Source organism: Vibrio sp. CAU 1672, from assembly GCF_029223195.1.
In the GTDB taxonomy this organism is placed as follows: Bacteria; Pseudomonadota; Gammaproteobacteria; order Enterobacterales; family Vibrionaceae; genus Vibrio.
In genome coordinates this window covers 1-115,343 of sequence record NZ_JARHUF010000002.1, presented here as the reverse complement: position 1 = coordinate 115,343, position 115,343 = coordinate 1, and the positions used below count along the sequence as shown (strand labels likewise).

Genomic DNA, 115,343 nt, shown 5'->3' with positions numbered 1-115,343 from the left:
CCAACCAGCGTACCCCTTCGGAACAAGGTGGTGTGGTTAATGAGCCATTAAAACGATAGTAACCCCGTTCACTTGGGATCAACGCGCTGGTTTTGAACGGTTGCGCCAGAGTCACCTGCTCGCCTTCGGCCGGAATTTCAGCCAGCATATCAGCCAATGCCGGGTTGCTCTTCCCGCTTTCAAAGAACACCGCTACCACGGCTAAATTACCTTGCGCATCAGCGTGAACATAATGCATCTCCAGCGGATAGGGCTTGCCATCAATCCGGTTTTCAGACGGGGTATGGAAATGAAATTGCCTGAGCGCAAAAGTATGCCCGTCAAGCGTAAGTATGTTGTCTCCGGTTAACCCGGTCTGCAGGGTATGGCCATTGTTGGTTAGCGAAACCACATCGCCCTGATAATGCATTGCCAGATCCGGCAGTTCCGCAGACACGGACGCACGAACGTCCACCGGGCTCTGATTTTTCCCTTTCGCACACTCCGGTGCAAACTCGCCCCAATGCTGCGGGCCATGAGCCCCTTCATAGCCCCAGTTTGCCGCCTGCAACCCGCCTGAAAACAGTACCGACAAGCCGAGTGCTATCCATGTTTTGTTCATCATTTTCCCTTTTCTGGTTATATTGTGAAAGCGCACACATAATAAACCCCGCTTAGATAGCAGAAACAATATGAAATCTTTGATTACCGGACATAATTGGAAGTAAGTCCCCACTCACTGCATATGGATTTTCGCTTGGCACGTACCGGTACAAATCCGGATAAACGCTGATGTTGTTCAGCATAAGAACGATGACAAGTCGCTCCGATAAAAATCAGAATTTGTTCAGGACAGTTAGCTTGTAAAGGCCGGTTTTTAATACCATGAAGTTGCCCGTTACACTACTGGTGTCAAACTTACCTTAATAAGCATAGAAGTGCCTTTTCATCTCGATACACCCGCGATTTCTCATTGGCTTGATGAAAGCCACATAAGCGAAAGTAGTTACTCACTACAGTTCGTCCCAGTATGGCGGCTGACCATAATAACTACCGAGAAAGTCTAAAAATACACGAAGCTTAGGTGCTAACAACTTTCTGTGTGGATACACTGCAAATAAGCCGAGAGGATTAGGTTCGAACTCATTCAGTAATGTTACAAGTTTTCCCTGCCTTAATGCCTCTCCCACGATAAAAGTAGGCTGGAGAATATAGCCTTCGCCGGCAATGGCGGCTTCCATAAGCACTTCTCCGTTGTTTGCCGCATATTTGGATTGTTTTTTTTGTTCAATAACTCGTAGTGCCTGAAACAATGGATGATTTGACTGACCGTACTCCATGTAGGTGTAGCGTAGAAAATCCCCGGGATTAAGCTCGTTAGGATGTGTCGGCAGCCCGACTTTCTTTACATACTCTGGCGATGCACAGAGAACCAGCCGTACAGGCGCAATTTTCTTGGCAATGAATGACGAATCTTTGAGGTTTCCAATCCGCAGTGCAACATCAAAGCCTTCTTCAACTACTTCCACCTTGCGATCACTGAGCTCTAGGTTAATCGAAACGTCAGGGTACTGTTTCTTAAAATCTCTGATTAATGGCGCTAAGTGAAGCGTCGAAAATGATACCGGCGAACTAATGTGCAGAACACCTTGCACCGAGTTTTGCATCTCGCCGAAATACCCTTCCATGTTACTAACACTCTCAAGAATGAGTTTTGTTTGCTGGTAACACTGTTCTCCGGCTTCAGTAAGATGCACTCTGCGGGTTGTTCTATTGAACAGCCTGGTACTCAAATGTTCCTCCAAGTTAGATACATACTTACTCACCAATTGATTAGATGTGCCCAGTTTGTCCCCAGCCTTAGTGAAGCTCCCCTCTTCTGCAACCGTAACAAATGCTTTCATTGTATCGATGCGATCCATATTTCCTTCACCTTTTACAAATAAATCGTTGGCAATCAAACAATATTATAACCATTTATCAATAAAAGTATTGCTATTAGTATTTTTATTAGTTCGACAGAAGTGATTTTCACGGTCAGTTTTAATTAACAAGTTTGAGGAAACAAATAATGAACAAACAACTTATTAAAAAAGTACTTAACTCTGAAGCGGGTTTTTCGGCACTGGTACTGCGTGTTCCAATCGGAATAATCTTAGCTGCTCATGGTGCACAAAAACTGTTTGGTTGGTTTGGTGGATATGGGCTTGAGGGAACAGGGCAATGGATGGCCAGTATTGGCCTGGAGCCCGGCTACTTAATGGCGCTGTTGGCTGGCAGTGTCGAGTTTTTTGGTGGCATGGCATTAATAGCCGGACTGTTAACACGACCAACTGCGGCAATAAGTGCAATAACAATGTTAGTGGCAATAATCAGCGCGCATGTGGGCAATGGTTTGTTTTTATCCAACAATGGTTACGAGTTTGCACTGGCACTATTCGCTGCAACGCTTGCTCTGGCATTCCAGGGGGCTGGCCGCTTATCGGCAGACAGCTTGCTAGCTCAATCCATCGTAAAGAATGGTTCACACGACTAAGTGTTTCATATGGCCAGGATTCAGCCTTCCTGTAACAGCAGGAAAGTATTTTAGAGGAGACAAATTATGTTAGTTAACGGTGTATGGAAAGAGAACTGGCAGCCAGTACAAGCACAAGATGATCAAGGAAGGTTCATCCGACAAACATCTTCATTTCGTCACTGGATCACTCCAGACGGCACCCCCGGCCCCACAGGTCACGGTGGATTTAAAGCAGAACGCGATCGCTATCATCTTTATGTTGCTTACATTTGCCCATGGGCAAGTCGCACTTTGATAGCACGAGAGTTAAAAGGCCTGCAAGATATTATTTCCGTCACGGTGGTGAATCCCCAATTATCCGAACAGGGTTGGCAAATTGGCGGTTTTTCAGAGAGTGAAGCGGATACCCTCAATAATGCCACTTATGTACACGAACTATATAGTCAGGCCAACCCTGATTTTACAGGACGGGCGACAGTACCTGTGTTATGGGACAAGAAGACGAAAACCATCGTAAATAATGAATCTGCTGATATCGTACGAATGTTCAACACAGCCTTTACTAACATTGTTGAGAAAGGTCCGGACCTGTATCCAATCACTCTGCAATCAGACATTGACACGCTAAACAGCCACATGTACTCACACCTCAATGATGGCGTCTATCAGGCTGGGTTTGCAACAACGCAGAAAGCGTATAACGAAGCCTATGAGAATGTGTTTTCAGTATTAGATGAGTTCGAAAACCGATTTAAAGATGGCAGAAAATTCTTATTCGGTGAATCACTTACAGAGTCAGATATTCGTTTGTTTGTGACCTTGATTCGATTCGATGTTGCCTATCACGGATTGTTTAAATGTAACCGTAATCTCATCAGAGACATGCCTAACTTGTTTGCATACATGCAGCGTGTCTATGGTATTGACGGCGTGAGTAATACCGTCAATATCGAACACATTAAGGCGGGCTATTATTCAATAAAGGCACTCAATCCTACGGGAATTATCCCCCTTGGCCCAAGTGCGACTTTTGCATAGGTCACTTTCGAGAAAACTTATCCTCTTGAATTTTCTTCATGTTCTCTTTGAGTACGTTTCAATTTGAATTCGATCATAATATGTGTTCAATGGCATTTATTAATTAAGTTGTATAGAAACTGCATTATGAAGAAACTAACTATTCTCGATGGTGGAATGGGCCGCGAGCTTAGGCGTATTGGCGCACCATTCTCACAACCCTTATGGAGCACACAAGCGCTCATCGAATCTCATGATCACGTCCGTGTGGCCCATCAGAATTTTATTGATACTGGCGCTGAAATTATCATCGCCAACAGCTATGCCTGCGTACCATTTCACCTTGGCGATGAGCTTTATAAAACAGATGGCGCTCTACTGGCACGTCAGGCTGCTGTTATCGCTCAGTCTGTTGCACAAAATGAACGCGCTAAGCGTAATAATCCTGTTCGTGTCGCTGGCTCAATTCCGCCTGCGTTTGGCAGCTATCGTCCGGATCTATTTAAAGCTGATGAAGCAAAAGAGATCTTCACTACACTTTTTCATGCACAAGAGCCCCATGTTGACCTGTGGGTTGCTGAAACAATTGCCAGTCTGCAGGAATTTGAGGTAATTCATTCCGTACTGAAAAACTCTAGCAAAGACAGCTACTACTCCTTCTCCCTGGCAGATGACACTGAATGTGATGCGAAACTGAGATCAGGGCAGCCCGTCAAAATTGCGGCTGCACTGGTATGCTTTACCGGCGGCAAAGGTATTTTCTTCAATTGTTCCGTTCCTGAAGTAATGGAGCAAGCTATCAAGGATGCGAAGGAGGTTATTGACCATTATGGTGTCGATGTTGAAATCGGTATCTATGCCAACAACTTTACACCTATTCAATCTGATCATCAGGCCAACGACACATTGCAATCCATGCGTGAGCTCTCACCCGAAGATTATCTGGCGTTCGCCAAGCGTTGGTACGAACTTGGCGCCACCACTATAGGAGGATGCTGTGGAATAAGACCTGACCATATTCAGGCTCTAACTGAATGGAGAGATACCTTTGAAGAATCTTAATTATGGCCTGGCTCTGCCAGCAATCGTACTTGTACTTGCCCTGTTGATTATCTCATCCACCTATCCTGAACAGTCGCAGGCTATGGCAAATGGGGCTATGGCTTTTGTGACCACATGGTTCGGCTGGATAGTTGAACTTGGTAGCCTAGCGCTGGTTGGCTTTTTACTCTGGCTGGCATTCTCAAGGTATGGGGATATCCAGCTTGGAGAAGAAAAACCTGAATACAGTAACTTTTCATATGGTGGTATGATTTTTACTGCTGGTGTCGGAGCATCTCTTATCTACTGGGGTATTGGTGAGCCCATGTATTACATACAGTCACCGCCACTCTTTGCAGAGCCAAACAGCTATTCTGCCGCCGCATGGAGTGTTACCTACTCAATATTCCATTGGGGGATCACTGGCTGGGCTATTTACTGCTTTCCGGCAATTCCTTTTGCCTACGCATTCTATGTAAAGAAGAAACGCACCCTGAAACTATCCACACTGTGCGCTTCAGTAGTCGGCGAGCATCCTATCGTAACTAAGACCATCGACCTCCTGGCTATTTTTGGAACACTGACTGCTTTTGCAAGCTCATTAGCACTTACCGTTACCTTGCTTGCCGCAGGGGCTTCTGAGTTACTGGGTATTGAAAATGGATTACTTCTGCAAGGCTGTATTATCCTGCTGTTTGTGATTGCTCTGCTTTGCGTAATGCTGGTTGGATTTAATCAGGGGATCAGTAAAGTATCCGATTACACAGTAACTATTGCCATCGGGTTTGCTTTATTTGTTCTGTTCTCCTCAAACTCTCAGTTTATTCTTAATAATTTCACCGACTCAATCGGGGTAATGCTGGATAACTACTTCAGAATGTCGCTATGGACCGATCCGGTACAGCAAAGCGGTTTTCCTCAGGGCTGGACTCAGTATTACTGGTTCTGGTACTACGCCTACCTCATCATGATGGGTTTGTTCATTACCAGAATATCCAGAGGAAGAACCATTCGGGAAGTTATCCTGTATGCAATTTCTATGGGCTCTCTTGGCTGCGCGTTCTTTATTTCTATTTTTGGCGGCTACGCTATATGGGCTCAGTTAATCGGCGGTTTCCCTGTGCAGGAATGGATGGCCGACGGCGGCTTAACCTTTGCGGTTGTGTCACTGATAAAAACGTTACCAGCAACATCTGGTATTCTAGCTCTGTTTCTGGTTATCCAATTCTTCTTAATGCTAACCACCATGTCCAGTGCAAGCGTCGCTACGGCTATGCTGACCACTAACGAACTGGCGTTGAATGGCGATCCGGATAACAAGGTAAAATTATTGTGGTCCGGAGCCATAGCGCTCATCAGCTTCAGTGTTTTCCTATGTGGCGGTGGCATCAACACCATTAAATCCTTGTGTGTCGTGGCTGGTATGCCAATGATGTTTATCTATGCCATATTGGTCAGGCATTTGTTGCAGGAACTTGGCGCGGTGAAATATACATCACCCCAATTAGAGGCGCGCGTACTACAGGAGGTTTAGGTTACCCAGGCCTCGAAATTGCGTTAACGATAAATACATAATGATCCTTGATGCTTTTAGTCTCGGGGCTCATTATGCGATTTCAGTATTTTATCGTAAGACAAACATCAGCTCACTTTTGTCGAGTAGACGACACTTGTTACCAAGTGCCGCCCCTCTAAGAACCGTACATGCAACTTTCACTGCATACGGCTCAAGCCTCCACTAAGGCATCATTGATACCCAGCAACTTATAACGCAGTCAGGACAGGCTCTTTCCAAGAGTTACGAGCTAGCCTTTTGGGTTTCCTCTTCGCCAAGTATTCTTGGTGTTGAGGGTCAAAAAGGGTCGCAGCACTCCTGATTTTCACGTGTCGTTCGATGGGCACTTTCGCTATTTGGAACAGATTGAAGTGACAGTCCATGTTCATGATTTTCTGCCAACCGTGAAATTGCCACTGGCCTTTACGATTGAGGAAGTACTTATGAACAACCCAGTCTTTGGACTTGGTTGGATGACGTCTAACTGCCCAGTGCCATAGCGCTTGGAATAGTTTGTGGCCGACATACCCGAATATTTTTTTAGCAACACAATGGCGATAGTAATTCGCCCATCCCCTGAGTTTCGGATTTATCAACTTGATAAGATCGTTAACAGGGATGGTTGCGTGCTTTTTAATGAGTTCTCGTAGATTTCTCAAGAATAACAACGTGTTGGATTTGCTCGGCTTGATGAGTAATTTCCCTTTGTACTTCCTGTGATTGAAGCCTAGAAAGTCAAAGCCATCATCAATATGAGTGATCTTCGTTTTCTCTTCGGAGAGGGTTAACCCTCTTTCTGCCAGAAAGTCAGCAATCAACGGTTTGATGTCGTTCACTAGCACTTCCTTTGAAGAGCAAGTAACCACGAAATCATCCGCGTAACCGATAAAGTTGGCCCTAGCACCCTTTTTCAGGGCTGTAGATTTTATTTGTTGCTCTATTCCCGCGAGAGTCATTAGCATCAAGGTTGGAGAGATTATTCCCCCTTGAGGTGTACCCTAATCGGCGAAGCAATAGCAAATTTCACAGCATTTAGAGACATGATTCCTCCCTATGTGGTGCCCAGGCTCAACCCGGGCCACACTAGCAATTTAAGCAAGGTTACTCATGGCCATGATGCTGCTGTTGATGTTGTTGCTCAGATTCCATCATTTGTTCCATCATCATATGCATCATACCCATTTGCTGCTCCATCATATTCAGGCGCTCATCCATCTTCATTCCAGAATGTTGCGCACTGGTATTTCCCATCATCATATGCATTCCTGCCCGCATACTGTTGTGGTGTTCTTGCAGTAACTGCTCACGCTTTTCAGGGTCGCTTTCTTGCTTAATACTCGTCATCAGCTGTTGCATTTCCTGCATATGTTTGTGCATTGCAGTCATTTGATCGTGACTCATCATACCCATAGCCATTCCGCCCTGTTGCATGCCATGCCCTACCTGATGCTCACTGGCAACAATAGCAGTCGATGCCAACACGGCTGACACTGCGATGGCGGTAATCAACGCTTTCATACGATTCTCCTTACATAATTATTGTCAGAACAATACAAAGGTGTAGCGGCATCCTGATGATTAACAGCTCTTATACCTACATTAGAGAATTGCCACTGTTCCTGTCAGCTTACTCACAGCCAGATACTGCTATGCTTTTTAATAGTAGAACCAAATAGAAAATACTAGTAATGCTACTTTTTGATAAGCCCATGTATGTCTTTTAGAAATAGAGATACATTTCCATATACGTAGAATATTAAATTGCTACTTTTTTCAAATAGACACTTTTGAGTTAGATAAACTATGTCAAAATGAAACTCTAAGATATGCGGCGAGTAGATGCACTAACCTGCCTTGGGGCATAAACGAGTCTGCTCAGAGCTAATAATTTATGCCTAAGAAAGAGCTAATTAACTATGATTTTTTTAAGAATGACTCAGGTTCTATTTCGCCTCTACAACGATAAATCGCCATAGCCGATAGTAATGCCCCAACCATCTGTGATAGTAGAATCATTTTCATAGCCTTTCCCATATGCAGCGCAGTGTGAAGCTACTTGTGCGAGCATGTTAGGGTAGTTGACCACCAAAGAATCATAGTTTACTTGAACTACATCCTCATCAGCGAAGTAAAAAACCAATAACCTGTTGAAAAATTACAAGAAAAGAAGCAATTTAGCCCCAAAGCATTTTGGGGCTAATTTGACTATATTTTGGGGCTGAATTTGCCATTCGCATGGTTTTATAACCAGTAAAATGTCTTTCCGAGAATATGGCACTTACATCCTGATTTCCCCTACTCCCAATCAAGGATCACTTTGCCAGACTGCCCGCTACGCATGACGTCGAAGCCTTGTTGGAAGTCATCTATCTTGTAGTGGTGAGTGATGATTGGGGTCAGATCCAGACCTGACTGAATCAGTGAGGCCATCTTATACCAGGTTTCAAACATCTCGCGGCCGTAGATGCCTTTGATCACCAGGCCTTTGAAGATAACCTGGTTCCAGTCGATGCCCATGTCTGATGGCGGAATGCCCAGCAGCGCAATGCGGCCGCCGTGGTTCATCTCTTTCAGCATTGAATTAAACGCCGATGGGTTACCCGACATTTCCAGGCCAACATCGAAGCCTTCGGTCATGCCCAGCTCCTGCATAACCTCTTCCAGGCTCTCTTGTGCCACGTTGACGGCACGCGTGACGCCCATTTTACGCGCCAGATCGAGGCGATATTCATTCACGTCCGTGATCACCACATGGCGGGCACCAACGTGCTTCGCCACGGCGGCGGCCATGATCCCAATCGGGCCGGCACCAGTGATCAGCACATCTTCCCCAACCAGATCAAACGACAACGCGGTATGCACAGCGTTACCAAACGGGTCAAAGATAGAGGCCAGATCATCAGAAATACCCTCAGGGATCTTAAACGCGTTAAACGCCGGGATCACCAGATACTCTGCAAACGCACCTTCACGGTTAACACCAACGCCAATGGTATTGCGGCATAGGTGAGTACGGCCACCACGACAGTTCCGGCAGTGGCCACAGGTGATGTGACCTTCGCCCGAAACGCGGTCACCAATTTCAAAACCGCGAACTTCCTGGCCGATACCGACCACTTCACCCACGTACTCATGACCTACCACCATCGGCACAGGGATAGTTTTCTGTGACCATTCATCCCAGTTGTAGATGTGGACGTCGGTACCACAAATCGCGGTTTTCTTAATTTTGATCAGCAGATCGTTGTGACCCAGTTCCGGCTTATCAACTTCGGTCATCCAGATGCCTTCTTCAGGCTTTAGCTTGGAAAGTGCTTTAATTTTCATACTCTTTACCTTTCGTTGCCCTGCTCTGTACGGGGCAAACCAATGCGATACAGTGTTCAAGCAGATTCGCTTTCTCACCGGGCAAGCTGCCGGGGTGCAAAAACGCGTAGCGACATTTAGATGATGCCCATGTCCTTACCAACCTGGATAAAGGCGTCAATGGCGCGATCCAGTTGTTCACGCGAGTGCGCGGCCGACATCTGTGTACGAATACGTGCCTGCCCTTTTGGTACCACCGGGAAAGAAAAGCCGATCACGTAAATGCCTTTTTCCAGCGCACGTTCAGCAAATTCAGCCGCGACTTTTGCATCACCCAACATGATTGGAATGATGGCATGATCAGCCCCGCCCATCGTAAAGCCTGCCGCTTCCATACGTGTACGGAAGTGCGCTGCGTTTTCCCATAGACGGGCACGCAGATCGTCACTCTCCTGCAGCAGATCCAGCACGCGAATCGAGGCGTTAACAATCGCCGGAGCAACCGAGTTGGAGAACAAATACGGACGAGAGCGCTGACGCAGCCAGTCGATCACTTCTTTCTTGCCCGAGGTGTAACCGCCGGATGCACCGCCCATCGCTTTACCCAGGGTACCGGTGATGATGTCAACCCGGTCCATCACATTATGGTACTCATGGGTACCTGCGCCTGTTTTACCCATAAAGCCAACGGCGTGCGAATCATCCACCATTACCAGCGCGCCATATTTATCTGCCAGATCACAGATCGCCGGCAGGTTGGCGACAACGCCGTCCATTGAGAACACACCATCAGTAACGATCAGCGTGTGGCGGGCACCGGCTTCTTTGGCCGCGATTAACTGCTTTTCCAGCTCTTGCATGTTGTTGTTGGCGTAACGGAAACGCATCGCTTTACACAAGCGGACTCCGTCGATGATTGAGGCGTGGTTAAGTGCATCGGAGATGATTGCATCTTCTTTGCCCAGAATGGTTTCAAACAGGCCAGTATTGGCATCAAAACAAGAGGTATATAGAATGGTATCTTCTTTACCTAAGAACTTAGACAGCTTTTGTTCTAATTCTTTATGGATGTCTTGCGTACCGCAGATAAAACGTACCGAAGCCATACCAAAGCCATGCTCATCCATCCCTTCTTTTGCCGCTTCAATCAGCGCCGGATGATTCGCCAGTCCGAGGTAGTTATTGGCACAGAAGTTGAGCACTTCTTCACCGGTTGAGATTTTCACCGCCGCCTGTTGCTGAGAGGTAATAATACGTTCTGCTTTGTAAAGGCCTTCCGCCTTCACCTCTTCAAGTTGCTGCTGGATCTGTTGGTAAAATGCAGAAGACATTTGCAATTCCTTCCTGATTATTTGTTCAGTTGTAACACTGAGTAAGTGTAGGGTAAGCCGTTATGTGACGGGAATCACAGGCATTTGCTTATCAATTAAGTGTAGTGTAATTCAAGGATGGGAAAACGATTATCCCTTGGGGTGGAAAAGCATTAATGAACCTGAGGCACAAATTGCATTAATGCTCTGGCTGGTACTGGCAGGAAGTGGTTACACGCGGGTCGGCTCATGCAGCAGCGCTTCGAACTCAGCGGCAGGTAACGGGCGGCTAAAATAAAATCCTTGTCCGTATTCACAATCTAGCGCGTTGAGGAAGTCAACGTGGCGCCGGTCTTCAATGCCTTCTGCGACAATATCCAACTTCAGTGCTTTGGCCATTGCGACGATCACATTGACCAACTCCCGGTTGGAATCGTTATCAAAAATATCCTGCATAAAGCCGCGGTCTATCTTGAGCCGGTCAAACGGAAACTTCTGAATGTAACCCAACGCTGAGTAACCGGTACCAAAGTCATCCAGGGTAAGCTTGGTTCCAAGCTGTCGTAACTTACCCAACATTTCATCCAGCTCATCACTGTGATCAAGCAACAGACTCTCGGTTACTTCAATGTCAAACTTGTCCGCCGGTAAACCGGATTCGCGTAAACTGCGCTCAATTTGCTGAAATACACGTTCACAATAGCGGAACTGAACGCTGGAAAAGTTCACAGAGACAAACAGCGGCGTTATCGACTGCCACTGAGCAACCTGCTGACATGCCTCAGCAATCGCAAACTCTCCTAACTGATGGATTAAACCGTTCTTCTCCGCAACAGCAATGAACTCTTCCGGGTTAACAAAACCATATTTGTCATCATCCCAGCGCATCAATGCTTCAGCACCGACAACCTGACCACTCTGCAAGTGAATGATCGGCTGGTAATACAGCTGCAACAAATTATTAGAAATCGCATTCCTCAAGCGACTTTCCAAATCCAAAAAATATTGCAGGTTATAGTTCATGTCCTGGTTAAAGAAACAAAATGCATTACGCCCGTCTTGCTTAACGCGATACATGGCCATATCCGCACAGGCCAGCAACTGCTCCGCCGTTTTACCATCATTCGGATACACGGACATACCGATACTGATCGACTGGAAAAACTCATGATTATTCCAGACTAACGGCTCAGAAAAGGCCGACAACACGGTCGAGGCAAAATGCTCGGCGTTGTCCATCCCCTTTAAATCCGGGATCACCAGTAAAAACTCATCACCACCAATACGCGCCAGAATATCACTGCGACGCACCGTGTGTTGCAGCCGTTCAGCACTCAGTTTGAGAATTTCGTCGCCGATAAAGTGGCCCATTGAATCGTTGATCTGTTTAAAATGATCCAGGTCGATAAACATCACCAAAACATTGGACCCATTGCGTTCGGCACGGGCCAGCTCCTGATCAAGACGCTCCGGACCGTACACCCGGTTAGGCAATCCGGTCAGGGTGTCATGTTTCGCTTGGTGGGCCAGTTCCGTCTCCGATGCTTTACGACGTTCAATTTCCTGAGTCAGGTGTTGGTTCTTCAGCGCCAGAATGTCCTGGCGTTTTTTCTCTTCTTCTAGCTTTATCTTTAGTTCCACACGATTGTTATTCAGCAGGAACGCGTAACACAGGCCAATAACAATCACTATCGCCAATAAACTGAGCCAGGAGATAAAAGTCTTTGAGGTAAAGATATCCCTCTCACCTAAAGGTTCAAACCACGCTTTAAGTACCAGGTTGTGTTGTGCAACCGGAACTTCAAAAAAGATCTTCCGAGACAAGTCATCCGAAAGTGCATGATTATCATTGTTGCCTGCACTATTGCTGATCGTATCCCATACCATGAAATCGATATCATTGACCATGAGAACCATTCGGCTGTAACTTTCTTCATACTCTTGGTTGGTCAACTGTTCAATAACAACACGCTTATTAATATCGGCGATGAGAAAAGCGACGCGATCACCCGAGAAGTCCACACGTTTAACCAGCTGGACTGAAAAAACGCCATTTTCACTGAAAGCCCGGACATTATGTTCATCTTTAACCGTATTGATTAACTCATCGATTTCATGTGGCCGTACATCGCCTTTATCGGTAGAAAGAATTACTTCACCATCATTCCCGACGAGAGTGAGCTTTTTAAATAACGGGGTATTACTGATGGTTTTATTCTTAACCTTCTCATCTAGTTGACGTTTTAAATTCACTAAACTGGCACCGAGGCCATATTCTATCGACATACCAGAGGCCAGGTTAGCAAAAAATGTCTGGACAGTTCGGTCGATTGATAAATATTCAACATCTTCACTGGCTATTGTAAAAATATTATCTAACGTACTCGCATAACTATTAACCTTGAGTTCAAGCTCTCGGTACTGAGACTCTTTCAGTTTATTTTGACCTAAACTGGTTATGCCAATAATCGTTGCCAAATATACAGACACCAATATAGTGCATATTGTAATTATCTGTTTACTCGATATTTTCTTGATAAACTCGATCATAATCAGTTCTTACTAACTTCTGAGAAGTAGTCGTTATAAAAGTAATAAATCGATGGATAATATTTCTCCACCAGTCTCTGGTAAGTTCCATCATGATGTATACGATTGAGGTACTGATTAAAAGCCGCTCGCAGTTCTGGCGAGCTTTTACGAAACGCGACCGCCATCTGTTGATGCCCAGAAATAGGACCGATAACTTTTATTTCTCCCGGCCACTTTTCCAGCGCGATAATCGTATCGGCAACATCAAGTAGCGTACTTTCAGCATCATTTTTCATGATCGCCGGAACCATTTCATTCAGCCGGCGCTGGACGTCCGGCAAAATAACCTGCGCACCGGTAGCGTAAAGATCATACAGATTTGGATCTAAACAAGAGTTCTGTAATGCCAGAACCTTCCTTCCTGAGATCAATAACTTAACCTCACTAATGTCCGCATCAATTGAACCTTTGGGCTTAATTGGCTGCATTGTCGAATCTGAGCGTGCAACTAACCAAACACCAGAAGGGAAATAATCCTCAGAGAAATCGACCATCTGTTTACGCCAGTCCAGAATCGTCATCCCGTTGGCGATCAAATCGCCTTCGATTGGCGTTTTTTCTACCAAAACAACACGTTTATCGACATAGTGCGCATTTTGCCCGGTTAACTTGCCGATCACATTACTCCACTTACCGGGGACATACTCATAGCTGACACCTAAAGACTCGGCAAACCCTTTGACTATCTCTACATCCAACCCAGTGAGGGTTTTCACCCCACCCTGATCCAGGTATGAAACGAAATTTGCGTATGGCACACCAATATGACGCAGCACGCCACGCTGTTTAATATCCTGCAAATCTGCTGCTACGGTGGTTAACGAAAGCAATGCAGCGAATGAAGTCACTACAAAACCAGCCACCAGCCTTCTGATATTTACAGACATCATCATTCCTTCCTTCACAAAGCGCCCGTGTCGGGCGCTTCAATACGAAACCCTGGCTTTAAAAACGGTTATACAGCTCACTTATTGCGGCGACCAAACCTTCGACATCCTGCTCATCATGAAACAAATGGGTCGAGATACGCAGAGCATGAGTATCAAAGCCGTCTTCTTTGTTCAGCTTGAAACTGGTGGTACGGATGATATAGCCGTACTCTTCACGCAGGCGATCACGAAACTCGGTTAAGATCTCACCATTAGCCACATCACTGAATGGGTTAAACGTGGTTAACCCGCTGGTCAGGCCGGTAACATTAGGTGAAAAGATCGATGCTCTGGGCAGTGCTTGGGCTAGTAACGTTTTACACTGTATCCCCAGCGCCAATACACGCTGCTCAATACAGCCACGACCAATCTCATCCCACATTTTACAGCTGTCGACCAGAGCTTGTTTGGCCGGGTAGTTGTCGTTACCGATATACTGCATCTGCAGTTGCTTACCCAGGTAATCCGCGTGTGATAACGATGAGTTGATCAACCAGAGTGGGTTTTCACGATCGCTCCAGTACTCATCCAAACGCTTGGCATTGTCTCGCACATACAAAATACCGGTTGCACCTGGCCCGCATTGCCACTTATGCCCCGAACCGGCGTAAAAATCGCAGTCAATATCATGAAAATCCAAATCCAGCATACCAACTGAATGCGCACCATCGATCAGGGTTGGGATAGCAAACTCTTTCGCCAGCGAACAAATCTGCCTGGCCGGTAATGCAGTCCCGGTTTTGTAGGTGATGTGAGAGAACACGATCAGGCGTACATTGCTGTGCGCTTCAATCGCGGCCCGGAAAGCCTGCACGTAGTCGTCAACCGACACCGCTTCACCGCCGGTAAACACTGGTAATTGCACTTCAACCACATTAACGCCAAAACGCTGCTTGACCACATTCAGTGGCGATGTCGCGGCCACATGTTCATGATGCGTCGTGATGATCACATCACCCGGCTCAAAATGCAGGCCATTAATGATGCTGCACAAGCCATCCGTGGTATTGCGACTCAACACGATTTCAGATGCATCCGCACCAAACCCCGGAGCAATCTCCGCCACCATGTCCGCAACATATGGCCAGGAGCCGAACTTACCCTGCATATCCCACGGATACTGAGCAACCAACTTGTTGTTGTCGGCATAGCCTTGTAAAACGTGCTTTGGCATCGAACCTGTCGTACCAATGTTCATATAAGTGGTTCGTTTATCCAATACGAACTGTTTCCGAACTTTACGCCACAAGCGATCATCATGCTTTTTATCCAGCCCGTTAACCTTCCATTTAGAACTGTCTTGTTTGGCGTAGGTGGCTCCAGAGAATGTCGTGGCGCTGACGCCCGCAACAACAGCACCACTTGCATGCTTAAGAAAACGACGGCGACTGTGATCAGTGTTAATAGAATCCTTGTGACTCATGTTTTTTCAATCCTTGTGGAAAATTGTTTTATTTTAATTTTTAATCATATAACTACCTGTTACTTAAACATTATTACCTATTCAATCAATAGTTCAGGTTTTTGCCGTTGGATAAGTGATATCTGTTCCAGTTTTATCTCATTCTGGCTATATAACCTACAACGTGTTAGCGATTAAATATTCATTAGATTACATATTTTTGTATTAATAACATCGCTTATAAAAAACATATACCGCTACCAACAAAACCAAACAAACCGTTTAATATCCCCTCAACCATGGCCAGTAACTTTAACGGGATATTGTGCTTTTAAGGACCATTTATGGATTAACAACGACTGTTTAATTATAGCTAAATTAATTCGCCTTCACCGTGTATGTGCACAAGCAGATAAACAACCAAGATAACATATAAAATATCAATGAATTGCATATCAATAAATCATACTCGGTATGGCTCTCACTTCAGTCTTTCGCAACGAATTTCTATCATAGTCCGACATTACTGTGGCTGGAGACTTGCACTACAACCAATGCTGCCGGACAATGCCAGACCAGCCGTTTTTTTGTACCTGAGGCTTTATGGTCAATCCCAAACTCATCGCCTTGTTACCGGACTTGGCGTCATTCATCCTCGTCGTCAATGAAGGCAGTTTTACCGCCGCCGCCCGCAAACTGGGGGTGACACCATCAGCGCTGAGCAAACTCATCACTCGTTTAGAGCATGCTCTGTCAGTTAAACTGTTTGAAAGAACTACCCGCAAACTGATCATCACTCAGGCCGGGAAAAAAGTGTATGACCAAAGCATTGCGATGGTGAACGCCGCTCAGCAAGCAGTTGAACTCTCCGCAGAAGAGCACAGCGAACCAAGCGGAGCACTGAGCGTCGCCGCGCCGGAGGCGTTCCTCAACTCAGTTTTACAACCGTTTGTCATCCCGTTTCTGCGTTACTATCCCAATATCCAACTGAAATTACGCGCAGCTGATGGGGAAATTGATCTGTTCCGTGATGGTATTGATGTCGCATTCAAACTGACCGATAAACCCGATGAGAATCTGGTGCTGAAAGAGATCGGTAAAACCAACCTGCGGCTGTGCGCGTCTCCGGGCTATTTAGCCACTCGAGGTCAGCCACTGCACCCTAGCGACCTTGAGCGGCATGACTGCCTGTATCTGGCAGAAAACGATAAAGACAACATATGGTCATTTTTTAAAGATGATGACTTTCTCTCTGTCGCTGTGTCCGGGCGCTACGCTGTTAACCACTCGCAGATGCGATTAAATGGTGTCAAAGCCGGCCTGGGAATTGGGATATTTCATGACTTTGTAGTTCGAGAAGCACTCGAGCAAGGCGAAGTAGTGGAAGTGTTACCCGACTGGATGATTAAAAGCAACTATCACGGGGCCATTGCTCTGCAATACGCACAAACTAAATATATGCCTGCGAGAGTTCGTGCGTTTCTCGACTTTGTCGAAGCAAAGCTGGTTTTCTGATAACCATGGTTACACTGGAGGAAGCAGGTTATGTTCAATACTATCCATCACGTGGCCATTATTTGTAGTGACTACCTCACCTCAAAACACTTTTATACTCAGATCTTAGGTTTTAAAGTGATCGCCGAAAACTATCGTGCCGAGAGAGAATCTTACAAGCTGGATCTTGCCCTGCCCAATGGCAGTCAAATCGAGCTTTTCAGCTTTCCGGACGCACCGAAACGACCGAGTTTTCCTGAAGCTCAGGGACTAAGACATCTTGCATTTCAAGTGACATCGGTGGAGAAGGTAAAAGCGTATCTGGAAGAACAACACATTAAGGTGGAATCTATTCGCATTGATGAGTTCACCGGCAAGGCATTCACTTTTTTCAGGGATCCCGATGGCCTGCCGTTAGAAATTTATCAACAATAACGGCGGTGCTCTGGCAACCGGTGTTTCAAATCGCACACTTAGAGCCAAAAAAGTGTAGCTGTCAGAAATCACCCAGTTCAAGCGTGAAAGTACAAGTGCAGTTGGAAGTGAATCGCAATGAAAAGAAGAGAAGTGACTGAACGGGCAGGATTTACCCTTATGGGTAACAGAACGATCAGCTTGTTCGATTTGCACAAACTTAAAGCCATTGAGTGTGCAGAGTGTCGCCCATACACCAGCGCCGTTACCGTGAGCATTGATAACTGGCATCAGTGTCACCAGCACCCAACTAAAGGCACTGGTCAATAACATGGAGCGATAAAAAGGGATATCTCTACGCATAACAGGCTATTAACATTGTTTACGCCAGCGTACCTAATCTGCGGTTACATCTCAAAAATAGCTTTAATAAGTGATTACTAACTCACAGGTTTTATGCCTGATTGCATTAACACAACATTAATTTTCCTGACACCAAGGAATGAGCCAATCCAGTCCCCGAGAGCTGACCATCAGGCAATAAAAAAGCTCGCACCGGGCGAGCTTTATGTCACGAGTCAAACTTAACCAAACAGTTTGCTCCAGATGCTTGGGTTACGCTTGTCATGATACTCTTCACGCAACTGATCCACCTCTCGCAGCTGCTGCTGCGCTTTATCCAGCTTGCCGGCTTCCAACTCTGCTTCGATATTATCCAGCGTAACCGACAACTTATTAAAACCTTCCAGATACAGGTCAAATTTTTCTGGCGGGTAATCACCACGCTTAGATTGCTCGACCAAGGCCTGCAAATTATCAATCGCTGACTTCATACTTTGCACATCGGACGCTTGTGCTGCCTGCTTAAATTCCAACTTCATTTGTTTCATGTTGTGTTTTAAGTCGACGGCTTCGGCAAGGGTATAGCTTGAGCTAAGTGCTAATACACATCCAAGCATTAATTGACGTAACATTATTACTGCTTTCTCCATTATTATCTCCGGATGTCGTATGCCCCGGTTGCAATGCCCAGTTTAAAGCAATGGTCAGGAAATAACAGGCGAAATGGTAACACCTTATTTGCGACGCAACCCGGCGTATTCCGCAACAGGCGCCCGGCCACGCAGCTCTAAAAACGCCAAAAACTGCTGAGCGGAATGGGTGATGACTTGCTCACTGGCTACCCCCACTTTATCCAGCATTTCACTGACTAAGTCCAGGTTGCCTACATCATGACAAAAGTGAGCATCACTGCCGGTGGTGAAATAGACACCCAACTTGTTACCGATCTCGGCAATCTGATAGCAACGCTCCACACTGCCGACCCGGCTATTACCTTTTAGTGTGGTGTTATTGATCTCAATCGCAACATGGTGCTCTTTGGCACATTGCAGTACTTCCTCAAAATCAAAATCAAAATTGGGATTGCCCAGATGGCCTAATGCATCCACGCGTCCACCCTGAATTGCATTCAACAGTGCGTCGGTATGAGCGGCACTATTCGCCGGGTGGAACACCGGCTCATGAAAACTGGCGATCACCCAATCGAGGTTACGATCAACACTGGGATGCAGATCGATTTCCCCTTCGGTATTCAGCAGGTTTGATTCCACACCACGAATGATAGCCACGCCATCTAGAAAACGCGGCAATACTCGCTGATTGGAGAAGAACCAATAATGAGGTGCGCCCGGCATGGACTCCGCATGGTCGGTGGTACAAAACATGTCCAGCCCGTTTTCTTTAGCCAGGCGGGCATTTTCAATCAAAGTGCTGTATGCATGACCACTGGCGTAAGTATGAGTATGCGTATCTACCTTCAGTTCCATTTGTTACTCTCTTGGCATCTTTAGCTGCAGACATTGTATACTCATCTCCGGTCAGATCCAGCCACACTGGACGGTTATCACTCCCGTTTATGGCTCCTCTTCACTGATCGCCTTGATTAAAGGTAAGGCTTTTTCCCAGCCGTAATTGAACATAGTGACAAAATCGCTGTGGGTCTGGATAGTCACACTCAACAACAATCGTTGTTGCACCATGCTCAGTTGGTAAGTTTCACGCGATCCCGTCCATCTCGCTGTAATATCACTGCCGAGACATTGGCAACTGCGTGGATCAAAAGTCGCGACATGATGGTATTCCAGCGTCTCAAAAGGCGGAACAGTATCAATCAGTGCACGGGGGCCATCCATATCGGGAGCAGTAAACGTCAGATCAACACACTCTTGCCAATTGGCATCAAAGTGTGATTGCGGAGAAAAAACTTGTACCCAGCGCTGATATAACGCCGCATTCGTAAGCACCTTCCATACGCGCTGTGGGCTGGCACCAATCTCTACATGATAACTCAGACTCAACATGCACTCTCTCCCTGTATCATGATGTCGCTTAACTATCAAAACGCTAGCTGATAAAGGTGATTTTTTAAACAAGCAGATTGCCAGAGCTTCATTCCCGTCACAATTTGGCCAATCTTAATTAACAAGTCACACAACGACCCACAATGCTCCTTCCTCCTCCCTGCCTGATGCATTACGATGCAACATTAATAACTCACCGGACTATAATGGTATTTTGATATTCATCGATAAAATTAATTGCAGCTTTTGCTACTTCGTCATGTAACTGTGTATATAACTAGATTAACTAACCCAAGTTCAAGGATGTCTGTATGAACGTTTTCCGTCCCCTCATCGGTCTGGCATTGCTGGCTTTACCCGCCACAGCACTGGCCAGCTCACAGCCACTTATTGCGATGAATGACCCCAGTATTTCGCCAGCGATTATTGGCGGCCAGCAGGCTGGTGAAGATCAGCTGCCGTTTTTCGCCCGTTTAATTTTACATCGTACCGGAGAATCCAAGTTTTCCAACATCTGTGGTGGCTCAGTCGTGAATGACCGTTATATTATGACTGCGGCACACTGCGTGTATAACGATGTGTTTGTCGATGGCTGGACTGAAAATGATCTCCGGGTACTGCTGAAAAACCCGACTGGCAATGATGTTTATGTGGAAGAGTTTAAAGATGTGCGTAACATCATTATCCACCCGGAATATAATCCGGACAACTTCTGGATCAACGATATTGCCCTGCTCGAGTTAACCTACCCGATCACCGATAATGTCCAGTCCATAACCTTACCCCAGGATTTTGGTGATTACAGCGACAAAAGCGCATATCAGATCTTTGGCCTGGGGCTGACTGACAGCAGCCAGGAGCAAGGGCCGGATTACCTGCAAACGGCAGAAGTCATGCCACTGAGCGATACACAATGCTACGATATGTTGCCCGCGCCCGGTTTTAACGCCGACGAATCGCTATGCGCTAATGGGTTTCCAGATCGGGAATACACCGCCATCTGTGCTGGTGACTCGGGCGGACCACTGACTTATCTGGATGACAACCACCACTACCAGCAAATCGGTATTGTTAGCTACGGTGCTAAAATCTGTGAGACGGAAAGCATCCCAAGTGTGTTTACTGAAGTGCTGCACTACAACGCATGGATAGAAAGCCACAGCAGCAGCGGCGTTAAAACGACCTACGACCCGGCTCTGGCGCAGAGTGAAGGCTACCATAGCCAAGGCGATAATGGCTTTGAACCGGAAGACAAAGAGAGCAAAAAAAGCAACTCTGGCGGCGGCGCACTTAATGCCTGGCTGTTGATGTTAGGTGGTATGTTGGCATGGAACCGCCGCCGTAAACCGGGCGCTAAGGTTTAAAGGCTTTTTTTCTTAAGGCGGGAGTTGATAATATCTTCTATCAACTTCTGCTCTTTACAGGCTTTCTCGTAGCGCTGCTTTTTCCGCCAACGCTCCAGCACACTCTCCAGCCCCTGAATACGCGCATGTTTATGTTCCAGTTCCTTCTGTACCGAGGAACACTGTGCCTCCATCAGGGCTTGCTCTTGTTCATGATGCACCAGCATTTTTTGCAACATTTGATCGACACGATTGAGGTTCATCAAGGTTGCACTGTTCATCGCCGGTACCGCCTGGACTGATTTACCGGCATGACTCTTTAGCGCCGACAGCTGTTGCAACTGCATTTTGAGGTGGCTGTGGCGCTGACGCATCAATTCGAGCTGCTGACCCACTCTGTCACGTTGCTTTTCCTCAACCTGCTGCAGCTTCCCCACCGCTTTTAGTTTTGCTTCCATTTTCTCTTACCAGTGAAGAAATCCATTATTGTGCCGCTTGGAATAGCTGTGCCAGTTCAGTCAAACTGCTCGGGTAATCCACCGATTCACTGACCGCCTGCTGCAAATAAGCTCTGAGCTGTGGATACATGGCCACGGCGCGATCTAACTCCGGATCCTGTCCCGGCTGATAGCCCCCCAATGGTAACAGCTCTTTAACCTGCAGATAATTGGAGTACAGCTGACGAAACTGGTTGGCAATGGTACTGTGCGCTTCCTGGGTACAAGCTGACATACAACGGCTGATCGAGGCATTGATATCAATTGCCGGATAATGTCCCTGCTCTGCCAGTTGGCGCGATAACACCACGTGACCATCAAGGATCGCCCGCGCCGAGTCCACCACAGGATCTTGCTGATCATCCCCCTCAGCCAGCACGGTATAGATAGCCGTCAGGCTGCCGTGCGGGTTCTCACTGTTACCTGCCCGCTCAAGTAACTGTGGCAGGACACTGAACACTGACGGCGGATAACCCCGTGAAGCCGGAGGCTCACCCAACGACAACGCAATTTCTCGCTGCGCCATCGCATAACGGGTCAACGAGTCCATCAACAGCAACACATCTTTACCATTATCACGAAAATATTCCGCCACACGGTGGCATAGTAAAGTAGCACGCAAGCGCATCAAAGGTGACTCGTCGGCAGGTGCGGCAATAATAATGGCTTTCTGGCGCGCTTCCGGGGTGAGGTTGCGTTCGATAAACTCTCTTACTTCCCGGCCCCGTTCACCAATCAGGCCAACAACGATGACATCAGCTTCCGTATTTTGCGTGATCATTCCCATCAGCACACTTTTACCCACGCCGCTGCCCGCCATCAAGCCAATTCGCTGGCCTTTACCAACGGTGAGCAGGCCGTTAATCGCTCGTACACCAACATTCAAAGGGGTATCAACCGGACGACGTCTTAGTGGGTTAATCGGCTTGGGTTCAAGTGAAACTCGCTCTCCCCCTTTAAGCGCCGGGCCGTCATCGAAAGGCTCACCCATGCCGTTCACCACCCGCCCCAGCCATTGGCTGCTGATTTGTACCGTGCTGTCCCCATCAAGCGGCACCACTTTTGCGCCGGCAAACAGGCCACCTAAACGGCGAAGGGGCATCAGGTAGGCGACGGTATGCTCAAAGCCCACCACCTGGGCTTCTATCATGTCACCTTCTGCTGTCTCTACCAGGCAACGCTGTTCCAGTTTAAACCGGCAGCCCACAGCTTGTAACATCATGCCATTGACCTTGATCAGCCGACCGGTCACCCGGGCGACCGGGATCGAATCGAGCGATGCAATTGCATCGCTCAGTCTTTCGCTCAACAAATCTTGCTCAAAGCGGCTGGTCATGGCTCTCTTCAACTTGTGGTGTAGTCACTTCATCCAACAGATGCTGCTTGACGTTATCCATGCACGCTTCCAGTCGCGAGTCGCAGCTGGCATCGGCTTCCGCATCATCGGTAACCAAATGACAACCACCGACCGGCAGTTCCGGATTAGCGACCAACTGCCAGGCGTCAGGCAAGTCAGCATTAACCTGGCTGATCCGCTCAAGATCTTGTGGGTTAAGGTGCACAATGACCTTTTCCGTTTTACCCGGCATCGCGCCCAACGTTTCATCCACTAAGGCTAAAATCTGCTGTGGCATAAGAGTCAACTCAGCCCGGATTACCTGCTGGGCGACTTTCTGTACCAACTCACAAATAATGTGGCGCTGCTGTTGCTCTTTTTCACTTTGCCAGCGAGACAACGCCTGATAAAGCTCATTGACCGGTTTAACCGCCTCCGCAAAGGTCTGCTTACCAGACTGCTCCCCGGCTACATAGCCTTTTTGAAACCCTTCTTTCTGACCTTCGAGTAAACCTTGCTGCTTACCTTGCTCTAAACCCTGGCGAATACCTTCATCGTGGCCCTGTTGCAGGCCTTGCTGAAAACCCGCTTCAAGGCGTTCTTGCATGTCGACCTGGTTATCTTGCCAACCGTTGTTGTCAAGGCCCAGCTCATCGTCCACTTTAGCTGGCTGAGCCAGTGGGGGAAACCGGTGCAAACGGTAACCCGAAGCAGGTAAGCGCATTTTCCGCGTTGATTGCTTGCTGTTTTGCCCTGCCATCCGCTTACTCCACCGTCGGCTCTTGATAGAGCACCAGCTCGATCTCACCCGCGTCACTCAACTCCCGCGCAACTTGCATGATTTCTTGACGCGCACTTTCAACGCGGCTCAAAGGCACTGCGCCGCGGTTTTGCATATCAGTTTCCAAGGTTTTAACCATACGCTGAGGCATTGAACGTTTGATCGCCTGTTGCAAGGTAATTTCTGCCCCTTTCAGCGCAACCGCCCACAGCTCGCCTGGCACTTGCTGCACCAGAAGATCCATGGTTTCTTCGCGTTGACGCCCCAGTACCATAAAGTCAAACATGTTCTGTTCGATTTCTCCCACCACTTCTTCGTCATGGAGCTTAAGCATCTCCATCAGGGCAGCACGGTCACCCTCGAAACGGTTGATAATATCCGCGACCTGCTTCACTCCGGAAAGCGGTGCGCTCTGGGTAGCAGAGACCTGTTCAATGCAACGCTCAATCAGTTCATTGAGGTCATTCGCAACCTGATGATCAATATCCTGCAAACGTGCAATCCGGAACAACAGCTCATCATGGTAATCCTCCGGCAGATGCTTCAACACCGCTGAAGAACTTTCTGGTGGCAAATAACCAAGGAAAATCGCCTGCATCTGCGGGTGCTCATCTGCGATGAACCGGGCTAAGACCTCAGCCTCAACCCACTGCAACCGCTGCATGTTATTACGGATCTCATCACCGTACAGGTTGTTGAGTAACCCTTTGGCCAGGTCGTTACCCAGTGCTTTGCGCAAGGTGTTCGACAGATACTCTTTCGAAGCACCCCGAATACCACTATGTTGACGAAAATCCTCAAAAAAGCTCTGAATAATGGCTCTGGCTGAGTCACTTTTGATCCCACTTAAACGAGCCATCGCTTTAGTGACCCGTTGTGTTTCATCACGGCTGAAATGGCGTAATACCTTTGCAGCCGCATCTTCGCCCATGCCCAATAGCACCAGCGCGGTTTGTTCTACATGACTAAGCTTCTGCTTCGTTGTCGACTGAGCTGTGTTCATTGACGTTTACCCATTGTTTCAGTACTTCGGCTACACGCTCAGGCTCTTCATTGGCGATAAGCTGTAGGTGTTTTAATTGAATTTCTAGTGGTGATCCCGGAGGCGGCAACATTTCGCTGTTCACATCCAAACCTGAAGACACTTCAATCCCTTTCTCCGACAAGCGGCGGTTAAGCACTTCTTCACGTTCACGCTCTTCACGGGTTTGCAGGTTATCGTAAACCGGTTCTTGTTGCGGCTCTGTTAACTCCGGCACCTGCGCCTGGCGATCTGAACCGGTGAGGTGCATGATCAGAGGACGCAGTACAAAGAAGATCATCGCCAGGCCAAGCAAACCACCGATCACGTAGCGCAGCGGTTGCTGAACCGTTGAATCTTGCCACCATGGAATAGCCGATGGAGAGACAATATCAATCGGGGTGAAGTTAAAGCTCATCAGGCTTAAACTGTCCCCACGAACCGGCGTAATCCCGACAGCATCAGAGATCATCGCCGAGATTTGAGCCTTCTCTTCGTCAGTCCAGGCGGTACCATTGGGTGCTGCCTGAGCATTAAGCAGTACTGAGACACTTAACTTCTCGATCTGACCTTGCTGGTATTGAGTACGGCGTACGCTGCTTCCTACCGCATATTGTCGGTTCACTTCAGAACGCGCATTGGTATTCTGGCTGTCACTATTTTTTTCATCTCCGGTAACCGGAGGTTGATTACTCAATGATCCCGGCACACCCAAAGCAATTTCATCGACAGAATTGTTATGAATGGTATGTTCATTGCGCACGACCGGTGCGTTATCCAGGATCTCACGCGTCTCCTCGACCTGGTTAAAATCCATATCAGCAGCGACTTGCACTCGGAAGTTACTTGGCCCGACAATTGGTGTCAGCATGTCTGCCGCTCGCTGGATGATCTGCTTTTCAACGTTTTTCTGATATTCTAGGTATTTCGAATTCACTTTACCCGCTTCTGGCGATGCTACATCTGCGCTCAACAAACGGCCATATTGGTCGATAACCGACACAAATTCCGGTTTCATCGCGGTAACGCTGCCGACAATCAGGTTGATGATCGCCTCGACCTGATCCGGTTTCAAATCCTCGCCGGGTTTCAGTTCAAGCATCACCGACGCGGATGGGTTTTCACGGTTTTGGCGTACAAACAGAGTCTGTCGTGGAATCGCCAGATGTACCCGCGCATTCGACACCGCGTTGAGCGACATGATAGTACGTACTAACTCACCTTCCAGACCGTGACGATAGCGCGCGCTCTCCATAAACTGGCTGGTACCCAAAGAGCTGTCTTCGTTGAGCGAGTCCAGGCCGGTTGGCAGCTTGGCTTTCACCCCTTTTGCTGCAAGTAGCATCCGAATTCTGGCCACTTCCCCTTCCGGTACCAGCACCTGGCCGTTCTGCTCCTGCATACGGTAAGTAATACCTTCCGTTTCCAATACCGATACAATTTCACCGATATCAAAACGTTCCTGCTGGCTGTACAACGGGCGAAAGCTTTGTGAAGAGCTCCAGAGAGCAACCACGATGAGTGCCGCCACAATCGCGGCCAGCACAGCAGACAACACCAAATTGCGCTGACTGCTCGACCATAACTGCTTGGCCTTGCGGGTAAGCTCGTCCATACCACCGGTGGAAGAGAATGTTTGTTTTTGGTCAGAATGCATTGCTGAATTCGAAGCGACCTGAGTGGAAAGTTCTGACATCGTTTACACCGGCATCTTCATAATTTCATCAAAGGAAGCCACAACCTTGTTACGCACCTGCATCAAGGAATTAAAAGAAAGGCTGGCTTTTTGGCTGGCGACCATCGCTCCGACCAAGTCATCACTTTGACCGGTTTCGACTGCCGTCATCTTCTGGCTCGCAACGGATTGATGTTGATTCACCGTATCCAGCACATTAGTCATCGCCTGAGAGAACGAGAGAGGCTCGTTCAGCTGTTGCATATCCAGAGGATTCGCCGTTACGTTGAAGTCAGGCTGAATCCGGGTTTTCATCGCTTCCATTTTGGAGAGCATCAATTGCTCAGCCGGTACCGCATTGCTAATAGGTTGACTTGCCATTCTTTCTTCTCCTCTACGCAGCCGAGCCTAATGCCGACTGCAAATCGATTCCATGCTCACGCATTGCGGCGAGCTTGTAGCGCAATGCGCGGGTAGAAACGCCCAATGCGTTTGCGGTTTTGGTCCGGTTACCCCCGAACTGGCGAAGCTTGTCCAGAATAAACTGATATTCAGCCTGCTTTTTCGCTTCCACATGACCAAGCGGAGCAGAAGCTTCCGCAGGCTGCACCGAGGTTAACAGTTCAATTGGCAACATCAGGTCATGAGCGGTGATGTAATCGCCATGACGCATGACCAGAGCGCGTTGGATGACATTTTCCAGTTCGCGGATATTGCCCGGCCAGTGGTATTGACTCAAAGCTGCAACCGCATCTTGGGAAAGGTAGCACTTGCTGCTGTCTTGATACTTTTCGATGAAAAACTGACTGATCGGCAAAATGTCTTCTTTGCGCTCTCGCAGTGGCGGCCAATGTAACGGCAGCACATCCAGGCGATAGTAAAGATCTTCACGAAAAGTGCCTTTCTGAACTTCTTCGCGCAGATCTTTGTTGGTGGCAGCAATCACGCGGATATCCAACCGGATGGATTTGTGGCTACCAACACGTTCAACTTCACGCTCTTGCAGGACACGCAGCAGTTTCGCTTGGACTGCCGGAGACATCTCACCGATCTCATCCAGCAGAATAGTACCGCCATTCGCCTCTTCAAATTTACCGCTTTGTGAACCGGTCGCCCCGGTAAACGCGCCTTTTACGTGACCGAACAACACCGCTTCCAGCATGGATTCCGGTATCGCTGCGCAATTGACCGCAATAAAGGGACCGCTGGCACGAGTGGATTGTTCATGAACATAACGCGCCAGCACCTCTTTACCCGTACCCGACTCGCCAGTGATCAACACGCTGGCATGAGTGCAGGCCGCACGGTGCGCAAGTTGTAAAACCTGTTTACTGCGCCACGACTCCGCCACAATGTTGGCCATCGGTTTGCCCAGCGCTTCAACACGCTTAAGCAAGTTCAATAACTGCATGCTTTCAAATGGACGCAACAAGTAATCCGTGGCACCCGCTTTCATGCTTTCTGCCGCCAGCAGGCTCTGTTCCTGATCAACAATTGCAATCGCTACACCAGCATTGCGTTGCTTTTGGTGACACGAGACAAACTCCCTGACACACATATCAGGTAAGTTTGAACTAACCAGCGTAACGCCGGCACGTTCCTCGAGCAAAGCACCGCGCCCCGTGCGCGCATGGCGAGTTCGGTATCCCGCCTCTTGTAACTTTTCCAAAACGGATTGAGCAAGGTTTTCATTGGGCTCAACCAACAAAATGTCTGCAATCGTCATTATTGAACCTTTACCTTTTGTTTTTGGATTTCTTTGTCCATAGTTGCGTGCACTGTCGGCACTACGATTTCATCATCCCGCACCAGTCTCACGGTCACACGACGGTTTTTCTGCTGCCCTGCCGAGGTTGCATTGCTGGCAACAGGGTAGCGTGAGCCGTGTGCCCTCACTTCAATTTTTGATGCTGTGGTTCCGAGCTTGATCAGTTGTTTCGCCACCAGCTCAGCACGCTGTCTTGAGACAGACAGGTTGGCAACAGAAGAGCCAACGCTGTCGGAATGCCCGTCGATCAGCACTTTGCTTACTTTTGAATCTGCGGCAAGGTAGCTGTATAACGCTTTTAAGGTTCTGTTATTGGCTTCTGACAGAGTCCGTTGACCAAAAGCAAACGGCATCACAATGTCTCTGGCTTGGGCAAACGTCATTGCAGGCAATCGCTCCCGACATGACTCAAAAGATTGCATGGCTGTCTGGATGCCGATTGTTGGAATCGTGAACGCCCAGTCAGCGGAATCTTTACTTCCGCTCAATGCCAGTGTCACCCACCGCCCCTGCTTAATATCAGAGAGAAGGCTGGCCACATCGCGCTGAATAGCAAAGCGAGAAGTAGGACTTGGCATATGAACAGATGCAATAGAATGGCTATCTTCCGCCTTTTCCCACGGTGCATTTCTGCTGAGTAGCACAACTTCGTCCCACATATTATTGCTCTGTTTTATCTCAGCAATAAAAGTGATCTGACCAGCTGGCTCAGCCAGGAAATAAAACTTCCCCTGCGGAACTTCCGAATGCATTAAATTGCATTTAAACTTATCACCTTTATATGACCAGCTTGAAAGATCCATTGGTATATTGATGTTTTCTTGTGCCGAGGCAAGTGACATAGCCATTAAACTTGTTGCAATGATTATAAGAAATGCTATTCCATTACGAAGGAAAGAGTATTTCTTACACTCCTCTGACCTAGACAACTTGTTTAAATATGCCACCAAGTTTACATTCTTGGCATCGGTAATCATATTGAAACTCTATTCTAAAAAAATCACATTCTTTAATAAAAACCCACATTAAGACACGAGATCTCTTGAATTTAAAATGCAAAAAAATCATAAACTTAAAATAGACCCTCTCTATAAGCTTATGATTACCTGTGTCTTTTGTTTTTTATCTTTATCGTAAAAGCGAATAAGAATTTAACAATGGTTGTGTTTTTGTTTTTTTATTATCTATTTAATTGGCACCAAAAATAACGTGTTTTTATTTCTAATTGAAGAGTGAGATCAGTAAGTCAAGGCAACATGTGAACCAACATCACATTATCGAGATTTGAAACTAAAAATAATTTAATCATCACGTGTAGACTAGCACGCCACTGAGTTAAAACTGGCTCAATTGTTAAAGCACGGTAAAATATAAATGGAAAGTAGAGTTGAAGAACCTATTTCATCTCCGTCGAACGTCAAACTGTTGGATGTAGAGCTATTAGGTAAACCTATTCATATTATTCGCGACAAATTGGCGAGTTTGCTCTCTGAATCTTGTGGAAGCTTGACCAGTGAATTACAGAACTGGCTCAAAATCAATAAAGTAGAAGCACAGTTAGTGTCGGTAGAGTTGCACACCTTTTCACCTTCTGAAATGACAAAGGCGGAAACCTCTGCATACCGCCACCAAAATGGTGGCTTGGCATTTGTTCATACTGACAATGCCCTACTGATCAAACTGGCCGATCGTTTTTATGGTGCAAGTGTCGATCGCACGTCAGAGACCCTGACCAGTAGCGATCAGCGACTTCAAGATCGCATCAGTAAACATATTGTCCAATGGCTCGCGCCAGAGAATATGTGGAGTGGTTGTGATTTCGAACCTGCAATGGGGGTAGGCATCCATGTCGAACTGGACATTCGCTTGCACGACTATCACGGCAAGTTGCACTTCAAACTTGATGGCCACTTAATTCAAACTTTAATTGAACAACTGGAGCTGCCGTCTCCTACGAACTTGTATCAGCCATTTTGCCGTACTCTTGAAACAACACCCGTACGTTTAAATGTCACACTGAGCAAGAAGCAAATGGCACTGAATGACGTGATTGACTTACAACCTAACGACATTTTGCCGATTGACCTACTGAACACCGTGCCAGTCAGTATTGGCAACCAAACCCTTTTTTCCGGCCGCGTTGCAGAACAAGATGGCCAACTCGTTTTGATCTTTAACCATGATAAGGAATCGCATCGATGAGCGACTCTACAGAAAACACCGCATTCGACAGTGAAGACCTGAATTTTGATGATTTTCAATTGGAAGATTTTGCATCTGAGACGCCATTTCAACCCGCTCCCGAAGTCGAGCGCGATTTGAGTTTCTTCAAGAGTATTCCGGTCACCGTAACACTCGAAGTCGCGAGCAAAGAAATCGCTCTGGGTGATTTAATGAAAGCCGGGGAAGGGACAGTTATCGAGCTGGACAAACTCAACGGTGAGCCTCTGGATGTAAAAGTGAACGGCTCCTTGATGGGCCACGCCGAGGTGGTTGTCGTCAACGATAAGTACGGCCTGCGTCTGGTGGACGTTTTAGATTCTGCGCTGGTTGGCGTAGGCCGCTAGGGTTAGATGGACAACTTGATGACGAAACTGCGTCAACTACCGGAATGGCTGCCTGCTCTGATCTTATTTCTGAGCCTGGTGGCCTTTCCTGGCATGGCCGCCGATAACGGCTTGACCATACTTTCCGTTTCTGATGGTGATACCCAGCAAGAGTACAGTGTAAAGCTGCAAATCTTGTTGCTGATGACGGCATTGAGCTTTTTGCCTGCCTTCATTTTAATGGCCACCAGTTTCACGCGTATTATCGTTGTACTGGCTATTTTGCGTCAGGCCCTCGGCCTGCAACAAAGCCCGCCTAACCGAGTGTTGGTGGGAATTGCACTTGCCCTGACCATACTAATCATGCGACCGGTGTGGACAGATATCCACGACAACGCATTTCAGCCCTACGATAACGGCGAAATAACGTTGGTAGAGGCATTTTCGGTTGCGGAACAGCCAGTACGTAACTTTATGCTGGCACAAACCCACCAAAGTTCACTTGAACAGATGCTGCGTATCGCCAACGAACCTCTCGATCAGCGAGTGGAAGACATCTCTTTTGCCGTGGTACTGCCGGCATTTGTGATCAGTGAACTTAAAACCGCCTTCCAGATTGGTTTTATGTTGTTTATCCCGTTTTTGGTTATCGATCTCGTGGTGGCGAGCGTATTGATGGCCATGGGTATGATGATGCTGTCACCACTGATTGTATCACTGCCGTTTAAACTGGTGGTGTTTGTGCTGGTCGACGGCTGGGCAATGACGGTCGGCACCCTGTCGGCAAGTTTTGGTTAAGAGGATGGCGCAATGACTCCGGAACTGACCGTTACCCTGTTTTCCGATGCTATCTGGATGGTGATCCTGATGGTTGGCGTCCTTGTCGTCCCCAGCCTGTTGGTCGGGCTAGGCATTGCCGTTTTTCAAGCTGCAACCCAAATTAACGAGCAGACCCTGAGCTTTTTGCCGCGCCTGTTTACCACGCTACTGATGGTGGTATTTGCCGGCCACTGGATGCTGCGCAAAATCATGGAGCTGTTTGATTACCTGTTCCATAGCATCCCGGGGATGATCGGCTGATGGCAATCACCTTTGCAGATCTCTCTTCGATTCTCGGTCAACTCTGGTGGCCGTTTTTTCGTATTGGCGCAGTGTTTATCGCCATGCCTTTTTTTGGCGACGCGTTGATCCCGGTCTGGGTTCGCAGCCTGTTGGCATTATCAATCACGGTCATCACTGCGCCGTTGATGCCTGCAATGCCGGCGGTAGAACTGTTTTCCCTTACCTCGTTGTTCCTCGCCTTTGAACAGGCGATCTGGGGCATCATGTTTGGCCTGATCCTGCACATGCTGTTCAATGTATTTACCATGCTCGGGCAAATTGTTTCGATGCAGATGGGTCTTAGCATGGCGATCATGAACGACCCGGTCAACGGGTTATCCGTGGCGATCATAGGCCGGATTTTCCTGCTGTTCTCCACCTTGCTGTTTCTGGCATTGGAAGGACACTTGCTGGTAATTGACATTTTGATCCAGAGCTTTGTTATCTGGCCGGTAGGATCAGGCATAACAAGCTTGTCATTGCAGGGCGTCATTAATATTTTTGGCTGGATGTTCGCCTCCGCGCTGGGGCTTGCGCTACCGGCAATCGTATCCATGCTGCTGACCAATATCAGTTTTGGTGTGATGAACCGTGCTGCGCCGGCACTGAACGTTTATGCGCTCGGTTTTCCAATGACGATGTTACTCGGCCTGTTTGCCGTACTCATCTCGGTTTCTGGTGTACCAAGCCGCTATACCGCTCTGGTACACGATACACTCAACTACCTGAATCACTTTATGCAGGGGGGGCTATGAGCGATCAGTCACAGGACAAAACCGAACAGGCCTCGTCACAGAAAATAAGAAAGGCCCGTGAAGAAGGCCAGATCCCGCGCGCCAAAGAGTTCACCACAGCAGTGATCTTCTTATCCGTCACATTGTTTTTTTACAGTCAACTGGACACCATCTGGCAAAGTATTACCGGCGTGTTCCGCTATAATATGACCCTGACCAAAGCAGATTTGGCCAACCCACTTCAATCGATTGAACATGTTGGCCAAAGCCTGGCGGTCATCATCCAGCTATTAATTCCGCTGTTCACTGTTATCGTTATCGTGACTTTTGCCAGCTCTATGGTACTTGGCGGCTGGATGTTCCGCCCCGCCAACCTGTTACCAAAACTGAGCAAACTTAACCCTCTCAGTGGCATTAAACGCATGTTCTCCACCCGGTCACTGGTGGAGCTGGTCAAATCAACCCTCAAAATCGGCGTGATCTTTGGCCTGCTGTATGGCTATCTGAGCAATCACCTCCAACCCCTGCTCGGCATGCAAAGCCTGCCGCTTAGCCAGGGAGTCACCATGATCATGACCATCCTGTTCGAAGGACTGCTGCTGATGGGGTTTGCGCTACTACTATTCGGGATCATCGATATTCCCTACCAGCGTTGGGAGCACCTGAAAGAGCTGCGCATGACCAAGCAAGAGCAGAAAGAAGAGTTCAAAAACAACGAAGGCCGCCCTGAAGTCAAGCAGCGAATCCGACAAATCCAGCAACAGTTCGCCCGGCGCAAGATCGATAAAATGGTTCCCACAGCAGACGTCGTCATTACCAACCCGACCCACTACGCGGTTGCCTTGAAATATGACACCTCACTGTCGGATGCACCATTTGTGGTCGCTAAAGGCGTCGACGAAACGGCCATGCATATTCAGCGAATCGCACGCGAGAATAAAGTGGAGATCATTAACTCTCCGCCACTGACTCGTTCGATTTACCACACCACCGCACTTGAGCAGGCGATTCCCAGCCAGCTTTACATCGCCGTGGCCCATATTTTGACTTATGTTCTGCAATTGAAAGCCTTCCGCCGGGGGAATGGTGAGCAACCACTGCCGCTGCCTCATTTTTCAATTCCGAAACATTTGCAGCACTGATTAATCCGCGTTTACTTAAGGACACGAAAGTATGCTTAACCGGTTAAAACAACTTCAATCCTCCAGCAAAAGCTACATCGGAATTCCGGTTGTCCTGCTGATGGTGCTGGCGATGGTAATTTTACCACTGCCACCCTTGCTGCTGGATGCTTTGTTTACCTTTAATATCGTACTGGCTATTCTGGTACTGCTGGTCAGTACCACGGCAAAACGGCCACTCGATTTCTCAATTTTCCCAACCATTTTGCTGGTTGCGACCTTATTGCGCCTAACCCTAAACGTGGCGTCCACCCGTATTGTATTACTCGAAGGGCATAACGGCGGTGAAGCGGCGGGTAAAGTCATCCAGGCTTTCGGTGAAGTCGTGATCGGCGGCAACTACGTTGTCGGTATGGTGGTGTTCGTCATTTTGATGATCATTAACTTTGTCGTGATCACCAAAGGTGGCGAACGTATATCCGAGGTTTCTGCCCGCTTTACCCTGGATGCCTTACCGGGTAAACAGATGGCGATTGATGCCGACCTCAACGCTGGCCTGATCGACCAAGAAGCTGCCCGTCTGCGCCGCCGGGAAGTCGCGAATGAAGCCGACTTTCACGGTTCTATGGATGGTGCATCGAAGTTCGTCCGCGGCGATGCCGTCGCTGGCCTGTTAATCCTGTTCATCAACATTATCGGTGGTATCAGCATCGGGGTGTTTGAGCACGGGCTGGCTGCGTCCGAAGCGTTCAAAACCTATGCCCTGCTGACCATCGGTGATGGTCTGGTTGCGCAAATTCCATCGCTGCTTCTCGCGACTTCCGCCGCGATTATCGTGACTCGCATCAACGACAGCGACAACGATATGACCGAAACCATGCACAAGCAACTGCTGGCATCACCAGCTACCTTGTACACGGTCGCCGGTATTATGGTCATCATCGGTATCGTACCCGGTATGCCGCATCTGGCCTTCTTTACTTTCGCCGCTGTGCTGGCGTTTGCCGGATGGCGCCAGGCCAAACAACCGGTACAGGATGAGCAAATTGAACAGGTCGAAGCCATTTCTCAGGCAATGCAAGAAGAAGAGACACCGCTAACCTGGGACGATATTCCTCACGTTCACACCCTGTCATTAGCACTGGGTTACCGCTTGGTCCACCTGGTTAACAAAGATCAGGGAGCGCCACTGACCCAGCGTATTCGGGGCGTACGACGTAATCTGTCAGAGCAAGTCGGCTTCCTGTTACCGGAAGTGCGCATTCGCGATAACCTCAGCCTTAAGCCCAATCAGTACACCATTTCGCTTAATGGTGAAATCTTTGAGCAGGGCTTCATTGAACCTGAACGGCTGATGGCAATTGCGGTCGGCGAAACCTATGGTGAGATCGATGGTATCCTGGGCAGCGATCCGGCCTATCAGTTGCCGGCTGTTTGGATCGAGCATCAGGACAAAGCCAAAGCACTTAACATGGGTTACCAGGTAGTCGATGATGGTACGGTGATCGCAACACATATCAGCAAAATCATCAAAACCAATCTGGCAGAATTGTTTAACCACGATGATGTTGAATCCATGAATCAGCGTCTGACTCAGCAAGCGCCGAAACTGGCCGAAGCATTGAGCGCCGCACTCACCCCGGCCCAACAGCTGAAAGTTTACCGTCAGCTGCTGCTTGACCAGGTACCGCTGAAAGACATTCGCACCATCGCCAACACTATGCTGGAATCTTCAGAGAATACTAAAGATCCCATCTTGTTGGCGGCCGATGTTCGCTGCAGCTTGCGCCGTACACTGGTTAACCTGATTGCCGGACAAAAAAATGAGCTCAATGTCTACGCTTTATCAGACGAGCTGGAACAGATGTTGCTGACCTCTCTGCAGCAAGCACAGGCCAGCGGGCCGGTTATGCTCGACAGTTTCCCAATTGAACCGAACATTTTGGGCCAGTTCCAGCAGAACCTGCCGCTGATAAGACAGCAACTCAAACAACAGGGGTTAGCACCGATTCTGTTAGTGATGCCACAATTACGACCGTTAATTGCGCGTTACGCCAGAACCTTCACCCAAGGGTTGGCGGTTTTGTCTTACAATGAAATTCCAGAAAACAAACAAATCAACGTGGTAGGAAACCTTGGCTAATCTCATTACAACGCAGACAATGCTCTATTATTTGCGCGATCTGATTGAGCAACATGTCGTCACGGAAGACGATCAACTGATCTTTGACGCATTTTGCCAGAGCGACATTCGCCACGCATGTCAGGCGATCCGTCATGCCAAAACCGGCGAAGTCGAGTTCCAGCACCTCACCCTTCGCTTTGGTTCCAGTGGCGAACAGAGCGTCTATCAGTTTGATCTTTCCCGGGACATGGGGATGTGTCTGGATCTCTACAGCCTGTACCTGGCCCTGCGCCAGACCCAGTTTCAGCTTGAAACCTTCCACCCGGATTTGATCAGTAACGTGGTCGTTCCGATCTGCCTGGATACGTTGTTGTGGCCGCCTGGGGCGCATTTTCTCGAGCAAATTATTGCCCATCATTCCGATGCCTTCAGGCACATCATCCCCTCATTGCAGGGCGACGACACGCTGTGCGATCACCAGCGCGTTGCGCCACTGAGCGAGTTATTGCACGAGAATGCTTACGCAGTGTGGTTTGAAATGGCTACCGCGCAAAAACACTTTGAGCATATCGCCAAATTTTCCCCGGATATGATCAAGCTGGCGGTGAGCCTGGAAGATAAACAAGACAGACAAGCCTTTCTTCCGATTGCCCGCTTTTTGCGCCGCCACCGTTACCCGTGGGTAGCCGGGCGGGTTGCCAGCCATGTCGAGCTTAACCGTTATATGTTGCTCGGCGCGAGCTACTATTTTGGTTACTTCAGTGATATTCCGACCTCGCTGTCATTTAAGTTGTTCGAAGAGGAAGAGACAGAAAACTGCAATTAACTACCCAACTTATTGGTCAGTAATACATTCAGCTCCCTCGATGGGTTCTTTATTCCAGATTTGTCATGGGAAAAGAACCCATTTTTTTGTCCAGGTTGAACACTTAACCAACAATTCATAGCAATTAAACCAAGGCATTCTGGAACGGGCATCACCAAATAACGGCAAAACTAGCCCAAATGCGATTTTTTTTTATTTTTTGATTAATCCTTACGATAAACCGTCCGCCTCTAGTTAGTGACTAGGGAATATCCCAAGGCCTGATAGACAGTTAGCAACTAAGGAGACTACGATGGCTTTATCAATGCATACTAACTACGCTTCACTTGTGACTCGTAACACAATGAACAACAACAGCAACCTACTGAACACAGCAATGGAGCGTCTAAGTACTGGTTACCGCATCAACTCAGCTGCTGACGATGCTGCAGGTCTGCAAATTGCAAACCGTCTGGAATCACAGACTCGCGGTATGAACGTAGCAATGCGTAACGCACAAGACGGCATCTCAATGATGCAGACTGCTGAAGGTGCGATGGACGAGATGACCAACATCACTTACCGCATGCAAGATCTAGCAACTCAGTCTTTGAACGGCACCAACAGTGATAAAGACCGTGCTGCAATGGATGCAGAGTTCAAACAGCTGGCAGCAGAGATGACAAACATCGTGTCTAACACCTCATTTGGTGGCCAGAAACTTCTGTCTGCAGCCGGTGCTTTCGGCGCGAGCAGCGTAAGCTTCCAAATCGGTGCTACTGGTGCTGAAAAACTAGCTGTAAATGCTAAAGCAGACGTAAATGCTGTATCTGGCGCTATTGCTGCATTAACAAGCATCAGTACTGCTGCCCTTGCTTCAACTGCACTAGGTAAACTGGCAAGCACAGGTGGTATGCTAGAGAAGCTTGGTTCAGCTCGTGCTCAGTTTGGTGCGAACATCAACCGCCTGGAACACACTATGACTAACCTGGGTAACATGACTGAAAACACCTCTGCAGCGAAAGGCCGTATCATGGATGCTGACTTTGCAGTAGAGTCTTCAAACATGACTAAGAACCAGATGCTGATGCAGGCAGGTACTACAGTTCTGTCACAAACTAACCAGCTACCTGGCATGGCGATGTCACTGCTTCGCTAATCGCTTAAGTTTATTAACCCCATCTTTTAGGTGGGGTTTTTTGCGTTGAGTACCTATTATGACCCCGATTTATACCCAACATATCGATATTATCCGCGCGCGTTGGCCGGAAGTTGCGCAGGCGCTAGAGGCCGCTGATTTCAACGATTTGCACTTTGAGGTGATCGAGAAATCGGCAATGACATTAAAAGTCAACGGTGTCCAACTGAGCAGTGCGTATGATCCGGTGGAAGAAGCATTCCAGTATCGCAGTTTAACAGCCGGAAACAACTATCATATCTGGGGCTTAGGCATGGGGAATGTGCCCGCCCTGCTGGCACAGGACAGTAACGCCCAATCGGTGTGTCTTCACCTGTATAACCTGCCGCTGGCCAAATTAGTACTCTCGCTTGTTCCTCAAGCCTGGCTGTCTGACCCACGCTTTTCCTTAACGATTGTATCAGAAGATGCACCCGATCTCGGTCAACACCTGGCGAGCCTGGCGTGGGATGAATGTATCATTATCAACGCTGACCGGGCGATTTCACGTTTTACCCACCAGTGGCTCTACTTCCGCATGGAAAACCGCATGCTGATTGCGCACGCCAATGCCAGCCACCGCCACAAAGATGAAGCGTTGCAGGTAATCGAACAAGAGAACGCACCGGCACTGAAACGCCTCCCTTCATCTGACCATTACCTACAGTATCAAGTCGACGACGCCATCTGTATTGGTGCCGGGCCGTCACTGCTACACCATATTGACGAACTGAAATACGTTTACAACTTGCCGAACCGGCCAAAGTTAATCGCGGCGTCCACCGCATGTAAATGCCTGATAGAAAACGGCATAAAACCAGATGTGGTTTTCGCGGTTGATATTGACCTGAGCGACGAGCACATTCCTTACGAAATTGCCACAAATACCATATTGGTGTTTGCCAGCCGGATGCCAAAGCGCATTTTCCAGAACTGGCACGGGGAAAAATACTACCTGCACCTGGGTGATTTCACTTATGACCGTTTTGCCCAAAATCTTCCGGTCAAATACCGCCCTTATTCGTTCGGCTCGGTAATTCACCCGCTGATCCACATGACTTTACTGCAGGGCGCCACCCGGATAGCGCTTATCGGCTGTGATTTTGCCTTCCCCGGCGATAAAATTCACTCCAGCAGAGAAAACCGCGCGGATGACCCTAATAGCTCCATGACTGCAAGGGTAGAGAATGGCTTTGGTGAACAAATCAAAACCTCACCGGCGTACCGTATGTTCGGCAGCGGGGTAGAAAACCTGATCGCCTGCGCACCGCAAACCAAGTTTTATAACTGGAGCCGCATCGGAGCAAAAATCGTCGGTGCAGAATATTTCGAAGTAGAGGCGCTATATGGAAAATAAGGCTGTTTACGATATTTTTGTTAAGACCTCTGAGGTGTATTACTACGGCGATCATTTAACCGGTGACCTGATGCTGGCTCAGTGTCTGAACCTGCTGGTTAAATTATTTAGCGTCCAAAGCGAACGGAGCATGGTGCTACAAATACTGGCCAATATTAACCATGCACGTGAAGCGCACGATTTTACCACTTTAGCCGATATCCTCAGATATGAAGTCGCGCCAAAACTGCGCGAGCTACACTAGAGTCAGCCGATAGCAAAGCCTCTTAACGAGGCTTTGTTGTTTTTTGCCAACGATTTGTTTGGCCCTGTGGCTTAGACTTCTCAAAACTTTTGCCCCCTATCCAAAGCAGTAGTAACTGTTGCCTGAACACCCCCTACTAACCTGATAGATCCTCCCTCACACTCCAGCGCAAAAGCAAATTAGATTAAATTTCTGCACTTTTCCGGTCGCCTTATGTAACAGGAAAACCCCATCAGCTGAAATGAGGAAGGCGGAACACACCAGGTGGAAGCCCCGCTTCCTCCCGTTCAGCACAAAACGCCGCAAGTCATTGTATTTATTGTGCATTTAAATACGGCATACATCTTGCGAAAGAGAATCCAAACAGGCACAGCGATTGCGCTGATAAAGCCGATTACAGAGAGAGAGGGAGCGACCTCATGAGTTCGTTTGATCCAATCAGCATGGCAACCCAACTGGCCACCTATGACGTTCAGCCATTCCAGCAGCGTTATCAGTTACAGACCAATAAGTACCAGTCACAACTGAGTGCCCTTGGCAAAGTAGAAACGGCGCTGCGCGATTTCCGCAGTGCGCTGAATGAAATGAACAGCAGTACCAGCAGCATCATTAAAAACAGTGCGACTACCTCTCAGGATGGCTATTTCAGCGCCGATGCTGACGCGAATGCCCTGGTCGGAAGCTACCAGATATTTGTTGAGCAGGTCGCCACTGCGCATCAGGTTTCCACCGGAATGCCAGCGGATCTCGACGCCACCACCGAGATCCCACTTAGCGGGACGTTAGATTTTACTATCGACGGCACCACCATGTCGTTAGACCTTGCCAGCTTGGATACCGACGGTGACGGAAAAGCAACCATGAGCGATCTCGTCACTGCCATCAATAATGACAGTAATAACCCCGGCGTAAACGCCACCCTGGTACGTTCTAACGGCCAGACCCACTTCATGCTGTCAAGCGCCGAAACGGGAGTCGCTAACCAGATTAACGTCTCGGCGACCGGTACCGGCCAAACCTGGTTTGAAGATGCATTCACCAACCTAAACGAAATCAGTGCGCCAAAGGATGCGGTGATTTGGCTGGGCGCAGAAACCACCGGCCTGAAGCTGACCAACAGCAGCAACACCTTCGAGGGGGTGATTGACGGGGTTGATATTACCGTAGCAAAAGCGCAGGTCTCTGGCGAAACACCTATCAGCCTCGGAATTGGTACCGATAGTGAAGGCACCAAGGAGCAGTTGGATAAATTTGTTGAAGCCTACAACACACTGGTTTCGACGATCGATAAATACACAAATACCGGTGATGAAGAGACGTCACGCGGCGTTCTGGCCGGTGACCCTACCTTGCGTTCGATTGAAAATCAACTGGGTAGCCTGATCCGAAGTGAACACGGCGGCATGCGCTTAAGTGATGTTGGTCTGTCTTTGGATCGCAACGGTAAACTAGAAGTTGACCAGGACAAGTTCAACGAAGCGCAAAAAAACAACAGCGCGGGCTTAGAAGCGATGTTCAACGGTGAAGGTGCCCTGCTCGATTCCCTGGACGCCATGGCAGACCCGTTCCTGAAGTTCTCTTCCGGCGCATTCAAATCGCGTAAGGAAGCTCTGCGAATGAGCCTGGACCGCATCAGCGATAAACAGACCGCGCTGGAGCGTAAGTATGACATGTCATACGAGCGTTACGTCAAGCAGTTTACCCAAATGAATAGTTTAATGACTCAAATGAACCAAACCATGTCGATGTTTGGTTAAAGCTTTAGGAGAAATACTCATGCTTATGGATTCCGGTTACGGCTCATACCAACAGGTCGATCTTGATGCTCAGGCAGCCGCAGCTACCCCGCATCAACTGGTCATCATGTTAATTGATGGCTTATTAGATGAAATCGAACGTGTTCGCGGCCACTTGGCTGCTGGTCGCTTGGCGGAAAAAGGTGCTGGCATCAACAAGTGCATGAACATCCTGATCGGCTTGAGCAGCGCCCTGGATGAAGAAAATGGCGGCGAAGTGGCGGAGAATTTGCGTCAGTTGTATGACTTCTGCCAAATGGAGCTGTATACCGCCAGTGTACAAAATGACGCGGAACGTTTAGTGAACGTAGAGCGCGTGATGGGTAACATTCGAGAAGGTTGGATGAATTTTGGTAAGCAAGCATAAAGCCTCACCAGAGCAGTTCCGCCACCTTGCTCAGTTGATCCAAGCCGCAACCCAAACGGCTGATTGGCAGGCACTTAAACGCTATGATTTGCAGCTCCGTGAGCTGCTGGTCAGCCATCGGCCAATCCTGAAAGACCCTAAACTCGCGCCCGTCATCCAGCGCGCTAAACAAGCACACGCGATCGCGGCTCAAGCGTTGGAAAAAGCGACGGCCGAGTTGCAACAACAGATGGAGCTAGTCAGTGCTCAACAAGAGCGGGCTATGGCTTACCAACTTGCTATGACCATGGAGACGGAAGAATGATCTCGCTTGCAGCCCAGGCTAATACGCCCGGCTCGGCTAACAAAGCAAACCAAACCGAAGGAAAAATCTCCGGAGCCAGGGGCGAGTTAAGTGCACCAGGCGCTGATGCAGCGTTCGCCGCCTTGCATCCGCAAACCAGTCCGGCGGTTGGCTTTCATTCCCCGGTTCAGGCTCAGTTAACCACTACTGTGCCACAAACACCAATCGAACTGGAAGAAGAGCCTTCGCTGGAGGACTCTGCACTAAACACAGCTGTAGACTCTGCGGCCATATTGCCGGGCTCTACTGCGCAACTGCCACTCACACACTTTCCGGTCAGCACCACTGTACCGGACAGTAACGTAGTACAACAGGCACAATTGCTCGGCCAGAAAATGATCGGGCAGATTACCACTGGCAAACAGAGTGTGCAGGCGGCCTCCTCTTCAGCAATGCCGCAACAACTGGCTACCGCTTCGGTCACTTCTGCCGAAGGAAAAATGGCCAAAGCCAAGTTAAATTTATCGGCGGCACTGGTAAGTAACCAGGCTAATCATACTGGTGTCAGCAATCCCCACCAGCACATTGCAGAAGCCGTAAGTCAAACCACTGGCAAGCTGAATTCCGGTCAAATTGACATAACGACACTAATACAACAAAACCAAGCTGGCCAGGTCCAAGGGGCGGTTACGGCCCCCCTACCGAATGCGAATCAGTTGGCTGCTCCGGCTTCGTCACCTAGTATCAGCCCGTCTCACACCCAAGGACCAGAATGGGCATCAATGCGCATTGATACCCAGGCAGGAAAGTGGGGGGAGCAAATGATGCAGGTACTGCATGACCGGGTAACACTTCAGGCGCAACAAAATATGCAAGAAGCCAAGATCCGCCTTGACCCGCCTGAGCTGGGCAAACTGGATCTCATGGTGCGCGTCGAAGGTGACCGCCTGAGCGTACAAATTAACACCAGTACTGCAGCAACCCGGGAAGCACTGATGCAAGTCTCCGAGCGATTACGCGTGGAACTACAACAACAAAACTTTGTTCATGTCGATGTGAATGTCGGCTCAGAGCAAGGACAACAGCATCAGTCCCAGCAGCCGATCGACGAGGAAAGCACTATTTTTGCCAGTCGTGAATTTGCCACATCAGAAACTCAATCTACATCCAACTATTCAGAACACTGGCTCAACACGCAAGCCTAAATAATTATCGAGGAAAAAGGTTATGACCAAACCACAAATGATCGCTATGTTTTTCGCCATGATCATCACCAGTGCCCTCGTTTCGGCAGGTACGTTAGCCGGCGGTATTTGGTGGCTGACGAAATCTGGTGATGCACTTAGCCTGGAAAACTCGCCGCTGGCATTTCTTTCCAAACAGCCGGTCAAAGCAGCAGAACCAGACATAACTCCGAGTTTTCACCCTTTAGATAAACTCGTATTGACGATCAAAGGTAAAAAACAGACGCATTTTGTAATGCTGGAACTGGCTATCGAGACACGCAACCCAGAGCAGATCCAAGAAATCGATAACTACATGCCAATGATACAAAATTCAATGCTGAAACTGTTCAGTGACAAAACCTTTGACGAACTGCAACAGCCCGGTGCGATCAACATTTTACAAAATGAAGTAAAAGCGACTTTGCTCCAGACCTTCGACAAAACCGCTATCGTACGCAATATCGATGATGTGCTCCTCACCAAATACGTTGTGCAGTAGGGAGCACAACTATGTTGGAGATGAACTTACAGGACAGCTACTCAACGGCGGAAGAGTTTAATACTCCATCGGTGAAAATTGATGAGAACATGCTGTTGCAGCGTCATCAGATCATGGTTAAACGAGTGGTAAATCAACTCCGGGCCCACGCGACTTCCCATTGTAGTATTGAAGACATGCAGCAAATTGGATTGATCGCGTTAATCGAAGCTGGCCGCCGTTACGGCAACGTCGATGATGAAAACTTTCCGGCCTTTGCTGTCTGCCGGGTGCGCGGAGCCATACTTGATGAGCTAAGACGCTTAGACTGGCGCTCGCGTAAAACCCGCCAGCAAGCCCATGAGCTCAATGACGTGACCCGCGATCTCACCCGCCAGCTGGGCAGGCAGCCTACCGATGCAGAAATCATACAAGCGCTGGGAACCGACGCGAGCGATTACTACGCACGACAGAATGCCGCGCTAGCCGGGGAGCTACAGAGTTTGGATCAACTGCTTGAAGGCGGCATGGAAACCAGTTTGGGTAGCTGTTACGACGGTATGGAGCATGAGCACATTCGCCGTAGCCTGGATACGGCGATCAAAAAGCTTTCTAAACGAGATCAGTTGCTACTAACGTTATTTTACCAACACGAGCTCAATCTACATGAAATAGCCCTTGTACTTAATCTGACACCTCCCCGTATTTGTCAGTTGCATAAACAAGCGCTCGAACAACTCAACCTTTATATGGCTTCTTAGGAGTTAACAATGCAAAAATTCCTTGGTGCACTCATTATCCTTATGAGTGTTTTTGGTGGATACATGTGGGCAGGTGGTAGCATGATTGCTATTTGGCAGCCATCAGAAATCCTGATCATTGGCGGCGCAGCAATAGGTGCAACCATTGTCGGTAACCCGCCACAGGTATTAAAGGAAATGCGTAGCCAGCTGCGCGCGATCCTGTCCGCACCCAAAAATGAAGCGGAATACTATATGGAGCTGATGGCCGTGTTACAGGTCTTGTTAGAAACCATTCGTAGCTCAGGCTTCAAATCGCTTGATTCTCACATTGAGAACCCGGAACAAAGCCCAATTTTCACCAAATACCCGATGATTGCTGCTGATTATCGCCTGGTTTCTTTTATAACTGACAATTTGCGTTTAATGGCAATGGGACAAATGTCGCCTCATGAATTAGAGGGAATGCTGGAAGAAGAAATTGAAGCCATTCAGACTGACTTGCTTTTGCCATCACGCTCATTACAGCGAACAGCAGAAGCTTTGCCTGGCTTTGGTATCTTAGCGGCGGTAGGTGGCATCATCATCACAATGGGGGCTATTGGTGGCTCTATTGCGTCGATCGGTCATCACGTCGCAGCAGCCCTGGTAGGTACATTTATCGGTATTTTTGGCTGTTACTGTTTCTTAGATCCACTCAGTAGCGCCATGGCACAGCGTGTAAAACGAGAAATGTCGGCTTTTGAGTGCGTCCGGGCAACGCTGGTTGCTTACATTGCTAAAAAACCGACCCTGCTCGCGATTGACGCTGGCCGTAAACACATTCAGCTAGACATTAAACCCACATTTAACGAAATGGAGAAGTGGCTGGCTGACCAGGAGGGTTAATGCAAAAACACGAACACGTAGTGGTGAAACGCTCGAAAAGTCATGCTCATGATGAACATCATGGTGGTGCCTGGAAAGTCGCCTTTGCCGATTTTATGATCGCACTGATGGCGCTGTTTCTGGTTCTATGGATACTGCAGGTCGCCGACGAAGATGAGCGCAAAGCCATTGTTGCCCAAATGAACAATATGAGCGTGTTCGATCACAGCTTTGGCAGCCCTTTTATCACCTCGCCAAGTGTCTCACCAATCGACTTGGCACAGGATTCTTCTGTGCCAAGCCGCCACAATTCCAACCATGTGGTGACGTCCTTTTTCCAGGGCGACGGTGACGGGCCGGAAATCGACTCTCTTATCCCTGGCAACTTTGACACTCAGGAGCAGCTGGCCCAACTGGCACAAGTGATCAACGAAATAATGGGTCAGATCAGTGCCCAGGGTAATGTCAACGTTACGGTTACCCCTCAGGGCCTGCGTATTGTTCTGCAAGACGATTTCAAACAGAATATGTTCCGTCGCGGTGGCTCCACCCTGACGCCATTTTTTGAAGATCTGTTGTTAGAACTGGCCCCGGTTTTTAAACGCGTCGCCAACCCAATTATCATCAGTGGCCACACAGATGCGATACCGTTTAACCAGCGAGCCTCCAAATCAAACTGGGATTTGTCGGCATCACGTGCCAGCGTAGCCCGTCAGACATTGGTAGAAGGCGGCATGCCGGATGAGCGGGTTCTGCAGGTCACCGGGATGTCAGACCGGGTATTGCTCAACGAAGATGAACCGGATTCAAGCGAAAACCGCCGTATTGAACTGTTTGTCCTGACGACCCCGGCCACGAAAGTACTGCGAACCTTTTTTGGCAATAACCCCGGAAGTGATTTACATGAGGCAAAACAAAAAGCCAAGTTCAATCAGCCCGTGATTCGTCAGGAGACCATTAATTATTCAGTCGAACCGGGAATAGCTGGAAAATCTCTGCAAGATCTGTAAGTTAGTATGGGTCACCGGTTTTAAGGTGACCCAGCTAAACCGCGCCTTCTTCCTACTTCCGTTTGAGCTGCTTATGTACCAACAACCCACGAATGCACCAAAAAAAGACGAACTCAAAAAAGCGTTTTTGTGGCTGATAATCCTTGACTACCTATTGCTGGCTTTTTTCCTGTTTCAGCTTTCAAGCTTATCGCTCAATAGTGGTACCATGATCAGCTTGTTACTGGTGCTCTACAACATCCTGCTGACGTTTCTCTGCTTCCAGCGCACCAGCAACCAGGATTCCTATATCATCTACCCAACGCTTTCTGCCACGTTACTGGCATTCGTGTGTTTCCTGTATTTCTTCTTTTTGGTTTAATTGAAATCAGGCAAGAGAATCCGTTCTTCCCTTGCTTATTGGAGTCCCTGCCACGTTCCCCTTCAGCAACGATCATCCCTAAACATCAGTACACACTTTAGCGGTGAATCAACAGCGGGTTTGGTAATGATTGCCCAAACCATACCTCCTTGAGCAAAGACTACACAAACTTACAAGATGAGTGTCATTTGATTACAAGTATTCTAGCGACCGCTAATGGAAAAACTGGCTTGTGCAATGAAACGGTATATTTTTTATCAATAAAAGGTGATTAAACTCTAAAATATATCAATAGGTTGTTTAGTGGTAACCACTACCTCGACTGTATTCTATTTAGACCTTTGTATTTCCAATCAACGTGAAAAATCATTGTTAACACCGGTTAACGCACAGTTATCAGACAAAAAAGCAAACGATCACAAACTTACGTTACCCTTTCAAATTTACCTATATGCAACCTTTTTGCTTACGCCAGGCAACACAAATGTGCACTCGTCACAATTTCATGGTAGCTGCACAACCCTTTATTGAAACACGCCTTAACATTCCGCAATCGATTCACCTTACCCCTACACAAAACAAATAAAGGATTGATGAAGATGAAAAAGGTCTTATTAAAAGCGGCTGCTTTAACCCTAGCCCTTGCTGCTGCGGGTGCTCAGGCAAAAGATTATAAAATCGTAAACGTGGTAAAAGTATCGGGGATCCCTTGGTTTAACCAAATGAACAAGGGGATTGAACAAGCTGCGACAGATTTCGGCGTTAATGCCCGCCAGCTTGGTCCTTCAACTCCAGATCCAGCGCAACAAGTAAAAATCATCGAAGACTTAATCGCTAAAGGTGTCGATGCAATTACCGTCGTGCCTAATGACGTTACAGTTTTGGAGCCAGTTTTTAAAAAAGCACGTGAAAGAGGGATCATCGTTTTAACACACGAATCTCCGGATGGTCATGGTGCAGACTGGGATATCGAAACCATAGATAACCAGGCGTATGCAAAAGCCACGATGGATGAACTGGCAAAAAATATGAGCGAAAAAGGCGGTTACGCGGTCTACGTTGGATCACTCACCGTGCCGCTGCACAACAACTGGGCCAACCTAGCCATTGATTACCAGAAAAAAACCTACCCAAAGATGTACGAAGTGACAAGTCGTATGCCTGTAGCAGAAAGCATCGATCAATCGTATGCTGCGACAAATGATCTAATGAAAGCTCACTCAGACATGGCTGGTATCATCTCTTACGGCTCCCTGGGGGGGATCGGCGCCGGTGAAGCGATCAAGAAGAAACGTGCCAAAAATAAGATCAGCGTTGTGGGTATCATGATGCCAAGCCAAGCTGCACCTTACTTAGCTCGTGGTGAAATTGACAAAGGCTTCTTGTGGAATCCAGCAGATGCCGGATATGCCATGGTGGCTGTCGCTAAGCAAATGCTAGAAGGTGAAGATGTTTCTCAAGGTGTCAACGTACAAGGCCTTGGCAACGCAGAAATCGATAAGCAAAACCGGGTGATCAAGTTCAACAAGATCCTTGAGGTAGATAAAACTAATGCTCGTCAGTTGGGTTTCTAACCCCTTGATGTAACCTCTGTTCTAATTTAGGACGGTGCAACGCCGTCCTCTGACTTGTGGAAATGCTCATGTCTGGTACTCCCTTTATCACCCTCAAACAGGTGTCAAAACACTTCGGCTCTGTAAAAGCTCTGGATGGGATCAATCTCACCTTCAACCAAGGTGAGGTGCACTGTCTGGCGGGCAAAAATGGTTGCGGAAAAAGCACACTGTTTAAAGTAATTTCCGGCGTTCACGCACCAGAAAAAGGTGCAGAAGTCATACTCGGTGGAAAAAGCTACTCTCGTCTAACCCCTCAACAATCCATAGAACATGGTATTCAAGTTATCTACCAGGATTTATCCCTGTTCCCAAATTTAACTGTGGCAGAGAACATCGCGATTCAAGATCACGTCGAGTGGACAAAAGGGCTGGTTCAGCGTAAACGAATCCACGAAATCGCCCTGCAAGCAATGGCTAAAGTTGGCGTAACACTCCCGCTGAAGAAACGCGTAGAGCAACTTTCAATCGCAGAGTGCCAGCTTGTTGCTATCTGCCGGGCTATGGCTTCAGAGGCAAAATTGATGATCATGGATGAACCAACGGCGTCACTCACTCGCACCGAGGTCAACCATCTCATCAAGGTAGTGGCAGACCTGAAAGCCAAAGGCGTCACGGTTGTATTTGTCAGCCATAAACTTGACGAAGTAATGGAAATCTCTGATCGGATTACTGTCATCCGTGATGGTCGCACTATCGGCACCTATCAGGCGAGTGAAATCGATAGCGACGAACTAGCATTTCTAATGACAGGTCAACGCTTTGAGTTCACTCCCTTAGCCGGTTATCACCAACAAGGTCAAGTCAAACTTGAAGTAGAACACCTATCCAAGCAAGGGCAGTTTACTGATATTTCATTTTCAGTCCGTGCCGGCGAAATTGTCTCGATTACCGGCCTGCTAGGCGCCGGTCGTACAGAACTCTGTATGGCGCTGTTTGGTATGACCAAGCCCGACAGCGGTGTGATACGCATTAATGGCAAACCAACGACGTTCAAATCTAACCGCGATGCGATTTCACACGGCATCGGTTATGTTTCTGAAGACCGCATGTCTACCGGGCTGGTGATGGAGCAGGCCATTCAGGACAACATCACCGCATCAGTAATGACACGCCTGAAAAAACCATCAGGCTTTCTGGATCACCTAAAAGCCAACACGCTTGTGGAAAAGTTGATCTCTTCCCTGTCTATCAAAGTGGCTGACCCCAAACTGCCGGTAACAAGCTTATCAGGAGGTAACGCACAACGTATCTCCATCGCGAAATGGATCGCGGCTGAGCCAGAAGTGCTGATCCTCGACTCACCGACTGTAGGTGTCGATGTCGCGAATAAAGAAGCCATTTACACTATCGCAAAAGATCTCGCCGCTAAAGGTATGGCAATCATTATGGTTAGCGATGAAATCCCTGAAGTGTTTTACAACAGTCACCGCGTGATTGTGATGAAAGAAGGACGTTTTACTCATCACTTCCTGCCAAATAGCTCAACAGAACAAGCCATTATGGAGGCAGTCAATGCTTAATCAATTTCGTTGCTCTGTGTGTTTACTTACTAAACGCCATGAGTTTTATCTCTCTTTGATGATTGCGTTGATTATCGGCGTACTGGCTGTAACGTCCGAGGATTTCCTAACGCTGGGCAACATTTTTGATATGTCCGTAAGCTCGGCACTACTTGGCATTATGGCTTGCGGCCTGTTTGTCGTGCTCATCGCCGGCGGGATTGATATCTCCTTCCCCGCAACGGCTGCCATCGCTCAATACGTGACTGCGACTTACATCCTGACCGTTGGCGGTAACTTTATGATCGCGTTTGCTATTGCTACTGTTGTCGGGGTATTGCTCGGCATGGTCAACGCCACTCTTGTGTACAAACTCAAAGTACCGGCAATCATCATCACCATTTCGACGCTAAACGTGTTCTTTGGCCTGCTGATTTACTTTAGCAATGGTGAGTGGTTGTACGGCTTTCCTGACTGGTTCATGGATGGTATTGAGTTATTCACTTTCACCGGCAGTGATGGCTATGACTATGGATTATCACTACCAATCCTAACCTTGGTAGCCATGATCACATTGACCGCTTTCCTGATGTCGAAAACTCGCTTAGGTCGTCAAATCTATGCGGTTGGCGGCAATGCCGACGCAGCCAGTCGTATTGGTATCAACTTATTTGGCATCAATTTGTTTGTTTACGGCTATATGGGCGCTTTGGCTGGTGTTGCGTCGGTTGTCCAAACCCAAATCACCCAATCCGTTGCTCCGAACTCGCTAATGGGGTTCGAACTCACCGTATTGGCTGCTGTCGTTCTTGGCGGCACTAGCATGACAGGCGGCAAAGGCACGCTATTTGGCGTAGTTCTGGGGGTCATTTTGCTTGCTGTCGTGAAAAATGGCCTGACTTTACTCGGTGTGCCTTCTTACTGGCACACAGTAGTCACAGGATTAATCATTGTTTGCAGTATCAGTATGACGGCGATTAATGAAAAGAAACAAGCAGTACAAGGGGCATAAATAATGGAACAAGTGCTTAATAGTTTAAAACTGCCAACAGATAAGAACATTCGTTACTTATTAATAATTTTAGCCGGTATCCTGGCTGTGATGGCAATTTCAGGTGGGCAAGCTTTCTTTTCAACTGATAACCTGCAATCCATGTCTTCGCAAATGCCCCTGCTCGGTTTATTAGCACTCGCGATGGCTGTTTGCATGCTTACCGGAGGGATTAACCTTGCGATCATTGCCACAACCAACGCTTGTGGCCTGGTAATGGCAAGCCTCATCACCCAGGCTCCTGATAGCCCGGCGATGCTCATTTTAGCGCTAGTCGGCGGTTTGGTGACGGCTGTTATCATTGGACTGCTTAACGGGGCATTGATTGCTTATGTCGGCGTATCGCCCATTCTGGCGACGTTGGGCGTGATGACCCTCATCAACGGCTTAAATGTCCTGATCTCCGGCGGTAGTGTTATCTCCGGCTTTCCTCAAGCGCTATTAGTTCTGGGCAATGGCTCACTATTCGGTGTCCCGATGCCGATGATTTGGTTTATCGCGTTTGCCGTCGGTTTGTGGGCTCTGCTCGAACACACCAGTTTAGGTAGAACAATTTACTTAATGGGCTCTAACGAGAGAGCAACCCGTTTTTCGGGCATCAATACACCAAGGGCAACGCTGTACGTCTACATCCTCTCTTCCTTATTGTGTTGGGTGGCTGCCATTGTGATGATGGCAAAATTTAATTCTGCGAAAGCCGGTTATGGTGAGTCTTACCTTCTGATTGCCATTCTTGCATCTGTTTTAGGCGGAATTAATCCGGATGGTGGCTTTGGACGCATCATTGGTATTGGCCTTGCACTGATTGTGTTGCAAACACTGGAAAGTGGTCTGAATTTACTGGGAGTGAGCAGCTATCTCACTATGGCGCTATGGGGCGGCATCTTGATCCTATTTATCTTCTTACAAAAGAATAAGGCTTAACGGGGAAGTATATGAGTATTTATTTTATCGGCGTTGATGTAGGCAGTGGCAGCGCGCGAGCTGGGGTTTTTAATGCAGAAGGTCGTAAAGTCGGTGAAGCAAAGCGTGATACACTAATGTTCAAACCTCAGGCAGACTTTGTAGAGCAATCTTCAGACAACATATGGCAATGTGTGTGCTTAGCGGTCAAAGACGCCGTCTCACAGGCCAACATAAACCCAATCCAAGTAAAAGGAATCGGCTTTGACGCCACCTGCTCACTGGTGGTATTAGACAAAAATGGCCAGCCTTTAACCGTGAGTCCGACAGGGCGTAGTGAGCAAAATGTCGTCATGTGGATGGATCACCGGGCAATGGCACAAGCGGATCGTATCAACAGAACAGCGCACCCGGTGTTGGCTTACGTCGGCAACCGCATTTCACCAGAAATGCAGGCCCCTAAGCTATTGTGGCTGAAACAAAACATGCCTAACACCTGGTCGAAAGCGGGTTATTTCTTTGATTTACCAGATTTCCTGACGTGGAAAGCAACCTTTGATGCCAGCCGTTCACTGTGTTCGACCGTATGTAAATGGACTTACCTTGGCCATGAGAGTAAATGGGATAAGAGTTTTTTCGATCTCATTGGTCTTGGAGACTTATTAAACGACAATGCTGAGACCATCGGTAACCGAATTTTACCAATGGGCCAGCCTGTCGGTGATGGTTTGACCGTTCACGCAGCTGATGATCTGGGCCTGATCCCCGGTACAGCAGTAGGTACCTCAATCATCGACGCTCACGCGGGCGGTATTGGCGTGTTGGGAGCTGCTGGCATGACAGGAGAGAAAGCTGATTTCAATAAACGCTTAGCCTTAATTGGGGGCACTTCCTCTTGCCATATGGGGGCATCAAAAACCGCACGCTTCATTGATGGTGTGTGGGGCGCTTACTACAGTGCGATGATACCCGGCTACTGGCTTAATGAAGGAGGCCAGTCAGCGACGGGGGCTCTGATCGACCATATCATCACCTCCCACCCCCTGTATAAAAGTGCAAAAGACCAAGCCAGTAAACAGGGGAAAACCGTTTATCAGTTACTCAATGACCGCTTGTTAGAAATGGCGGGCAACAAAGAAGATATCGCGTTTCTGGCCAAAGACATTCACGTATTACCTTACTTCCACGGCAACCGCTCGCCTCGAGCTGACGCTCACTTAACCGGTACCATTACCGGCCTTAGAATGTCGCAGACACTTGATGATATGGCGCTGCAGTATCTGGCCACAGTCCAGGGTATAGCACTGGGCACAAGGCATATTATCGACGTAATGAACAACGCAGGTTATGCCATTGATACCATTATGGCTTGCGGTGGAGGTACGAAGAACAGCGTATTCCTCCAAGAGCACGCTAACGCAACGGGCTGTGTGATCTTACTACCTGAAGAAAGCGAAGCGGTACTGTTGGGTTCTGCGATGTTAGGTTCCGTAGCCGCTGGCTTCTATAGCGATATTCCAGACTCAATGAATGCGATGAGTCGTATCAGCAAAAGCGTTATGCCACAAACGGAGAGAATCAAGCAGTTCTATGACGCTAAATACAAAATTTTCCACAAAATGTATGCAGATGATGCGGAATACAAACGGTTAATGAAGGAGTTTTAGTTAACTTTCAGGCAATAAATACCGTAAGTCCGGATAAATTAACTTTAGACGCAGTTTAAGCGATGATAATCAACATCATGACACTTTGTTTCGGCGATTTTCGGATAACCCAGCTCGCAGGCAACACAGATGATAACGGGTAATATCGCCGTACTGTTAAGAAAAACACCGCGATAAGTCGCGGTGTTTTTAGTTAAAAAATACAGTGTTTGGTGTAACTGGCAGCTTCATTCGCGGTCCAGTCGCCTTTGGGTTTCTCTTGCATGTCCTCGCACCACTGCTCACTGCCGACGCTGTTCTGCAAAATGCAGTACTGGGCAAAATCGACTGCATTTTCTGCCGTCCATTCGCCTTTAGGCGTGCTGCGCATCTGGTCACACCAACTTTCGGTTCCCACCTCGCTTTGACAAGCGGTCAGCGTCAGCCCTACCAACAACATTACTAATTTTTTCATAATCAACGTTTCCAGTTTAATCCTTTCAATGAACTATACCGTAAGTATAAACAACCGTGTTAACATGATGAAAATTCGGGCAGAACATTATACACGCCTGGCCGTTTTCAACTGATCAATAACCGCACAGCCAGTGCCAAAACAGCTCAAACGCAACTCTAACGCCATTTGCTCAAAGTGTTCAACAACCGCCTGGGTACTGATCGTGGCCGCTTTGATCACCGCGCCCGCCTGCCCGACTAAGTTCGCACCAAGGTGGATTGCTTTAGCTGCTTGTAAACCATTCTGTATGCCTCCGGATGCGATCAAGGGTAAGTCAGGGTAGCGGTGACGAATCTGCTCCAGGCATACCGCCGTCGGGATGCCCCAGTCACGAAACAACTCCGCCGCCTGCTGCATTCTTGCATCGCTATGACAGTGCCCTTCTACCGCTGACCAGCTGGTGCCGCCGGCTCCGGCGACATCAATCGCATCGACCCCGGCATTCACCAACTGCTGAGCTACGGCACCACTGATACCAAACCCGACTTCTTTGATGATCACCGGCACCTCAATTTGCAGGGTAAGAGATTCAATCGCAGTAAGGATACCCGCCCAGTTATGATCCCCCTTGCGCTGAAAAGCTTCTTGCATCGGGTTGAGATGGATAAATAACCCATCGGCCTGAACAAATTCAAGCGCACGTTGCGCTTTGTCAACACTGTTTGCATGACATAGCTGCGCTGCGCCCAGGTTGGAGTACAAAGGCACACCCTGAGCATATTCACGAATGGTTTGACCCAAACCTGAGTGCAGGCTGTCTTCCAGGCTAATACGCTGAGATCCCACGCCCATAGCTATTCCAAGCTCACTGGCTGCTTGGGCCAGGCGGCAGTTGATTGCTTCGGCATCTTTCGCCCCTCCGGTCATCGAACTGATCAAAAAGGGCAACGATAGGGCGTGGCCGAAAAATGTCGTCGACAAGTCAATGGCGTTAAAGTCACATTCTGGTAATGCACAATGTTCGAACTCAATTGACTCAAAACCCGCGGTTTTATGTTTCATGTTCATATCATGGTGCAAAACTGCTTGCAGATGTAGGTCTTTACGATTCGGTTGTGGTGCCATGCCCTGTCCTATAGTGAATTCGGTCGCGCAGTATTGCGATCCTGCCTCGTTACGTCAATGCAAAAATGCCAGAAATCTCATCAGGATTCTTGGCGCTCTTAAGTTATTCTTGTAGATAATTGATAAAAATACCAATAAAACAAATTGATAGCGAAGCAGGGCTAAACTGAGGTTATCGCAACATGGGTAAAATGAAATTATATCGGGTCAACGCTTGCCGCTGTCGTGTGCACCGCCTTGTTCCAGCAAGGCGCTGTTGGCATTACGGTTTTGATAAGCGTTATGGTGAAGGAGGTTATCGCTGCACTTAGAGTGCATAAGAGAGGCCTGGAATGTCCATCAAGGCCGCTGATTGCAGCGGCCTTATCCAACCTACTTAAGTAATGCCACAACAGTGTGACGACGTACATTGGCCTGCGCGTTCAGCGCCTGAAATGCGGAAGTAAACTGATGTGAGGTGGTCTGGAGATGTTCCAGTTTCTGGTTCACTTCTGCGACAGATGGCAGGTTAGTTTTGCTCTGGAGTGACTGCAGTTGTGCGTTCAGATCACCGTTAAATGCCTTAGCATCTTCCAGGCTAGTCTGCACCTTTCTGATATGCTGGTTCACTTTGGCGATGGTCTGTTTGATCCCATCGCGCGAGCCAAGATCAATCTTTAACTCCGCGATCCCATCAGGCTCGGCTTTTAAATTGAGAACATTGGCCTGGCCTGCCGGGAACCGGTGTCCCTCTCCCGTAACAAATACTTTTTCTTGCATTTGCTGGTAAGCACCTTCGCGAGCCTCGAACAAAACGGTACCATCATCAGCTAAACTGGCCCGCATTCCCATCGCGATTAAGCTTCTGTCGAGCATTTTGACGGTTCGCTGCCCATCAGACTGACCATCAAACCGGATCATCACCGATTGTCCCTGCGGAAAATCCAGACGAATCTGTTCAGCTTTGTCCGTTAACCGCTGTACATTAAGCCCCGGTATTGAAAAGCGGCGAATATCGGCCCTGTCGAGTTTAAGATTGAGCTCGTTGTCGACCACTTTCTTGCCGTCAAAACGAGCATGCTCTACAGTTTGCAGAATGGTTTTTTTTGAACGAGCTAAGTTTTCCTGTAACCCCGGAACGTTATTCACACCTTTGTTCAGCGCCTGAGTCAGGCTTCTTTTCACTGATGTCAGTTCTTTACCGATAGTCTGCAGCGATTTCGATGCGATTTGCACCGAGGTCGCGTGTTGTTGCCCCTGGGTCAGCAACACGCCAGAAACGGAATATGCCAGAGGAGAGTCAGCTTGAGCCGGGGCTGAACGTGGTGTCACCACGCTGCTGCTATCAGCAGAACGCGTTGGCATGATAGAGGTTTGTTCTTGCCCCGTCAGACGAATACTGTGTGGCCTAACCTCTACTGTGCTCATTACCATAGAAATATTTCCTGACCTTAAATACGATCAAATAGGTTGAGATCATTAATTTTGACGTAACTGGCTTGGGTGGCCTGCAACGCTGCCATGTAGTTGCTCAAACGTACCGATGCTTCACCATAGTCCAGAGCCGAAAGATAATTGGTCACTTTATCGACAAATAATTTACTTTCACCATGGGCGCTGTCCATCAAATCAAGGTTGTTGTGGCGACCACCGATTTCCGCCATCCCGCCCAGCACATTTGCCAGCGTATCATCAATAGCCGTCAGCGTTGTGTCTACTGTGGTTGTAAAATTCGGACTCGGCTTCTCAAATTCAGCAATCAATGCATCAATCTGGTTCAGCACGTTCTGCCCGCCGCCTAAGTCTAAAATATCCTGAGCGGTCAGGTTTGACTCCATGGTCACTCCCTTTGCCACTGTCACCACACGTTTGTCGCTGTTACCATCGATGACATAACTGCCAGTGGCATTATTCAGCGCTGCCGTGTCGGTTTTGGTACCAGAGAACAGGTAATGGCCCTGCTCATCCTGGGCATTGAATGAGGAAACGACTGAGTCACGCAACCCTTTCAGTTCAACGATCATCCCTTGTCGGTCTGCATCAGACAGAGACCCGTTAGAGCCCCATAAAACCAGGTCACGCATACTTTTCAGGCTTTCATTGACCGTATCAAGATACGCTTCCTGACTGGATAAGGTCGTCTTCACATTGGCAATATTGCTTTGGTATTGCTGAATTGCGCTACCCTCGCGATCCAGGTTGAGCATTTTGATCGACGCCATAGGATCATCGGAAAGCTTGGTCAAGCGCTCGCTGGTTGCCATCTGCTCCAACACTTTACCCAGACCGGCATTATTGGTTTGCAAACTTTGCAGCATCATCTGGCTGAATTGAGTATCACTGATTCGCATGGTTTGCTCCTTTTAGAATAACTGCAGCACAGAATCAAACAACTGATTAGCCGTGCTGATCACTTTCATATTGGCGTTGTGAGCGTTGGCAAACGTCATTAAATTGGCTGCCTCTTCATCACTATTGACCGCACTGACATTGTCACGAGCCGCGATCGACTCCTTGCTCATCGATAACTTAGCCTGGTAATCAGCATCCGCCTGACGTGCTTTGATTGCTGTTTCCCCGACCATTGCGGTAAAAGCATCATTGACACTCAATGAACCAAAACCAGTAATGGCTACAGGCTTATTACCAATCGCAATCAAGTCGTTTAACACATCAGCATTACCCGGCGTGCCGTCACTGGATAACGCGAGCTGCTCCGGATCAATATCAGAGATGGTTAACGTTGCCGCTGGATGATCCGGGTCGTAAACAAATAGCGCAGTGCCAGGATTACCCTTGAGATCCTTGCCCGCAGCCAGGACCGCATTAAACTCATCCGCCACAGCCTTCGCCATGTCGTCAATCGCCGTCTGATACGGCATCAATACTTCCGACTGGTAGTCGGAAATCGCCCCGAGTTTGCCCCCTACCGATCCGGTGATGCCGAACGACTGCTTGCCAAACTGAATATGCAGGTCAGCGGCATATGGGTCCGCCTGGTCTGGCACGGCTTTCAGCTGACCGAAGTCTGCTCCCATCACGAGTGGTTGACCCGAACTCAACGTTACCTGGAGGCTCCCGTCAGGCTGATCGGTCGTTTTTACCTCAACCACTTTTGCTAACTCACCGATCAACGCATCACGCGAGTCCATCAGGTGGGCAGGGTTACCGCCGGTTCCCTGCATTTCAACGATCTGTTTGTTAACCTGAGCAATATTGCTTACTAAACTGTTTGCATGGGAAATCGCCGCTGTGCGTTGATCACTCATGTCTTTGTGCTGATGATGCAAAGACTCGGTCAAGGTATTAAACCGACGCGCCAATGCTTCCGACTCATTGATAATTTGCTGGCGGTAAGGTATCGACTCTGGTTTAACCGTTGCGTCGTTGAGCGCCGCAAACAGGGTATCCAAACCAGCCGACAAACTGAAACCGTCCGCGCCGAGCGTGTTTTCAAGCTGGCTCATTGAGCCCGTATACCCCTCGGCATAGGCCGTCATACTGTTGGTTGACCAAACCTGCTTAACCAGAAACTGATCCGTCACACGGCGAATGCTGGTCACTTCAACCCCGGAACCGGCACTGGAATAATCATATTTCCCTCCACCGACAGAAGCCGTCATAGCCTGCTGGCGACTGTAGCCCGGCGTATTAACGTTGGCCACGTTTTGTGCCGTAACATCCAAGGAAACGCGGCTGGCGTTGAGCCCGGTGAGGGCAATATTAACAAGATTCATTTACAGCTCCATCTTTCTGATCAACGGCTGAGAAAACGCGGTCGTCATACCGGCTTCACCGAGCACTTGTCTAACAGAGGCGACCGCTTGCAGAGCAGGATTAACTTCGCTCACTGACATCAGTTGCTCTGTCACTTCAGAATGTGACTTTGATTCCAGATTTTTAGCTGCTGGCATTGATGCATCATTTGCCGGCACCGCATACTTTGACGCTTCGAACGCAACTTCCCTCATCGAGGGTGAAAGCTGTTTAATCAGCATATTGGCAATGCCAGAGTTCTGTTTTTTTGCCAGTTCGATGGCCAGCTGGCCATCGTACATATCGCGGAAAACGCCCTGCTGCTGGCTGGAAAATGGATTGTCTTCTGCCGCAAGTACATCACTGCTGCTGCGCATCTGGCGCAGCACCATCTGCAAAAACATGGCTTCAAACTGACCGGCTACCGCTTCTAAAGCCCCCTGCTGATCATCACTATGTTTGATCTGTGCGAGCGCATTGTTGTCGTGATACAGCATCGAGTTCAACTGGGCTTGATCACCTGCACTGTCTAACTTCATCCCTACCTCCTTAAATCACCACCAGCTCGGCATTCAGCGCACCAGCCTCATGCAAGGCCTGCAAAATTGAGATCAGATCCGTCGGAGTCGCACCTAAACTGTTCACGGCATTCACAATGGTATTAAGGTCGGTACCCGGAGGCCAAATCACCATCTGCGCCTGCTCTTCATCCACATCGATACGGGTCTGATCAGTCACCGTAGTTTCACCTTTTGCAAACGCATTCGGCTGGCTGATTTGCTGGGACTCAGAAATGCTTACCGTCAGGTTACCGTGGCTGACCGCCGCTTCACTGACTTTGACATTTTTACCAATCACCACCGTACCGGTACGGGAATTAAACACGATCCGGGCGGGTTTTCTGCCCTCGACCACGCTCATCTCCTCAAGCATCGACATCATCACCACCCGCTGGCCAGCATCCTTAGGCGCCCGCATGTTTACCCGGGCTTTGTTCACTGCCTCGGCGACATTCGGACCAAAAGTAGCGTTGATTTCCCGGGCAATATTTTTCGCTGTAGTAAAGCTGGGTTTACGCAGGTTAAGAGTGATCTCGTCGCGTTCGTTGAAGTCGGTGTGGATCTCCCGTTCCAGCATGGCACCGTTGGGAATGCGTCCGGCAGTGGGAATGTTAATCGCAATTTTAGAACCGCTTTTGCCTTCCACTGAAAGGCCCCCAACTACGACGTTACCCTGAGCCACGGCATACACCTCACCGTCAATACCTCGCAGCGGGGTAAGCAGTAACGTACCGCCACGCAAGCTTTTTGCATCGCCAATGGATGACACCACCACATCTAACGTCTGGCCTGCGCCAGCCATCGGATCGACGGTGGCCGTCACGCTCACCGACGCCACATTTTTCAACTTAGGGTTCATACCGTCATCAATCTGCACACCGAACTGGCGCAGCATGTTGGTGATCGACTGAGAGGTAAACTTGACCTGGTTGCGGTCACCCTGACCATCAAGGCCAACCACCAGACCGTAACCGACTAACTGGTTTTCCCGGATACCCTGTACATCCACTAAGTCCATGATCGGAATTCTTACTTCCGCCTGTGACGGGGAAGCAATGCCTAATGTCAGCACGATCAGAAGAGTGGTAAGAAATACATTGTGTGGCTTCATTAGAATGGTACCCATGGGCTGTTAAAGAATTGCGTCAGCCATCCGGCTGCGTTGCTGTCTGCCAAAGCACCGCGGCCAGCGTAAGTAATACGAGCATCGCCAATACGTTGGGAGGAAACCTGATTGCTGCGACTGATGTCATCGACTCGTATGATCCCGGTCAGGCGGATAAACTCATCGCCCTGGTTTAGGCGCAGCCATTTCTCGCCGCTGATACGCAAGACCCCATTGGGAAGGACTTCATGGACGGTCACGGTGATCGCACCTTGCAGTTTATTACCTTGTGAACTCGATGCGCTGCCATCAAAATCCCGGCTGCCATCGATCCCAACCGCTGCCTCATTGAAGGTTTTGCTACCGATGCTTGGTGCTGCAAAATTGACACTGGAGCTCTTGCCAAATTTGGTCCCGGCTTTTTTGCTCGATTCGGTTTCTTCAGACAATAATACCGTCAGGATATCGCCGACACGGTAAGCACGGCGATCCTGAAAAAGCGTCATCGTGTACTGGTGACGATAAAGGCTGCCTGATTTTGCTTCGGGTAAAGCGTAATCCAGTTGTGGTGGGGCAAATTTTTCAGTATCCGGCTCAGGTGGAATAAATTCCTGACGCCCGGCACACCCCACCAACAACACCACGGCTACTGCCCAACTGTTAGAAAGCCATTTCATTGCTTTTTCCTTCATCATCACCACTTTAATTACATCGATTGCGAGACGAATTTCAGCATGTCGTCCGCGGCAGAGACCACTTTGGCATTCATCTCATACGCCCGTTGCGTGGTGATCATATCCACCATCTCTTCTACAACCTGTACGTTAGAGCCTTCCAGAGCGCCTTGCTTAATGCTGCCCGCACCATCTTGACCGGCAATCAGCTCTTCCGCCTGGCCACTGGCCTCCGTTTGACGGAACAAGTTACCACCGACAGCCTCTAAACCTGCCGGGTTGATGAACTTGGCTAAGGTGATCTGGCCCAGCGGTATCGGCGTTGGATCACCATCACTTGTCACACTGACCGTTCCATCGACACCAACGGAGAAAGACACCGCGTTGTCCGGGATCTGGATCTGAGGTTCCAGCGGCAGACCCTGGCTATTGACCATCAAGCCTTCCGAATTCACGTGAAACTGGCCGTTGCGCGTGTACATGATTTGACCGTCTGAGTTTTCAATTTGGAAAAAACCCTGTCCCATTACCGCCAAATCCATATCTTGCGCGGTGTTCTGAGAGTTACCTTGGGTAAACACTTTTTGCGTGCCGACCACACGTACCCCGCTACCGAGCTGGACGCCACTTGGCAGTTCATTCACCTGGTCAACCTGAGCACCAGGCTGACGCTGAATGCTGTAGAACAAGTCTTCAAATACCACGCGGTCACGTTTGAAACCAACCGTGTTCACATTCGCTAAGTTGTTAGAAATGGCAGTCATCTTAGTGTCTTGGGCTGCCATCCCGGTTTTACTTACCCATAAAGCTGAATGCATTATTCATTCTCCTTTGTGGCGAGAATTATCTCGCCGCCATTAATTTGTTGCCTGCCTGTGCCAGCGTTTCTGCGGTTTTCATCATTCGCACTTGCATCTCAAAGTTACGAGTCAGAGACATCACACCAACTAACTCGTCAATCGCAGAAACGTTACTACCCTCAATATGTTCAGGTGCTAACTGCACAGTCTCATCGACCGGGAACTGATCGCCTTCCGTACTGTGCAGCAAAGTGTCACTCTCTTTTTGCAACTGATTGATCGGAGGATTAACCAGTTTTAAGGTTCCCACTTCGATTTCTGCGCCACCGCCTGGTGGAATAACAGAAACCCGGCCACGCTCACTGATTTCGACTTTCTGGTAATCCGGCAACAACATCGGGCCATTTTCACTCAGAACCGGAAAGCCGTTGATGCTCATGGCACCAAAGGTGTCGACCTGAATGTTACCCGCACGGGTATAGGCTTCCCCGCCCCCCGGCGTTTCAACCGCCAGATAACCGTCCCCCATGATCGCAACATCAAGTGGTCTTCCGGTTTTAACCAAATCGCCGGAGTCAAAGCGTGTCGAGGCCGAGTTGGTTACCACCATAGTTCGGCCATCAAATCCCGCACCTTGCAACTGAACACTTTGCACCCGTTCCATATCCGCACGAAAGCCGGCCGTATCAGCGTTCGATAAGTTGTTCGAACGTACATGTTGCGCTTTCATAACCCGGCTTGCGCCGGAGGTGGCAGTAAATAATAAGTTATCCATGACCCGCTCCGTTAAATCGCGTTAAACAGTGCCTGTGTCAGCTTGTCACTGGTTGAGATGGTTTTCGCGTTAGCCTGGTAATTACGCTGCGCCGACATCAGTGCGACCAGCTCACTGGTCAGATCCACGTTCGAGCCTTCCAGCGCGCTCGGCGTTAAATCGCCAAGGGTACCTGTCCCCGGAACCCCCATGGTCGGAGCGCCAGAGGTGAAGGTTTGAGTCCATGAGGTACCACTGGCCTTTGTCAGGCCTTGTGGGTTAGCGAAATCCGCCAGGATCACCTGGCCCTGCAGTTGAGACTGGCCGTTGGTATAGGTCGCGTACACCATGCCATTATCTTCAACCCGCACACCTGCCAAATCACCAGATGTGTAACCATTCGGGCTGTTGGTGCTGACGCCGAAGGCCGCACCAAACTGCGTGCTACCATCCAGGCTCACATCAATCGATACATCGTTAGCACCAGGGGCTTTAAAATCAACAGTGTACGAACCTATCGGTGATGCCAGCGAGCCATCGCTATTAAATTCAACCGGGATGGTTTTCACCGGCGCCGCGCCACCGTCTACCTGTACATTTATTTCCCATTTATTATCGGCAGTCTTGGTAAAGTACTGCGTTAAGGTATGGGAGTTACCCAAAGAGTCATGCACCTTGGTGCTGCGTGACGAGTTAAAGGAGTTAAGATCATTCGGATCAAATGGGTAAACCGTCTGGTCAACGGCGTTCAGACTGGCATCAAAGTTAGCCACAAAGTCCAGCTTGCTGGTGGCTTTTGCCGCCAGAGAAGAGGTCGATACCTGAATATCACCCACTGAACCCGGAATCAGGGTGTTGTTACTGTCAACACTGTAACCCTGCAGCTTGGCCCCGGTATTCGCAACGATATTATTGTTTTTGTCGGTAGCAAAGACACCCGCACGGGTGTACAGCGTCTGGCCCATGCTGTCTTTAGTCACAAAGAAACCGTTACCATTGATCGCCAGATCCATTGCGCGGCCGGTACCGGTGACAGAACCATTTTTATCGAAGTTTTGCGAAACGGACGCCACTTCTACCCCACCAGGCTGAATACCGTTGTAAACAGCAGAAAATTCAGTACGCGCCTCTTTAAAACCGTAAGTAGACGCGTTAGCAATGTTGTGGCTGATGGTATTCAGCTCTGTATTGGTCGCATCCAGGCCACTAAGTGCGATGTTAAAACTCATAACTAACCTCTTGTCCTTATTTGGCTATGCACCAAACTGGGTAATTTGATAAAAAGGAACACTGCCCACACCTTCAATGTTGACGAGTGCAGCACCACCTGTATTTGGAATTCTTACTTGTTCAACAGTACCGGCGAGTAACACATTCGGGCTGGCTTGGCCTTCCTGCACTTCAACAGATACCGTATATTTTCCGGGTTTGAGCCCAAGCTCTTTCGGGTCAATAGAAAAATCCACATCGCCGGCCCCATGGGCCCCTAAAGGCACTTTGCTAGATTGGCCATATTCGTCTTTGACCACCAGCGTGACTTGGTTTGAACCATGTTGCAGCTCAATCTTGCCGCTTTGCGCAGCTTCACCCAACTCAAACTCGTTACCAGCCACGTATACCTTCTGACCTACTAAGCCCGCGGTGGATAGCACCTGCATGTTATCTAACAGCACCATGCTGTTTTGCATCAGGCTGGACATGTTTTCCATACTCTGAACTTGGGAAAACTGCGCCAGCTGACCAACGTATTCAGTACCATCCAATGGATTGAGCGGGTCCTGATTCTGGATTTGCGCTACCATCAAGTTAATGAACTCGTTCTCCAGCGAAGTCGCACTGTTCATATCCTGTGGGTTGGCCGAAACCCCGGCTTTATCAGAGCCGTTAGAGCTGAGCGGGGTATCGGCTGACAAAGCAGTATATTGCGCAAGACTCATCAGCTACCCTGCCCTAGTTTGAGTAGCCCTTGTTGCATGCTTCTTACGTTAGAAAGCACCTCAACATTGGTCTCGAAGCTACGTGTTGCTGACATCATGTCAGCCATTTCTGCCACGACATCGATATCCGGGTAGTACACGTAACCATCATCGTTAGCCAGCGGATTACTCGGCTCAAAGCGTTTCTCGGCTGGCCCGGTATTTTTCACCACATCGACAATGCGTACTTCCGCATTCGGGTAAGCATTGTTGCTGCTGGTCATTTGAGTTTTGCTGTATACGGTTGCAAACACCGGCTTAAGCGCTTTATAGGCATCATTCGGGTTTGCGGAAACTGCATCCGCGTTAGCCAGATTACTGGCAACGGTGTTCAGACGGACGGTTTGGGCCGTCATGGCTGAACCAGCGATAGAATAAATATCGGTAAATGACATCGTTAACGTCCCTCAATCGCTTTCGCCAAGCCGTTAAATTTCATGTTGAGAAACGTCAGGCTAGTTTGAAAGTCCATGTTATTTTGGGTGAATTTGGCTTGTTCTACACCCAGCTCCACCGTATTACCGTCTTTGCTGTTCTGGTAAGGAATCGAATATTGACTCGTTACCTGCAACTTCGGCACGGATTGGTTGACACTGCCCGGTGACATCTGCCCCATGACAGTGGTAAAACTCAGGTCTCTGGCCAGATACCCAGGGGTATCAACATTTGCTAGGTTACTGGCGAGGACTTTGGTACGCTGAACACGAAAGTTCAGTGCCTCTGGATGTACACCTAACGCATTTTCGAATGTGATCGCCATGCATATTTCCTTAAAGTCAGCTCGAATACGGCTAGACAGACACAAGATACGTGCCATAAAAAATCAGGCTATTTATCAATGATTTACAAACAAGGCAGGAAGCGGAACTTCCGACTAACGGAAGTCATCCTAAGCAAGGGGAAATACGCTATTTCCTCGCTGGGGCTGGGGCTGGGATTCAGCTTGCCCTTGTCAGCGATAGCGCAGGTTGAAATGCTGTCGGAACAGAGTTTAAAACAGCACATCGCGCAGCATTTTGAACATGAAGTCGCCACTCAAGCCCGCATGCAGCACTGGCAAGATTACCAGCTGGATTACAAAATTTGGGTGCCGGGTGCTGCCAGCCACCTGCCTGCTTGCCCGGAAGATTTAGTGATCAGCGGACGTGATAACCAAACTCTCCCGGTAGGTAACCTCAAGCGTGCCGTAAGTTGCCAGGCGGTGGATTCGCCCTGGCGGATTAGTATCACCATCAAAGCGGCGCTAACCCTGCCGGTAGTGGTTACGAAAGTCTCCATGGGACGGAGTGAAGTCGTACCAGCAACCAACCTGCAACTGGATCAGCGCACTCTGACCCGCCAAGAAGACTTTTATACCGCCATCACCGATGCCGCCGGGCTTGAGACGACGCGCCGTATCCGGGCAGGGCAAATCGTCAACCCAAATAACCTGAGTGCGCCGCCATTGGTTGAAAAAGGCAACCAGGTTGTGATTATTGCCAGCAAAGATGGATTTACGGCCACCACTAAAGGGGTCGCCTTAGAGGATGGTAAGAAGAATCAACAAATTGAAGTACGCAACAGCAAATCAGGCAAGGTGATCAAAGCGGTAGTGACCGGACTTAACCAAGTCCATACCCAGTTTTGATTTTGGACTCGATGTATCATTTTTGAACTTTACTCCTCGAAACAGCAACGGGAAATAGAGTAAAAAAATAAATCGCAATTTGATTTAATGATCGTCACGGACAAGTCGCCTTTTCATTTTAGGAGATGATGATTGAGGATCACAGAATGAAAATCGATAAAGTAGCAGGCGGGCATATTCCACAGAGCAAGTTTCAGCAGGCAAGCAAAAAGCCGCTGGAAACGCCTACACCAACTAAAGTGAGTGAGAACACATTCCAGGCTAACACTGCTGCAATTGACCGTGCTCAAACTGAGATGGCAGCGCTGCCTGATGTGGATATGGCGAAAGTGGAAGCCATCCGTAATGCTCTTTCCCGTGGCGAGTTAAGCCTCGACACTGAAGCATTGTCTAAAGCGATCATGCAGTTCCATACCGGACACGAGTAATCCCAGATTCATAGGAGTGTGAGTTATGGCGACAAGCCGCTCTCAGCTAATTCAAACCTTTGTTCGGACAATAGCTCATGACATTAAGCTATACCAACAACTGTTGCCATTACTTCAGGTACAGAAATCTCTGTATTTGCAATTTGATGGTCAGGCACTCAATGACAACCTTCACAAGCAGACGCCGATTCTCAATCAGCTAAATAGTTCTGCAAGCGAAAGAAGCCAGTGCCTGCAGCAACTGGGGCTGAGTGCCAATGAACATAGCGTCAACCGACTGCTGAGCGCTTTGCCAAGACGGCTTACTCCACAACTGAGGCAACAGTGGGCTACGTTGAAAGGCCTGATTAAGCAGTGCCAGCAATTAAACCAGAGTAATGGTCAAAGCTCTGCAGCTTTTCACGAACTGTTAAATCAGATCAAGCACCCTGTACAGCACACGTATGAAGAGCGCTCGTTTTAAACGACTTTCGCTGCATGTGCCTGCATTACCCTGTTGGTGTCATGCAGGCTGTTTTCTATTCAGCCTATGGTGCTTGCTCGTTGTACCGTCAGTTTCTGCTGCCCCGCAGCAACATAAAATCGACAAGCAGATTAATATACTCCGCCCCTATCAATCACACATACAAAAACGCCTGTCCCAGTTCAGCCCGCTTGTAAACCGGATTTTTAGTCAACTGGATGAAAAATCACTGCCCTCCAGCCTGGTTTTGGTTCCTATGCTGGAATCTTCGTTTGACGCCAGTGCCGTCTCCCATGCCAACGCCGCAGGTTTGTGGCAACTGATCCCGGCAACCGCCAGACGCTTTGGCCTGCGAGTGGATGGCACCAACGATCAACGCTTTGACAGCCAGGCCAGTACTCAAGCTGCGCTGAAATATTTGCAGTTCCTGTACAACAAATTTGACCAAGACCTCGCGCTCACCCTCGCCGCCTATAACGCTGGTGAAGGACGAGTTGCCAGAGCGGTTAAACGTGCGGGGACGAGGGAGTTTGCCAAGCTTCCATTACCGCAGGAAACCCGCCAGTACGTACAGCGCTTCTATGCGCTCAAAACACTGGTCGATATATCAAAATTACAACGTTCCTCTTTCCGGCCACTGTTTCTCTACGCTGGTAACACCCAAGACAACCAGATGCCACTGGTAGATTTTTCACCCCTGCCACCTTTAATCTCCCTTTAGCCTGGCCACACGCTCCCCCGTCTTACGGGCAAGTAATACCAATCTGGATAAGTAGATGTTCAGAAAATTGCGCAGGAAGCATCGCTTAGAACAAGGCGTAGATTTCGGTTAACTATTATTCTAATCGACCATGCCGTTATCAGCGATTTTAACCAGCAAGAATGATCAGATTACTGATATAACTTGGGATAAGCCTGCATTGCTCCGCAAATACGCGCTGAATGCTCAATCTGTGATTTTGGTGCAAACGTGCGTAAAACCAATGCGTTAATCTATCTCTATACTGAGATTGGCTGTTCACACAGTTGAGACTATTTGATGGGCAATAAACCCTAGATTGATTTACGTCGCACTCCCTCTTCAAACGCGAGTAAAATAGAAGTGTTCAACAAATAAACTATTTACAGGGTGAATGTAAAACCGCTATTGTATCTTAGAACAGAAAAAAGAGATGGCGCTTCGCTTGCGCGTCTGGAATAAGTCCGGGTTCCGGGGGGGAACTCGGACTTTTTTAATTGGTTACAGCAACTCTTTGGCGATCAATTGCAACAAGTAGGTTTCGCGTTCAATGCTCATGCCTTTCTTCGGGCTCTCCGCCATGGTTTTCTCATTGTGGGCAATCGCGTCAAAGATGTTAATCCATACCGGCCGCATGCCATTTTTGACTTCATAGTCCTCGTAGGCTGTCTCTCCGAGTTTTCGATCGATTTTGCACGTGTAACAATAAGAAATCATATGTACCACATCGGCATTGTCTTTGTACCAAGGTCGAAACTCTTCAAATAAGCCATACGGCTTAATGTTGTGTATATTTTTCGCCCCGGTCTCTTCTTCCAACTCACGCACCAGCCCGGCAAGAATATCTTCTCCGTCATCAATTCCACCACCCGGCAAGGTGTAATCGTGATAGCGCTCAGTGAACAGCAGCAGTATGTCTTCCCCACTCAGCACAATGGCTCGTGCCGCCTGGCGCTGGAAAATGGTCTTGTCATCAAGATGTTCAATGTCTGGATGTGTCGTGGTCTTTAAATGTCTCATGAGAATTACAGCGGTAAATGTATTGCGCGCATACTACATAATTCCGGGCGCAGAAGCGAGTCTGAAAGGAAAGGTGCCCCTGCTCAGGCGACGCCCCTGATTAGCATGCCCAGCCAGCGCATTTAACAGAGTTAAGACAATGCATCAGTGAACATCTCCTATAATCAGCACATAATCACTCATTCCGCGTGGAGACCTAAAATGAAAATAAAGCACTTACTCGCAGCCGTCGCAGTGGTGTCGAGTGTGGCGGGCTGCGCCGACATGCAACAGGCTTATGATGCGTACGACGTGGTCGATTACGACACGGTGACCAACCCAGCTTCAATTTATTGCGTGCAGCAAGGGGGTGGCCTGCAAATGGAAACCGAACACGGCCAGCGTATAACTTACTGCCAGATTTCAGCAGAACAGCGTACTGAGCTGTCAGAGTTCTACGGTAACAGTCATACTCAAAATACGGCGCCATAACACAAACGCTCACCACAACAGATATTGCTATTTTTCACCACAGGGATCGCAGAGCCCTTGTTTGCTCTGCGGCCCACACTTCCCTTGCTCCCCTTATTGTCAAAACGCCTGTCCAACGACCAGTGATTGTTCAACAATACATTATCGAACGGTGTTTTTTTGACATTCCCCTGACAATACTATCCATGTGGACAATAAAATTATTCATCATGACAATAACTCAGGTTTTCCACATTTCTCGGAGAACAGGCGGACAAAATGAAAATCCATACCGTAAATCAGGCCAACTCAGTAGGTCCGGACATTATCAGCCAAGAGTCAAAACACGTCCTTGATCAATCCAGCCTTAGCTTACTGGCGATCCTTGCGATCAGTGTTTTGGTTAACCTCAGTATTCGTATTGATTACCTCTTGCTGGGCACCGGCTTAGGTGAAGTCTCAGCCACAGAGTCGCTGCAATTAGTCATGCTAAGCATTACGGCATGGTCGTTTTACCGCATCTCAAAACAACAGCAACAGCTAAAACATGCAGCACTGTTAATATCAGGCTTTTTTGCCGTATTACTGATCCGTGAAATGGATTATTGGCTGGATATGCTCCGCCACGGTTCATGGGTCTACCCGGCGCTGCTGATCACCGTACTTGCGTGCACTCAGGCATATCAAGGCGGTAAAGAAACCGTGAACGAGATGGCTACTCTTTTGCAAACCCCTTACATGAAGCTACTCATTGGTGCTGTGGTATTGCTTCTAGTGTTCTCCCGTCTATACGGAATGGGCAGCTTCTGGAAACAGGTAATGGATGTCCATTATGTGCGAGAGGTGAAGAACATTTCTGAAGAAGCGATTGAGCTGCTTTCTTACTGCCTGATAGCGTTGAGCGCTGTTCGTACACAACGTGAGCTTAAGCAATAGCTTCAGGATCAAGGCGTTGATTCAGTGCCGTTAAAATCGGGTGCAGCGACGTCAATGCCTGTTGCGCGGCTTCGCGTGAATCATCATCGGCCGTCCATTCGATGGCCTGTTTCATTTGCGCAATTGCCGCTTGCTCTTCCTCTTCCAGCGGCAGACGTTCAAGGGCAGCCACGGCCCGGATAGCAACTGCAAAAGGTCCAGCTTTGACCTCAGCTAAATCGCGCTGAAAAACCCCGCTCACTATCCCTTCAAGATAAACGCGGTAAGTGGTCAACTCATCAAGATGTAAAAATGCCTGAGCACGCTCACCCCGATGAGGGTAAGGAACACTGCAGTGCTCGCTGATGTCCAGAGGGATCTCTAACTGCAGTCCGGCACGCTGGCAATATTGTTTCAACGTCCGCAATAAACCTTGCTCATCCATCAGAGTTTGAATTTCAATAATTCGCTGCAGATGGTAGTCATTCGATAATAGTGTCACCCGAATAGCCTCACCGGGAAGACACAGACCACTGCGAAGCAACTCCGCCGCTGCATTCTGAATGTTTTGTACCGTATTCAGTGAACGGTTTTCCAGCAGAATATGTCGCTCAGGCAGATTGAACCCTATGCCATTCTCACTAACAAGCTGCTGATAATACTCCAGCATTCTGTCCGCTTCGGCATATAACTGATCCGGTGTGATCCCGCCACAAAATACCACAGCCGTCTGTTCAAGCGGCAGCTGTGGTAACAGCTCAACTAACGCCTGCACCCGGGAACGCCCTTCCGCCGTAAGCTCACCATGTACCAGCCGTTTTCCTAACACGATAACAACATGATTAACCTGCATGTCTACGCTCTCATTTCACCTGAACTTAAGTCTATCCCAGAGACAAAAACACCTTGGCCGAACACTGCCCGCAATGGTAACATTTAATTAACAACACTCAAATATTGTGTCCCCAGCACGGAAAAACTCCGCTATCACCCTGATTTCACATATTATTAGAAAGGCTCATTCAATAGGAAGTCCATTATGCTGTCGATTTTCGATATTTTCAAAATAGGTGTCGGTCCATCCAGCTCTCATACTAATGGCCCGATGCTGGCGGGCTACCGTTTTTCACAAAAGCTGATGCCCGCATCGGCCAATGTGCATAAAGTGCAGGTCGATCTGTATGGTTCCCTCTCACTGACCGGGAAAGGCCACCATACCGACCGCGCGGTGGTGCTGGGCTTAATGGGCAATCAGCCTGATACTATCAAGGTAACCAGCGCCAAGCAGACCCTGCAAGACGCCATAAAAAGTGCGACGTTACCACTGGGCGGCACTCACAGTATTCCCTTCAATTACCAGCAAGACATCATCTTCCATCGCGAAGATCTGCCACTGCATGAAAATGGCATGACCATCACCGGGTTTAATGCCGCAGGCAACCAGATCGCGTTTGAGACCTACTACTCGATCGGTGGTGGCTTCATCGTAACAGCCGATGAACTTGAACATGGCAGTAGTGACCCGGAAACCCAAGTACCCTTCAATTTCACTTCCGCCGAGGAGATGTTGGCCCTGGCAGAACAGCACGGCTTGAGCCTGGGTGGGATGATCCTAAAAAATGAACAACAGTTTCGTTCCCTGCCAGAGATTGACCAGCGCACCGAGCAGATCTGGAAGGTGATGTCACTGTGCATGCAGCGCGGGTTTGAAACCGAAGGCATCCTCGAGGGAGGCCTGAATGTCACCCGTCGCGCACCAAATTTATTGAAAAAACTTGAGGCTAACGCAGCGATAGAAAATGATCCGATGGAAATCATGGACTGGATCAACCTGTTTGCTTTTGCGGTGAGTGAAGAAAACGCCGCCGGCGGGCAGGTGGTGACATCTCCCACCAACGGCGCTGCAGGCGTGATCCCGGCAGTACTGATGTACTATCACAAGTTTATCAAAGAGCTTGATACCCGACAGCTGAAGGATTTTCTCGCCGTAGCCGGCGCGATCGGCATTCTGTATAAAACCAATGCTTCTATTTCCGGGGCAGAAGTCGGGTGTCAGGGTGAGATCGGTGTATCTTCGTCAATGGCCGCGGCAGGATTAACCGCCCTGCGTGGTGGCAGCAACGAACAAATTTGCATCGCCGCTGAAATCGCGATGGAGCATTCACTAGGGATGACCTGTGACCCAATTGGAGGGTTAGTTCAGGTGCCTTGTATTGAACGCAACGCAATGGGTGCGGTGAAGGCGATCAACGCGTCGCGCATGGCATTAAAGCGCACCAGCAAATGTCTGATTTCATTAGATAAGGTTATCGAAACCATGTATCAGACCGGCAAGGATATGAATAAGAAATATCGTGAAACCTCACTGGGCGGATTGGCAATTATTCATATGGCCCCGCCATGTGAATAAGTCTGCCCTTCTGGCGTAAAAAGCCATCACCAGGCTCCATAGTTGGTGTATCTTCTGTCACCAACTATGGATGACCGTAGCTCAAACTCCGCAAAATAGGCATCCCCTCAAGAAATCCATTAAAACATAAAATGCCACAAAGCAAATCAAAAACGACACTTTGCTCGACTAATGTGCGATTAATCCAGAACAAGCCATTAGCATAGCAATCGTTTCGCATTAGAAAATATAGTGCACCTCATGCTCTTTATGCGACAATTGTTACGAAATGTAATATGTCGTTTTAATACCATACAGCAGAAACAATAACTACCTTTATGCGTGTATAAGAGATTAAATTATGTGGAATAAGTTAAATAAATCCATGATGTTCTGCCAAATGATGTTTGGCTTATCATTTTATGGTGTGTTAGTAAGCCTGACACGTTTCTTCTTAGAAGACCTCAATTACAACGAAGCAGACACCATGATGATTGTGGGTGCCTTCTCTGCAATTGGGCCTTTATTCGCCATTGCCGGCGGGTTTATAGCCGATAAGTTTTTAGGGGCTTACCGCTCGCTTTCGATTGCTTTTCTGGCTTTTGCATCCGGCTATGTGCTGTTGGTGTTAGGTGCCTCAGCAACCAACGTTCCCCTTTCAATGTGTGGTATAGCCCTGGCGAGTTATGGACGTGGTTTGATGTCTCCTTCTTATCCCAGCCTTTATAAACGCACGTTCAAATCGCAGGAAGACTTTGAAAAAGGTTACCCAATCAACTACTCCGTTAACAATGTCGGTGCGTTTCTCGGCCAATACCTGTTCCCGATGATCGTACTGGTGATCGGCTTCAACGGCGGGTTTACTATCTCGGCCGTGATGGCGGGGGCCGCATTATTGATGCTGATTACCTTACGTAAAGGATTAGTTGGTGTGGCAACTGAGTTGGATCAAACATCGGTCAGCCTGAAAAACTGGCTTTTCTTTGCTCTTGTCTCTGTTGCAATGATTGGGCTGGTATTCTTCATGTTCTCTAACATGGATATTGGCCAGAACATCGTCTACGCCATCGGTGGCGCTGCTATCCTGTACTTCATTTCGCTGATGGTCAAAGCCAACAAAGCAGAATCTCTGAAAATGGGTACGATCCTTATCGTCACGTTTCTGACCACCTGTTTCTTCGTTTACTACGGTCAGATGATGACATCAATGAACATGGTCGCGATCAATACCCTCAAAGGTTCGCTGTTCGGCTTCATCCCGCTGGAGCCAGAAGCAGCCATGGCCATGAACCCGCTGTGGTGCATGGTCGGCGGCCCGATGGTTGCGGGCTTCTTTGGTATGCTGGAAAAGCGTGATATCCATTTATCTACTGCAACAAAGATTGCCCTGGCGTTTGTCCTGACTGCAATTGCTTTTGGTATTCTGACCTTTGCCGTTACCACCGTTGGTGAGGATGTGGTGATCGCGCCGGAAATCTTCCTGGCCATTCACTTTTTCCAGGCGATTGCCGAAGTTATTGTCGGCTCAATGGTGGTTGCTTTCATTCTTTCTGTTGCACCTAAACACATCGAGAACTTCTCTGTCAGCCTGTTCTCTGTCGCCATTGCACTGAGTGGTATTGTCGGTGCTGCGCTCTCAACGTCCATCGCGTTGGAAAAAGGCCAGGAAATCACTCAAGAGATCGTGCAAACCGTTTATGGTGATTACTTCCAGTTATTTACTGTACTGGCAGTGGTCATGGTAGTTATCGCATTAGCAGCATCTTTAGTGATCCGCAAAATGCTCGACAGTGCGAAACAACACGAAGTGGCACCTGAGTTGGTGGAGGCCGAGGCATAACACCACAACGTACTCCATTCAGCCCAAACCGGAAGCCATTGGCTTCCGGTTTTATTATCACCCCAACCTGCCTAATAACCCCAGAGTAATCGCCTCACGGTGCCTGCGCAGGTACTCAATATCTTTTAAGTAGGCGCTATCATGCCCCTGAGCTACGTTCGCCACAAATTGCCCGTCTCCGCTAACAGCCTGTTGGCGTATATAGTCAACCAGTGCCGTCAAACGCAGCGTCATCATATCCACCAGTTCTTCTCGCTGTAAGCGTGAGCAACCATAGCTGTCACAGAAAATTTTGGCACGGATTATCTGTTGTGGCAGTGTCCCAAGCCGGTCGTTGGTATCGGTTTTAAACGGCGCCCAGCCGTAGACGGACAGCGCAATATCCCAAATTCTTGGTGCCGGGTGTGCCGTATCAAAATCGAACACTCCAACCACCTCATCATCTTTAAGTACAACGTTGTAAGGCATGAAATCGCCGTGGCAGATCACTTCCCTGGGAGCTCTCTCCGGTAGCATCCAGTGCAATACTTCGTCTCGATGCTCGGTAAGAAAGTCCTCGGAGGCGTCATGCAGTTGTCTGAGTATTTTGGCCGCTGATTTTAGCGCATTTAATGACGCGATCGGCCCGTGTAACGGGTAGTTGTAACTATCTCCCTCAAGATAACTCAGCAGCTCTTTACCACCTTCTATCGACACGGCGCGCGGACAGGCGGTAAAACCACGTGAATACAAATGGTTCAGCAACTGATGTACGGTCATCGTCCAGTAACTGGCAGGCCGGCAGATCAGATCACCAGTACGAAAGATCGCACTCTCTCTGTCACTTTTTGACATTTCCACTCTCCCTCCTGGCAAACCTGAACAAGATGATTTACGAGTAACAACGACTCGATATGTCCGGGTATCTTAGCACTCATAGTTTGATCTATGGTGCTGATAATGTTTCAGATTGTTAGATTAATCGCAGTTATACTTCAACGTATGAGCGAGGTCTCAAACGCTCGTCTCAGAGGGGGCTTGGCAGATTAATCCTACCTTAGGAGCCGATGACGAAGCTGTATTTTGCATCACCGGCGTGCGTGCCGTTGGCAAGCAAATGCGACATTGACATGGTAGGGTAGGATCAAAACTCATGGGAAAGTCAGCGCCAAACTCTTAAGCGACTCCCATCAGCTACCCTCCCACCGTTACACATTCATGACACTCACTTACCAACCCATACAATACTTTATTCAGCTTATCTCTTAAAATCAGAAAAAAACACCGTTCAAAATAATCTTATATTCACTGCCGTTATCGCGAAAACACTTCTTTTTTACCTTATAGAGGTAAACCCAATTTGGATGTTCCGTTCTGGCCATCTGCGCGTTAGGGCAATCGAATAAGTGAGCCTGGAGTGAAACTGTCATGAATAAATCCATCCTTCACCACACTAAAACCATTTACTCCGATGAGTATGCTGAGACTTACAAGCCGATCTGGACATATCGCATTAAGTTCATTGCCAGGGCCCTGCTCTACAAGAAATCATTTGCGTATCTTGCGGGCAACATTGAAACGTCTCTGCTTGAGATGTTGTGTACCCGTACTCACCGGTTTTTAGAAAAACCATTTCGTCCTTACATCATCAAAAACAGCCCCGCATTTGAGCGTTCCCGCTTAGTGGTCGATCACTACAACACCATTTCACAACTAATGCCTCAAGCGATAATCAAGGAGATCTACTCTGATATTGATGGGTTAACCTTAACTTCTTTTGAAATCGACGGCGTGACCTACTCAATCCGACTTGTTTTCGACGGGCGTTATCAAAAAGAAGGGGATATGAGTCTGGTGTTACACAGTAAAGAATGTGGCAACTTCTATACACTTTCTTTCACTCTGGGTCATGAGAACGGAGGCCGCAGCATCATGATTGGTGGTTTACAGGGACCACGCAGCAGCGAAGAAAACAACGCCAGGATCAAGAAGCTGACCCGCAAATTGTACGGCCAAAGACCCAAAAGCCTGATGGTAAGCCTGCTGACCTTACTTGCTCAAATCTGGAACGTAGAAACACTTCTGGGGGTAAAAACCCATTCCCACTCTTATGCAGCCAAACGTTATAGCAAAGGGCGCATTAAAACCGATTACGATGCGCTGTGGAAAGAACTGGGCGGTACCGAGTACAACCGCAACTTCTACCAATTAAAAATCAATGACACCAGACGCGATACAGAGGGTATGTCGCGCTCGAAACGTTCTATGTACCGACGTCGTTACGAATGGTTAGACCAAACCAAACAAACGTTTTCCGATACACTAAAAGGATAAGTATGGCGCTTTTGTGATGCGCTCAGCGGTTCAGCTCAACCACCGATTCAATGCAGATCGCATCATGACGCCAGTGGGAGATCTCACAGTCAATCAGCTCACCATGCTGGTTATAGTTAATGCGTTCGATAACCATCGCAGGTGTGCCTGAGGTCGCGCGTAGCGCCTGAGCCGTGTCGCCTAACAAAGTACTGGTTGAAATGCGATACTGGCTCTTCTGATACACCACGCCAAAATGCTCATGATAAATGTCAGTAAGTGAATGGTTCAGTTCAAAATCGAGCAGGTTTGGGAAGCACTCCGGGCGGATATAGTTTGTCATGTAAACCACCGGCCGATCTTCCAAATAACGCACCCGATCGACACGATAAACATCAGAAAACGGCGGTAAGTTCAGCAAACGGGCGGCCAGTTTATTGGCTAAAATACCTTTTGCAGCCAGCAATTCAGTTTTTGGTATACGATTTTGCGATTTCGCTATATCGGGGAAACTCAACTTTTGGCTCGGATCGTAACGTAATGGCTCCGGGGAGATAAACCAGCCGCGGCGATCTTCACGGTAAATCCGCCCTTCCGCTTCCAGTAGCGATAAAGCTTCACGTAAAGTCACTCGGGTAGTATCGAACGACTCCGCCAGCTTACGCTCCGCTGGCAGTTTTTGCCGCGGCGACAACATGCCCGCCTCAATCTGTTCAACCATCGAATCTTTAATTTTTACGTACTGCACGAGGTGTCCTTATCTTTTTCACCAAACCTGAGGGCTTTTTTCTTACCATTTTCTGAACACATTTTCTGAACAATAGCGGCGAAAATCATGCTCACCATCGCACCAGCGACCGTACCGGCCAACATCATCCATGTTCAGGCTCAAGGCCAAAGTGGGAATCATGTCCGTTGAGTAAAGGAATATTACCGTAGATGTAGTGGTTAATGCATTAACAAACACATCACTGACAATGGCCTAAATCACTCAACAAGCGATATTAGTTAACAAAGCAAAAATCGGAACAAATACTTATAAAGCAAATGCTTATTATAGCAAGTGGTGAATAGCAACCCACTCTCTGTGGTGTTTTTATCTGATTTGCGCATTGGCGTGATGAATATTTTAATGACCACGGTGCCAAAACAGCGACAACGCATAACTCGGCAATTGACTAATTAGAGTAAGAACTCAAAATTGGCTTATTAATGAGAAAAAACTCATCAGTTATACAATAACCAAAGAAGAGTAAATGATGAAAAGAACAATCACATTACTAAGCACACTACTGCCTTTAGCGTCGGCCATGGCTCAGGAATCCCCCCTTACCCCAAATATGATCACTGCCGCTGAAGTGATCAGTACCCAAAGTCAAAAAACCTACACCTATGTACGCTGCTGGTACCGCACCAGTTATTCCCGTGACGACGCTACCAACGACTGGGAGTGGGCCCAAAACCCGGACGGTAGCTACTTCACCCTCGAAGGTTACTGGTGGAGCTCGGTATCCTTTAAGAACATGTTTTATACCGACACCTCGCAAAACCTGATCCGCCAGCGCTGTGAGCAAACGCTGGATCCGGACAATGAAAACGCCGACATCACGTTCTTTGCCGCCGATAACCGCTGGTCATACAACCACACCATCTGAAGTAACGATCCGGTGATGCAACCTGCCCAGGTCAACAAAATCGGCGCCCTGGGTGACAGCTTGTCCGACACTAGCAACATATTCAACGCCTCGCAATGGCGCTTTCCTAACCCAAACAGTTGGTTTCTTGGACACTTTTCTAACGGCTTTGTCTGGACGGAGTATCTTGCCAAGGCAAAAAATCTGCCCCTGTATAACTGGGCGGTTGGCGGCGCTGCGGGAGAGAACCAATATCTTGCCCTGACCGGGATTGGCGATCAGGTTTCGTCCTACCTGACTTACGCCAAACTGGCAAAAAACTACCAGCCAGCCAATACGCTGTTCACGCTGGAGTTTGGTTTAAATGACTTTATGAATTATGGCCGCAGTGTCTCTGAAGTGAAGTCTGACTACAGTGAAGCAATGATCCGCCTGACCGATGCCGGGGCGCAGAACTTTATGTTAATGACTCTGCCAGATGCCACTAAAGCACCGCGTTTAAATACTCAACTCAAGAAGATATTCAGGCCATTCGTACCAAGGTGCGTGAAATGAATGAGTTTATCAAAGCTCAGGCAACCTATTATCTGAATAAAGGTTACAGCGTCACTTTATTTAATACTCATGCTCTGTTTGAAGATCTGACTTCCAATCCAGAGCAACATGGCTTTGTGAATGCCAGTGAGGCTTGTCTGGACATTAACCGTTCGTCATCCATGGATTATCTGTACAGCCACCCACTTCGGGCAGAGTGCGCCACACAAGGCTCTGAGAAATTTGTCTTCTGGGATGTCCCCACCCAACCACCGCCACCCACCGTTATGTGGCAGAAAAGATGCTGGAAAGCAGCCATCAGTTTGCTGAGCATCCGTTTTAAACCGCGATTATAAAATACGCTGTCGCCCGGCGCCTCTCCCCAAAAGAGGCACTGTTTATCATTGCGAAAAGCCCGGCTAAATATCCTCCGTTAAAACCACTTCACTCGCCTCACACTTAAATGTTGTACCATATCAAAAAGCCCGTAAAAAAATGACCGACAAATGAGCAATCAGTCACTTATGCATTACAGTTAATAGTGAGATAAGACGAGACTGTATAGAAAATCAATGGCCATTTTTGAACTCCCACCTTCCGGCATGCTGCCTTCCAACCTATTGGAAGAAATTGCACAAAAAGAGCTCAACAAACTCGGTTTGGAGCACGCGGTGTTTATGGTGCTTGATCGTACCCAAAAGCCGGTATTTGATTTTAACTTCGGTTTCACCCAAAAGCAGTTGCAGGTATATGAGGCATACCAACACCACGATGTTTACTTAAACGAATACATGAACACCCGACTATTTGGCCAACTGAGCCATATTCAGCAACTGGTTCCAATCAACAACATTAATGATGAAGTGTTCCTGGACATTCTGGTGCCGACCTTGCAACTCAGACAAGGCTACAGCGGTCTGTACCCCCTGATGCATCGCCACATGATGCTGCTAAGTTGCCACAGTTTCCGTCCTCTCACGCCAAATCAATTTCAACAACTCACCTTGGTCTGGCGGCTACTGATCGACTGGTCCAACAGTTGGATTGCCCAACGCCAGCTGATGCTCAGTTGGTCCCATTTTCGCAATCCCCCCACTGATGTTCGCACTCACAGCCAAAACCTCACCAGTGCAGAAAACCAAATCCTCCATCTGCTGGCTCGTGGCTACAGTGGGTCAGAAATCGCCCAGCTCCGGCAGGTCTCCAAAGAAACCATCCGCAGCCAAATCAAACAACTGCTGCGCAAAACCGGCTGCAAACACCAGAACCAGCTTATCTCCCACTATTATCAAAACCACCTGCTGATTCCAACTGACGACATGGCCTGAAGTGTGATGCGACAGAAAGGCAACAATTATATGCAACGTCACCCATTTGGGTGATGAATTAGCCCTTACGCACCTATAACCTGAAATTGCAAGAGGAATAGCTCGGCCATTCAACAGTAACTATTGAATGCCGATGTACAACATCAGGAGGTTTGTATGTGGAAACTCAATAAGCTCGCTCTCGCCATTATGCTGGTGACCAGCGCAGGACTAAGCGGTTGTGGCAGTGACAGCAGCGATGAAGCCCAGGCGCCAGGCTCCCCCTACGAGGTAAAAGCCATTGATGGCTACCTGAGTAATGCCAAAGTCTGGCTCGATATCAACCAAAACTCAATACATGATCCCAGTACTGAGCCCTATACAATGTCTGGCAGTGGTGGCCTGGCGGTGTTGCAAGTCACCGGGGATATTGACCCAACCCAGTACCCCGTGATCGTCCAGGCCATTGCCGGCCAGACCATTGATGAGGATCTCGGCGACACCCCAATCAATACCCCATTTATGATGTCTGCCCCGGCCGGAGAAACCGTCATTACGCCGCTTTCTACCATGGTTAATCTTGTCCTTGCCAGCCGCGTTTCTGCCGACACCACGCCGGAACAGCTCGAAGCTTTAAAACAGAGTGCCGTACAGGAAATCGCCGGACAACTTGGCGTTGAAGCGAAAAATGTCCTCGGTGATTATGTGGCAAATCAGCAAACCGATGCTTTGTTTGCCGCGCGCAGTATTGTGAGCTCCGAGCAAGTTCTTCCGCAAACTCCGGAGCAGCTTTCTGAGGTGGTGGAAAACATTAGCTCGGATCCAGAGAGTGCGGTTATTCTCAACGTGGTTGAAGCAGTCAATGAACAGATCAAGCAGGTCATCCAAGAGACGGAGCCGGAACAGTTGTTAGAGCAACAACCTCCGGTTAAACCTGTCAGCGAAAATGAACCAGACCGCGATCAAGACGGCATTCCCGATGCTATCGACCAACTGCCGGACGACGCCAGTGAATACCTGGATTCGGATGGCGACGGTACCGGTAACAACGCTGACGACGATGATGATGGCGACGGATTTAGCGATGAAAACGATCACTATCCGACCGACGCATCCCGTGCCGGAGACCATGATGGTGATGGTATCGATGCCCTGCAAGATGAGTACCTCAACGACCGCGACAACGATGGCCATACCGATGATCAGGACGCGTTCGCGGATGATCCGGATGAGTGGCAAGATACCGATAAAAACGGTGTCGGCGACAACGCGGATCCCGATGATGATGGTGATGGCTACGAAGATGTGGATGATGCCTTCCCGACCGATCCAAAAGAGTGGCTGGACACCGATAACGACCTGATCGGTAATAACGCTGACGACGACGACGACGACGACGGCGTACCTGACAAAAATGACAGCTACCCATTAGATGGAAAACTGGCCGGTGACCCGGATAACGATGGTGTGGATACGTTAGTTGATGCTTACCCGGATGACACGGTCAAATCGGTTGCCGACCGCCATGCCAGCAACAGTGGCCTGTTCGCGATGCCGAACGCCGCACAACGCAGCGTGACGATGCTTAATGTCGATATCGAGCAGACGATTGAAACGCTCAACAATGGCCAAGTCATTACCACCACTTCAACCCGTTACCTCACCGAAGCTGATCAGTTGTATGGTGAAATGGAAAGCATTGATATCCAGAGCGGAGAGCAGTTTACCCGGGTCGACAACTATCGCTATGACTTCAACCTTGATGGCGATGCCAGCTTCATTGGCCGCCTGCTTGATGTCGGTAGCCGAACTGACGGTACCGAATCCTATTGGCGCTACATTGATGAAAGTGACGCCAGTGGTGAAGGCAGCCACAACGGCAATACCGTACGAGAGTTTGATGATACAGATTTCAGTGCCCGCCAGCACCCGGATGACCTGAGCGCCATCGATGCAATTCAGCATTTCAGCGCTTCCATCAGTGTCGATGGCGAACAAACGACGGAACAACGCAGCTTCACCGAATTCTCACTCGACGGTTTTATGCTCGCCGATACAGAAACGCACCAGAAAACATACATGGCTCATGCGGTGGTAGTAACCGAAGACCTTCTCAGAACCTATGTTAAAGAGGAGCAGGACTGGGCAGCAAAAGGCCAGAGTAACGTCATCTATGAAGTCACCATGGGTGAAGATGGTGCCTACCTGTACCGGGTTGAAATGCCGGTCTGGGCAACCCCAACCGATGGGGTGACCCAAGAGTTTGCCGATTATAACTTCACGCCGGGTAACTGGGACAACCTCACCAGTTACTGGGATGTTTTTACTGAGCAAAATGATGCCAACGGAACCATTTCCCGCAGCGGAGAACGATTTGTCCTGGATGGCGAAGTCAAACTGATCACGGAAGAGGCGCCCGACGGGCTCAAATTCCATGACTGGCAGCTTACTTCTCACCAGGTCAATGACAATGAAATGAATGAGTTCGTGACATGGCAGCATTACCCTCTGGCAGACTACAGCTTTACTGCCAGCAGTGAAGACACCGGCCAGGCCTACCGCGTCATGCTCAAACACCCTACCGGTATCTGGCTCACTTACTCCTTCGATGAGTGGGGATCCAAAGCGGTTGAAAATTTGCCAGAGCAAATCGAAACCGCCCGTTCGGCGGGAACACCCATTGAGCAAATCGATCAAAATGTGGTAGCGGGACTTCAGCGCTACGCGGCAAAAACCCCGCACGCCAGCTTCCAATACCACCAGGATGGTTCTCCACGGCAATGGTATGCGGTTACCCAGGATCCGCGCCTGACCAATGGCACACCTAGCCTGCTACCTATCACCTTAACGGATAATGGTATCCATGAAGGCTGGTATGTGCTGAGTGCTGCTACCGACATAATACTGGCAGTACCATTTGATCCGCAAAATACCTGGAACTGGTTCAACGCCTATTACCGGCAGTTCCTCAACACCTACGCACTGGAAGCCGGTGACGATTACGTCAGCTGGACAACCGACATCGGCCAGTTATTCACCGACAAGCAAGCGGCAGAACAGCGCCTTGAACAAGTCATCGCTGAGCAGTACCGCGTGTGTACCTCAGAAAACAGTGGAGAGCGCTCCGGGGCGGAAAACATTACCACCTATGAGCAGTTCCTCGGATCCGCCTACAACTGCGGCTACACTCCAGCCAGCAACGCGCTCTTCGAAGGGCTAACCCTGCATTTCGAAGAGAGTGATGGTTCTTCCATGAGCTATCAGTTTGACGCCGGTGGCGTGGGACGCTATTACGAGTCCGACGGGTTTGAAAGCGGAATGAACTGGTTTGTTAATCAGGATGGCATCCTCACCATGAGCAACGGCGGCGATCCGGAATACTTTGCGTTTGTGGCGAACAAAGATGACAAATTCAGCCTGTTAGGACTGTTCCGCTGGAGCGAAGAAGAAAATGGTATCAGCGTGCCTTATACCGAAGTGGTCGGCCTCGAGTTTACCTCCTCAGCCCCGGATAATACGCTAGCGGCGTGTCACCTCGGCGATCAGGACGATGGCAGCGCCACCCTTACCGACTTAAATAACGCAGTGGCTGATTGTGGCGGAAATATTGCCATCACTGCCGATATGCTAATCGGACGAAGTTTTACCGTGAAATACCCCGATCCGCATGAAGATCATTACCGCTTAACGTTTAATGACAACGGCAGCGTCTCCGGACAGGATATCAACAGTGCTGACACCTGGACGGACAGCTGGCAGCTTGAGAATGGCTATCTCAAAGTCTACGGTGGCGACTGGTATCAATACTGGGCACTGCTCGACAAGAGTGATTCTCAATGGTCAGTGAAGTTTTTAGAGCAATGGGAAAATGACAGCGATCCAAACCAGATCGGGCTGCAGCAGTTCATCATTTCCACCTTGGTTGAGGTGCAATAAGCGCCGAGGCCAAGCCTCCGCCAAAATGGCCACATCTACACGTGGCCATTTTTTTCATACCAACGTTACCATAGGGACAACATAATCTTGTCAGGCCACCAGAATTGCATGCAGCTCTGACAACGAGTTAACGGTATAACTTGGTGCGATGGCTTCATCTCCTCTGGCACCATGGGCGTTCAGCCAACAGGTTTCAATACCAAAGTTATTGCCGCCCAAAATGTCGGAATGCAGGTTGTCACCGACCATCAACACCCGGCTTTTACATGGGTTACCCATCTGTTCCAGCGCGTAAGAAAAGATCCCCAGATCGGGTTTTGCTACGCCTACTTGTTCGGAAATCACCACATGGTCAAAGTAGTCCGTCATTCCGGTGCGCTCCAGCCGAACCGCCTGCAGCTCAGTGAAGCCATTGGTGATGATGCCCATTCTCGCTTTGCCCTGCAGCGCGTCCACCAGCTCTTTGGCGCCCGGCAGCAGGCTACAAATATCCGCCATGGCGTCAAGGAAAGCACTGTTAAGCTCTGAGGTGGTGGTGTCGAGTCTCTCTGCCCATTCGGTAAATCGTCTGTGCTTAAGATCTTCTGCGCTAACGCGCCCTTCCTGGTAATCGACCCATAGTGGTTTATTGACCGTTTGGTAGTGAGCAAAATCCTGCTCGGTGAAATCGACGCCTTTGCGTGAGAACATCAGCTGCAGGCCTTTGAACGCATCAAAGTGAAACAAGGTCTCATCAGCATCGAACAAAATCCAATCGTATTTCATTTTTCATTTCCAAATTTTAGGCAAAATTCACGGTTGCATAGTCTAGATTGTTTTCTTATAGATGATAATTGCTATAATAGGAAAATAATTGTATCCCAAAACTCAACAATTAAGAGCCGTTCTCTGTGCATACCATCGCTTCGTTACCCGTATTTGTCGCTGTTGTCGAATGTGGCAGCTTTTCCCAGGCGGCAAAGCAACTTAACCTGACTAAATCCGCCATCAGCAAACGGATCACCCACCTTGAAGATGAGCTGGGCATTCGCCTGCTCAATCGCACCACCCGCAAACTCAGCCTTACTGAGGCGGGGCAACGCTATTTTGAATACGCATCACGGGCTTTGACATACGCCCAACAAGGCATTGATGCGGTTTCCGAGCTGCAAGGCACACCGCAGGGCAGCCTTAAAGTCACTGCCCCGATGACCTTTGGGGTACTGCATATTGCACCGTTAATTAGTGAGTTTCTGGCTCTGTACCCCAAAATTGAAATCAATCTGGAGCTGGAAGACAAAATGGTCGACCTGGTCCAGGACGGCTTTGATCTCGGTATCCGGATCGGCCACTTACCGGTTTCCAATCTGGTTGCCAAACGCATCGCCCCATGCCGCAACGTGCTGTGTGCATCACCGGACTATCTGGCCCGCCATCCGATGCCACACAAACCCAGCGATCTGGTTGGGCATAACTGCCTGCGCTACTCATACTTCCGCGGCGGTGTCGAATGGTCGTTTGAAAGCCAGGGCACGGCCTATAAAGTCCTGCCTAAGGGTAATTATGTGGTCAATAACAGTGAAGCAATCCGCCGCGCTTTGCTGAGCGGCTGTGGCATTGCACAGATGCCAACGTTCATCGTCGGTAAAGAACTGGCCTCCGGCCAGTTAGTTTCACTCATGAACGACTACTCTCTGCCCCAACATGCCATTTACGCCGTGTTCCCGGAACGTAAACATATGCCTTTAAAAGTACGTGCCTTTATTGATTTTATCAGTGAAAAATTAGGCAGCGACACCCCATACTGGGATCGCTATTGAGCGCAAAATACAAACCTTGGGCAGGCATGATTTGCACGCAGCATCATTCGCCTTGATCAAGACGGCGGATCAACTTGGCGGGGGTACCTCCGTACAGACAGTCCGGCGGCACATCCGAGTTGACCACTGAGTTGGCCGCTATCACTGATCGCGCACCGATAGTTACGCCTTGGTTAATCACCGCATTGCCGCCGATCCACACATCATCCTCAACCGTGATCGGCTTGCAGAAGGTTTCCCAGCGGCGACGGCTGCGGTGATCCAGTGAGTGGGATGCGGTATAAAACTGCACACTTGGCCCAATCAAAACATGGTTGCCGATCTTTATTTTTGCCCCGTCGAGCATCACCACATTCATGTTAATAAAGGTTTCAGCCCCAATTTCGATGGTTTTACCAAATTCACAATGAAAAGGAGACTGCACAATACTGTAGCCAACCTTGCCAAACAGCTGCTGTTGCAGTTCCATACGCTGATCAAACTCAGTACTGGCGTTCAACTGGTGCAAAATGCGGCTGGCATTGCTGCGAATGGTATCGATTTCTTGGTCGGCACCATCAAAAATCTGGCCTGACATCATTTTTTCTAATTCGGTCATCAAACTACCCTACATTTTCCGAATGTTTCAGGTTACGACAATCGTGCAATAAAAAAAGAGAAAAGCCGCCGCTTTTCTCTTTCCGGTTTTGTTACCGACTGAAACGTTCAGACGATTTCCCAGCTGTGCGTCATCTCAACGCCTTCGCCCAACATTAGGCATACTGAACAGTATTTCTCCAGCGAATCGGCCGCGACCTGCGCCACCACTTCAGGGGCCAAATCTTGCCCGGACACTTCAAAATGGATATTCACTTTGGTAAAAATACGCGGTGCGGTTTCGCGTCGTTCCGTGGTCAGCTTGGCATTCACCGATGTGACCTTCTGCCCGGCAGTCTTCAGACCATCGACAACGTCGACCGAGCTGCATCCGCCGGCCGCCATTAACACCATTTCCATCGGGCTTGGCGCGGTGGCCCCGCCATTTCCATCCATTACTACCGAGTGGCCTGATTGTGACTGGCCAAGAAATTTAAACTCCTCAACCCATTTAACTTCTGCTTGCATGCTTTCTCTCTTTTTGTTCTCTGCCCCATCACCTCATGCTTATCGACTGATGACCGGGCACGTAGTTCCTTGACGCTACTGTAGCGCCCCGGTGCCAAAGGACAAACAAATTTTCACTCTGGTTGTAATTTTTTCGCTCGTTTGCCTTTCCAGATACGTATAGTCATTAACACCGTCAAGCCAGAGGAAATTATGAGAACAGTATCTAAATTATTGGCAGGCTTGTCTCTGCCGGCACTCTTTGTTGTGCTGAGTAACACAGGCAACGCAGAGAACATGGCTCCGGCTCAGAAAGCAGCCAGTCATCAAGTTGCCACCCTGGCAGGTGGCTGTTTCTGGTGTACTGAGGCAGATCTCGAGCAACTGCCGGGCGTCATTGACGTGGTCTCGGGCTACTCCGGCGGCGATATTAAAAACCCGACCTACCGCCAGGTAGCCTCAGGTAAAACCAGACACATTGAGAGTATCCGCGTCACTTTTGATGCCACGCAAGTTGATTATGAAACCGTACTGGACTACTTCTTCCGCCATATTGACCCCACCGATGATCAGGGATCGTTTGTCGACCGTGGGCCGCAATATCGCCCGGCCATTTTCTATCACAACGCCGAGCAACAACGTATAGCGCAGCAGCTTATGCAGCAGATCGATCAGGCAATGATTTTCCCCAAGCCTCTCAAAACCGAACTGATCGCCTTTGATACTTTCTATCCGGCCGAAGAGTATCATCAGGATTACTATAAAAAGAGCAGCCTCAAGTATAAATATTATCGTTATGCCTCCGGCCGGGATGAGTATCTCGACGAGGTGTTTGGTGACGAGCGCAAAGAACAGCCCAAAACCTTGCGCGAGCTGATTGATGAGAAAGCACTGCTGATGAAAGTTACACCTTACCCTAAACCGTCACCCGTAGAGATAAAACAACAACTCACTGAACTGCAATATTACGTCACTCAGCAAGAGGGCACCGAACGCCCGTTTGACAACGAATACTGGGATAACAAGGAAGCGGGAATTTACGTGGATGTCGTCACCGGCGAGCCACTGTTTTCTTCTACTGACAAATACAAATCAGGCACCGGATGGCCCAGCTTTACCAAACCGATTAATCCCGGCTATGTGGTGACCAAAACCGATTACAAGCTTATCTATCCCCGCACCGAAGTGCGCAGCCGATTTGGTGATTCCCACTTGGGCCACGTGTTCAAAGACGGGCCCAAACCCACCGGCTTGCGCTACTGCATGAACTCCGCGGCAATGAAGTTTGTTCCGGTGAGCAAGATGGCAAGTTTAGGTTACGGCGACTATCTGTTTCTATTTGATAAATAGCGAACACGCGATGAAGGGGTTCAAAACACAGCTTGCCGTTAAAACCTGCCCGGTATGCCGACGGCCGTTTTCCTGGCGCAAGAAATGGAAGAACAACTGGGAGCACATCGTCTTTTGTTCTCAGCGCTGCCGGCGTGGCAAAAACAGGCAGAAGCACTGAATTCACCACGGGAGCAACTCTCCGTCATAAGCCCAGAAAGCCCCGCTGTCTTGCGGGGTTGCGCGGGCAATCAAACCAACCAGATTACGCGCCACGTCCGCAGAGGCAAACAGTTTTCCGGGAGGAACACTCGCGTGAAACGGTGCCGATAAAGCCGTGTCGGTAGTACCGGGATGCAGGGCCAGTACCACGCCCTGTTTTACCCGGCGCTGCCATTCGATTGCCATGGTTTTGAGCAGCATGTTAAGTGCCGCTTTTGAAGCGCGGTAGCTATACCATCCTCCGAGGTGATTGTCGGAGATACTGCCTACTTTTGCGGAAATCGTGGCAAATTTCGGTGCCTGACGACGCTTGAGCTTAGGGGTGAAGTATTTAGCCAGCAGCAATGTCGGTACAGTATTTACGCTGATATTGTGCAGAAAAAATCGGCTGTCTAGCGCATCGAGGCTCTTCTCAGGTCCTTTGGCCGGGGTATGCAGCAGCCCGACACAGTTGATTAACCAGTCAGGATCCGCTGTTGAACCACTGAACGCTTTGACCTCCTGCTCGTCACTGACATCGACCTGGTGCCACACAACCTGCGGATGGCACCAGTCCGGCCGCGTACGGCGATAAGTCACATCGACATGCGCTGCGGGAAAACGCGTCACCACCTCTTGTAACATGGCAGAACCAATCCCGCCGTTACCCCCGATGATCAGAATACGCATTACAATGTCTCCAGTGTACCGAGGTATTCGTCGGCAGTCTTAAGGACGGCATCGCGCTGCGCGGCTTCCAGGTTATCCCAGGTGCGATACAACATCCTGACCCGCGGATTAAGCGCGAGTCGCCTGGCATGCTTATCCATAAAACGCCAATATAAACTGTTAAACGGACATGAGCCCTTTCCGCTGCGAGCTTTGTGGTCATAATGACATTGTTTGCAGTAATCACTCATTTTATTGATATAAGCGCCGCTGGCAGCGTAAGGTTTGGTACCAACAATACCGCCGTCGGCGAACAGCGCCATACCGCGCGTATTGGGCATTTCCACCCACTCTATTGCATCAATATAAACGCCGAGGTACCACGCTTCTACCTGATCAGGGTCGACCTCAGTCAGCAGGCAGAAATTGCCTGTAACCATCAGGCGCTGAATATGGTGGGCATAAGCGTAATCCAGTGACTGGCTTATAGCATGGTGCATGCAGGCCATTCGGGTTTTACCATTCCAGAAAAAATCCGGTAGCTTACGCCCGGCCTCCAATGTATTGAGTTGGGCGTAACGGGGCATGTTGGCCCAGTAAACCCCGCGGATATACTCGCGCCAGCCTAATATCTGGCGAATGAAACCTTCCACCTGTGCCATGTCGATGTCAGGGTTGGCGCGAAACGCCGTAAGCGCCGCATCAATCACCTCCGCCGGGTGAAGTAACTTGCTGTTCAGCGAAAATGATAATCGGCTGTGATAAAGGCTCCACTGCGCGTCATGTTGCCCGGTCATGGCATCCTGAAAACGGCCAAAGCGTGGTAAACAGACCTGGCAGAAGTGTGCCAGCAGGCTGAGACTCTGGCTGCGGTTTATCGGCCACAGTAGCTCTCCCTCCAGGTGGCCGATGGTGCGAATATCGTGACGCTTCAGGCGCTCACAAACGTTGCTTACGTTAACACTGAACATCAATGGTTGGGGAAGTTGCTCAATATCCTTGGGCTTGAGTTTATTGCGGTTGTCAGCGTCATAGTTCCATTTACCACCCAGAGGCTTACCCTCATGCATTAAGATGTCAAACCGCTTCCGCATGCGGCGGTAAAAGTGTTCCATCATGACGTGCTTTCCCGCCGGAAAGTGTTGCTCCAGCTCATCAAACGGCAGGAGGAAGTGCTGCGTATCCACACAACCAACCACCACATCGTTGATCCTGAGGTTTGCCAACTGCGCCAACAACCGATATTCATCCGGCCGTTGGTATTCAAATTTGCTCGCGCTGACTTCGCGGACATAGTGCTGTATGACCTGTTCGAGGGTGGCAAAAACCTGGGTTTCATCCAGCGTTAAGTGCAGCACCTTATGCCCCTCAGCCTGCCGCTCCTGCGCAAACTGCGCCATCGCAGAAAAAAACGCACACACCTTTTGAATGTGGTGGTCAACGTAAGTACTTTCCTGCTTTAGCTCCGCAATCAGATACAGAACCCTATCGTCAACCTGCTGAAACCAAGAGTGCTGGCTATTGAGCTGATCCCCCAGGATCAGGCGTACGGTGTCAAATCTCATCACGGCGTATCTCCCGTTTGTGGCGTGTGCATAATGGGCCAGTCCACCATATCGACACTGTCCAGGCTGGCGGTGGGACACTCCCCTTGCCACTTGTCGATAAAGTGATGGTTTGGGTCATAAGTATGGGTCTGCTTGTCCAAATCAAATTGCCGGGAACCACGCGGGTCGGCACCAACCCCTGCCAGATACTGCCAGTTTCCCCAGTTTGAAGCGACATCGTAGTCAATTAACTGGGTTTCGAAATACGCCGCACCAAAACGCCAGTCAAGCCCAAGCTCATGGATAAGGCAACTGGCGACCAGTTGGCGCCCCCGGTTAGACATATAACCTGTCGCCCGCAGTTGATGCATGCAGGCGTTCACCAGCGGATAAGGGGTCTGGCCGTTTTTCCATAGGGCAAAGCGCTGCGGGTAGAAGGAGGCCAATGGCGCTTTGCCATTAATACCGCTGAAACAGAACAACCGCTGCCGGTATCGGCGGGCATACCAGTAAAAATATTCCCGCCACAGCAACTCAAAAAAGATCCAGTAGGTAGATTCATTGCTGCCATTCACCCGTTCATAATCCTTCAGCATCGCCACCAATGTGCGCGGTGACAAACAGCCGTGTGCCAGCCAGGGCGAAAACTTGGTCGATAGCTCCCAGCCATCCAGCGCATTGCGGGTCTGCTTGTAGTCAGCGGGCCGGGGAGAAGAAAAGTAAGCCCGCGCGTGTCTCAGGCCCGCTTTTTCACCACCGGTAAAACCGCACGCTGAGTTGCTTTCTTGACTGCCATTGTCTCCGGCCCAAAGTGAATCACCACAGCCGCCGGGCCTTGTTTCGACTTCAACAGGGGCTGGAAGCGAAGTAACCTCCGCAACTGGCTGCGTGATCTCAATATCTTCGACACGTCGCCGGAACTGACTGAAGGTAACGGGTAACTGATCCAATGCAAACGGTAACTGCTGCTGTTCAAATAACGCCGTATGCTCGTGTTGACAAACCTGCAGATGCGGAAAAATTTGGCCGATCTGACTGACGACCTGTTGTTCGTCCGTGCCCGGAAAGGCGGCGCTGTAGAGGTGGGTAACGTGATGCCGGGAAATCAGCCGATACAAGGCAAGGTAGGGTTGCAAATCGGTTGTTACCAGCCTGTGGCCGTGCTGATGCAGCGCAGAGTCCAAATCTCTGACCGACTGTACCAAAAACCGTCGCTTCGCCTGCCCTACCCCGGCGACTTGGGCAAAATGATTAAGATAGGCAGACACAGATGGCAGACAATACAGGCAAATGAGAGAATCTACTTGCTGTGCGGCTTGGTGTAATAATGGCTGGTCATACAGTCTCAGATCCTGGCTAAACCAGAAAAGGCCGACTTTCATCGTCAAAGGAGTCCCTGTTGCGTTCTCAGTACCCTTCGTACGCGACCAGTCTCCATGCGATCAGATAATGAACAAAATATATCGTAAATCAAAGCACAGACCGCACTAATAACATTATTATCAACTTATGTACTTTAAGATCATTACAAGCTAAAAACTTTAATGAAGCCGATTAATTAGACATCTATTTTCATATTTATCTGATATTAGTGACAAAAGTTAGAGCGCTGTATCGTGATATCCGTTAATCTAACCGCTACAACAGTTAGCTAGCAACAACAAAAATGACTGACGAGTTTAAAAAATCCACCGCCAATTTAAAAAAAGCGGTGCCACTGATGATAAAAAATTACGTAGCGGCCACACCTGCCAACTATGCCCTCTGGTACACCTACGTCGATAAAACCATCCCCGAGCTAAACGAGGAGCTGGATACCATTCTCGACAACTATGGTATTTGCCCTCCGGCGACCAATAAAAAACTTTACACCAGTTATGTCGCGACCAAAGCGGAAACCAGTCTGGAAGAGCTGAGAAATAATGTGGAAGTTTTATTGACTGAAGTCGCCAGCTCGATGAATGACACCTTAACTGACACCTCAACGTTTTCTGCGCAGATAGATAAGAGCTTTAATAAGCTGGAAAAAGTACAAGACAGCAGTTTAAATATTGAAGAAGTCATGAGTGTCATCCGCCAGCTCGTGTCAGAGTCACGTGAAATCCGCCATTCAACCCGGTTCCTCAATAATCAGTTGACCAACGCCAGTGAAGAAATCTCCCGGCTCAAACAACAACTGGCCGATGTACAAAAAGACGCACTGTTTGATGGCCTGTCCAATCTATACAACCGCCGCGCCTTCGACAGTGATCTGAGCATTCTGGTGAATAGCAATCAGGCATTGAGCCTGATTCTGCTCGACATCGATTACTTCAAAAGGTTCAACGACGAATACGGCCACCTGTTTGGTGATTCGGTGATCCGGGCAATCGCTAAGAAGCTGCAACAGAGCTGTCGTGACGGTATCAGCGCGTACCGGTTTGGCGGCGAAGAGTTTGCGTTAATTGTTCCGAACAAATCACTACGCATCGCCCGTCAATATGCCGATAGCCTACGCCGAATGATCGAGAGGTTGCGGGTACGCGACAAACGTTCCGGGGAACAGGTACACAACATCACGGCTTCATTTGGTGTAGCAGAGTTTCAGGTTGGTGAGAATATCGAAACCTTAATCGAAAGGGCAGATAAACAACTGTACGATGCTAAGCAGCTTGGCCGTAACCGGGTCATGCCAATATAAAGTCCCCATAAAACAACCAAGCCCCGGGCTACAACTCGGGGCTTAGTGTAATGTGAGTATATTTCACAGCCGCTAGCAATTAATCAACGCTGTAACAATAACTCAAAATGTAATCGTCACCGTTTTTAGCTGTATATTCTTTATCTTCACTGCAAGCCATCGGCTTACCTTTGCGATCACCTTTGATCAAACTGATCCAATGGCGCATTGCGGTTGGGGAAGAGCCGGTTAACTCTGGGCTGAACGTGGTTCGCGTCTCAAGCTGAATATCATCGATATCCATCAGTTCTACGCACCCGGTGCCTTTATGGCAGCCAAACATCACTTCAACGTGATTGCCTGAATCGTCTCTAAACAGAATCGACTGCGGATCCTCTTTTTCACCAGTATAAGCAACGAAGTGCTTAGGGCGCTTAAGTCCGCTGTGTGAACCGTCTTTAAAATACGCCATTACGTGGCGGTAATCGATCACATAACTGGATACGTCCTGATGCGAGCCTGCCTCCAATGGGAACATGCGGTCTAGCAACTGTTTAGCTTTCAATTGTTTTTCACTTTGCTGTTCAGAACTCACCGCTTCGACGGCAAATACTGCTTCAGCGATAAACGGGCGAGTCTGTTGTTGGATGTCTTTTTTATCGAAGTTCAGCATATTCATCGTCATATCCTCGTACTTAATCCTGTCCCTAGAGCAAATACTTAAAACCTAATTTTAAGTTTCAGACAATTCTGTGAAGTGGGTAGTTAATTTCCTTGCCTGCTCAGTATGTAGACTAGCGAAATTTTAACTACAATTTCACAACAAAAATTTTACAATGTGAATTTTACAAAATGTCTGTGTCAAAAAGCCTTATCCGCCAATCGCATTTCCTAGGTACCAAGATCCGTAACCTAAGAAAAAATAACCATTTAACCATGGAAGATTTGTCTGCCCGCTGTATCAGGGTCAATCCGGAATACGCTCCGTCCGTTTCTTACTTATCCATGATCGAACGGGGAAAACGGGTACCCAGCATTGACATGCTGGAAGTGATTGCCGAAGTGTTCCAAAAAGATCCGGCTTGGTTTCTCGATGATGAGCCAGAACTGGACGCCATCACCCCCAATAAAGGTAACCGAGGCGGGATAAATGGCATGGCGCTCGAGCCCAGTTTTTTGTTTTCCAATGAAATCTTACAGATTGCCATTCCCGAAATGCTCTCCCAGACGGGAATTACCGGACGGCAGTTTGCCCACTTGTTGATCCGTGCGCATCAAGAGAGCCATCAGAACCATTTCCCAGACTTGGAACGTGCGGCGGAAGAAGTTGGCCTGAAACGACTCAACCTCTCTGTCGAAGACTTAATTGACATCGCTAAAAGCATGGGCCTGGAGATCCGTTGGATTGACCGGGCTCCTCAAGATGTGATTGATGAACTGGGTGTCAGTGCCAAACAGCTGATTACCTCTTTCATGGAACCTCCGGGCACGATTTATCTCAACAAAAGAATGCGCGACTACCCGACTCGTCTGAAGTATGACCTGGCGGTTTATATCGGCCATCGTGTGCTGCACAGCAGTGAAGGGATGACCAACGTGTTGTCTATCGGCCAGCAACAAAACTGGGAACAATCCAGCTCGTCAATAGCCAACTCCGAACTCAATTCACAAGACATTTTACAAGCCTGGCGTGACTTCGAATCGAGCTTTTTCGCCGGTGCCCTGCTCTGCCCTAAGGTGCCTTTTCGTCAACTGCTGGATCGCTCCGGTTACGAGATCAATGTGCACACCCGCGCCGGAGTTTCGCCTTCGGTCGCCATGCGGCGTATGACGGTTGTATCACCTTATCCTCATTGGCATTACTTCGATGCCTACGGTCCGGGCAAGTTAAAAGCGGTGTATCGGGGTAATGGCATCCCACTGCCCTGGGGGAACATGCGCACAGTGAATGATCCCTGCCAGCACTGGGCCGTTTTCCGTCGTTTGGCTCAGCCCATGGACACCAGCTCGGCACAGATTTCCATTTTAAATGTGGCTGATGAACCCAGAATTTATTGCTGTGAGTCAATCAATGTGACTGATCCGGCAGGAAATAATCGCGTGCTTTGTGCGGGTATCGATCTCAACCCAGCGATCCTGGCTCAGGGCGGAGACGCCCTCGCTATCGCTGAAGAGTTAAAATCGTTATGTGTCTCTTCCGGGGGAAGTACCGTGATCCCGCAACACATCAAAAAAGATCTGACGACCATAGCCAGAATACTCAACATCAACTGGATTGAGCGTGGTATCCAGACTCAGGCTCACTTGATCTGTTCGCGTGGTGCGGTATGTCCGCGTCAGCCAAGTTGCTACAGTAAATGTGAAGATACAGGGAACTAAAAAAGAAAACGCCAACCACAAGAGAGGCGTGGTTGGCGGTATGTATGTGTGAACAATTGGCATTCACTAACAACGTCAGTTGGCTAGGTGACCCTCGGCTTAATAAGGGTCACTATTACTAAAGCATGAAGTGTGCCAACTTTATATTGGCCTATTTTGTTGGTTTTAGATGCATATCGAATGTTAATTAACCAGATTATTTGCATATTGCAATTGCAAAATGCAAACTTGTCACAATGTGCCAATGCATCTGGTTGCATTAATCTGGTTATCAGTAGCCATGATCGATATGTGGTTACTCCGGATTGCACCCCTGCTTATCAGTTACAACCGAAATTCACCTTTAGGTTGCTAAACAGAGAGTCTGATCAGAAATTCAACACCTTAGCCGCTTGGCTAGGGGAAGAGATCAACGGGCTCATTCACCCAAATGTTTTTGTTGATACATTCTTTCATCTGCGATTTTTAACATCTGTTCTGGCGAGTGCAGCCCAGGCTCAAATATCGAAGCTCCCATACTAACGCTCAAATAAATAGCCTGGCCGTCATAGCCGACTGGTGTAGAACACAACGCGTAGCGGAGTTTCTTAAGCAATCGCTGTAGGTCATCCTCTTTTGTCAGCTGATGGACAATCAGCAGAAACTCATCCCCTCCCATTCTGGCCACCATATCGGAACGGCGCAATTGGGTCGTGATCCGCTCTGCACACGCTTTCAGGACCCTATCGCCGGCCTCATGACCAAAGGTATCGTTAATGTACTTAAAGCGATCCAAATCCACATTGATCAGGGCAAAGCGATGTTGTTGTCGATAGCGCTGTGCCAGTTCAAACTGAGCTTTAAACGAATGCATAAAAAAACGGCGGTTGGGTAACGCTGTCAGCTCATCGTGCAACGCACGGCTTTCGGCGATAACATACAGCCGGTAAATGGTCAGAAGGGAAAGGCACAGTAACACTAAAATCGGATATCCGGCCAGACGGACCATATTCATGACATGCCATGGGATCTGCTTTTCCACTTCTCCGTCAGAAGAAACTGCCAACCCCCAACCACCATAAGGAAAGCGAACCCGCTCTCTGGCATACACCGAATCCGGCGCCCCCTCCTGGCCGAAAAAGACTCGACCTTGCTCTCCGCTGCTATTCTCACCACGAATAACCAGCTTATATTGCCGGGCAAAGTCAATTACCCCCACGTCAAGCAGGAACTGTTCTAAATCTATCACCGCACTGATCACGCCCCAGTACTGTTTATTGATAGGCGGATCCCGGAAAGCGGGCACACGCACAATCAGCCCTTTCCCTCCCTGAACCAGTGAAACCGGCCCTGCGATAAAAGCTTCTTCAATCGTGCGGGCTTTTTGCACCTGCTCCCATTGCTGCGGAACCGTCTGGTAATCAACACCGATCATCTGCTGATTGCCTTGCCGCGGGAAGATATGCCCGACTATATCGTTCTCGGCAATCCCAATGATTTTAATATAGTGGCTTCTAGCCAAAATACGGCTGGCAGCCAATGCCCAGTCATCTTCATCAAGATCAGAACGCAGCGACACCAATGACGCCAGTGTACTGACTTGATAAATATCAGCGACTAGCTCTGCCTCTAAGTTAAAACGCAAGTTAGAGAGCTGCTCTTTCGCCCCGAGTTGCACCTGCTCCCGCTGGATAGTGACCTGGCTTCGATGTAAAAGCTCAATAACGGCAATACACAACAAAAAAAACGCGCAGAAAAAAAGCGCAAAATAATACGGTTTCCTGATCGAATAATGCATCAAATTTCCATTCGACTTGCCGGCATAGCATGCCAGTTCCATCCACTGCTGATATAGTTACTGAGTAAATGATAACCATGTAAAATTATTTAAGTAACTAATATCGACTAATTTAACCAATTACTAAGGCAAAGTGGGATGCAAGTACAAGGCGATTTTTTTCAAAGCTCAAATTGGCAAGCAATAACCCAGGGCCGGCTTTTTTATCAGACCGATTTTCTACCCGGTCACGAAGCAGACCACCTGCTGGATCTCCTTCTGCACGACCTACCTTGGGAACAAAAAGCCATTACCCTGTTTGGCCGCTCGGTATTACAGCCTCGGCTACAATCATGGCACGGTGATGCCCGCTACCGTTACTCCGGATTAACCATGGAGCCCCACCCCTGGACACCGGAGCTAAAAATGCTCAGCCAGCGCTGCGGGGCGGTGTGCAGCACGAATTTCAACTCTGTTTTGGCTAATTTGTATCGGGATGGCCGGGACTCAATGGGATGGCATCAGGATAATGAACCAGAACTAGGGAAAAACCCGGTGATCGCCTCCCTGAGCTTAGGCGAGTCTCGCCGCTTTTTACTGCGCCATTTACGCAGCCAAACCCAGCTTGAATACGAGTTGCCACACGGCTCCTTGTTGATCATGACCGGAGAACTGCAGCATCACTGGCAACACAGTGTGCCGAAAACGGCAAAGCCTAAACACGCCCGGATCAATCTGACTTTTCGTAACATACTGACAGCAGGTTAATATCGCCCTATCCGGCTCAGCATCCCCCCTTAAATGCCGTATGTTAGCCGAATAAAGGCTGCCTATAAAAAAACCGCCAATACGGCGGTTTTTACAGATTAAGGCTTTAAAACTGACAAGCTTACAAGGCGATAAAAATACCAGCCAAACATGCACTCATCAGGTTCGCCAGTGTACCGGCGGCAACCGCTTTTAGCCCCAGGCTGGCGACATCCTTGCGGCGCTCAGGTGCCATCACACCAATGGAGCCAAGTTGGATTGCGATAGAACCAATGTTAGCGAAACCACACAATGCAAAAGTGATGATCACTTGAGAATGTTCCGACAACAAGGCTTTATTCTGGACAAAATCGATGAAAGCCACAAACTCGTTCATCACCACTTTCTGGCCAATGTACGAACCGGCAGCCAGGATTTCATGGCTTGGTACGCCAATCAGCCATGCCAACGGCGAGAACAGATAACCCAGCACGGCTTGCAGGGTGATACCGCTGAAACCAAACATCTCACCCAGGTTTTCCAGCCCGGTATTCACCATCGCAATCACACTAACAAACGCAATCAGCATAGTACCGACCGCAACCGCAACCTTCATACCCCCCATCGCACCACTGGCCAGTGCATCGATGACATTGCTTTCATCTGATTTATCCAGCTCAATTTCCGTGTAATCACTTGGCGTCTGACGCTCTGGCACGATAATTTTCGCCATCATCAGGCTTCCCGGTGCGGCCATAAAGCTCGCGGCAATCAAGTACTTCAGCTCCACGCCCAGTCCGGCGTAACCACCCAGCACACTGCCTGCGACTGAAGCCATACCGCCTGCCATCACAGCAAATAACTCCGAGCGGGTCATTTTGGACAAAAATGGGCGGATCAACAGCGGTGATTCCCCTTGTGACAAAAAGATGTTACCGGTAGCCACCAGAGATTCAGCTTTACTCGTGCCCAGAAACTTCTGGATAGCACCGCCAATAAACTGAATAACTTTTTGCATGATCCCCAAGTAGTAAAGGGCAGAGATAAGGGCACTGAAGAAGATGATGATAGGAAGAACACGAATGGCAAAGATAAAACCAGTAGAAGCGAGGTCACCAAACAGGAACTTGATCCCCTCATCAGCGAAACTCAGCAACCCCGAGACTCCGCTGCTTAGACCGGCGAGCGCTGCTTGCCCCCAGGGGAAATAGAGCACCAGGGCCGCAAATCCCATCTGCAGCAACAAAGCTCGCGAAACGGTTTTCCAGTTGATCGCCGCGCGGCTTTCAGAAAGTAAGAATGCACAACCGATCAGTGCAACAACACCAAATAAACTAAATAGAACACTCATCACATTGACCTACTGAAAAATAGAAAAAGAAAGGGGACTGCCAAAAGTGGCAGAGGAGGGATACAGCACATTGAATGACAGCGCATTCTTAGATCGAAAGTGATAGAACGAATAGTTCGACATCTTTTTACCTTATACAAGCAATTGAACTTAGCTGGTCCGGTCCGTGGGGTCATTCACTGCGGGTGAGTGTGAAGTTGATTCAGCACTCCGCCTGCTCCTTGTGACGGCTTGTATGGGTAAGGGTCCTGAACAACGAAACCCTAATTCCCGCTTAAACGGGACGCAAGTATAGCCAACCGAACGAGATATTCATCACATTTATTTAGGCAAACGTTCAAGCGGTCATTTAGTGCGCAAAATCACATTTTAAGCATCATACTATTAACAAAAGTAGCGCTATTCTGTGTTTTTTATTGATGAGGAAGATAAAGTGAATAAGAAACAGGCAAACAAACCAAAAATCACCAATTTGTGCAACTTAATCCTCGCCAACCAGGTGGTTTTGGATATACAATCCGTTCTGCTTCCTTTCGAAGCATCCTCTGTTTCCAGAGTCTTATGTTGCCGAGATGGTGAAATTGGTAGACACGCTAGCATGAGGTGCTAGTGCCTTAGGTGTGAGGGTTCGAGTCCCTCTCTCGGCACCATTATCCTTCTTTTAGAATATTTCGTTTGAGTGCAATGCAAATTTCAAAGCAGGCAAAACCGTTGACAGATGCCAATCAACTTCTGAGTGAGCTTGCTGTACACGCCTTACTGCACCTGCATTTTAAAATCCATTCTGCCTCCCTGCCACTATCACTTAAGCAGCGCAATGACATTCTGCAGAAATGGCTTAAACCCAAACTGAAAAGTAATCGCTACAAACAGATTAAGAAGCCATTAAAGTCACTGACTCAACAGGCAAAAGGTGAAAATGGTAACCTCGAAGCCCTGCTTGAGCGCTGTGTGGGGGCTGATAAACCCGGTAACCCACAACCGCACTTAGACAGTTACTTACTGCTAATCAATGAGATTGAAAAAAAGCTTGGCACCACGGTATTGCTATCACGCCCGGAAGATGTCGACCTGACTCATGATGAACTGGGCTGTTTACTGTGCGTACTGTCATCGAACCTTAACCAGCACTTTGATGATAACAACGCCCTGATCAGCCCAATTTCAATGCTGTTCCGCGGCCCGATGAGTCAACGATCGCTGTTTTTAGGCAGTATTTACGCCAACAACACTTTCACCTATTCGGTTCAGTACCAAGACGAACAGTTTGTCCGGATCTCCCTCGAGCTGGCCTGATTAATCTGCCAAATTAAAAAGACCGCAAATTTGCGGCCTTTTGCATCTCCAGCAGCGACTTACTGTGCAGAGTTAGTCGATTTCACGGAATCGGGCAGTAAAGTGACGCAACACTGGCGGCTCATACTCAAAGGTCAGCCCCTTCAGTTCACCCGCACGCTGTTTTAATTCGATAATGGCATCTGCGATGTAATCCATGTGGTCATTGGTGTAAACACGGCGTGGTATGGTCAGCCGCATCAACTCCAGCTCTGAGACTTTCTGCTGGCCGGTTTCCGGATCCCGACCTAACAGTAATGAACCAATCTCCACCGCCCGAATGCCCGCTTCTAAGTACAACGCATTACACAACACCTGAGCCGGAAACTGCCCGGCCGGAATATCCGGCAGGATCTTCGCCGCATCGACAAACACGGCGTGCCCTCCGGTCGGATACTGGATCGGGATCCCCCCTTCGCGTAGGCGCTCTCCCAGATACTGCACCTGACTGATCCGGTAGTGAAGGTAATCCTCATCTGCACCTTCATACAGGCCGCGTGCCAGCGCTTCCATATCCCGCCCGGCCATTCCGCCATAAGTAACAAAGCCTTCCATCGGCACACAGCGGGTTTGCACTGCCTGGAACAATTCCTGATGATCTCGAATACAGCACATCCCGCCGATATTGACCATCGGATCTTTCTTCGCCGACATCGTCAGCATATCACCATACTGGTACATTTCACGGATGATCTCGAGAATCGATTTATCGCCGTAGCCGGTTTCACGCTGTTTAATGAAATACGCGTTTTCACAATAGCGCGCCGAATCAATCACCACCGGAATGTCGTATTTGCCGGCGATCTCATACACGCTGCGCATATTTTCCATCGACACCGGCTGACCTCCCGAGCTATTACACGTCACCGTAGTAATAATGGCGCAAATATTGTTTGCCCCATGCGCTTCAATGGTGGCCACCAATTTGTCCAGATCAAAGTTACCTTTCCAGTCATAAGGCGTGGTAGTGTCGAATGCCTCTTGGGTGACGACATTAATCGCCTTACCCCCATTAAGCTCAATATGGCCTGCTGTTGTATCGAAGTGGTAGTTAGAAATGAATACCGGCTCAGTCCCGCCGCGGACACGGCGCATCCGCTCAATCAGCGCCGGAAACAGAATTTGCTCGGCCCCACGCCCCTGATGAGCCGGCACCGTCAGTTTATAGCCGAAAAAATGTTCCACCGCTTTACACAGATTGAAATAATTGCGGCTACCGGCATAGGATTCATCTCCCAGCATTAATCCCGCCCACTGATTATCACTCATCGCACCGGTGCCTGAATCGGTCAGCAGATCGATATAGACATCGTCACTACGAAGTAAGAACGGATTGTAACCGGCCTCTTTCAAGGCGACCTCACGATCTGCCAGGGTGGTCATTTTGATCGGCTCAACCATTTTTATCCGGAAAGGTTCTGGAATGCGTTTCATGTCAATTTCCTTGTATGCATAACCCTACGCTATCTGGCGCGTAAAGTATTAAAAAACAAATAACTAATATGCTTTTCAATGCGAGTGCATTGAGGAAATTAACCTAAGGTGATTTTGCTCAGAAGTGATAAACCGTAGTCAAGGTTATACCAGAACGACAGCTTCAAACGGCTATCAAGAATGTCTTTCATTCTCATCGTTTTCGTCCTCCTGATAAAACAAAGCCAGAAACACTTTGTCTCTGACCCAATCAATATAGTGCATTTTCTGGCTGGATGTCAGTGAGTCGCCGCTCAATTTCACAAGCTCAGTGCTATCACTGTGTCAGGAGGTTTACCGATATATCCGTGGTTACCGTCTGAGTGAGTGACCCAATCACTATCACCAGGCATTATCCTAATCTCACCCTGGCTATCTGTTGCGATAAACGCCACTCTCGCCGCGAGATCCAAGATGAATACCAGCCAACCATTAAAACGGCATATTCAGCAGTACAGTTTGAATCATTTCATTACCTGCCGCAGTAAAAGTCCAGATAAACGCAGCGGTATTAATTAAGACCGTTAACCACAATATCATTTTAAACGGCTGCTTCTTCGATTTGTGCCGTAGCAGATTTTGCGCACACAATGCGCCCGGCCAACCGCCTAACAGCGACACCATATGCAGAGAGCTTTCAGACGTTCGCCAGTTTCCATTAATGGCAGCCCGTTTATCCCGCGCATACATCAAATAGCTACACAAACTCATAAACAGATAGACGGGAATGAAGAACCATTCACCTTGCAACAGGATCACGGATGCACACACCATCACAAGGTAACTACAACCAAACATAACAGTCAACGGAACGCTTTTAGCACTGGTGATGGTGACACTGTTAGCACTCAGGCGACCTTTGTTATCTTTGCTGAGTTCAAAAATTACTTTATCGTCTACCGTGGGACGAACATTGCTGTTTTTTACCGACGAAATATGGAAAAACACTTTTCGCTTATTAGCCAAGGCAACAATAAATCCGTAACCTCTCGCATCATTCCACTCAACTATCCGGCCTTTCATTTTCATCTTCCAATTATACTGTGAGTCCTGCAGGGTAACCGTTCTGCTACGGAGTTTGGGTTATAAGCCAGCCGCCACTGTATTTTACAGCACGCCGGGTAACTTGCTGAGTAGATCGGGTTAAACCTAGCCCCTGCGAGCCTATCTCGGCGCGTAGTACTTTAGCTGCTGCCAGTGTGATGATGCATGCCGGAGAGGTACTTCTCGGCGGCTTTATCGCATACATACTCCCCTATTGGCAGCGCAGACGTCGCCGCCGGTGATGGCGCATTACACACATGCAAACTTCGGGGACTCTCGGCAAACAAGAAATCATGAACTAAAGTCCCGTCAGCCAGCACAGCTTGCGCACGGACTCCTGCCGGATAGGGTTGCAGATCTTGTCGTTGAATGCCTGGGCAGTACTTATTCACTTGTTTTAAGTAACCGGCTTTCCACCAAGAGTTGATAAACTCCCTTATCCCTGCCTGGAGGTGCTTGCAGGTCACTTTCCAAAAACCCGTAAAAGTAAGCATTTGCCACGTATCGCGCAGGCTGAAATTGAACTTAGCATATCCTTCTCGCTTCCAGCCCTGCACCGCATTGGGACCAACCGTCACCGAGCCATCAATCATCCGCGTCAGATGCACACCGAGAAAGGGCAGATCAGGATCAGGGATAGGGTAAATCAGATGGTTCACCACCCGGTTGTGTTTAGGGTCGAGCCGATAGTATTCACCGCGATATGGGATGATCTGAAAATCGGTCGGGATCCCCATCATTTGGGTCAGCCGATCGGCCATTAAACCACTACAGGAGATCAAAAATTTACAGTTAACCTGCATGGTGTTTTCGTCCGACTTGCAAGTCAGCTGCACTTCTTCGTCGAACTCTTCAATGGCGGTGACCTTAGTACCTAAGCATATTTGCCCCCCCAAGCGCCGGAAATCCTGAGCCATCTTTTCGGTCACCTGGCGATAATCCACAATACTGGTTGCTTTGACGTAGATCGCACCTAAACCTTCTATGTTTGGTTCTGCCAACTTCAGTTGTGCCTGATCTAACAACTCGACGTCAATACCGTTAGTCTGGCAACGTTTAAACAGCGCATGCATACGCACGATTTCTGTCTCATTGGTCGCCACCAGCAACTTACCGCAGTTTTCCACTGGAATAGTATGCTCGGCGCAGAATGCCATGGTACGCTCCACGCCCCGCTGACAAAATTCAGCTTTCAGGCTCCCTGGCAGGTAATATACCCCCGCATGGATAACGCCACTATTATGACCGGTTTGATGCCTGGCCAGCGCCGCCTCTTTCTCAATCAGCAAGATATGACTCTGAGGAAAACGTTGCTGCATTTGCCAGGCTGTCGACACGCCGACAATACCGCCACCAACAATGACGTAATCATAAACCGATTTCATACCACCTCTCACAGAGCAGACCGCTAAGACTATTCTAACTTAAGCACACCCTGACTATATACAATGACAGAAGCAAAAACTGCGTAGCATACCGCAGCAGGCAACCGCAATATCATGTCATACCGACACGATGCCAGTCCTGGGTGACTTTTTATGCCATCAAAAAGGGTGTATTAGCGGTACTCTGGCTTCGTTGCTATCTCAAATACAGCCAGGCCAAACTGGAAGTAACAACCACACCATTACAACAATTACACAACAAAAGATCACAAATTACCCTACAGATAAGATCGATTTATTAGCAAGATAAGTTACAATAATCTCAGCAACACAAACTAAAACCACAACTACCATGAATATACGCAGGCTAATTTCATTAACAGCAGCAGAATATCGGGCTAATCTCACTAGGAGTATAAAATATGGATTCGTTTTATCTCGATATGAGAACTCTGAATTTTGTTGTTATTTTATTTTCCGTCATCTGCTTCATCGGCCTGATCGGCTACCAGTACACCCAAAATAGAGTTCAGGGATTAACAGCCTTTGCACTGTCACTACTGTTTATCGGCATGGGGCCGTTGCTCCTTGCTATGCGTGATGAGGCGCCGGATTGGTTAACCGTTGTAGCAGCCAACAGCATTATATTCATCGGCTTTACCCTGACGCTTTACGGTATCAGCTTGTTTAAGCAGTTCCCGCTGAAATACGCCTATTTGGTTAGCGGCATAGTTCCACTTGCAGTCGGGATGTACATCTATTTCACTTACTATGCTCCTTCAATTAAAGTAAGAATCATTATTAGCAGTGTGTTTTTGTCAATTGTCACACTCTGCTCGGCAACTGCATTGATTAAAGGTCAGAGAGAAGATCTGAATCTTCCCAATTGGATGATGGCAACTTCTTTCGCCATGTACAGCTTATTTATGGCCTTTCGCTGTTTATGGTCCCTGCACGAACCCGAGTTAAGCAGTTTTATGACTGCAGGTCTGGTTCATCAGCTCACATTCTTGTTCAGTATCATCCTGGTTGTGGCTATTAGCTTCAGCATGCTGTGGCTAATCAATGCCCGGCTGGTCAAGTCTATCCATCATCTGTCTTATCAGGATGCCCTGACCTGTATGTATAACCGGCGGGCAATGGAAACCATGCTGCCTGAGGCTTTAAACAAGGCAAAGAAGAGAAAAAGACCTACCGGGATCATTATGTCGGATATCGACAACTTCAAAACCATTAATGACCAACACGGTCATACCATTGGCGATAGCGTAATTCGCACCGTTGCCAGCATCTTCCAGTCTAACCTGCCCCGCAGCTCATACGCGGTTCGATTCGGTGGCGACGAGTTTATGGTGCTGCTGCCGAACAAAACGTTGCATCAAAGCCGTTTATATGCGGAAAAACTAAGGGAAAGCGTAGAAAAAGAACTTAGCCTGCAAAACTCCCCAGTAGACACAACAATGAGCTTTGGTGTCTCCGAAATGGGTCAGGATGACAATTTCCATACCCTGGTTGCTCGCGCGGATTTGGCTCTTTATCGCTCCAAACACAGTGGCCGCAATAAGGTGACGGTAATAGAAAAAAGCAATGAGGATAACTGGTGTAAACCTGCCTGTAACGAGCTCAAGCTATGATCGGTCGCTGAGCGCCCCCCCCTGTCCGTCACTCTACTGCTTGTACGGATAGCCGTGGTTGCCATCCCGGGTAAAGACAGGATTGTGCCTGATGGGGAGGTGCCGATATCCAAAACATGATTGAAGCTTCCGGCAACAATACTGGCATACGCGAATGGTACGGCCGGTATTGCGGACTGGGCTCTGTGGTCAGTATCACCAAAAACTGCCCGTCAACCGCCAGCCCGGCCAGATAGAGCGGTAAACCTTGCGGGTTGCTAAACAGATACTTTTGCTTCCGGCTGGTTTCCTCACGCCACTCATACCAGCCGCTGCAGGGAACCACAACCCGGTGATAGGCAAACGCCTGGCGAAAAGTCGGCTTGATCGCGGCAGTTTCAGCCTTTGCGTTGATGATATGGCGCGAGGCCCATTCCGGCTTAAATCCCCAGCACAGATCATGCTGATAATAACCCCCGTGGCGATAAGCGATAGTTGAAACCTTGTTGGTTGGCCTGAGATCGACACTCTGTTGCGGAGAGAAGTTTATCCCGACCAGTTCAGACACAATGCGAGCCAAAGGATCATCCGTTACATTGAGCCGTCCGCACATAACTCCTCCCATAAACATGACTCTCTCTGTCAGTATAGGCAGGAGACGTTAACCGGGCGCTGGCGTAACTACATCGTATGAGAAAAACCGGGGGATCTTGTCAGAGGGTAACCGAATTTTAAAAACAGCTGACAGGAAAAATGCACTAAACTCCCAAAAGCCCTGCCGTAAACACGGCAGGGCTTTTGGACTCATTAATTAAGCACGGTAGTGACTAATCTCCGCTCTTATGCTTTCAGAGAAACGGGCGAGCTCCATGGTAGCGTCACTGCTTTGCTCTGCACCTGAAGCCGTCTGATTAGAGATGTCACTAATGACAGAGATATTCTGGTTAATTTCTTCAGTCACCAGCGTTTGCTGCTCAGCCGCAGTGGCTATCTGGGTGTTCATCGCCGTGATTCTGTCCACACTGTCAGTGATCTGCGCCAAAGCCTCACCGGCCTCTCTCGCTTTCTCCACCGTCACTCTGGCGTTGTCAGCGCCTTGTTCCAGCCTGCTGGTTGACTCTTGACTGCCTTGCTGCAAGCGCTGAATCGTATGCAGTATCTCTTCCGTCGACTTTTGCGTGCGGCTGGCCAATGTTCTGACTTCATCCGCCACCACCGCAAAACCGCGCCCCTGCTCACCGGCTCGGGCTGCCTCTATCGCCGCATTCAACGCCAGTAAGTTGGTCTGCTCAGAAATATCCTGAATGACATCCACGACACTGCCAATGTCCTCGGAGTAACGTGCCAGCGCATGCATGGATTCGACCGATGCGGCCATTTCCTGTGACAAACGTTCAATCATACCTACGCTTTCATCCACGACCTGGCGTCCCTGTGCCGCCGCTTTGTCAGCATTCTCAGACGCTTCGGCAGCAGAGGTAGCACTCTGGGCCACCTCTCTTACCGTGGCGGTAAATTCATTGATTGCCGTTGCAATTTGTTGCGTCTGAGCCTGTTGTTCAATCACGTTCTGCTTGGTTTGCATTGCGACCGCCGAGCTCTCTTCTGCGGTTCGGGCCAGTTGCTCCACAGAGTCACGGTTGGACTGAATCACATGCTGAAACCCATCCACAATTCGGTTAACTGATTGGCCAATCCGGGCAAATTCGTCTTTTCCGCTGATCTGGATTCTGCGGGTCAAATCCCCGTCGGCAATATGATTAGCCGACTCCGCTAGCTGTTGCACCGCGTGATTGACCCGACGCACAACACTTAATGACAAAAAGCTGATCACAATAAGCGCTGCGCTGATCGAAACACCAGCCAGCCAGATAAACGTGTCTATATTGTGCTGGGCTATCTGAAAATGAGCTTCACCTTCTGCAACTTGCAGATCCAAAAACTGCTGGGTCTCAGTATGAGCTTCTTTAAATAATGGGTTAATTTTAGTTAATAGAATTAGGTTGGCGCCTTTGAAATCTTTTTGCCGCAACTTGTTTATTGCCGGTTCAAAACCATATTGGGTTATATTATCCAGCGTTTTGGCCAGTTGCTTTACCCGTTCAAGCTCGTCAGGCTCCAGCCCGGAAGCCAGTATTTCATTGTCGATAATATGATGAAGCGTATTTAATGAACGCTGCACTTCCTCGATATGGCGCTCAATCGGATGATCGTGCATGTTGGCAAACTCGGAATATGGGTCATGCTGGAACGAGAGCAACAACGAACTGCGGGCAATTCCCAGTTCATCCAGGACCTTGCCGGCGCGTATGGTGTGTTGCATTCCCTGCTGGTACAGATCTTCAATAAAACCCGCCGCTGACTGCATGCCAACGATTCCCCGGTAGCCCAACAGAGCAAAGGAAAGAAAGGTCAACACGACAACCAGTCTCAAGCGCAAGCTGACGCTTTGCAGCTTCTCTGCCAGTGTTAACTCAGTAGGAACATCCCCGGATTGACTTGTGTGCAAGCTTGATACAGACATCTATTGCCTCTTTCTCTTTAGTAGTTATATTAATTAGAACGTTATTCCGTGCGAGCGGGTTCAAATTTGACCATAATCAAAAAGCAGCACATTTTCCCTATTTTGCTCGTCGATAACTGACTTTGCTCACATAAGCCAATAAATATAGTTAACTCGATTTAAATCCTAAGTTTGCATCAACCGACACAAATATTCTGCGGGCAAATCTGTGCCTTACAACACATTAATACCCACGGAGGAGAAGTGACTACACCGAAGAGTGCAACTCGGTGCTCAAGACTTTTCAAGCCGGTGAACGACTAAAATTAAGCCCGGCCGTCGCCACTGCTAACATGCGCAATATGAACAACAACGACCGCATGCCCGGGTAACGTCACCTTTGTCATTAACTGTTATTTAATGAAGAGAGTCACATAATTCCACTCCACTATTGATAGTTGAGCTATCATTTCTATTAATGACGTTGTTTGCATATCCGGCGAGAAACAACCACAGTAGTGGTATTGTGGTCCCCGACAGCACGTCGCCTTATACCATTCAGGGAGACCCCCGCCTTTCAGTAACCACTCTGAAATGGCCCTATCTCTAGTTGGAACGGTATGATTCACCGGTCAGGTTGTATTCGCTTTATGACTGTAAATTAACTCTCAAGCTTACCCATAGGTAAATCAAGGGAGGCGTTATGAGCAAAATTATCAAAATAATGACGGGCATCTTTGCTGCGCTATCAGCCCATACCCTCGCCGCTCCTTATGTCGCTGATGCGCGCAGCCATGGTATGGGCAACACCGGGGTCGTTTCAGCAGACTACCTTACCGCACCACTTCACAATCCGGCATTGGGGGCACTCTATCGTGAAAATGATGACGTAGGGCTGTTACTGCCAGCGCTAGGCGCTAACCTCCACGACAAAGATGAAGCACTTAATACCGTCGAAGACGCGCAAGATCTATTTGATAGCGTGCAAGGGATTCCCACTTCGTCCGACATTGCGGAGATGGAACGGTTACTCAACAAATTGGACAACAGTGACCCCGTCGTCGTCAACGCCGGTCTCGGCCTTGTGCTCGCCATCCCTACACAGTATGTATCAGTGAATATGTTTTCGGCTGGCTATGTCGAAATTATTGCTGTCCCAGACATTGCAGAAAGTGGCAATACAGCCGAGCGTTACTTAAATTCCAACATTGCGCTTGCCGCGTTCGGTACTGCGGAATATGGCGTATCCTTAGCTCGTAATTTCGTCCTGGGTGGGCAAAACGTTGCATTCGGTATTTCTCCTAAGTACCAACAACTGATGACCTACTCACAACGTACTTCACTGAACGATTTTGATATCGAAGATTACGACAAGAGTGAAGTATCAAAAAACGCCTTTAATATGGACATCGGTATGGCGTGGCATAAACATGCTCTCCGCGCAGGCCTGACACTGAAAGACTTATTAAAACAAGACATCAATACCGAAATTGGCGGATACACTTATGAGTTAACACCACAAGCAACCGTTGGTCTGGGGTATGTGGGAAATTACCTCAGCCTGAGTGTGGATGCTGACCTAACCAAGCAAAAACGCTTCAAACATACCTCGGAAGATGACTCTCAGTTTGTACGCCTTGGTCTGGAAGGTAACGCATGGGGCTGGGCACAGCTGCGCGTAGGTTACGAAATGGATCTGGAAAACAACTTAGAGAACGCGTTTACCGCAGGTATCGGCATCAGTCCTTTTGACGTTATCAGTCTTGATGTTGCGGGATCATACGCAGGTGAAAACCAATTTGGTGCTGCAGCAAATCTGGCCTTCACATTCTAAACCGTTGCTCCAGTCTTGTACCAGCAAGGCTGGAGTCCGCCTTCCGACTCAATAAAAACCCACCTTCTTAACCCTCAACAATAAAAACTCGATCTCACCAAAAGATCCCCTCTCTGATCTCGACTATTCTCATTCCATCTGACTGGTGATAAGAGAGAGAATCATGATCCACTTTCCAGACGATTTTTTATGGGGCGGCGCGATTGCCGCCAACCAGGTGGAAGGCGCCCTTACAGAGGCAGAAAAGGGGCTGTCGACCGCCGATATGCTGCCTAACGGCATACTAAGCCCTCATCAGACCCGCAACCAGCGTACACCCGGAATCAAAGACATCGCGATCGATTTTTACCATCGCTACCCGGACGATATTGCGCTGTTTAAAGAAATGGGCTTTAACTGTTTACGTCTGTCTATCGCCTGGACGCGCATCTTCCCCAACGGAGACGAAACCAAACCGTGCGAAGAAGGCTTAGCCTATTATGACCGGCTGTTTGACGAGCTTGCCAAACACGATATCCAACCCTTTGTCACCTTGTCCCACTATGAAATGCCCTACGCCCTGGTCGAAAACTATGGCGGCTGGGGTGACCGGCGCTTAATCGGCTTCTTTGAGCGCTATGCCCGTTGCGTCTTTCAACGCTACAAAGATAAAGTCAAACTCTGGCTGACGTTTAACGAAATCAACATGTCACTCCACGCCCCGTTTACCGGCGTCGGCCTGCAAGAAGACGCGACCGAGCAAGCCATTTACCAGGCGATTCACCATCAGCTGGTCGCCAATGCCAAGGTCGTCAAACTGTGCCAGCAAATGGTGCCTGATGGTAAAATCGGCAACATGCTGCTTGGTGCTATCAGCTACCCCTACAGCTGTAACCCTGATGACGTGCTGGCGGCGATGCACGAAAACAACAAATGGCTGTTTTTTGGTGATGTCCAGACCCGTGGTCAATATCCCGGCTATATGCAGCGCTACTTCCGTGAAAACAACATTACGATCGAAATGGCCGAGGGCGATCTGGAAACCATCGCCGCCGCCAGTGTCGATTTTATTTCGTTCAGCTATTACGCCAGCGGCTGCGCCAGTGCCGACCCAAAACAAAAAGAAATCGGCAACATCGTCGATAGTGTGCCAAACCCCTATCTGAAAAAAAGCCAGTGGGGCTGGCTAATCGATCCTAAAGGGCTGCGTATTCTTCTCAATTTCCTGCACGATCGCTACCAGAAACCATTATTTGTCGTGGAAAACGGCCTGGGTGCGCGTGACGAGCCGGATGAAAATGGCGAGATTTCCGATGACTATCGTATTGCCTATCTCAATGATCATTTGGTCCAGGCGCATGAAGCGATACTCGATGGGGTGAACTTAATGGGCTTTACCAGCTGGGGGCCCATTGACCTGGTGGCAAACTCCACCGCCGAAATGAGCAAGCGGTACGGTTACATCTATGTTGATCGTCATGATGATGGTAGTGGTAGCTTAGAACGCAAACGCAAAAAAAGCTTCTACTGGTATCAGGAAGTCATTCGCACCGGCGGCGAGTCACTGAAAGGTTAACGCAACGACATCATTCAATAATGACATGAGTAGCAACACAAAGCCCTGCCTTTCAGGCAGGGCTTGAAGTTAACTCAAATGATAAACCTATACCGCGATTTCACCGCCATCTTCGCGGCGAATAACTACCGTAGCAGCACGTGGACGTACCGTCACCCCTGCCGGAGTCACCTCTGTCGCATCATCACTGTATGGCCAGTTACCAGGATGTTGGATGTTAACAAACAGTGATTTGTAGTCCGGGCTGATGGTAAAACCCGTCACCTCACAGCCATTCGGCCCAACAAAAAAACGTTTCAGTTCAGCCTGGTTCTCAGCACTGATCGTGGCCGGGTTGCCCTCTTGATCTGTGAACTTCGACGGCACTACCGCCAGCATCTGATCGTTGGTATAACTGGTTACTTCGCTTGCACCATTGTCAGTTTGAATCCACAAAATACCGCGCGGGTCGAACGCCAGACCATCCGGGCTGGCAAACTGGTTCAGCTCGGTCAGAGCAGAACGGTTGGTGCCTGTATCCCCGTCTGCCGGCGCTCCAAAGACAAAAATATCCCAGCGGAATTCGGTCGCAGACTGACCTTCATCCCAACGGATCACGTGACCAAATTTGTTGTTAAGACGCGGGTTGGTCTCTTCGGTACGTTTGGTGTTATTAGTCAGCGTCAGGTACACCGAGCCGGTAAATGGATCCACACTACACCATTCCGGACGATCCATCGGCGTCGCACCGACCAAATCCGCCGCCCCGGCAGTATTGAGAATAATCGCCGCCAGAGACGAGAAGTGATCGGCTAATGTCCCGCCAGATAAGGTGACACTGTCCAAACTCAGTGGTAACCAGGTCCCGCTTCCGTCTTCATTGAAACGTGCCACATACAGCGTGCCCTGATCCATATACTTATCCCCGGTCGCCAGACGGTTGTCAGGATTGGCATCAGCCGGATCCCACCCCATCGCGGATTCAAACTTATACATATACTCAAAACGCGAATCGTGACCGGAGTAAAACACCACTGGCTTACCGGCTTCCAATTTACCAAAGGTACAGCCTTCATGGCGAAAACGCCCCAAAGCAGTACGCTTTTTCGCCCGGGAGTTCTGCGTATAGGGATCAATTTCTACGATGTAACCGTGACCATTGGCCTCATTACGGTAGTCATCCACCGCACTCGCCCCGCGTGGTGCCACATTAAAGCGGGTAAACTCATCCAGACGCTCATCACTATCACCAGCCAGGGTCTCCCATAAGTAACGGGTACGGGTGTCATCCACCCCAATACGATCCTGCTCTGCGGTGCGCTGCCCGGCATTAACAAAATAGCCCGGCCAGTTTTCTTCACAAGTCAGGTAAGTGCCCCAGGGCGTATAACCGTTCCCACAGTTGTTTAATGTGCCACGCGCCTGGCTGCCATCAGGTGAAAAGCGGGTTACCGTGTGCTGCGAATGCGCCAGTGGACCGGAGAGGTCCATCACGCTAGCCCCAGTGTAACGCCGGTTAAGCGGGTCAGTTTCCACCAGTTTCCACACGTTGCCTTCCAGCCTAATACGCACAACAGACACACCATGCGCATTTATTTCCTTGCGTACTTCATCCACTATGGTTCGCATACCATTTTCCACGGTTGGGCCACTGGGGTGAAGCGCCGAAGTATCAATATACTCATGGTTGATACACAGCAGGCCATCATTCGGATTGCCCGCTAAAGGGAAGAAATGCATACCATCGTGATGCATGCCTAGTGCGTTATGCTGATCATCGCTGGTATTAGTACCATCGCTCTTCCAAACGCTGCCTTGTGCATTCAATGGGGTTCCCCACGGCACCAACACCTGAGCAACATAACCCGGAGGGACGCTGACAGCATCCGTCAGAGAACCGGGGATAGAGTCAAAGTTGAGCACCGCTTCAGACACCGCTGAGCTACTGAGTGACGAACCGCTACTGGAGGAGTTACATCCTGCCAAACCAAAGGCCCCAAAAGCGGTCATTGCACTGATACCCACGCCGCCCTTCAAAATACTGCGGCGTGACAGGCTGGCTTCTAATACCTCTTCAAACGGCTTATTACTGCTCTGATTGTAACGTGTGGCGTCAAAGGTTTCCTTACTCATGGCTTACTTCCTAATTCATCGATTATAGTGTTTGATTTTTAAAATATTTGGTTGAACGTAGGAGAGTGTGAAAGAGAAAAATGACAGGACTAATGTGGCCGAATTAACTTTTTGTTTAATTAATATTACCCAGTTTATACTGTTAGGCAACACGACTGCTACACACGCCATTTCCCGTTGATGCAAGGCTGCCTCTTTAATTTGGGTAGTTGTTTATAAAACCAGCGCCCGGGCGAACAATAAGCGATTTGGCTTGGGATTGCAGCGATATAACGGTATAACAGGGCGTCAAATCATCCACGAGAGATCACCATGAAATTAGACAAAATCGAAAACAAAAAACGCCGTATTCGCAAAAAACTGTTTTTAGGCGAGTTTGCAGTGTTAGGCTTTGAAATCAGCTGTCAAACTGACATCAGTGATTTCGACCGCTACGACGCATTTGTCGATGAATTTATCGATTTTATCGATGGTCTAGATCTGTGTTTCGGTGGCGGCGGTCTGGAGCATTTTGAAGGCTTCCTGTGCTCTACCGAGCGTTACACTAGTGTGAATGAAGAACAAAAAGCTCAGGTTGTAGCCTGGTTAGAAGCTCGTCCGGAAGTCAGCGGTGTTCAAGCCAGCGACTTGGTTGACGCCAACTATCTGTAATTTGGTTATCGATAGACTAAAAAATAGCTAGCCTTCAGGCTTAATGCATGTAAGTTAAGATAACTTAACGCTTTTTTGGAGGCCTAGTCGCATAGCGACTAGGCCTTTTCTTTACTGCTCTTGGGTAGCTTCTTTCTCTTCTCTCCGGCAGGGTAAAACTCTCT

107 protein-coding genes, 1 tRNA gene and 3 pseudogenes (1 of these 111 running past the window's edge) are annotated in these 115,343 nt (G+C 48.8%); 56 read left to right on the top strand and 55 right to left on the bottom strand.

All coding sequences use genetic code 11. The features are described from left to right. Together P2G85_RS02820 and P2G85_RS02815 are read right to left on the bottom strand one after the other, a co-directional pair. On the bottom strand, positions 1-601 hold the 5' portion of the coding sequence (locus tag P2G85_RS02820) for a carbonic anhydrase (RefSeq protein WP_275862828.1). 119 nt of this gene lie to the left of the window's left edge; the window shows 601 of its 720 coding nt (coding positions 1-601); it begins with the start codon at positions 599-601; its stop codon lies off the left edge, out of view. A gap of 391 nt (positions 602-992) precedes the next feature. After that, entirely contained in the window at positions 993-1,901 is a 909-nt protein-coding gene (locus tag P2G85_RS02815; RefSeq protein ID WP_275862602.1) for a LysR family transcriptional regulator, read from the bottom strand. A gap of 149 nt (positions 1,902-2,050) precedes the next feature. On the opposite strand from P2G85_RS02815, the gene P2G85_RS02810 reads away from it, so the two are divergent. The 4 genes from P2G85_RS02810 (at position 2,051) to P2G85_RS02795 (ending at position 6,089) form a co-directional block, all read left to right on the top strand. After that, positions 2,051-2,515, top strand: coding sequence for a DoxX family protein (locus P2G85_RS02810; RefSeq protein WP_275862601.1), 465 nt, complete (start codon positions 2,051-2,053; stop codon positions 2,513-2,515). A gap of 66 nt (positions 2,516-2,581) precedes the next feature. Continuing rightward, positions 2,582-3,535 (top strand): glutathione S-transferase C-terminal domain-containing protein, encoded by a 954-nt coding sequence (locus P2G85_RS02805; protein WP_345795419.1) that lies wholly within the window; start codon positions 2,582-2,584, stop codon positions 3,533-3,535. 126 nt (positions 3,536-3,661) lie between these two features. Next, positions 3,662-4,576, top strand: coding sequence for a homocysteine S-methyltransferase family protein (locus tag P2G85_RS02800; RefSeq protein ID WP_275862600.1), 915 nt, complete (start codon positions 3,662-3,664; stop codon positions 4,574-4,576). Next, positions 4,563-6,089 (top strand): BCCT family transporter, encoded by a 1,527-nt coding sequence (locus P2G85_RS02795; RefSeq protein ID WP_275862599.1) that lies wholly within the window; start codon positions 4,563-4,565, stop codon positions 6,087-6,089. The genes P2G85_RS02800 and P2G85_RS02795 overlap by 14 nt, the downstream gene beginning before the upstream one ends. Positions 6,090-6,319: 230 nt before the next feature. Here the strand turns inward: P2G85_RS02795 and P2G85_RS02790 are convergent. The 7 genes and pseudogenes from P2G85_RS02790 to P2G85_RS02760 all read right to left on the bottom strand — a co-directional run. After that, positions 6,320-7,108: pseudogene (locus tag P2G85_RS02790) on the bottom strand (group II intron maturase-specific domain-containing protein); the annotation flags it as partial. Positions 7,109-7,211: 103 nt separating this feature from the next. Further along, positions 7,212-7,628 (bottom strand): hypothetical protein, encoded by a 417-nt coding sequence (locus tag P2G85_RS02785; protein WP_275862598.1) that lies wholly within the window; start codon positions 7,626-7,628, stop codon positions 7,212-7,214. A 777-nt stretch (positions 7,629-8,405) separates the two neighbouring features. Next, positions 8,406-9,437: an L-threonine 3-dehydrogenase gene (tdh, locus tag P2G85_RS02780; protein WP_275862597.1), complete on the bottom strand. Its 1,032-nt coding sequence runs from the start codon at positions 9,435-9,437 to the stop codon at positions 8,406-8,408. Positions 9,438-9,553: 116 nt separating this feature from the next. Beyond that, positions 9,554-10,747: a glycine C-acetyltransferase gene (locus P2G85_RS02775; protein ID WP_275862596.1), complete on the bottom strand. Its 1,194-nt coding sequence runs from the start codon at positions 10,745-10,747 to the stop codon at positions 9,554-9,556. 210 nt (positions 10,748-10,957) lie between these two features. Next, the gene (locus P2G85_RS02770; RefSeq protein ID WP_275862595.1) at positions 10,958-13,276 is read right to left on the bottom strand and encodes an EAL domain-containing protein; all 2,319 of its coding nucleotides are present in this window, start codon (positions 13,274-13,276) and stop codon (positions 10,958-10,960) included. A gap of 2 nt (positions 13,277-13,278) precedes the next feature. Further along, a complete protein-coding gene (locus P2G85_RS02765; RefSeq protein WP_275862594.1) occupies positions 13,279-14,205 on the bottom strand; it encodes a transporter substrate-binding domain-containing protein in 927 nt (308 codons plus the stop codon). Between the two features lie 58 nt (positions 14,206-14,263). Further along, the gene (locus P2G85_RS02760) at positions 14,264-15,670 is read right to left on the bottom strand and encodes an aminotransferase class V-fold PLP-dependent enzyme (protein ID WP_275862593.1); all 1,407 of its coding nucleotides are present in this window, start codon (positions 15,668-15,670) and stop codon (positions 14,264-14,266) included. A gap of 582 nt (positions 15,671-16,252) precedes the next feature. Between P2G85_RS02760 and P2G85_RS02755 the strand changes: the two genes are divergently transcribed. Then, on the top strand, positions 16,253-17,164 hold the full coding sequence (locus P2G85_RS02755; RefSeq protein ID WP_275862592.1) for a LysR family transcriptional regulator: 912 nt from the start codon (positions 16,253-16,255) through the stop codon (positions 17,162-17,164). A gap of 30 nt (positions 17,165-17,194) precedes the next feature. Continuing rightward, positions 17,195-17,578 carry a VOC family protein gene (locus tag P2G85_RS02750; RefSeq protein ID WP_275862591.1) on the top strand — a complete coding sequence of 128 codons (384 nt, stop codon included), beginning with the start codon at positions 17,195-17,197 and terminating at the stop codon, positions 17,576-17,578. Here P2G85_RS02750 and P2G85_RS02745 read toward each other — a convergent pair. The 4 genes from P2G85_RS02745 to P2G85_RS02730 all read right to left on the bottom strand — a co-directional run bounded on the left by P2G85_RS02745 (position 17,558) and on the right by P2G85_RS02730 (position 19,920). Beyond that, a complete protein-coding gene (locus P2G85_RS02745; protein ID WP_275862590.1) occupies positions 17,558-17,920 on the bottom strand; it encodes a hypothetical protein in 363 nt (120 codons plus the stop codon). The two genes, P2G85_RS02750 and P2G85_RS02745, sit on opposite strands and share 21 nt — an antisense overlap. 221 nt (positions 17,921-18,141) lie before the next feature. Next, the gene (locus tag P2G85_RS02740) at positions 18,142-18,531 is read right to left on the bottom strand and encodes a cytochrome b562 (RefSeq protein WP_275862589.1); all 390 of its coding nucleotides are present in this window, start codon (positions 18,529-18,531) and stop codon (positions 18,142-18,144) included. A gap of 102 nt (positions 18,532-18,633) precedes the next feature. Continuing rightward, entirely contained in the window at positions 18,634-19,386 is a 753-nt protein-coding gene (locus P2G85_RS02735; RefSeq protein WP_275862588.1) for a phosphatase, read from the bottom strand. 87 nt (positions 19,387-19,473) lie between these two features. Next, a complete protein-coding gene (locus P2G85_RS02730) occupies positions 19,474-19,920 on the bottom strand; it encodes an SRPBCC domain-containing protein (RefSeq protein WP_275862587.1) in 447 nt (148 codons plus the stop codon). Between the two features lie 311 nt (positions 19,921-20,231). Between P2G85_RS02730 and P2G85_RS02725 the strand changes: the two genes are divergently transcribed. Next, positions 20,232-21,284, top strand: a complete 1,053-nt coding sequence (locus P2G85_RS02725; protein ID WP_275862586.1) for a serine protease — start codon at positions 20,232-20,234, stop codon at positions 21,282-21,284. On the opposite strand, the gene fliJ is transcribed toward P2G85_RS02725, so the two are convergent. The 8 genes from fliJ to P2G85_RS02685 are packed head-to-tail and all read right to left on the bottom strand — an operon-like array spanning position 21,281 to position 29,318. Beyond that, positions 21,281-21,721, bottom strand: a complete 441-nt coding sequence (gene fliJ / locus P2G85_RS02720; RefSeq protein ID WP_275862585.1) for a flagellar export protein FliJ — start codon at positions 21,719-21,721, stop codon at positions 21,281-21,283. The genes P2G85_RS02725 and fliJ overlap by 4 nt on opposite strands. Before the next feature lie 25 nt (positions 21,722-21,746). Beyond that, positions 21,747-23,096, bottom strand: a complete 1,350-nt coding sequence (gene fliI / locus P2G85_RS02715) for a flagellar protein export ATPase FliI (RefSeq protein WP_275862584.1) — start codon at positions 23,094-23,096, stop codon at positions 21,747-21,749. After that, positions 23,080-23,820, bottom strand: coding sequence for a flagellar assembly protein FliH (gene fliH, locus P2G85_RS02710; protein WP_275862827.1), 741 nt, complete (start codon positions 23,818-23,820; stop codon positions 23,080-23,082). Before fliH ends, fliI begins: the two co-directional genes overlap by 17 nt. A gap of 40 nt (positions 23,821-23,860) precedes the next feature. Next, positions 23,861-24,880: a flagellar motor switch protein FliG gene (locus tag P2G85_RS02705; protein WP_275862583.1), complete on the bottom strand. Its 1,020-nt coding sequence runs from the start codon at positions 24,878-24,880 to the stop codon at positions 23,861-23,863. Further along, the gene (fliF, locus tag P2G85_RS02700; protein ID WP_275862582.1) at positions 24,843-26,594 is read right to left on the bottom strand and encodes a flagellar basal-body MS-ring/collar protein FliF; all 1,752 of its coding nucleotides are present in this window, start codon (positions 26,592-26,594) and stop codon (positions 24,843-24,845) included. The genes P2G85_RS02705 and fliF overlap by 38 nt, the downstream gene beginning before the upstream one ends. A gap of 3 nt (positions 26,595-26,597) precedes the next feature. Next, positions 26,598-26,954 carry a flagellar hook-basal body complex protein FliE gene (gene fliE, locus P2G85_RS02695; protein ID WP_275862581.1) on the bottom strand — a complete coding sequence of 119 codons (357 nt, stop codon included), beginning with the start codon at positions 26,952-26,954 and terminating at the stop codon, positions 26,598-26,600. Positions 26,955-26,967: 13 nt separating this feature from the next. Continuing rightward, positions 26,968-28,299: a sigma-54 dependent transcriptional regulator gene (locus P2G85_RS02690; RefSeq protein WP_275862580.1), complete on the bottom strand. Its 1,332-nt coding sequence runs from the start codon at positions 28,297-28,299 to the stop codon at positions 26,968-26,970. Continuing rightward, the gene (locus tag P2G85_RS02685; RefSeq protein WP_275862579.1) at positions 28,299-29,318 is read right to left on the bottom strand and encodes an OmpA family protein; all 1,020 of its coding nucleotides are present in this window, start codon (positions 29,316-29,318) and stop codon (positions 28,299-28,301) included. The genes P2G85_RS02690 and P2G85_RS02685 overlap by 1 nt, the downstream gene beginning before the upstream one ends. 397 nt (positions 29,319-29,715) lie before the next feature. Between P2G85_RS02685 and P2G85_RS02680 the strand changes: the two genes are divergently transcribed. The 25 genes from P2G85_RS02680 (at position 29,716) to P2G85_RS02560 (ending at position 53,415) form a co-directional block, all read left to right on the top strand. After that, positions 29,716-30,543, top strand: a complete 828-nt coding sequence (locus tag P2G85_RS02680) for a flagellar motor switch protein FliM (RefSeq protein ID WP_275862578.1) — start codon at positions 29,716-29,718, stop codon at positions 30,541-30,543. Then, positions 30,540-30,908, top strand: a complete 369-nt coding sequence (fliN, locus tag P2G85_RS02675; RefSeq protein ID WP_275862577.1) for a flagellar motor switch protein FliN — start codon at positions 30,540-30,542, stop codon at positions 30,906-30,908. The genes P2G85_RS02680 and fliN overlap by 4 nt, the downstream gene beginning before the upstream one ends. An 18-nt stretch (positions 30,909-30,926) precedes the next feature. Further along, positions 30,927-31,685: a flagellar type III secretion system pore protein FliP gene (gene fliP / locus P2G85_RS02670; RefSeq protein ID WP_275862576.1), complete on the top strand. Its 759-nt coding sequence runs from the start codon at positions 30,927-30,929 to the stop codon at positions 31,683-31,685. A gap of 12 nt (positions 31,686-31,697) precedes the next feature. Beyond that, positions 31,698-31,967: a flagellar biosynthesis protein FliQ gene (gene fliQ, locus P2G85_RS02665; protein WP_275862575.1), complete on the top strand. Its 270-nt coding sequence runs from the start codon at positions 31,698-31,700 to the stop codon at positions 31,965-31,967. Next, complete coding sequence (fliR, locus tag P2G85_RS02660; RefSeq protein ID WP_275862574.1) at positions 31,967-32,743, top strand: flagellar biosynthetic protein FliR; 777 nt, start codon at positions 31,967-31,969, stop codon at positions 32,741-32,743. The genes fliQ and fliR overlap by 1 nt, the downstream gene beginning before the upstream one ends. Then, positions 32,740-33,864, top strand: a complete 1,125-nt coding sequence (gene flhB / locus P2G85_RS02655; RefSeq protein WP_275862573.1) for a flagellar biosynthesis protein FlhB — start codon at positions 32,740-32,742, stop codon at positions 33,862-33,864. The genes fliR and flhB overlap by 4 nt, the downstream gene beginning before the upstream one ends. A gap of 31 nt (positions 33,865-33,895) precedes the next feature. Continuing rightward, positions 33,896-35,986, top strand: coding sequence for a flagellar biosynthesis protein FlhA (gene flhA, locus P2G85_RS02650; RefSeq protein WP_275862572.1), 2,091 nt, complete (start codon positions 33,896-33,898; stop codon positions 35,984-35,986). Beyond that, entirely contained in the window at positions 35,979-36,794 is an 816-nt protein-coding gene (locus P2G85_RS02645; RefSeq protein WP_275862571.1) for a diguanylate phosphodiesterase, read from the top strand. Before flhA ends, P2G85_RS02645 begins: the two co-directional genes overlap by 8 nt. Positions 36,795-37,086: 292 nt before the next feature. Continuing rightward, complete coding sequence (lafA, locus tag P2G85_RS02640) at positions 37,087-37,932, top strand: lateral flagellin LafA (RefSeq protein ID WP_275862570.1); 846 nt, start codon at positions 37,087-37,089, stop codon at positions 37,930-37,932. A gap of 58 nt (positions 37,933-37,990) precedes the next feature. Then, entirely contained in the window at positions 37,991-39,307 is a 1,317-nt protein-coding gene (locus tag P2G85_RS02635) for a 6-hydroxymethylpterin diphosphokinase MptE-like protein (RefSeq protein WP_275862569.1), read from the top strand. Further along, positions 39,297-39,551, top strand: a complete 255-nt coding sequence (locus P2G85_RS02630) for a hypothetical protein (protein WP_275862568.1) — start codon at positions 39,297-39,299, stop codon at positions 39,549-39,551. Before P2G85_RS02635 ends, P2G85_RS02630 begins: the two co-directional genes overlap by 11 nt. Positions 39,552-39,970: 419 nt before the next feature. Further along, entirely contained in the window at positions 39,971-41,308 is a 1,338-nt protein-coding gene (gene fliD, locus P2G85_RS02625; RefSeq protein ID WP_275862567.1) for a flagellar filament capping protein FliD, read from the top strand. 19 nt (positions 41,309-41,327) lie between these two features. Continuing rightward, positions 41,328-41,714, top strand: coding sequence for a flagellar export chaperone FliS (gene fliS, locus P2G85_RS02620; RefSeq protein ID WP_275862566.1), 387 nt, complete (start codon positions 41,328-41,330; stop codon positions 41,712-41,714). Beyond that, positions 41,698-42,018, top strand: coding sequence for a LafD (locus tag P2G85_RS02615; RefSeq protein ID WP_275862565.1), 321 nt, complete (start codon positions 41,698-41,700; stop codon positions 42,016-42,018). Before fliS ends, P2G85_RS02615 begins: the two co-directional genes overlap by 17 nt. Next, a complete protein-coding gene (locus tag P2G85_RS02610) occupies positions 42,015-43,202 on the top strand; it encodes a flagellar hook-length control protein FliK (RefSeq protein WP_275862564.1) in 1,188 nt (395 codons plus the stop codon). Before P2G85_RS02615 ends, P2G85_RS02610 begins: the two co-directional genes overlap by 4 nt. A gap of 22 nt (positions 43,203-43,224) precedes the next feature. After that, positions 43,225-43,722 carry a flagellar basal body-associated FliL family protein gene (locus P2G85_RS02605; protein ID WP_275862563.1) on the top strand — a complete coding sequence of 166 codons (498 nt, stop codon included), beginning with the start codon at positions 43,225-43,227 and terminating at the stop codon, positions 43,720-43,722. Positions 43,723-43,733: 11 nt separating this feature from the next. Further along, positions 43,734-44,462: a FliA/WhiG family RNA polymerase sigma factor gene (locus P2G85_RS02600; RefSeq protein ID WP_275862562.1), complete on the top strand. Its 729-nt coding sequence runs from the start codon at positions 43,734-43,736 to the stop codon at positions 44,460-44,462. Between the two features lie 9 nt (positions 44,463-44,471). Beyond that, a complete protein-coding gene (motA, locus tag P2G85_RS02595) occupies positions 44,472-45,329 on the top strand; it encodes a flagellar motor stator protein MotA (protein ID WP_275862561.1) in 858 nt (285 codons plus the stop codon). After that, on the top strand, positions 45,329-46,318 hold the full coding sequence (locus tag P2G85_RS02590; protein WP_275862560.1) for a flagellar motor protein MotB: 990 nt from the start codon (positions 45,329-45,331) through the stop codon (positions 46,316-46,318). The genes motA and P2G85_RS02590 overlap by 1 nt, the downstream gene beginning before the upstream one ends. Before the next feature lie 73 nt (positions 46,319-46,391). Then, entirely contained in the window at positions 46,392-46,679 is a 288-nt protein-coding gene (locus P2G85_RS02585) for a hypothetical protein (RefSeq protein WP_275862559.1), read from the top strand. 599 nt (positions 46,680-47,278) lie between these two features. Beyond that, positions 47,279-48,253 carry an autoinducer 2 ABC transporter substrate-binding protein gene (locus tag P2G85_RS02580; RefSeq protein WP_275862558.1) on the top strand — a complete coding sequence of 325 codons (975 nt, stop codon included), beginning with the start codon at positions 47,279-47,281 and terminating at the stop codon, positions 48,251-48,253. Between the two features lie 68 nt (positions 48,254-48,321). Beyond that, the gene (locus P2G85_RS02575; RefSeq protein WP_275862557.1) at positions 48,322-49,815 is read left to right on the top strand and encodes a sugar ABC transporter ATP-binding protein; all 1,494 of its coding nucleotides are present in this window, start codon (positions 48,322-48,324) and stop codon (positions 49,813-49,815) included. Further along, the gene (locus P2G85_RS02570; protein WP_275862556.1) at positions 49,808-50,806 is read left to right on the top strand and encodes an ABC transporter permease; all 999 of its coding nucleotides are present in this window, start codon (positions 49,808-49,810) and stop codon (positions 50,804-50,806) included. Before P2G85_RS02575 ends, P2G85_RS02570 begins: the two co-directional genes overlap by 8 nt. Before the next feature lie 3 nt (positions 50,807-50,809). Next, positions 50,810-51,769, top strand: coding sequence for an ABC transporter permease (locus P2G85_RS02565; protein WP_275862555.1), 960 nt, complete (start codon positions 50,810-50,812; stop codon positions 51,767-51,769). 11 nt (positions 51,770-51,780) lie between these two features. Continuing rightward, entirely contained in the window at positions 51,781-53,415 is a 1,635-nt protein-coding gene (locus P2G85_RS02560; protein ID WP_275862554.1) for an FGGY-family carbohydrate kinase, read from the top strand. A gap of 193 nt (positions 53,416-53,608) precedes the next feature. On the opposite strand, the gene P2G85_RS02555 is transcribed toward P2G85_RS02560, so the two are convergent. The 14 genes from P2G85_RS02555 to flgB form a co-directional block, all read right to left on the bottom strand. Next, on the bottom strand, positions 53,609-53,869 hold the full coding sequence (locus P2G85_RS02555) for a DUF3012 domain-containing protein (protein WP_275862553.1): 261 nt from the start codon (positions 53,867-53,869) through the stop codon (positions 53,609-53,611). An 87-nt stretch (positions 53,870-53,956) separates the two neighbouring features. After that, the gene (gene fni, locus P2G85_RS02550; protein WP_275862552.1) at positions 53,957-54,976 is read right to left on the bottom strand and encodes a type 2 isopentenyl-diphosphate Delta-isomerase; all 1,020 of its coding nucleotides are present in this window, start codon (positions 54,974-54,976) and stop codon (positions 53,957-53,959) included. Positions 54,977-55,348: 372 nt separating this feature from the next. After that, positions 55,349-56,389, bottom strand: coding sequence for a flagellin (locus P2G85_RS02545; protein WP_275862551.1), 1,041 nt, complete (start codon positions 56,387-56,389; stop codon positions 55,349-55,351). A 17-nt stretch (positions 56,390-56,406) separates the two neighbouring features. After that, positions 56,407-57,306 (bottom strand): flagellar hook-associated protein FlgL, encoded by a 900-nt coding sequence (gene flgL / locus P2G85_RS02540; RefSeq protein ID WP_275862550.1) that lies wholly within the window; start codon positions 57,304-57,306, stop codon positions 56,407-56,409. 12 nt (positions 57,307-57,318) lie between these two features. Further along, positions 57,319-58,692, bottom strand: a complete 1,374-nt coding sequence (gene flgK, locus P2G85_RS02535; RefSeq protein ID WP_275862549.1) for a flagellar hook-associated protein FlgK — start codon at positions 58,690-58,692, stop codon at positions 57,319-57,321. Beyond that, the gene (locus P2G85_RS02530) at positions 58,693-59,250 is read right to left on the bottom strand and encodes a rod-binding protein (protein ID WP_275862548.1); all 558 of its coding nucleotides are present in this window, start codon (positions 59,248-59,250) and stop codon (positions 58,693-58,695) included. 10 nt (positions 59,251-59,260) lie between these two features. After that, positions 59,261-60,382, bottom strand: coding sequence for a flagellar basal body P-ring protein FlgI (locus P2G85_RS02525; protein WP_275862547.1), 1,122 nt, complete (start codon positions 60,380-60,382; stop codon positions 59,261-59,263). Next, positions 60,382-61,053 carry a flagellar basal body L-ring protein FlgH gene (gene flgH, locus P2G85_RS02520; protein WP_275862546.1) on the bottom strand — a complete coding sequence of 224 codons (672 nt, stop codon included), beginning with the start codon at positions 61,051-61,053 and terminating at the stop codon, positions 60,382-60,384. Before flgH ends, P2G85_RS02525 begins: the two co-directional genes overlap by 1 nt. A 29-nt stretch (positions 61,054-61,082) precedes the next feature. Next, complete coding sequence (gene flgG / locus P2G85_RS02515; protein ID WP_275862545.1) at positions 61,083-61,868, bottom strand: flagellar basal-body rod protein FlgG; 786 nt, start codon at positions 61,866-61,868, stop codon at positions 61,083-61,085. A 25-nt stretch (positions 61,869-61,893) separates the two neighbouring features. Further along, positions 61,894-62,625: a flagellar basal-body rod protein FlgF gene (flgF, locus tag P2G85_RS02510; protein WP_275862544.1), complete on the bottom strand. Its 732-nt coding sequence runs from the start codon at positions 62,623-62,625 to the stop codon at positions 61,894-61,896. An 11-nt stretch (positions 62,626-62,636) separates the two neighbouring features. Further along, the gene (gene flgE, locus P2G85_RS02505) at positions 62,637-63,833 is read right to left on the bottom strand and encodes a flagellar hook protein FlgE (RefSeq protein WP_275862543.1); all 1,197 of its coding nucleotides are present in this window, start codon (positions 63,831-63,833) and stop codon (positions 62,637-62,639) included. A 24-nt stretch (positions 63,834-63,857) separates the two neighbouring features. Further along, on the bottom strand, positions 63,858-64,541 hold the full coding sequence (gene flgD / locus P2G85_RS02500) for a flagellar hook assembly protein FlgD (protein WP_275862542.1): 684 nt from the start codon (positions 64,539-64,541) through the stop codon (positions 63,858-63,860). Beyond that, the gene (gene flgC / locus P2G85_RS02495) at positions 64,541-64,975 is read right to left on the bottom strand and encodes a flagellar basal body rod protein FlgC (RefSeq protein ID WP_275862541.1); all 435 of its coding nucleotides are present in this window, start codon (positions 64,973-64,975) and stop codon (positions 64,541-64,543) included. The genes flgD and flgC overlap by 1 nt, the downstream gene beginning before the upstream one ends. 2 nt (positions 64,976-64,977) lie before the next feature. Further along, on the bottom strand, positions 64,978-65,340 hold the full coding sequence (gene flgB, locus P2G85_RS02490) for a flagellar basal body rod protein FlgB (protein WP_275862540.1): 363 nt from the start codon (positions 65,338-65,340) through the stop codon (positions 64,978-64,980). A 78-nt stretch (positions 65,341-65,418) separates the two neighbouring features. On the opposite strand from flgB, the gene flgA reads away from it, so the two are divergent. The 4 genes from flgA (at position 65,419) to P2G85_RS02470 (ending at position 67,819) form a co-directional block, all read left to right on the top strand. Next, the gene (flgA, locus tag P2G85_RS02485) at positions 65,419-66,207 is read left to right on the top strand and encodes a flagellar basal body P-ring formation chaperone FlgA (protein ID WP_275862539.1); all 789 of its coding nucleotides are present in this window, start codon (positions 65,419-65,421) and stop codon (positions 66,205-66,207) included. Positions 66,208-66,353: 146 nt separating this feature from the next. Then, positions 66,354-66,635, top strand: coding sequence for a flagellar biosynthesis anti-sigma factor FlgM (flgM, locus tag P2G85_RS02480; RefSeq protein WP_275862538.1), 282 nt, complete (start codon positions 66,354-66,356; stop codon positions 66,633-66,635). A gap of 25 nt (positions 66,636-66,660) precedes the next feature. Beyond that, positions 66,661-67,098: a flagellar export chaperone FlgN gene (gene flgN / locus P2G85_RS02475; protein WP_275862537.1), complete on the top strand. Its 438-nt coding sequence runs from the start codon at positions 66,661-66,663 to the stop codon at positions 67,096-67,098. Next, the gene (locus tag P2G85_RS02470) at positions 67,079-67,819 is read left to right on the top strand and encodes a lytic transglycosylase domain-containing protein (RefSeq protein ID WP_275862536.1); all 741 of its coding nucleotides are present in this window, start codon (positions 67,079-67,081) and stop codon (positions 67,817-67,819) included. Before flgN ends, P2G85_RS02470 begins: the two co-directional genes overlap by 20 nt. 519 nt (positions 67,820-68,338) lie before the next feature. Here P2G85_RS02470 and P2G85_RS02465 read toward each other — a convergent pair. Beyond that, a complete protein-coding gene (locus P2G85_RS02465) occupies positions 68,339-68,857 on the bottom strand; it encodes an NUDIX hydrolase (protein WP_275862535.1) in 519 nt (172 codons plus the stop codon). Between the two features lie 201 nt (positions 68,858-69,058). Here P2G85_RS02465 and P2G85_RS02460 point away from each other — a divergent pair, with 201 nt between their 5' ends. After that, positions 69,059-69,328 (top strand): DUF333 domain-containing protein, encoded by a 270-nt coding sequence (locus tag P2G85_RS02460; RefSeq protein ID WP_275862534.1) that lies wholly within the window; start codon positions 69,059-69,061, stop codon positions 69,326-69,328. A 258-nt stretch (positions 69,329-69,586) separates the two neighbouring features. Then, positions 69,587-70,243, top strand: coding sequence for a hypothetical protein (locus P2G85_RS02455; protein WP_275862533.1), 657 nt, complete (start codon positions 69,587-69,589; stop codon positions 70,241-70,243). On the opposite strand, the gene P2G85_RS02450 is transcribed toward P2G85_RS02455, so the two are convergent. Next, positions 70,233-71,075: a YdcF family protein gene (locus P2G85_RS02450; protein WP_275862532.1), complete on the bottom strand. Its 843-nt coding sequence runs from the start codon at positions 71,073-71,075 to the stop codon at positions 70,233-70,235. The two genes, P2G85_RS02455 and P2G85_RS02450, sit on opposite strands and share 11 nt — an antisense overlap. 186 nt (positions 71,076-71,261) lie before the next feature. Here P2G85_RS02450 and P2G85_RS02445 point away from each other — a divergent pair, with 186 nt between their 5' ends. Then, on the top strand, positions 71,262-72,632 hold the full coding sequence (locus P2G85_RS02445) for an L-serine ammonia-lyase (protein ID WP_275862531.1): 1,371 nt from the start codon (positions 71,262-71,264) through the stop codon (positions 72,630-72,632). Positions 72,633-72,972: 340 nt separating this feature from the next. Then, on the top strand, positions 72,973-74,451 hold the full coding sequence (locus tag P2G85_RS02440; RefSeq protein WP_275862530.1) for an MFS transporter: 1,479 nt from the start codon (positions 72,973-72,975) through the stop codon (positions 74,449-74,451). A gap of 57 nt (positions 74,452-74,508) precedes the next feature. Here the strand turns inward: P2G85_RS02440 and P2G85_RS02435 are convergent, their stop codons facing one another. After that, positions 74,509-75,285, bottom strand: a complete 777-nt coding sequence (locus P2G85_RS02435) for a phosphotransferase (RefSeq protein ID WP_275862529.1) — start codon at positions 75,283-75,285, stop codon at positions 74,509-74,511. A gap of 573 nt (positions 75,286-75,858) precedes the next feature. On the opposite strand from P2G85_RS02435, the gene P2G85_RS02430 reads away from it, so the two are divergent. Further along, the gene (locus P2G85_RS02430; protein WP_275862528.1) at positions 75,859-76,764 is read left to right on the top strand and encodes a VirK/YbjX family protein; all 906 of its coding nucleotides are present in this window, start codon (positions 75,859-75,861) and stop codon (positions 76,762-76,764) included. A gap of 22 nt (positions 76,765-76,786) precedes the next feature. Here P2G85_RS02430 and phnR read toward each other — a convergent pair whose 3' ends face one another. Then, positions 76,787-77,491, bottom strand: a complete 705-nt coding sequence (gene phnR / locus P2G85_RS02425; protein ID WP_275862527.1) for a phosphonate utilization transcriptional regulator PhnR — start codon at positions 77,489-77,491, stop codon at positions 76,787-76,789. Positions 77,492-77,599: 108 nt separating this feature from the next. Next, a pseudogene (locus P2G85_RS02420) lies at positions 77,600-77,707 on the bottom strand (ABC transporter permease); the annotation flags it as partial. Positions 77,708-78,002: 295 nt separating this feature from the next. Between P2G85_RS02420 and P2G85_RS02415 the strand changes: the two are divergent. The 3 genes and pseudogenes from P2G85_RS02415 to P2G85_RS02405 all read left to right on the top strand — a co-directional run bounded on the left by P2G85_RS02415 (position 78,003) and on the right by P2G85_RS02405 (position 84,154). Further along, a pseudogene (locus P2G85_RS02415) lies at positions 78,003-79,254 on the top strand (SGNH/GDSL hydrolase family protein). Between the two features lie 229 nt (positions 79,255-79,483). Continuing rightward, positions 79,484-80,239 carry a helix-turn-helix transcriptional regulator gene (locus P2G85_RS02410; protein WP_275862526.1) on the top strand — a complete coding sequence of 252 codons (756 nt, stop codon included), beginning with the start codon at positions 79,484-79,486 and terminating at the stop codon, positions 80,237-80,239. Positions 80,240-80,395: 156 nt separating this feature from the next. Next, on the top strand, positions 80,396-84,154 hold the full coding sequence (locus P2G85_RS02405; RefSeq protein WP_275862525.1) for a hypothetical protein: 3,759 nt from the start codon (positions 80,396-80,398) through the stop codon (positions 84,152-84,154). Between the two features lie 90 nt (positions 84,155-84,244). On the opposite strand, the gene yjjG is transcribed toward P2G85_RS02405, so the two are convergent. After that, entirely contained in the window at positions 84,245-84,919 is a 675-nt protein-coding gene (gene yjjG, locus P2G85_RS02400) for a pyrimidine 5'-nucleotidase (protein WP_275862524.1), read from the bottom strand. Positions 84,920-85,044: 125 nt separating this feature from the next. On the opposite strand from yjjG, the gene P2G85_RS02395 reads away from it, so the two are divergent. Further along, positions 85,045-85,953, top strand: a complete 909-nt coding sequence (locus P2G85_RS02395) for a LysR family transcriptional regulator (protein WP_275862523.1) — start codon at positions 85,045-85,047, stop codon at positions 85,951-85,953. Between the two features lie 43 nt (positions 85,954-85,996). Here the strand turns inward: P2G85_RS02395 and P2G85_RS02390 are convergent, their stop codons facing one another. Together P2G85_RS02390 and P2G85_RS02385 are read right to left on the bottom strand one after the other, a co-directional pair. Continuing rightward, positions 85,997-86,551, bottom strand: a complete 555-nt coding sequence (locus P2G85_RS02390) for a sugar O-acetyltransferase (RefSeq protein ID WP_275862522.1) — start codon at positions 86,549-86,551, stop codon at positions 85,997-85,999. Between the two features lie 107 nt (positions 86,552-86,658). Further along, positions 86,659-87,057 carry an OsmC family protein gene (locus tag P2G85_RS02385; RefSeq protein ID WP_275862521.1) on the bottom strand — a complete coding sequence of 133 codons (399 nt, stop codon included), beginning with the start codon at positions 87,055-87,057 and terminating at the stop codon, positions 86,659-86,661. A gap of 192 nt (positions 87,058-87,249) precedes the next feature. Between P2G85_RS02385 and msrB the strand changes: the two genes are divergently transcribed. Both msrB and P2G85_RS02375 read left to right on the top strand, forming a co-directional pair. Continuing rightward, positions 87,250-88,386 (top strand): peptide-methionine (R)-S-oxide reductase MsrB, encoded by a 1,137-nt coding sequence (msrB, locus tag P2G85_RS02380; RefSeq protein ID WP_275862520.1) that lies wholly within the window; start codon positions 87,250-87,252, stop codon positions 88,384-88,386. A gap of 10 nt (positions 88,387-88,396) precedes the next feature. Further along, positions 88,397-88,546, top strand: a complete 150-nt coding sequence (locus P2G85_RS02375; RefSeq protein ID WP_275862519.1) for a DUF2256 domain-containing protein — start codon at positions 88,397-88,399, stop codon at positions 88,544-88,546. Between the two features lie 2 nt (positions 88,547-88,548). On the opposite strand, the gene P2G85_RS02370 is transcribed toward P2G85_RS02375, so the two are convergent. The 3 genes from P2G85_RS02370 to P2G85_RS02360 are packed head-to-tail and all read right to left on the bottom strand — an operon-like array spanning position 88,549 to position 92,170. Continuing rightward, positions 88,549-89,256: an SDR family oxidoreductase gene (locus P2G85_RS02370; protein ID WP_275862518.1), complete on the bottom strand. Its 708-nt coding sequence runs from the start codon at positions 89,254-89,256 to the stop codon at positions 88,549-88,551. After that, positions 89,256-90,800: a cryptochrome/photolyase family protein gene (locus P2G85_RS02365; protein ID WP_275862826.1), complete on the bottom strand. Its 1,545-nt coding sequence runs from the start codon at positions 90,798-90,800 to the stop codon at positions 89,256-89,258. The genes P2G85_RS02370 and P2G85_RS02365 overlap by 1 nt, the downstream gene beginning before the upstream one ends. Continuing rightward, on the bottom strand, positions 90,800-92,170 hold the full coding sequence (locus P2G85_RS02360) for a DASH family cryptochrome (protein ID WP_275862517.1): 1,371 nt from the start codon (positions 92,168-92,170) through the stop codon (positions 90,800-90,802). Before P2G85_RS02360 ends, P2G85_RS02365 begins: the two co-directional genes overlap by 1 nt. A gap of 278 nt (positions 92,171-92,448) precedes the next feature. On the opposite strand from P2G85_RS02360, the gene P2G85_RS02355 reads away from it, so the two are divergent. Next, on the top strand, positions 92,449-93,462 hold the full coding sequence (locus tag P2G85_RS02355) for a GGDEF domain-containing protein (RefSeq protein WP_275862516.1): 1,014 nt from the start codon (positions 92,449-92,451) through the stop codon (positions 93,460-93,462). A gap of 79 nt (positions 93,463-93,541) precedes the next feature. On the opposite strand, the gene P2G85_RS02350 is transcribed toward P2G85_RS02355, so the two are convergent. After that, positions 93,542-94,120 (bottom strand): hypothetical protein, encoded by a 579-nt coding sequence (locus P2G85_RS02350; RefSeq protein ID WP_275862515.1) that lies wholly within the window; start codon positions 94,118-94,120, stop codon positions 93,542-93,544. A 173-nt stretch (positions 94,121-94,293) separates the two neighbouring features. Here P2G85_RS02350 and P2G85_RS02345 point away from each other — a divergent pair, with 173 nt between their 5' ends. Beyond that, entirely contained in the window at positions 94,294-95,820 is a 1,527-nt protein-coding gene (locus P2G85_RS02345; RefSeq protein WP_275862514.1) for a DUF3612 domain-containing protein, read from the top strand. Between the two features lie 418 nt (positions 95,821-96,238). On the opposite strand, the gene P2G85_RS02340 is transcribed toward P2G85_RS02345, so the two are convergent. After that, a complete protein-coding gene (locus P2G85_RS02340; protein WP_275862513.1) occupies positions 96,239-97,597 on the bottom strand; it encodes a diguanylate cyclase in 1,359 nt (452 codons plus the stop codon). A gap of 138 nt (positions 97,598-97,735) precedes the next feature. Here P2G85_RS02340 and P2G85_RS02335 point away from each other — a divergent pair, with 138 nt between their 5' ends. Next, a complete protein-coding gene (locus P2G85_RS02335; RefSeq protein WP_275862512.1) occupies positions 97,736-98,344 on the top strand; it encodes an alpha-ketoglutarate-dependent dioxygenase AlkB in 609 nt (202 codons plus the stop codon). Positions 98,345-98,465: 121 nt separating this feature from the next. Here the strand turns inward: P2G85_RS02335 and P2G85_RS02330 are convergent, their stop codons facing one another. Continuing rightward, the gene (locus P2G85_RS02330) at positions 98,466-99,674 is read right to left on the bottom strand and encodes a NupC/NupG family nucleoside CNT transporter (protein ID WP_275862511.1); all 1,209 of its coding nucleotides are present in this window, start codon (positions 99,672-99,674) and stop codon (positions 98,466-98,468) included. A gap of 566 nt (positions 99,675-100,240) precedes the next feature. Between P2G85_RS02330 and P2G85_RS02325 the strand changes: the two genes are divergently transcribed. After that, positions 100,241-100,324 (top strand) — tRNA-Leu (locus tag P2G85_RS02325). Between the two features lie 34 nt (positions 100,325-100,358). After that, the gene (locus P2G85_RS02320; protein ID WP_275862510.1) at positions 100,359-100,970 is read left to right on the top strand and encodes a DUF2913 family protein; all 612 of its coding nucleotides are present in this window, start codon (positions 100,359-100,361) and stop codon (positions 100,968-100,970) included. A 72-nt stretch (positions 100,971-101,042) separates the two neighbouring features. Here the strand turns inward: P2G85_RS02320 and P2G85_RS02315 are convergent, their stop codons facing one another. The 3 genes from P2G85_RS02315 to lhgO form a co-directional block, all read right to left on the bottom strand. Then, complete coding sequence (locus tag P2G85_RS02315) at positions 101,043-102,443, bottom strand: tryptophanase (protein ID WP_275862509.1); 1,401 nt, start codon at positions 102,441-102,443, stop codon at positions 101,043-101,045. 471 nt (positions 102,444-102,914) lie between these two features. After that, complete coding sequence (locus tag P2G85_RS02310; RefSeq protein ID WP_275862508.1) at positions 102,915-103,505, bottom strand: cold shock and DUF1294 domain-containing protein; 591 nt, start codon at positions 103,503-103,505, stop codon at positions 102,915-102,917. Between the two features lie 161 nt (positions 103,506-103,666). Further along, positions 103,667-104,911 (bottom strand): L-2-hydroxyglutarate oxidase, encoded by a 1,245-nt coding sequence (lhgO, locus tag P2G85_RS02305; protein WP_275862507.1) that lies wholly within the window; start codon positions 104,909-104,911, stop codon positions 103,667-103,669. A 422-nt stretch (positions 104,912-105,333) separates the two neighbouring features. On the opposite strand from lhgO, the gene P2G85_RS02300 reads away from it, so the two are divergent. After that, a complete protein-coding gene (locus P2G85_RS02300; protein ID WP_275862506.1) occupies positions 105,334-106,545 on the top strand; it encodes a GGDEF domain-containing protein in 1,212 nt (403 codons plus the stop codon). A 28-nt stretch (positions 106,546-106,573) separates the two neighbouring features. Here P2G85_RS02300 and P2G85_RS02295 read toward each other — a convergent pair whose 3' ends face one another. Further along, complete coding sequence (locus P2G85_RS02295) at positions 106,574-107,155, bottom strand: SOS response-associated peptidase family protein (RefSeq protein WP_275862505.1); 582 nt, start codon at positions 107,153-107,155, stop codon at positions 106,574-106,576. Between the two features lie 180 nt (positions 107,156-107,335). Continuing rightward, positions 107,336-109,048 carry a methyl-accepting chemotaxis protein gene (locus tag P2G85_RS02290; RefSeq protein ID WP_345795418.1) on the bottom strand — a complete coding sequence of 571 codons (1,713 nt, stop codon included), beginning with the start codon at positions 109,046-109,048 and terminating at the stop codon, positions 107,336-107,338. 682 nt (positions 109,049-109,730) lie between these two features. Here P2G85_RS02290 and P2G85_RS02285 point away from each other — a divergent pair. Together P2G85_RS02285 and P2G85_RS02280 are read left to right on the top strand one after the other, a co-directional pair. Continuing rightward, a complete protein-coding gene (locus P2G85_RS02285; protein WP_275862504.1) occupies positions 109,731-110,861 on the top strand; it encodes a conjugal transfer protein TraF in 1,131 nt (376 codons plus the stop codon). Positions 110,862-111,024: 163 nt separating this feature from the next. Then, positions 111,025-112,416, top strand: coding sequence for a family 1 glycosylhydrolase (locus P2G85_RS02280; protein WP_275862503.1), 1,392 nt, complete (start codon positions 111,025-111,027; stop codon positions 112,414-112,416). An 87-nt stretch (positions 112,417-112,503) separates the two neighbouring features. On the opposite strand, the gene P2G85_RS02275 is transcribed toward P2G85_RS02280, so the two are convergent. Next, positions 112,504-114,528, bottom strand: a complete 2,025-nt coding sequence (locus tag P2G85_RS02275) for a PhoX family phosphatase (protein ID WP_275862502.1) — start codon at positions 114,526-114,528, stop codon at positions 112,504-112,506. 312 nt (positions 114,529-114,840) lie between these two features. Here P2G85_RS02275 and P2G85_RS02270 point away from each other — a divergent pair, with 312 nt between their 5' ends. Beyond that, positions 114,841-115,179 carry a YggL family protein gene (locus tag P2G85_RS02270; protein WP_275862501.1) on the top strand — a complete coding sequence of 113 codons (339 nt, stop codon included), beginning with the start codon at positions 114,841-114,843 and terminating at the stop codon, positions 115,177-115,179. The last annotated feature ends 164 nt before the right edge of the window (positions 115,180-115,343 follow it).

What these genes read in the sequence shown, in the direction of transcription:
- P2G85_RS02815 (WP_275862602.1), bottom strand. Translation starts at nt 1,901, where the DNA reads ATGGATCGCATCGATACAATGAAAGCATTTGTTACGGTTGCAGAAGAG.
- P2G85_RS02810 (WP_275862601.1), top strand. Translation starts at nt 2,051, where the DNA reads ATGAACAAACAACTTATTAAAAAAGTACTTAACTCTGAAGCGGGTTTT.
- P2G85_RS02805 (WP_345795419.1), top strand. Translation starts at nt 2,582, where the DNA reads ATGTTAGTTAACGGTGTATGGAAAGAGAACTGGCAGCCAGTACAAGCA.
- P2G85_RS02800 (WP_275862600.1), top strand. Translation starts at nt 3,662, where the DNA reads ATGAAGAAACTAACTATTCTCGATGGTGGAATGGGCCGCGAGCTTAGG.
- P2G85_RS02785 (WP_275862598.1), bottom strand. Translation starts at nt 7,628, where the DNA reads ATGAAAGCGTTGATTACCGCCATCGCAGTGTCAGCCGTGTTGGCATCG.
- tdh (WP_275862597.1), bottom strand. Translation starts at nt 9,437, where the DNA reads ATGAAAATTAAAGCACTTTCCAAGCTAAAGCCTGAAGAAGGCATCTGG.
- P2G85_RS02775 (WP_275862596.1), bottom strand. Translation starts at nt 10,747, where the DNA reads ATGTCTTCTGCATTTTACCAACAGATCCAGCAGCAACTTGAAGAGGTG.
- P2G85_RS02770 (WP_275862595.1), bottom strand. Translation starts at nt 13,276, where the DNA reads ATGATCGAGTTTATCAAGAAAATATCGAGTAAACAGATAATTACAATA.
- P2G85_RS02765 (WP_275862594.1), bottom strand. Translation starts at nt 14,205, where the DNA reads ATGTCTGTAAATATCAGAAGGCTGGTGGCTGGTTTTGTAGTGACTTCA.
- P2G85_RS02760 (WP_275862593.1), bottom strand. Translation starts at nt 15,670, where the DNA reads ATGAGTCACAAGGATTCTATTAACACTGATCACAGTCGCCGTCGTTTT.
- P2G85_RS02755 (WP_275862592.1), top strand. Translation starts at nt 16,253, where the DNA reads ATGGTCAATCCCAAACTCATCGCCTTGTTACCGGACTTGGCGTCATTC.
- P2G85_RS02750 (WP_275862591.1), top strand. Translation starts at nt 17,195, where the DNA reads ATGTTCAATACTATCCATCACGTGGCCATTATTTGTAGTGACTACCTC.
- P2G85_RS02745 (WP_275862590.1), bottom strand. Translation starts at nt 17,920, where the DNA reads ATGCGTAGAGATATCCCTTTTTATCGCTCCATGTTATTGACCAGTGCC.
- P2G85_RS02740 (WP_275862589.1), bottom strand. Translation starts at nt 18,531, where the DNA reads ATGTTACGTCAATTAATGCTTGGATGTGTATTAGCACTTAGCTCAAGC.
- P2G85_RS02735 (WP_275862588.1), bottom strand. Translation starts at nt 19,386, where the DNA reads ATGGAACTGAAGGTAGATACGCATACTCATACTTACGCCAGTGGTCAT.
- P2G85_RS02730 (WP_275862587.1), bottom strand. Translation starts at nt 19,920, where the DNA reads ATGTTGAGTCTGAGTTATCATGTAGAGATTGGTGCCAGCCCACAGCGC.
- P2G85_RS02725 (WP_275862586.1), top strand. Translation starts at nt 20,232, where the DNA reads ATGAACGTTTTCCGTCCCCTCATCGGTCTGGCATTGCTGGCTTTACCC.
- fliJ (WP_275862585.1), bottom strand. Translation starts at nt 21,721, where the DNA reads ATGGAAGCAAAACTAAAAGCGGTGGGGAAGCTGCAGCAGGTTGAGGAA.
- fliI (WP_275862584.1), bottom strand. Translation starts at nt 23,096, where the DNA reads ATGACCAGCCGCTTTGAGCAAGATTTGTTGAGCGAAAGACTGAGCGAT.
- fliH (WP_275862827.1), bottom strand. Translation starts at nt 23,820, where the DNA reads ATGCGCTTACCTGCTTCGGGTTACCGTTTGCACCGGTTTCCCCCACTG.
- P2G85_RS02705 (WP_275862583.1), bottom strand. Translation starts at nt 24,880, where the DNA reads ATGAACACAGCTCAGTCGACAACGAAGCAGAAGCTTAGTCATGTAGAA.
- fliF (WP_275862582.1), bottom strand. Translation starts at nt 26,594, where the DNA reads ATGTCAGAACTTTCCACTCAGGTCGCTTCGAATTCAGCAATGCATTCT.
- fliE (WP_275862581.1), bottom strand. Translation starts at nt 26,954, where the DNA reads ATGGCAAGTCAACCTATTAGCAATGCGGTACCGGCTGAGCAATTGATG.
- P2G85_RS02690 (WP_275862580.1), bottom strand. Translation starts at nt 28,299, where the DNA reads ATGACGATTGCAGACATTTTGTTGGTTGAGCCCAATGAAAACCTTGCT.
- P2G85_RS02685 (WP_275862579.1), bottom strand. Translation starts at nt 29,318, where the DNA reads ATGATTACCGATGCCAAGAATGTAAACTTGGTGGCATATTTAAACAAG.
- P2G85_RS02680 (WP_275862578.1), top strand. Translation starts at nt 29,716, where the DNA reads ATGGAAAGTAGAGTTGAAGAACCTATTTCATCTCCGTCGAACGTCAAA.
- fliN (WP_275862577.1), top strand. Translation starts at nt 30,540, where the DNA reads ATGAGCGACTCTACAGAAAACACCGCATTCGACAGTGAAGACCTGAAT.
- fliP (WP_275862576.1), top strand. Translation starts at nt 30,927, where the DNA reads ATGACGAAACTGCGTCAACTACCGGAATGGCTGCCTGCTCTGATCTTA.
- fliQ (WP_275862575.1), top strand. Translation starts at nt 31,698, where the DNA reads ATGACTCCGGAACTGACCGTTACCCTGTTTTCCGATGCTATCTGGATG.
- fliR (WP_275862574.1), top strand. Translation starts at nt 31,967, where the DNA reads ATGGCAATCACCTTTGCAGATCTCTCTTCGATTCTCGGTCAACTCTGG.
- flhB (WP_275862573.1), top strand. Translation starts at nt 32,740, where the DNA reads ATGAGCGATCAGTCACAGGACAAAACCGAACAGGCCTCGTCACAGAAA.
- flhA (WP_275862572.1), top strand. Translation starts at nt 33,896, where the DNA reads ATGCTTAACCGGTTAAAACAACTTCAATCCTCCAGCAAAAGCTACATC.
- lafA (WP_275862570.1), top strand. Translation starts at nt 37,087, where the DNA reads ATGGCTTTATCAATGCATACTAACTACGCTTCACTTGTGACTCGTAAC.
- P2G85_RS02635 (WP_275862569.1), top strand. Translation starts at nt 37,991, where the DNA reads ATGACCCCGATTTATACCCAACATATCGATATTATCCGCGCGCGTTGG.
- P2G85_RS02630 (WP_275862568.1), top strand. Translation starts at nt 39,297, where the DNA reads ATGGAAAATAAGGCTGTTTACGATATTTTTGTTAAGACCTCTGAGGTG.
- fliD (WP_275862567.1), top strand. Translation starts at nt 39,971, where the DNA reads ATGAGTTCGTTTGATCCAATCAGCATGGCAACCCAACTGGCCACCTAT.
- fliS (WP_275862566.1), top strand. Translation starts at nt 41,328, where the DNA reads ATGCTTATGGATTCCGGTTACGGCTCATACCAACAGGTCGATCTTGAT.
- P2G85_RS02610 (WP_275862564.1), top strand. Translation starts at nt 42,015, where the DNA reads ATGATCTCGCTTGCAGCCCAGGCTAATACGCCCGGCTCGGCTAACAAA.
- P2G85_RS02605 (WP_275862563.1), top strand. Translation starts at nt 43,225, where the DNA reads ATGACCAAACCACAAATGATCGCTATGTTTTTCGCCATGATCATCACC.
- P2G85_RS02600 (WP_275862562.1), top strand. Translation starts at nt 43,734, where the DNA reads ATGTTGGAGATGAACTTACAGGACAGCTACTCAACGGCGGAAGAGTTT.
- motA (WP_275862561.1), top strand. Translation starts at nt 44,472, where the DNA reads ATGCAAAAATTCCTTGGTGCACTCATTATCCTTATGAGTGTTTTTGGT.
- P2G85_RS02590 (WP_275862560.1), top strand. Translation starts at nt 45,329, where the DNA reads ATGCAAAAACACGAACACGTAGTGGTGAAACGCTCGAAAAGTCATGCT.
- P2G85_RS02585 (WP_275862559.1), top strand. Translation starts at nt 46,392, where the DNA reads ATGTACCAACAACCCACGAATGCACCAAAAAAAGACGAACTCAAAAAA.
- P2G85_RS02580 (WP_275862558.1), top strand. Translation starts at nt 47,279, where the DNA reads ATGAAAAAGGTCTTATTAAAAGCGGCTGCTTTAACCCTAGCCCTTGCT.
- P2G85_RS02575 (WP_275862557.1), top strand. Translation starts at nt 48,322, where the DNA reads ATGTCTGGTACTCCCTTTATCACCCTCAAACAGGTGTCAAAACACTTC.
- P2G85_RS02570 (WP_275862556.1), top strand. Translation starts at nt 49,808, where the DNA reads ATGCTTAATCAATTTCGTTGCTCTGTGTGTTTACTTACTAAACGCCAT.
- P2G85_RS02565 (WP_275862555.1), top strand. Translation starts at nt 50,810, where the DNA reads ATGGAACAAGTGCTTAATAGTTTAAAACTGCCAACAGATAAGAACATT.
- P2G85_RS02560 (WP_275862554.1), top strand. Translation starts at nt 51,781, where the DNA reads ATGAGTATTTATTTTATCGGCGTTGATGTAGGCAGTGGCAGCGCGCGA.
- P2G85_RS02555 (WP_275862553.1), bottom strand. Translation starts at nt 53,869, where the DNA reads ATGAAAAAATTAGTAATGTTGTTGGTAGGGCTGACGCTGACCGCTTGT.
- fni (WP_275862552.1), bottom strand. Translation starts at nt 54,976, where the DNA reads ATGGCACCACAACCGAATCGTAAAGACCTACATCTGCAAGCAGTTTTG.
- P2G85_RS02545 (WP_275862551.1), bottom strand. Translation starts at nt 56,389, where the DNA reads ATGGTAATGAGCACAGTAGAGGTTAGGCCACACAGTATTCGTCTGACG.
- flgL (WP_275862550.1), bottom strand. Translation starts at nt 57,306, where the DNA reads ATGCGAATCAGTGATACTCAATTCAGCCAGATGATGCTGCAAAGTTTG.
- flgK (WP_275862549.1), bottom strand. Translation starts at nt 58,692, where the DNA reads ATGAATCTTGTTAATATTGCCCTCACCGGGCTCAACGCCAGCCGCGTT.
- P2G85_RS02530 (WP_275862548.1), bottom strand. Translation starts at nt 59,250, where the DNA reads ATGAAGTTAGACAGTGCAGGTGATCAAGCCCAGTTGAACTCGATGCTG.
- P2G85_RS02525 (WP_275862547.1), bottom strand. Translation starts at nt 60,382, where the DNA reads ATGAAGCCACACAATGTATTTCTTACCACTCTTCTGATCGTGCTGACA.
- flgH (WP_275862546.1), bottom strand. Translation starts at nt 61,053, where the DNA reads ATGAAATGGCTTTCTAACAGTTGGGCAGTAGCCGTGGTGTTGTTGGTG.
- flgG (WP_275862545.1), bottom strand. Translation starts at nt 61,868, where the DNA reads ATGCATTCAGCTTTATGGGTAAGTAAAACCGGGATGGCAGCCCAAGAC.
- flgF (WP_275862544.1), bottom strand. Translation starts at nt 62,625, where the DNA reads ATGGATAACTTATTATTTACTGCCACCTCCGGCGCAAGCCGGGTTATG.
- flgE (WP_275862543.1), bottom strand. Translation starts at nt 63,833, where the DNA reads ATGAGTTTTAACATCGCACTTAGTGGCCTGGATGCGACCAATACAGAG.
- flgD (WP_275862542.1), bottom strand. Translation starts at nt 64,541, where the DNA reads ATGAGTCTTGCGCAATATACTGCTTTGTCAGCCGATACCCCGCTCAGC.
- flgC (WP_275862541.1), bottom strand. Translation starts at nt 64,975, where the DNA reads ATGTCATTTACCGATATTTATTCTATCGCTGGTTCAGCCATGACGGCC.
- flgB (WP_275862540.1), bottom strand. Translation starts at nt 65,340, where the DNA reads ATGGCGATCACATTCGAAAATGCGTTAGGTGTACATCCAGAGGCACTG.
- flgA (WP_275862539.1), top strand. Translation starts at nt 65,419, where the DNA reads ATGATTTACAAACAAGGCAGGAAGCGGAACTTCCGACTAACGGAAGTC.
- flgM (WP_275862538.1), top strand. Translation starts at nt 66,354, where the DNA reads ATGAAAATCGATAAAGTAGCAGGCGGGCATATTCCACAGAGCAAGTTT.
- flgN (WP_275862537.1), top strand. Translation starts at nt 66,661, where the DNA reads ATGGCGACAAGCCGCTCTCAGCTAATTCAAACCTTTGTTCGGACAATA.
- P2G85_RS02470 (WP_275862536.1), top strand. Translation starts at nt 67,079, where the DNA reads ATGAAGAGCGCTCGTTTTAAACGACTTTCGCTGCATGTGCCTGCATTA.
- P2G85_RS02465 (WP_275862535.1), bottom strand. Translation starts at nt 68,857, where the DNA reads ATGAGACATTTAAAGACCACGACACATCCAGACATTGAACATCTTGAT.
- P2G85_RS02460 (WP_275862534.1), top strand. Translation starts at nt 69,059, where the DNA reads ATGAAAATAAAGCACTTACTCGCAGCCGTCGCAGTGGTGTCGAGTGTG.
- P2G85_RS02455 (WP_275862533.1), top strand. Translation starts at nt 69,587, where the DNA reads ATGAAAATCCATACCGTAAATCAGGCCAACTCAGTAGGTCCGGACATT.
- P2G85_RS02450 (WP_275862532.1), bottom strand. Translation starts at nt 71,075, where the DNA reads ATGCAGGTTAATCATGTTGTTATCGTGTTAGGAAAACGGCTGGTACAT.
- P2G85_RS02445 (WP_275862531.1), top strand. Translation starts at nt 71,262, where the DNA reads ATGCTGTCGATTTTCGATATTTTCAAAATAGGTGTCGGTCCATCCAGC.
- P2G85_RS02440 (WP_275862530.1), top strand. Translation starts at nt 72,973, where the DNA reads ATGTGGAATAAGTTAAATAAATCCATGATGTTCTGCCAAATGATGTTT.
- P2G85_RS02435 (WP_275862529.1), bottom strand. Translation starts at nt 75,285, where the DNA reads ATGTCAAAAAGTGACAGAGAGAGTGCGATCTTTCGTACTGGTGATCTG.
- P2G85_RS02430 (WP_275862528.1), top strand. Translation starts at nt 75,859, where the DNA reads ATGAATAAATCCATCCTTCACCACACTAAAACCATTTACTCCGATGAG.
- P2G85_RS02410 (WP_275862526.1), top strand. Translation starts at nt 79,484, where the DNA reads ATGGCCATTTTTGAACTCCCACCTTCCGGCATGCTGCCTTCCAACCTA.
- P2G85_RS02405 (WP_275862525.1), top strand. Translation starts at nt 80,396, where the DNA reads ATGTGGAAACTCAATAAGCTCGCTCTCGCCATTATGCTGGTGACCAGC.
- yjjG (WP_275862524.1), bottom strand. Translation starts at nt 84,919, where the DNA reads ATGAAATACGATTGGATTTTGTTCGATGCTGATGAGACCTTGTTTCAC.
- P2G85_RS02390 (WP_275862522.1), bottom strand. Translation starts at nt 86,551, where the DNA reads ATGACCGAATTAGAAAAAATGATGTCAGGCCAGATTTTTGATGGTGCC.
- P2G85_RS02385 (WP_275862521.1), bottom strand. Translation starts at nt 87,057, where the DNA reads ATGCAAGCAGAAGTTAAATGGGTTGAGGAGTTTAAATTTCTTGGCCAG.
- msrB (WP_275862520.1), top strand. Translation starts at nt 87,250, where the DNA reads ATGAGAACAGTATCTAAATTATTGGCAGGCTTGTCTCTGCCGGCACTC.
- P2G85_RS02375 (WP_275862519.1), top strand. Translation starts at nt 88,397, where the DNA reads ATGAAGGGGTTCAAAACACAGCTTGCCGTTAAAACCTGCCCGGTATGC.
- P2G85_RS02370 (WP_275862518.1), bottom strand. Translation starts at nt 89,256, where the DNA reads ATGCGTATTCTGATCATCGGGGGTAACGGCGGGATTGGTTCTGCCATG.
- P2G85_RS02365 (WP_275862826.1), bottom strand. Translation starts at nt 90,800, where the DNA reads ATGAGATTTGACACCGTACGCCTGATCCTGGGGGATCAGCTCAATAGC.
- P2G85_RS02355 (WP_275862516.1), top strand. Translation starts at nt 92,449, where the DNA reads ATGACTGACGAGTTTAAAAAATCCACCGCCAATTTAAAAAAAGCGGTG.
- P2G85_RS02350 (WP_275862515.1), bottom strand. Translation starts at nt 94,120, where the DNA reads ATGAATATGCTGAACTTCGATAAAAAAGACATCCAACAACAGACTCGC.
- P2G85_RS02345 (WP_275862514.1), top strand. Translation starts at nt 94,294, where the DNA reads ATGTCTGTGTCAAAAAGCCTTATCCGCCAATCGCATTTCCTAGGTACC.
- P2G85_RS02340 (WP_275862513.1), bottom strand. Translation starts at nt 97,597, where the DNA reads ATGCATTATTCGATCAGGAAACCGTATTATTTTGCGCTTTTTTTCTGC.
- P2G85_RS02335 (WP_275862512.1), top strand. Translation starts at nt 97,736, where the DNA reads ATGCAAGTACAAGGCGATTTTTTTCAAAGCTCAAATTGGCAAGCAATA.
- P2G85_RS02330 (WP_275862511.1), bottom strand. Translation starts at nt 99,674, where the DNA reads ATGAGTGTTCTATTTAGTTTATTTGGTGTTGTTGCACTGATCGGTTGT.
- P2G85_RS02320 (WP_275862510.1), top strand. Translation starts at nt 100,359, where the DNA reads ATGCAAATTTCAAAGCAGGCAAAACCGTTGACAGATGCCAATCAACTT.
- P2G85_RS02315 (WP_275862509.1), bottom strand. Translation starts at nt 102,443, where the DNA reads ATGAAACGCATTCCAGAACCTTTCCGGATAAAAATGGTTGAGCCGATC.
- P2G85_RS02310 (WP_275862508.1), bottom strand. Translation starts at nt 103,505, where the DNA reads ATGAAAGGCCGGATAGTTGAGTGGAATGATGCGAGAGGTTACGGATTT.
- lhgO (WP_275862507.1), bottom strand. Translation starts at nt 104,911, where the DNA reads ATGAAATCGGTTTATGATTACGTCATTGTTGGTGGCGGTATTGTCGGC.
- P2G85_RS02300 (WP_275862506.1), top strand. Translation starts at nt 105,334, where the DNA reads ATGGATTCGTTTTATCTCGATATGAGAACTCTGAATTTTGTTGTTATT.
- P2G85_RS02295 (WP_275862505.1), bottom strand. Translation starts at nt 107,155, where the DNA reads ATGTTTATGGGAGGAGTTATGTGCGGACGGCTCAATGTAACGGATGAT.
- P2G85_RS02290 (WP_345795418.1), bottom strand. Translation starts at nt 109,048, where the DNA reads ATGTCTGTATCAAGCTTGCACACAAGTCAATCCGGGGATGTTCCTACT.
- P2G85_RS02285 (WP_275862504.1), top strand. Translation starts at nt 109,731, where the DNA reads ATGAGCAAAATTATCAAAATAATGACGGGCATCTTTGCTGCGCTATCA.
- P2G85_RS02280 (WP_275862503.1), top strand. Translation starts at nt 111,025, where the DNA reads ATGATCCACTTTCCAGACGATTTTTTATGGGGCGGCGCGATTGCCGCC.
- P2G85_RS02275 (WP_275862502.1), bottom strand. Translation starts at nt 114,528, where the DNA reads ATGAGTAAGGAAACCTTTGACGCCACACGTTACAATCAGAGCAGTAAT.
- P2G85_RS02270 (WP_275862501.1), top strand. Translation starts at nt 114,841, where the DNA reads ATGAAATTAGACAAAATCGAAAACAAAAAACGCCGTATTCGCAAAAAA.